Origin of the sequence: Wolbachia endosymbiont strain TRS of Brugia malayi, assembly GCF_000008385.1 — a bacterium.
Lineage (GTDB): Bacteria > Pseudomonadota > Alphaproteobacteria > Rickettsiales > Anaplasmataceae > Wolbachia.
Window position 1 is genome coordinate 115,344 of record NC_006833.1, and the last position, 115,343, is coordinate 230,686.

A 115,343-nucleotide genomic window follows, 5' to 3' on the forward strand; every position below is an offset into this window, starting at 1 on the left:
GAAAGAAAGTACTGAAGGACATACCCCTCTTCACCTTGCTGTTTTATACGGGAATAGAGGAATAATACAAGCCTTAGTTGATAAGGAAATGTAGATAAAATAATGGGTGCATAACTCTATACTTTAGCTGTTAGGCAATATACTGAAGTAGAAAATGACAGCAGAATAGAAGTTATCGAGTATCTGATAAACGAACTCAAAGCAGATATGGCAAAGTAAAGGTAATAACAACAATATAGCACTTTTTCTTGCTGCTAATAATTGTCCTGGGAAAGTAATAAGGCTTGTCATCGAACAACATTATAGAAAGTTTTGGTAGGGATCAATTGGAGAATTTTATCAACTATAAAAATAAAATTGGAATAGGTGCTTTGGACATTGCACTCAATAGTGGGAACAAGAAAGCTATTGAAGTATTGAAATCATATGGAGCAGACATTGAGAATAGGGTAGACGGCGAGAGCCGCTTACTTCGTGCATTGAAAGAAGGTAATATAGAAAAAATGGAGCTTCTTTTAAGCTAGAGGGCAAACATTAATATAAAGAATGAAAAAGGGCTTACTTTTTTAGGTCTTACAATACAGAAAAACGGTCAAAGTATGGTTCAATTTCTAAAAGAAAATAGAGCAAAGAGAAGTTTAGAAATAGATAGTACAGTAATTACGCTAGCTATTATAACCCTCAGTTTGGCACTAGTGGTATATTCTGTTATAAAAGGCGTTCAAAAAGTTGCTGCAAAAAAAACAGATAACATTCTCAGTGAAGTAGAGAGTCAAAAAGTAGTATCTCCAAGGCAAAAAGTATAAGGTTTTTTATAAAATAATCAGTAAATCGCGGAAAGCCATAGTGATTTATAGATTTCTTATTGCCATGCTTTTGTAGTATGATATACTAATATTAAAATAGATGTGTAATATGTTAATAGGCGAAAATAATGATCAACAGCAAAATAGGATAAATAGAGCAAATACCATAATGGAAAAATATGAAACGCTTATAACAATACTGGTGAAATCAAAAAATCTATCAATATAATTTTGCTAGTAAGTATAATTCCTCTACTTTTTCTTCTTATATAGTTCTTTTTATATTAAGGTTAGCAAATTATTTTTTAAAACAGGAAGAAAATGAAGCAAAATTATCAGCCTGGTCAAAAAATGTCATTAGGGTAATATTAAAAACTGTTTTAATCATATGCATTATTCCTTTCTATGTGTTTTTAGCATTGCCTGCATTGTTCTTGTGGTTGCTGAACTGGACTCTCGTTAAAGAAATATGGCGATTTAACGACTTAATGCAAGAAGCTCCAGAAGAAGAAAGGCAGCTTATCATATACAGGTTAGTTGATACCCTTCCTTTTATTACACAAACTACCTATGATCTAAGTGCAGTTGCTAGTGTAAATTTAAGTGTTAATAAACTAATAGAGAAGTATGGAGAAAATCTAAGCAAGGATGGATTCTATACACAGTTAAATAGAGAAAATACAACTAACATTGAAGGATACATTAAACAGTCAAATGAATTTAAAGCAGAAGAAAAGTCTCATGCACTAAAATGCTTGGGATTTATCAATAGAATAGAAGATAAATTTCAAGACAATTGTAGTAAGTTAACGCTAAAGCAAGCAGATATTTTGTATTGAAAAGCCTACAACGATAGAGACACAAGAATAGCAGAACAAGGAGTTCCTTTAAGTGATGAAAATGTAAAAGATAGGAAGAATATGTTTGTTAAGAGGTTTAATAGATGCAGCAACAACTTATGGTGATCAAGGTCAAGGTTGTGCCGGTGGGACATACAATAAACTGTTTAAGTCTTTGTCTGGTTTACATCCATTAGTAGTTATCACACTAGATCGACAGGAGGTCAGTAAATGACAAAAGAGGCAATTACTCTGGGATCTTCTGAAATGGCTAGGGAAAATCTTGGTAATTTTTCTAAAGAAGAGCAAGAAAAGATTAGTATGAATTACCTAAATTATCGCCTGAAATAGTAAGGCATATTATAGCCACATGCTTAGCTCTTAAGGAAAAGTGTCAGAGGTTTAACAACAAGCTGGATAGTGATACAAGAAAGGAGATATTAGAAACATGTATGGGTAATTTGCCCTATATTCCACTAGGTAATCCTTCAAATGAAATGACTAGATAAATTATATTTCATTCAAGTTATTCATCTTGAAGCATAAAATAGGGTTTTGCATAATTATTTTAATTTGGGCCTATGTATTAAAATAACGTGCGAAATCGCAGTATGCAGGTAAGTTAATATGCTTCTATACTTACACGTCACAACCACAGCTGTATGAACATTTATTTTGTGAGATAACTCACGCAACAAAGGCGTCATTCCAGCACGTGAAGCTGGTACAGTTCGTCATATCACGATTCATTTGTGGTATCTCTAGATTCCGCTAACAAGCAGCTGTTGTCAGTAAATTTTCAGCTACAAATATTTAAGAAATCCACCAAGTAAGAAAAAGACAAAAGAAGCCCTAGTTAATATCTATTTAAAAACACTAGCGTTTTTTTATGTTTTAAATACTTAGTAATCGCGACTTAGTTGTTTTTTATTGCAACTAACCTTTAGTCATAAATGTTTTAGAAATTTACTAGGCAAAAAAAAGGCAAAAGATATATTATGGTGATAGTATTTACTCTCTAATCCTGCAAATTAGTATATTATACTGTCCTAAACGCTTTATAAGCGAGTTTCAACTTATATAGGTAAAAAATTAGAAATATTGTGAAGACATAAGGTACATATAGTGCAAAAAATTAAACATAAGATGCTAACTATATAACACTTTATTATTTTAATCTGCACAGATTGAAGGTAACTTAATACCTCCAGTATCGGGATAAGGGGGCTAGCGAGGTTTGTCAAGTAGTTTTTTCGGCTTACCTAAATGATGGCCAGGCAAAAATTGTATGGTTTGCAAGAAGTTTAATCTAAACTTGGTTTGTAATGCTGTATTTACACACCAATTTCTTTACAATAAGCTCCATACACAGGGCTTTCAGCTATAACAGACTGCTGGATTTTAATTTTTTTAATAATTGTACACTACTAACTATATAAGTTCCCATTTGCAAAGAGAGTAGAAGATGATTTCTAAGAATTTAGAGGCAAGTTTAAATAGAGTATTATTGATTGCCTCTGATTTTAATCTTAAATATGCAAAAGTAGAGCATTTATTACTTGCATTAACTAAAGATGTGGATGTAAACTACGTTTTATCAAGGTGTAATATTAGGGCTGATAAAATCATCAATATAGATAGCATTCTATATGGCTATAGTAGTGATATAAAAGTTTTTTTACAAGACAATTCTGAATTGACTATCAATGGAGTTGGGCCTAATTCGCTATTTCTATGCCTAATACATAGAGCCATAATACGTGCTCATAGCTTAGGAAAAAAGAAAATAAGTGGAGTAAATATTCTAGTAGAAATTTTGTCTGAACAAAATTTCTACATTGAAGATTTATTGTAGAGGTAAAACGCGAATGATTCCAATTTAATTTATCATATATCTAATATGAAATACTCCAGTAATATAGATGAATACACTACTAATCGTAAGGTAAAACTCGGTAAAAATAATGATATTTCTGCTGCAGTAAATAAAGGTGAGTTGTTAAAAGATGAAAAAGTTCTACAAAGTTATTGTAAAAATTTAAATGATTATGCAAGAAGTAAAAAAATAGATTGCGTTATTGGTCGTGATTATGAATTAAACCGCACTATAGAAATACTACTAAGGCGCAGAAAAAATAACCCTTTATATGTTGGGGACCCAGGTGTTGGCAAAACAACAATAGTTGAAGGTTTAGTATTGAAAGTAATCGAAGGCAGTGTTCCAAATGTGCTTAGGTCGAGCGTAATTTATGCTTTGGATTTAGGATCACTTCTTGCAGGAACACGCTATAGAGGTGATTTTGAAGAGAGAATAAAGTCTATAATAAAGGCAATTGAGGCAAAGCCAGGTGCTATTCTCTTCATTGACGAAATACACACTATCGTTGGAGCTGGTTCAACGAGCAGTAGTTTTCTTGATGCTGGTAATCTGCTGAAGCCTGCACTTGCAAGAGGTACATTGCGTTGTATAGGTGCAACCACATACAGAGAATACAGCAGTAGTTTTGAAAAAGATAAAGCGTTAGCAAGAAGGTTTCAAAAGATTAACGTGCAAGAGTCTTCCGTTAATGAGACAATAAAGATATTAAATGGTATAAAGCACTGCTATGAAGGATATCATGGAGTATATTATACAAAACATGCCATTAAGTCTGCAGCTGAACTTTCACATAAGTATATTACCGGACGAATATTACCTGATAAAGCAGTTGATATTATAGATGAAGCAGGAGCATATTGTAAGTTACTGAGAAACAGACGCAAAATTGTGAACAGTAGAGATATTAAAAACACTATCACTAGAATTACAAACGTACCTTGTAGGTCTGAGCTTGAAGATATGCAAAGAGTAAAGGCCCTAAGAGAAAATCTTGAGAAAGTTATTTTTGGCCAGGAACAAGCAATAGAATCCCTTGTCAATTCTATTAAAATTGCTAAGTCTGGGTTGAGAAATTATAATAAACCCTTAGCAAATTATCTTTTTACAGGGCCAACAGGTGTTGGCAAAACTGAACTTGCAAAACAGTTAGCAAAGAGTATGGGCATGAACCTCATACGTTTTGATATGTCTGAATATATGGAGTCTCATTCTATATCTAGAATAATTGGTTCTCCTCCTGGATATGTGGGTTACGATCATGGTGGACTACTTACAGAATCTGTGTCTAATAATCAGTATAGTGTTGTTCTTCTTGATGAAATTGAAAAAGCTCACAGTGGTATTCACAATATATTACTACAAATCATGGACTATGGTTGTGTTACAGACACTTATGGACGTAAAATTAATTTTTCCAATATAATTTTAATTATGACAACCAATGCAGGGGTATTTGAACGCAGTAAGAACTCTATTGGCTTTGGATATAAAAATTTCAATATTAGTGATAGCGAAAAAGTAATGGAACAGGTTTTTAGTCCTGAGTTCTGTAATCGTCTTGATGAGGTTATTTCTTTTTCTGACTTAAATATGGATGTGATTTTGCATATTGTGGATAAATTCGTTCAAGAATTGAAAAAACAACTTGCACAAAAAGGCATAAGCTGCTTAGTGGAAGGAAAAGTAAACTCTTATCTTGCGCAAATCGGTTACAGTAAGAAAATGGGAGCACGCCCAATAGAGAGACTGATTGAAAAGGAGATAAAGAGTTACTTAGCTGAGGAAATACTGAACCGTCGACTAATTAAAGGAAGAAATTTAAGGGTTTATATGAATAGGCAAAAGGATAAAATTTCCTTCGATATAACTTAAAATTCTTGTGTTGAATTTCATCTTTGCTATAATTTATAATTTAAGTTCAATTTGAGTTATAGTGATAATAAGTGATAAAGTAAGACAAATCCTAAGCTACTATGAGAGTGAAAATCCTGGGGTGAGAGCAAACCTCACTCGTATTCTCATGCATGGAAAGCTTGGTGGTACTGGTAAATTAGTAATTCTCCCTGTAGACCAAGGATTTGAGCATGGGCCAATAAAGAGCTTCGAAGTTAACCCTCATGCTTATGATCCGCATTATCATTTTCAGCTTGCAATTGATTCAGGAGTGAGCGCGTACGCTGCTCCACTTGGTATGATTGAAGCTGGTGCTTCAACTTATGCTGGAATGCTTCCACACATTTTGAAACTTAATAGTTCCAACTCTTTGCATTCAAAAAGTTTGACTTCCGATCAAGCAGTCACTGCTTCTGTAAAAGATGCACTACGTTTGGGCTGTACAGCTGTTGGATTTACTATATATCCTGGTTCTGCTAAGTGTTTTGATATGATAGAAGAAGCTCGTAAAATCATTGCTGAAGCTAAGTCTTATGGGCTTGCAGTTGTATTATGGTCTTATCCACGTGGTGAAGGCATTTCCAAAGAAGGTGAGACGGCAGTTGATGTTATTGCTTATGCTGCACATATAGCAGCTTTGCTTGGTGCTAATATAATAAAAGTAAAACTTCCAACTAACCACTTGGAAAAAGAAAAAATAGAAGCTGGAAATATTAAGTCATTATCCAAAAGGATTGAATATGTCAAAAAATCTTGCTTTGCAGGAAAAAGAATAGTAGTTTTTTCTGGTGGTGAGTCGAAGTCAGTAAATGATATATATAATGAGGCAAAAGAAATTAAACAAGGTGGGGGTAATGGTTCAATTATTGGGCGTAACACTTTTCAACGAAAGAAAGAAGAAGCTTTATCTATGCTAAAAGATATAATGGATATCTACACATAAAAAACGGCTGGGTGGCAGAATGGTTTATGCGGAGGACTGCAAATCCTTTTATACCGGTTCAATTCCGGTCCCGGCCTCTTCTATAGCTTGTAAAGGTTGCTTAATTTGACAGTAACTTTAAGTATCTATTTAGGAGTGCGGCAGAGAGAGTTTTCAAGCAAGCACGACTAAGTAGGTTAAATGTAGCAATAAAAAACAAGACTAAAAAACTACTTGACAAGCTTCGCTAGCCTTCTTACCACAAAACTGGAGCTATTTTATATAATTTTCCAGTCGCGCAGATTAAAATGACAAGAAGATCTTTTATTTGGTGTACTATGTTACCGTATGTCTTTAATAAAATTTTTAGCTTCTTGCCTATAAAAGCTGAAGCTCGCTTGTAAAGCATTTAAGATATCACCCAACGTCAAATTTTTAAAATGAAGAGTTAGTAACTAGCTACTTTGGATTTTTTTGCCTTTTTTTTATTTAGTAAATTTCTTAAATATTTTTAGCTACCGCCATCCCAATTAATAAAATAAAAAATATTTCTCCTGTCTTTGAGAAATTTGTTATATTAGCTGTGGCTACTGGCTTTCATTTTTAATAGCATATTTTTTCTTAAGTAGTTAAATGGCCATTTTACAATGAATTTTGTCAGTAACCACACTAAGTTTCTTGGTTGCTATGCAACAAAGTTCAGTAGCTATATATAACTTGAATTTATCTATGGTGTGCATTATGAGGTTGTCTTTCTTAGATTCAAAAATTACTGTCTACTTTACTCCATGAGAAGATTATGCTCAGCAAGTAATTAATACAATAGATCAATCTGAGAAATCCATTTTGGTTCAATAATACAAATTTACTCTTGAGAAAGTGGCTAATTCTCTAGTTGAAGCAAAAAAACGTGGCGTTGATATTAAAATTATTCTAGATAAATCACAGCACATTCAAAACATAGTGTTATGCACAAGTTATTTGAAGAAGGAATACCAATTTGGGATTGATTACAAGCCAGAAATCGCTCATAATAGAATATTAATTATGATGACCACAAGGTTATTACAGGGTTGTCCAATCTCAGTGATACAGCTGAAGAAAGAAATGCTGAAAAATTACTAACTATTGCGAATTATCCTGAGATTACTGGGTAATATAGAAAAAATTGGGAAGTGTAGCAGTTATAATCTCACAGTACCCATTCCAGCAATTGTGTAGGAAGTTAATAGAAAAATATTGAAAAAAGTATCCGTTTAGAGGTGTAAGCAAAAAAAACCGTCAAACAAACACAGGTGTTAAAATAAGGTAGGCTAAACATAAAAAAAATATGGTTTCTAGTATTTTTGGGATAAAAAATGGACTTTTAAAACCTTCATAGTAGGCCTTTTATCTACACTCCTGAATAGATACACTTTAAGCATGTTTGATAAGCCTAAGTTTACTTAGCCACATACGAGTTTAAAAATTCAACTCCTTTGATAAATCGATAATTCTTTCTATCGTTTTGGTTTATAACTATTATATTCAGTATTACATCTGTTATAAGGTTACCAGAAGGAAGATAATATAATTTATTTGTTACCTAATTACACTACCATTTTCGTAGAAGAATTGTTCGTTTAGAAGCCTTGCCATATGATCTCACCTCAACAATTTTAGCGCGTTTATTATTCTACAAAGCAGCAGCAACTATTTCAGATGCAGATGCAGATTTTTCATTAATTAATACTATTACAGATAATCCAGAAAATATATCTCCTTTGCTTGCTTTGTAATATTTTTTCTCTTTACTTTCCTCAGTAACTGTTTCTCCACCATCAAAAAAACTATCGCATATTAATACTGCTTGAAAAAATAATAAGCCGTAATTATCTCTCAAATCTAGAATTATATCTTTTATGGTACTGTTATTTTCTTTAATGTTGAACCATTGCTTTCTGAAATGATTGTCAGAGTTTTCATTAAATTCAGAAATTTTAATGTAGACTATATTGTCTATAATCTTATTTGAAACAGTATTTATTTGAAGTTGCATTGTCTTGAATTCTTCACTATCAAAATAGTAAGAATATGAATCTAGTTTAGAAAATATTTCATCTATTGCATATTCAAAACAAGAGTTTTTTGATTAATGGGCCAGACATACTCCTTTTCTATTTTTTGATTATGTTCTCGAATAATTCAATATGGTCTATTTGTTGAGCAAATGAACCATAAGTAAATAAGGATAAAATAATAACAATAATAAATTTCATGAAGAGAGTTTATCTATGATTCATAAGTAGAATCAACGAAAATGTCTTCTTTTAAAGTTATGGTTATACTCTGCATTTTGTGGTAGAAAATAAGCTAAGAGTAAGTAGAGTGTTTTACAAAAATGATACTACGTAATTTACTGTTTTTGCTGCCGCCTGAAATTGCTCACTCCTTAGCGATCATGATGTTGAAAAGGATCTCTTATAGAAAACCTATAGAACTACCAGAATCTTTAAGTGTGAACTGCTTTAATAATAAATTTAGGAGTCCTGTAGGTCTTGCTGCAGGTTTTGACAAAAATGCAGAAGTTATCAGGTCCATGCTTTCATTTGGTTTTGGGTTTATTGAAGCTGGTACTGTAACTAAGCATCCTCAATATGGAAACGCAAAACCGAGAATTTTTCGGTTAATTGAAGATCAAGGAGTAATAAATAGATTGGGATTCAATAACAAGGGAATAGACTATTTTTTAAAGCAAATAAGTGAAACCAAGCTTGATGACTGTATTTTAGGTATAAATATAGGGAAAAATAGTGCATCGAAGGACCAAGTCAGTGATTACATTGACTTAATAAAGATGGTGTATGGGAAAAGTAGTTATATAGTGCTAAACATCTCGTCTCCGAACACACCTAATTTACGCAATCTGCACAATAGGCAAGAATTATCAGAGTTGTTAAAATCCATAACCCTAACCAGAAAATCAATTGATAATTCCGAATCTGTTCCAATAATGTTAAAAATTTCTCCAGATATAGATCAGCAGACAAAGGAAGATATTGCTGGGCTTGCGTTAGAGTATAAAATTGATGGCTTGACAATAAGCAACACTACAGTCAGTCGAGATAACTTACATTCTCACCATAATGAAAGTGGTGGATTAAGTGGCAGACCATTGTTTAAGCTTTCAACAGAGTTATTGAGTGACATATACAAACTTACTCAAGGCAAGATATTATTGATAGGGTGTGGAGGCATTTCAAGTGGTGCCGATGCATATAAAAAAATAAAGGCAGGGGCATCTTTAGTGCAATTATACACTGCTCTCATATATCACGGACCTCGAGCTGTGAATAAAATTAATCTGGAACTTGCAGAGTTAGTGAGGAAAGATGGACTGAGTAATATTGGTGAGGCAGTGGGTTGTGATTGTAGATTCTAGAAGCTTGTTTTAATAGAATAAAACTAATTTTTTGGTATAAAGATATGATGGGTGATACTCCTTTTAAAGCAACAAGCATGGAAGACTTGAACGACACTATATCTAAGATCATTAACTATAGATTTAAAAATGATGCGATATTAGAGGAAGCATTAACTCATCCAAGCTTAAATAAAAGAAATAGTAAAAATCAAATTGAAAATTACGAAAGGCTAGAATTTTTAGGCGATAGTATTTTGAATATGATTGTATCTGCTATACTGTTTAGATTATTTCCTAAAGAAAAAGAAGGGGCGTTGGCAAGAAGAAAAACGGATTTAGTTTGTGGTAATACCATTGCTAATGTTGCTAAAGAAATAAAGTTGGGTAACTTTATTATCATGAATAACAGTGAACGTTGCAATGGAGGAAAACGTAACCTAAAGAATTTAGAAAATGCACTTGAAGCACTAATAGGTGCAATTTACATTGATGGCGGATTCGCAAATGTTAAAAAATTTGTTACCAAGCATTGGGAAGAGCGGGCCAAAGGCATGCTCAGTCTCCCTCAAGATCCTAAAACTTCACTGCAAGAGTGGACTCAGAAAAATAAGTTACCCTTACCAGAGTATGAGCTTATGAAACAAACTGGACCAGCACATAGTCCTGAATTCACTATATCAATTTGCATAGAGAATTATGGTAAAGTTTTTGCATGTGCTTCTAGTAAAAAGGTTGCTGAACAAAAAGCTGCTGAATTAATGCTAGAAAAGATTAATAATAGTGAAAAGACAATTTAGCTTGAACAAAAACGGACAAGTTTTAAGAAAGCTAAGACCACAAGTTTTAGTATTTAGCGTTGCTGCTGCCTGATGAAAACAAAATTAAATACATTTTTAATATTTTTATAGAAACCTATTAGAATGGTTTTGTATGCTTTTTCTAATGGCTATTTTAAAATGCTTGATGCTTCTTTTTATCATTTTTTGTGTATGCCTACCTACTCAAGGATATGATAAAAGCCTTACTGAAATAGAAGGTGAAGATCATCATGATATAAGTGAACACGGCTGTTCGGTAGAGCAATGTAAAAATGAAATCTCTCTTTCAGAAGGCAACGGACCAGCAGTACCAGAAATTGTGCCTTTGCCTGTAGAGTTTCCTGATCTTACAGTCAGCAGTCAACTTATTTCTATTAATGTTAGTGAAGAAGTGTCAGTAAAGGATTTGCTGATTGAGATAGGAAAACTCTCTGATATTAACTTGGATATAAACCCCAAAATATCAGGTAATATTATTTTAAAGCTAAAAGATAAAAATATAAATGAAGTAATCCAGAGTATAGCTGATAGCGCTAAACTGCGTTATTCAACAAGTAATGGTGTGATTAAAATTGAGCAGGATTTACCATACGCACAAAACTACTACGTAGATTTCATCAATATTCAACATTCTGCTCAGAGTAGTTTTATTGTTAATAACAATATTACTAGCGGCAATAGAGGCAACGCTGATGAAGATTGCAATAGTGTTATAAAGTCTCAATATAGCAGTGATTTGTGGAATTCATTGGAAAAAGGTCTTAATGCAATAATGGACATTAACGGGGTGGATAATAAGGAATTTCTTTCATCCAACAGAGAAACAGGTGTTATTATTTTAAATGCTAGAAAAAGTATCCATAAAGCTGTTGAAGAATATATTAATAAGGTTAAACAATTGGCATCTTCTCAAGTGATGATAGAGGCAAAGATAGTTGAGGTTGTGTTAGACGACAAATACCTTTCTGGTATTAACTTAAATGATTTATGCAATGTAAATAAACCTGTGGTGAATCAAGATAATTCTATTATTGATCTTGCGGTAAATTTCGGTGCAAGTGACCTAGGGAATTTAGTGAAAAGTTTAGACAAATTTGGCACTTCAACTATAATTTCAAGCCCCAGAGTACATGCCATAAATAATTAGCAGGAAATGATTTCATTCACTAAAAATCACATTTATTTTACTTATGACATACAAAAAAATACTAAAAATTCAAATCAGATCTTAGTGACCAAAATGAATAGCGTGCCAATAGGTGTCGTGTTAATAGTTCATCCAAGCATTAATACTGATACTAGTGAAATATTCATGAATATACACCCAACTTTATCAAGAATTAACGGCTACACTAAAGATCCAAATATAGAGTACATCGCACAGCAGAGTAGAACAAAATTGAATAGCAATATTCCAATTGTTGAAATTAGAGAAATGAACTCTATGTTAAAGATCAAGAGTGGTGAAGTTATGGTAATTGGTGGACTTATAGAGCATAGAGAAGATAAGCAAAGCTTTAAAGCCGCATTAAGTCAGAAGTCAAAGAGACTAGCAGACAACATGAGAACAGTAGAAACTGTCATCTTTTTAAAAGCAACAATTGTGCCAACATTTAATTTGTTGGATAAATAAAGATAATAAGACTTGTATATACATTGAATCGTTACTAAAAATTAAATATTAAGCCAATTTCAATGTTATGGGTTGATATGTCATCTGCAATAGGTATCGGAATGCTAAAATAACGGTAGCCGAGGAAGGTTTTAATTTCTGGGATTATCGAGTAACTAACACCAAGCTTTACTTGATAAGCAAACCAAGGAACGTTCAGTGGCATCGAGTTTTGAGGTGACCCATTGATCTTTCTTAATCTAAAAACCGTTGGTCCTATACCAAGGCCGACGTAAGGAGCAATTTGTGTATCTTGAATACTGGGATTATAGTAAAAGTTTAACAAAAATGCAAATATACCAGCTGATCTATCAAATATCGGAAAAGAATTGCCATTTTTAATGTTGACCTTAGAATACATGGTTTCGAAATCAATACGGCCGTTTTCTCCAGCATAGTAGCCTAAAGATATACTGTTAAGCCACTGGAAATCAATTTCATCATCAAACTTTTTTACGCTTTCAATCTCATCTGCTACCATATTTTTTATTATAGTACCATAACGGCTCTCAACTAAAGTAGGAACTCTTTCTCCAATTGCTTTTATACCATTCACAAATGTTTCTGAGTTATCAGAGTATATTTTACCGCTATTAGCGCTAACATAAAAATCAAGTTTTTTATCCTTTACTGATATAACCTCTCTTCCATTATATTTTCTAGATTTGTGGCATGTAGATTCATCTGCAAGCATTAAATTTTCCACAAACTGTCCATCATTTGAACAACTTTCATTAGCATGAATAGGAAAAAAGCTAATACATAAGATTAGTAATGCATCAAAAACAATAGATCTTTTCATCATAAACAAGTTTACAATTTATAGTGCTTTCCTCATATCAAAAAATTAGGGAATAATACTTCCAACTAAGTAACCACTTTCCATTCCTATAATGGTAGCTTTTACAATACTTTTAGCTTGAATCTTTGATGTAAACTTTACTAATGCAAAATTTTCTGCTCTACCAATATTATTTTGCTCAACTAGAACACTTTGTTTAGTGCCTATCAAAGATTGATAAAAGTTACTCATCATTGCTTTATTTATTTTCCTTAAGTTTTTTACTCTTTCTTTACGCACATTCTCTGGCACTTGTGGCATTCGTGCAGCTGGTGTATTTTTCCGCTTCGAATATGGAAAAGCGTGTAGATAAACTGTATTTGTTTCTTCAAGTAGATTAACTGTATCCTGAAACATCTCATCAGTTTCCGTAGGAAATCCAGCAATAATATCAGCACCATATGCTATATTAGATCTCAAACTTTTCACTTTATGACAAAATTCTATCACTTGTTCCCTACTATGACGACGTTTCATTCTTTTTAGAATTAAATTATTACCAGATTGTAAGCTTAAGTGTAAATGTGGCATAAATCTTGATTCATTAACTATTAAATCCATTAATTCATCATCAACTTCAGCAACATCAATAGAAGAAAGCCTGAGCCTCTTTAGTTCTGGCACATCCTTTAAAACTCTTCTGACCATTAAACCAAGTGAAGGTTTGCCAAATAGATCTGTACCAAAATCAGTAATATCAACTCCTGTAAATACTACTTCTTGATAGCCATTTGCTACGAAAATCTTGATTTGCTCAATAATATTGTTTATTGGTACGGATCGGTTATTCCCTCTTGCTTCAGTAATCGAGCAAAATGTGCAGCTATGATCACAGCCATTTTGAACTTCAATGAATGCTCTTGATTTATCTTTGAATTTATCAATTAGAGCAGGTTCTGACTTACTTGCCTGGTTATCGTTAACTAATATTTTATTGTTACTTAATAAGTAATTTTCGGTCTTTAGCTTATCTTGATTACCTAACACTTTACTCACACCAGGAATATTACTATACGATTCAGGGTCTAATTGAACGGCACAGCCAACTACGATAATTTCTTTATTTGGGTCATTTTTATAAATCTTACGTATTTTTTGTTTTACTTGACGTTCTGCTTCATTTGTCACTGCACAGCTGTGTACCACTACAACATTTTCTCTCTCTGCTTTTCTTAATGCTTCCTTAATTAACTCACTTTCGTAAAAATTTAGGCGGCAACCAAATGTCACTACTTCATTCATGCTAGGCTTTAATAGGCTTTACAATTTAATTATTATATCAGACATCCAGGTAAAGTCATTAAACCTCTTAACCATAACAAGTGGTAACCCTATGTTTCTATAGACCTGTTCTTCTACATAAACCCTGAACCTATATCAATCCACTCTCTAAATCTTTCTTTGAAAAATGAGCCTTATTTTAATCATTTATAACCTTTGGCACTACAAAATACCCATGCTCAGATTTTGTATTAGATAGTATCTCCTCTTTCATGCTCTGGAAATTGACAACGTCGTCGCGTACGTGAATATCCTTATCTATACTGCCATAGCGTATAGGGGAAACGTCTTTAGTATTAACTCGCAATAAAATGTCATGTATCCAATCTAACATTGTCAGTTCTTTGGAGTAATGCTCTATTTCGTCATTTGATAACTTAATTCTTACAAGCTGTGCGATTTTAAGCATTTCTTCCCTAGTGATTGTTACTTTTCTCTTATTTACAAATTCTATTAGCGAAGTGATGACATCTTCTGCTGACCTAGCTGGCATCTTTACCTCCTTGAATGAAATGAGTCAAAATATTTGCAATTGAAACAATTTCTATTTTATCAGTCTTTTCAAGCTTGTGAAATATGGTATCTGTAGTCACTAATTTATCTAGAGAAGAGGAAGAGATTTTTTCAATTGCATTCCCTGAAAGTACGCCATGTGTTATGCATGAAATTACAGACCTTGCTCTACGATTTTTTAAAGCGAGAGCTGCATTACATAATGTTCCACCGGAGTCGACTATATCATCAACAATGACACAATTTTTATTTGTGGCTTCTCCTATTACATTCATTACATGAGATGTGCCTGCTTTCTCCCTATATTTATCTATTATGATAATCTTATCACTCAATTTTATCTCGTACTTTTTCTCTAAAGTCTTTGCAAAAGCACGTGCTCTACCGATTGCTCCAACATCAGGTGCAACTATTGCCAAGTTTTCTATATGTATAGAGTCAGCGAATGCTTCAAAACAACTCAAATTAGTTAGTGGTACATCAAAAAACCCTTCAATTTGACTTGAATGCAAATCAATGACTGCAACACTGCTTGCACCTGCAGTCTGAATAAGATTTGCGACTAATTTGGCGTTTAAAGCAGATTGCATGTTGTTGTTTTTAATGATTCTGTCCTGCCTACTATACCCATAGTAGGGAATAATTGTCGTAATTCTTTTAGTTCCTGACCTCTTTACTGCATCAATTATGAACAGAAGCTCCATAAGATGGTCGTTCACAGGGGGAGAAATGGACTGTATTATATATACCTCTTGACTGCAGAGGTTACTTTCCACTTCCGCATTTATCGCACCATCGGCAAACTTTGATACCTGAGCGGAAAATGGCTGAACATTCAGCTTGTTAGCTATTAATTTTCCTAGCTCTTTACTAGCATTACCTATTATTATCTTCATAATATACCAATTAAACTTGTAAGATTATACAGAAATTATGAGATGATAGAAATTGAGTTTCTTTATTTTAACGTTCTTGTCAATGAATTAGTTGCATAGCTGTCGATCGTTCAGTAACTCACACAGAAATGCAAAAACTACTTGACAAACCTCGCTAGCCCCCTTATCCCGATACTGGAGGTATTAAGTTACCTTCAATCTGTGCAGATTAAAATAATAAAGTGTTATATAGTTAGCATCTTATGTTTAATTTTTTGCACTATATGTACCTTATGTCTTCACAATATTTCTAATTTTTTACCTATATAAGTTGAAACTCGCTTATAAAGCGTTTAGGACAGTATAATATACTAATTTGCAGGATTAGAGAGTAAATACTATCACCATAATATATCTTTTGCCTTTTTTTTGCCTAGTAAATTTCTAAAACATTTATGACTAAAGGTTAGTTGCAATAAAAAACAACTAAGTCGCGATTACTAAGTATTTAAAACATAAAAAAACGCTAGTGTTTTTAAATAGATATTAACTAGGGCTTCTTTTGTCTTTTTCTTACTTGGTGGATTTCTTAAATATTTGTAGCTGAAGCAACTTATGAGCAAACGAAAATGGTACAATTCCAGCGCGCGACGCTGGAATAGCTTTGTTGCATAGCACACGAAAAAAATATGGTGGTTATCGACAAAATTCATTATAAGATGGCCACTTAACCACTTAACAAAAAACATGCCAGTAAAATGAAAGTCAGCAACCAAAATGAATACAATAAATTCCTCAAAGAGAGGAGAAATATTTTCTGTTTTATCAGATGAAGCAATTGACAATTGATATGAACAAAAGTGCAAGGTGGTAACTATGTTTACAGTGATAAAGTCAGTAGGAATTGGTATTAGTAATAAATTAGTAAAGTCATATTAAAATGTGACTGAAATTTGACTTAAAAATTTTTTAATACTTAATAGGTAACTCATATTCATAAATAACAAGGAACCCATTTTATGCACTACAAGCTGAAGCAGAAAATTTCTCATTTGACAAGTAGTGACTGATAAAAAAGATAATGCTAAAGCAAATTCTGGTAAGATAATGTACCCAAACTTTTTTGAAATAGACTTTATTATCAACGAAAAGGAAATAGATTGTAATGTGACTCGCATGTTAATTGAAAAAGCTAAGAAAGGTCATAAATTTGGTGAAACATGGGAAGATTATTATAGATCAATTTCTGATAATAAAAGAATTAGCATATACAAAAATGTTTGAGTATGCTGATCATTATGGGATAGTACCTAATGAGACCATTACAGGGGAATTAATCACTAATTGTAATGACGCTGGTATTTTAATAGACTAATTTTTAGCGATTCACTTAAAACTCGGTTTGGGTTACGACTTTATGATTGCAAGAAAATGGTAAATATTCATTATGATGGTACTAATGTTATAGCAGTGAGATCCAAAATCGTAGCAGATGTAGAAGACCTTAATCCATCAGAAGTGCTTAATCAAGAAAAGAAATGGGTAGTCAGTTAGATGATTCACTTGAATCTGTGCTTGAAGCCAAAGTTAATGAAAACACAAGCGATATAAGAATATAGAATGGCAAACTATTGCTCATTGTTCCTAAAGAAATGAGGGATTACACTATAGGAAGTGGCAGAAGTTTGCTCGATATTATTACTGAGTATTTCCAAGAATTATGTGAAAAATCAGGATTTATTAAGAAGGAATATAGAATAGAACGTAATGTTGATAATACTTTCGTGCTAGATAGAAGAGTAAATGAACCTGCTGTTACTAATAACAGAAAAGAAATAAGCTGAGTGTAGCGAGTAGAAGACTTTTTAATAACAGCTCTGGATTAGAAGGAGAATATTTAAAGATAGGAAAAGTATCTATTCTACGCTGAACAGATAACTTGAAGAAAACTAATTTTTAATTTGCGATATAGCAACCAGCCCAATTAATGCACAAAAAATCATACAAAAACTAGCTGAAGTCTCTTGTCCTGTAACCCCTTGATAACTGTTGTGCATATGAATGGTGTACCAATAATCCATCAGATATATTTCTTGATAAACTAAATCCGCTGTACTGCACCTTTGTTGGAAATAATCGCACATAAGTGCACCGACAGGATCAAGCAATGCGGCTATTGGGATTATAAAAGAATGTGTACCATTATAATCAGCAAATCATTACCACTTAATATTATTGAAAAAACTGGATAACTTGCTATTTACAAAAGTTATGAATACAAATTTCATGACTTTTTCTCTTCCTATCTTGTCGAAAGTATTGCAACTAATATAGTTAATCCTCCGAACGCAATTTGGCTCAGTATTTTTACTATATGGGTAAGAATGAGTATTTATTGTTAATGTAAGCACATTGAAAAATACTAGGTACATGTAAAGGGACGAATTTTCAACTATGTCGACCCCTATTGATACCAGAAAAGTTTTTTATAGCAATTCAATAGTTCTTTTAATGGTAATTCAGGTGGATTTTTCTGCTTTTTATACTCTGGGCTCTCATCAAGTATATACCTTGGTATTATGCTGATTAATCCCACTACTAAATTAAAACTAAAAGGTAACCTCCATTCCCAAGATTTGAAATCAGATACTTTTTTGCATATGAGTACTGCTATAAGACTCAGGATTGACCCAAGAATTGCGCTTAATACTTCAATACTGCCAAAGAATTTCTTCTTGTTTTTAGGAGCATGCTCTAAAAATGGAATATTTCCTGCCTCTCTTCCAAAAGATATACCCTGCAATAACCTTAAACATACCACCAGTATTGATGGCAAGTATTCCGAGATTTTGATACCATGGCATAAAAGCAATTAATACGGTTGATAGAGTCATCAATATAATTGAGAGCAATAGGGTAAACTTTCTTCTATGTTTATTGGCCAATATGGCTAAACATAGCAGCACCGGTTGTCCCATCAGGGGAAACCCACTACAAATATTCCAAAAGCCTTTGGTAGGCTAACCAACTGATCGCATAATGAAAAAAATATCGCCGATTATGTTTACTAGATGACCAAAAAGCATGTGACATACCACAGTACAGTGTTACAAATTAAACTTGATAATATTACTTTTGTAATTTACCACACAATTTTCTACATTCAGAATGTGAAGGGTAGGATAAAATAAATTAGGAGATTTTTCTACTGATTACATATAACTAAAAGGAGGTGAGAGTTTTGAGTCTTTTTGCATAATTACAAACCATAACAAAGTCGTAGATTTTGAATTGCTGATGCGACTGACTTCCTAACCGTAGCACCTTTTAAAGTTTTGTTCATATGCTCAACTTGCTAAAGGCAAGAAAATTTGACATCTCTCGATATTCTGGCATAATTATATATGCAGAAAAAATCTGAAAAATTTTTGTCTAGTACAGTTTTTTTAAAGTAGAATATTTTCCAAATATAAAGAAAGATTTGTATCTAATAAACAGATAAATTTAATGAATATCATTGAATCTGACAAACAAATGTTTCAAGACTATTAGAGCATTTGATAGTATTGAGAAAAGAGATTACTAGTAGATAATTTAATCAAGAAAGTTAAGGATATAGTATTGCTTCAGATGGAATAAATTATCAGGAACGGGTGCAGGAAGTAAGCAACAGTTTTGATGAAATAAAAGTTTTTATAGAGCAGAAAAAAGAAATACTAAAATATATTGTGTCTTGGCTTAAAGAAGATAAACAAGAGAATTTCTTAAAAGAGTTTGAACAAATACAAATAGATTTCTCAGAAAAAGCAAAAAGATTAACTTCTTTAGCAATGAAAAAGCTAAAAATATTAACTATAGCAGACCTAAATCTAGCAGTAATAAGTCAAAATCAGTATATGAAAATATCTTATAAGTCTGTTATAAGTCGAAATTCTGTACATATTATGCTAATAAAGAAAAATTCAGATAATAGTTTTGCATTTTATGATCCTAATTTATGGTGCAGTTTTTGACCTAACAGAAGAACAGCTATGTGAGGTTATAACTCAATCATTTTATGGCTACTAAGAATGAGCAAATTATATATTGTCGAGCTGTTTATCTTATTTACCTCAGTTGTTGCTAGAATTGTTGTAGCAGTATATGGTTATAATCCAGCGTATCGCTTATAATTTGTTTAGTAGATTTGTCAATTTTGTGTTGCTTAAACGAAAAATTAATGCCGCAAATGTATAACACTATTATATAAGCTGATAGTATAACAGCTTTTCGTAGAGAGCATGAGGCTGAATTGGAAAATCTTATAGATAAGTATTGCGGTAATGATAGCAAATCAAAGGATGTAGCTATTATAATCGACCCACAAGTAAAAAGTATAACTGAGGAAAATTTAATTTTGGACAACGTTCATAACTTATATGCGTCGAGTTAACCCATAACTCCTTTTTCGGTGGTATGATCTTCTCATTTATTATACCATCACACTCAGGGACTATACATCACGGTTTGTTTTATATCATAATGGTATGTTTTATTTTTCCAAATATGGAAAGAAAATGTGAGCATGACATAAATATTATATTAATAACAATATTTTATTAAATCTTAATATTTTTATATTATTGCCCATGTATTTCTATAGTATACTATACTTAAGTAAAAAAGTTATTTTTATATATATACAAAATCTTTCAATAGAACGCTATGGCACATATTCCAGTCTTATTAAAAGAGATGCTATTACAACTTTCACCACAAAATGGTGGTATATATGTGGATGCTACATTTGGAGCTGGAGGATATAGCAAAGCAATACTGGAATCAGCTGATTGCAAAGTGTATGCGATTGATAGAGATAAAACTGTTATTAAATTTTATGAGGATTTAAATATTAAGTACCCCAGTAGAGTAAAGCTATTTATTGAAAAATTTAGCAATATAAGAAGTATATTAGATAGTAATAGCCTTGAATACCTTGTAGAGCCCTCTGCTGTCTCAAAACTCTCTTCCATTATCTCATCTGGGATTCAGAAAAAAAATATATGGATCTCAGCGTCAAGCACTGGAGTGACACCAAGTAATACTGTAGATGGAGTTGTATTTGACATAGGAGTTTCATCTATGCAGCTTGATGACGGAGATAGAGGATTCTCATTTTTACATGATGGTCCACTTGACATGAGAATGGATAACTCTTCTCATACAAACGCTTCAACATTTGTTAACGCTTTACGCGAAGAAGAAATTGCAAACACTATATATAACTATGGAGGCGAGCGTCATTCTCGTAGAATTGCAAGAGCAATAGTAAACGCACGGAAGAAAAAAACTATCAAAACTACATTTGAGCTTGCAAATATTGTGCGTTCTGTAGTGTTTCGTGGAAAAAGTAAAATTGATCCTGCAACTAGGACATTTCAGGCAATTAGAATATGGGTAAATGACGAACTGGGAGAACTTGAAAAGGGCATTAAAGCAGCATCTGAAATTTTAAATAAGAATGGCAAGTTAATAGTTGTCACTTTTCATTCTTTGGAAGACCGTATAGTCAAAACTTTTTTTAAAAGTTTATGTGAGCCAAGATCTATCGATTGTAAGGTATTCTCTCTCCTAAATAAAAAAATGATCAAAGCAAGCGCAGAAGAAGTAAATGCAAATCCACGTTCGCGTTCAGCAAAGCTAAGAGCTATACAGAGGTTATCGTGAGAATTTTCTGTATTATCTTAATAATTATGTTTTTTTAATATTATAGACCTGTTTAAGGTAAAATTACATGTTCAGTCATTAAATAAAGAGCTAATAGAAATAAGAAGTGAGATTAGTTTGGTGTGTAAAGCGATATAAGAGTTCTACAAGCAGAATGGAGCTATTTGAATAATCTGAAAAGGCTTGTAAAGCTTATGAAGAAATATTTGAGAGATAACTCTTTAGTGTTAGCTGGTTAGATTAAAAACCTTGACGCTATAAATGGTCGCAGTGTATCAGCCACAACTTAAAAACCCAGGTTGATGATTTTGCGACTCTCTGCTTAAATGTAGAGCAAGTTTTTCAGCATAACCTTAATTTTTTTATATATTTTACTTCTTTGCACTTACTACGTAGCTCTTTTAGTGAAGCAACAAAAATTTGCAAAAATTTTTATAATTTTTTTGATGTCTTTTGTGCTATTAGCTTTGCTGATAGACATATCTATTGCAGTGTAGCCATCATTGCACTTAATGCTCAGGTTTGCTCCCTTTTCTATTAGCAGTTAAGCTATATCAAAAAATCTCCTTAAACAGCAAGATGTAGAGGCATATAACCCTGCTGCTCACAAATATTCATATTGGCTTTAATTTTCAATAACATTTTTACAACTTTTGTATGGTCTTTTTTAACTGCTAAGTGTAAAGGGACTCTGTTACATCTACTGACAGCATTGATCTACTTTAAGCTTCAATAGGAACTTAACTGCTTTAGTGTTACCACTATAGCTAGCCTTATGTAACCTGGTGTCATCATTAAAATCTTGATCATTTGTTTCTATTCTCTTTGAAACAAGAAATATTACCATCCTCTTAATTATTATGCTCAATAGCATAATCTAATGCATCAAAACCATGATTGTTTTTTGTACAAATAAATCCTTTAAAGTTAGCTTTTGCTTGCTGTTTCTTTACAATGGGCTTAAGTATTTGCATTTTATTGTTATATCCTGCTAGGAAAAGCGTAGTATTATTTTTGTATCTTTTGCTTCTATGTTTGCACCTCTTTTTATCAGATATTCTATAATTTCTGCTCTACTTTCGTAATACGCAATGCATTGATAAATAGTCAAAAATAAAGGAGTGCGGAAATTATTATCTTCACATTCAAGATTTGCTTCCCTATCAATTAAAGTTTGAACACTTTTTTTAGAAACGCATAGTGAAGCTATATAAAGAGGAGTATAGCCTTCTTAGGCATCTTTTTCATTGATTTTTGCGTCTTTTCTATCAAAAAACTTATTAATTCTGTATCATCTTGTAGTGCGCGAAGTAAATCCATTTTTATCCTTAGAATTAATTGTAAGTTGATTAACAAGGAGTTTATCAATTTTCTTGTGCCCATGCATAATGGTATGGATTTCTATTTTCATAGTCTATTACATTAAAATCTGCTTCGTGCTCTAATAATGATTTTACTTTAATTACATCACCTTCTTTTGCAAATTTACGCAAAAGAGTGATTTCATTTGCATCTTTTTAGTTAATAATCAAATCTACTTTTCACTAATTGGTTTATATCTTCCTCATGTGCCATATTACTTAAATCTCCAAACTCTTTTCCTTATTAATAGTACTCCTACTTAATTGAGTTTAGATGAATCTGTGAGAAATATATCATAGCTGAGATATTGCACATGGTTGTACGAGTGCCCTTCGCCAAAGCGAGGGTATTTTCAAGTAAGCTGGCCAACATCTAGGTTCTTTAGCAAAAAAAATGGATTAAATGCAAAAATACTTGATAAACTTTGCCAGTCTCCTTATCATAGTAAGCTTAATTATTTATCTTTTCTATACAGGTTAAGTAACAAAAAACTTAATGTATTTAGTATTTCGCATTTAATTTTCTGCACTATGTGCACTTTATGTTTTTTATATTGTTATCTATTACCAACTAGTACTGTAAATTGCGCTTGCTAAAAAACGCCAACTGATAAAATGATAGTGAACAACTAACTGTTCTAGGTCTTTTTTTCTATCAGTAAGTTTCTTAATATTTATAATTTAGATTAATTGCAGCTCAAAAGCAACCTAGTCATGATTATTAAGTGTTTAGAATAAAAAAACGCCATATTTAAAAATTAAATATAAATAAGTAGTCACTCACTAGGTTTTTTTTACCTTTTTTCTACTTATTAAATTTCTTATAACCGTTCACGGAGATAAGGGATTTACAAAGTGATTGTAAAAGTGTAAAGACATGAGAAGCTAAGTATAGAGTGGGTATGATAACAGGGCTGCAGAAAAGATTGTGGCGTACAAATCAAAAAACGCTAATCTCAAAGAAGAAATAAAGGCTCTGATTATAGAAAATGATGGCTTAAAAGCAAAAATAATTGAGCTAGAAGATAAACTGGGTCTGAACTCAAAAAGTTCATCTCTACCACCATCGCAAGATATATATCGCAAAAAAACAAAAAAGAAAAGTGATAAAAAACCAGGAGGTCAGCCAGGGCATAAGGTATATAAGTGAGATTTGATGGTAGCAAATATAGTAGTAGACTATACAATTTTATCAGGTTTGTGTGTGTGGAAATAAGGTTGTTTTAGAAGATGAAATTGTCCATTAAAAGGTAGAATTACCAGAAATCAAACCAATCGTAACTGAGTACAGGTTGCAAAGAAACTATTACAGAGCTTGTGATAGGAAGGGTTCAGCTAGTTTAACCATGGGGGTTTCAAGAGGTCCTCTAGGGTTCAATGCTAAAACAACAATTAGCAGCCTAAGTGGCTTTTTTATTAACTCGAAAAGAAAAGTACAACAAATTTTAAGCAGTATATTTAACCTCAATATAAGTCTTAGTTTAGTATCAAAGACTGAGCACAGAGTATCAAAAGATGCGCATCTGAATATGAGAAAATGAAGGAAGAATTGAAAGAAACCTGCATATAGATGAAACATAGCACAGAAATCAAGGAGAAAGAGGCTGGGTTGGGTAATAACAACAAAGCGCTCTGACACTTCTAAAGATGACCGAGTCTCGTGGCAAGAAGGTGTTGCAAAGTTTACTGCCAGAATACAATGGCATAGTTGTAAGCAACAATACGCTGCGTACAATTATTTTAGTTTGAAAATAGATAGATATGTTGGACACATTTGACAAGAGATTTTCAAAGATTTGCGTATAGTAAAAATATTGAAGTGAGCAAAATTGGCCAGGCGCTCAAGTCACTCAATAACAGAGTATTTGTGGTACAAAAGCAAAAAAATAAAATTTGGTAGATGATTTACGATTTTATCAACTAATGTAAAAATTTTGAAAAAGGGTAGAACATCTTTTGTGTAAAATGACTAGGGTTATAAATGGTACTCAAACTTTGAGGATGGCTGCCAAGATGTTAAGATCTGAGGATATGGAAGTTTTTACGAAAACTTGAAGTGATAGATACAACCAATAACCTTGCAGAACGGTAAATGAGGCGCTATGTAATCTATTGTAAGAACAGCTTTTTCACTTGGTCAGAACGTGGAGAAAGATTCATAAAGATGTTGTCGATATTTTAACTTCGCGTCTAAATGGCCAAAATTCCTTTCAAAAGTTACAGAATCTAGTAACTGTTACTGCTTAATTCTTTATTCATTTCCACAATTTGTAAACGGTTACTACTAGATTAGTAACTACTCACTTGAGCTATACCTCCAAAACTAACCTGTTTGGATCTTCTATATAATTTTTTATTTTGACGAGAAAAGTTACTGCTCCTTTGCCGTCAATTATTCTATGGTCGTAGGAGAGGGCAATGTACATCATAGGTCTAATTTCAATTGAGTTGCCCACAGCAAATGGCCTATTTTGTATTGAATGCATTCCAAGTATTCCAGATTGTGGAGGGTTTATTATCGGAGTGGAAAGGAGCGAACCGTATACTCCACCGTTTGAAATAGTAAATGTTGCATCTTCCATTTCTGATACTTGTAGCTTACCTTCTCGTGCTTTTTTACCGAGATCAGCCAAAGTTAGCTCAATTTCAGCAAATGACATCTGATCAGCATTTCGAATAGCTGGCACAACAAGACCTTTGTTAGTGCCAACGGCAACACCTATGTCATAGTAACGTTTGTATATGATTTCATCACCTGAAATTTCAGCGTTAATTTCAGGAATTTCTCTCAGTGCTTGCACCGCTGCCTTTATAAAGAACGACATGAAGCCAAGCTTTATTCCATATTTCTTTTCAAAGGTTTCTTTATATTTTGCCCTGAGATCTATAACATTTTTCATGTCAATTTCATTAAATGTGGTCAGTATCGCAGCTGTATTTTGTGAAGCTTTTAAACGAGCAGCAATTACTTGCCTTATTTTGCTCATTTTTACTCGCTCTTCTCTCCGTTCCCCACTTGCTGCACTTTTTGGCAATTCATATTGTTTTATAGTAGGTTGTTCAGCTTTTCTCATATGATCTATCACGTCTGCTTTGGTTATCCTGCTTCCCATACCAGTCCCTTTAACACTTTCTGTACTGATTGCATTTTCCTCCATAATTTTACGAGCTGATGGAGCGTCTCTTTTAGCAAGGTTCTCACTTTTATCTTCTTTCTTCACCTCTCCTACGGAAAGTTTTGCCAACAATTGATCAGGGCTTATCACATCGCCTTCACTTACAAGAAATTCAGTTATTTGTCCTGAAGCTTCTGCAGTTAGTTCGAGTGCTGTTTTATCAGTTTCAATTTCAAAGATTAAGTCATCTACTTCTATTGCTTCGCCAATACTTTTCTTTATTTTGATTACACCTTCTGTGATCGATTCACCACCAAGAGTCTTTGGTGCTCTAATTTCTATAATCTTGTTCATAAAACAACCTTTCGTACAAACTTGCTATAAATTTATACATGAAAAGAAACATATAATAAACTAATAAATTTATTTAGGATTAAAAAGGGGTTTACTATAACTCACTTTTAATTAGCCTGGCCCACACGCGCCAATCTCTCTCACCAAGATTGTTTTCGAAAGACAAAAGATCCTTTACAGCTTTTGAGCAAACTTCTTCACTTAGAATTGATAATTTCCTATTCACTTCTAACGCTAAACATTTAGTTTTACACGCTTGCTCTAAGCGATACGTACAAAACATTGCTTCTTGCATAGTCCAACCACACGTTATAGATCCATAATTACGCATTAACATTACAAAATTTTCTTTCAGGTCAGTTATTAATCTCTTTCCCTCTGCATCATCAAGCGCAAGGGAGTTATAATCATGGTAAGGCATCTTGTTATAAAAGTGTATTGCCCACTGACTTATAGGAAGTATTCCATCTTTAAAAGAGGAAACTGCTACAATAGAAGATGTATGCAAGCGAAAAATTGCTTAAATGTCCTTCCTTACTTGATAAATAAAACCATGGATTACATAACCAGTTCTATTGTATTGATACTCTTTGCCCTCAATTGTACTTCCATCAAATGATACTTTCATTAATGAATTCTCATTCATTTCATTAAAGTGAATACCAAATGGATAGATATAAGATGACTTTTGATCCTCAGAACACACTGAAAGGTAAGTATGTATGGCCATCTAGTTCTAGGTAAGAGGCAAAATCTGATAGATATATACTAAGTCTCTTTTTACCTTGCTCTTTGTTAACAATGCAATTCTTAGTCAAAACCTTCTGAAGGTTTATACAAGAAAAGAGGTTCATAGTAAACTTATACTTTTAGTTTGAAATTAAGTATATCAAGAAATAAACTGTTAATTCTTAGTAAATAATCCGTTGCTACATAATCTATGAAGCCTATATAGAATTTATGCTCTCAAATGCATAATATCTTAACCATAAAAATAATTTTCTATATAATATTTTAAATGTTTTAAAGCTTAAGTTTCATGTTATTATGAATATAGATTTTAATATTATAAATAATATGATAAACATTAATACAAAGAGACAGATAACAGGATTTTTCGTATATATTATTGGCTTTTCAGGAAGTGGTAAGCTCTCTACAGCAATAGAATTATCCAATATGATAGATGCATTGATTGTAAACAGCAACTTTTCCAACAATACTCAAGTTTGCTCCATATATGATAATGTTTTTGAGCATAATCATATCCCTGAAGAAGTACAAGATAGAATATATAACATTGCACAAATTATGCTCCAGGCAATAGAAGCTTACCTAATTCACTCAAAAAACTATATATTTATCGATGAGCTAATGAAAAATAACGACCACAACACAAAGATGTATAACTCAGTAGTAGAGCTTAGTAAAAGGATGAACACACAAATTCTCCCTATAGTGCTGAGGTGTGACTTACTTACATTACAAAAGCGCATTAAATTAAAAAGGCAAAGGGAAAACAAGAAAGCCACTAATATAAGCAGCATTATAGAGAACTTTAGGACTCACGATTCATTTATACCACCAAATGCCATAGAAATAGAAAATTCGAATATGAGTATAAAAGAAGTAGCCGAAAAAATAACAAGTCAGATGCATAAACTTAGCCAGATTAATAGCATTTATACAAAAGGATGATCTATAACAATTTCATATACTGAAGCTCATTTAAATATAGAGCTTCAACTTCATTTAATTTTTGTTTATTCTTTAGTCTATAATGGACTAATAGCCCTGCATGGCTAGCATCTAATTTTGGTAGATTGCAGTCCATATATGTAATGTAGTTATTGCCTGATGTCCTAGTGCCTAGACACTGGGCGTCATGCGTTGTAGTTGGATCTGATAATGGCAATAAATTGCAATCAAACAACTGCATATAAAATCCCTGAGAACTTTTAATCATAGCTCTAATATTTTTTTTGTTATTTGCACAAAGCAAAGACATTGCGTATGCCTGAACTTCTAATGCATTAACTCCATACAATGGCTTATTCGTAACGAGATTTATACCTTTCGCAGCTGATATACCAACTCTAATTCCATTGAAACTTCCTGGTCCAACTACTACCGCTAAATGGTCTAACTTACTGTAGTTATAGTTGTGCTTATTGAACAGAGTGTTCAAAATTTGAAAAAACGATTCTGCATGACTATTGCTGATGGAATTGTGTTCTACAAAACAATTACCATCGTGATCAATGATCGCTATTGAACTACCACCAGTACCTACAGTATCAATTGCTAGAATAGACATTATCTGAGTTTATCATAGAGTTTTGTAAACCTTATAGTAAGGCACCACTACTCATAATATTTGCTGAAGTTATTATTGAGTCAAACACTAAATATAATGCTGTGACTAACGAGAGCATTTTCGGAAAGAACTTAAAGTACTTTTTAAGCACAGGCAGCATTACCATGATTCCTCCCGCCGAACTGCAACAATAGCAAATTTAAATAACAAAAAATAGAGAAGGAAAGTTATATAGTACATTATATACATAACCGGAAGTAATTATCATTGATAATATTATAATAAAAACAATTCCCATTAAGTAAAAGCCAGCAGTTATTTGGTACAACAGATAATACAAGATCAGGTTGCTTTACATTTTTTTGCTCTCTTCAAGAGTAAAGGGCATAGTTGCATTACTAAACATTGCACTTATTACGATAATAAATGCCGGTATCATATTGCTTATGCTAATTATCCAGCTCGTGATCTTGAATGAATTTGCAGCTCCATATAAGAGAAAAATATAAAAGGTAAGTTGCGAATGTAATAACCACAAAAATTATTGAGCAACCTTTAAATACTGCAGATATAATCTAATCATGCTGCATTTTTAAAGTAAGCCCAAGTGCAAATACCGGAATAACCGGCGTCAAGAGTACTTTCAGAATAAACAGAGCTAAACCTGACATTTTGTGCGAGAGCTCTTTGCTCTTTTTGGGTAGCAAAACAGACACCACTATGCCGGATATAAGTTCACAAATGAGAGCATAAAAGTTAGAAAGCAGTGCAGGTAGTGTAAGCAACCATAAGGGAATAATTGTTTCTTCATACGTTATATCTTGTATTGAATAAGTGTTTTGTAGTATAAAATACCCAATTAAATAAGCTATTGAACTTGAAGCCAGGTTTGATAAGAAGATTGTCATAATAAGTAACAATATAAACTTTTAAAGATTAACATAAAAATAATAAGAGGCATTATAAACAGCAAAGTTTCTTTGATGCTTAAGCTCATTGAGTACAAAAAGGCTTTCGTTTCTACTGGAACCAAATGACCAAAAAATACAACTGAAGTGATAATAATAAGTAAGGTTAGTAGTTGTAACAAGCCCTAATACAGCGATATTCTACAAATAGAATGCGGCAAGTTATTTTTCAAGTAAAGCAAAACTATCTGAACTGCTGCAGAATATTATATCTATCTTCATCTTGCTCAAATCTTCCTGATGTAGCCTATGCATCACAAGCACAATTATTCCTTTTTTCTATTGTTGAGCCTAGTTACTAAAGTCTGATCAAACCAGCTTGTGGCACGCTTTCTAAGCGTTTCGCTTAAAGCTTGAGCGGAACTCAGTTGGTCGTTGACAATAATAAAATCACCTTCTTTGCTGGTTAATGTTCCCCCAACAGACGTTGCAATTTTGTATTCTCTCCGCACTGTTTGAAATTTATACTTAGTATTTTGTTCTATGGATAGTTCTACTTCTAGAAATAGCTTTTTATACCAATCAGACTACATTACGCACCTAGTATCGAGCGAGTGCTTTTCGCTGGGAATAGCTCACAATTATTACTCTTACGCATATGGGCTTCTTCGAGCGTGAAGGCATACTAAATATTATTCGTCTCACTGCACCAGTGCCTGCCGCTTCAAGTCTGTTCGCTATGACTTTTATATATTAGTAATCATTATATTCACATCCCGTACTACCGTTTTGAAAGCATAACTCAATGAGTTTGAGAAAGTTTATATTTTCTATGTTAGTGAGCGTTCTTGCTGTTTATTCCACTCCCCTCTTTTTGTCATTCCAGTGCTCCGACATTGGGATTCAACACACTGGAATGGCAATTCCTCATCATACTCCACAGTATCTTTAGATCTCGCTAAGGAACGACGGTAGTTACAAATATTTAAGAAATTTTTTAAATAGAAAAAAAGGCAAAAAACCCGTTGGTGGCGAGTTATTTATATTAACTTTATAGTTAGCATTTTTTTATTCTAAACGTCCAATCTAGCTCCTTTTAAGTCATAGCTGATCTAAATTTAAACGTTAGAAAAATTACTAAGCAGAAAAAAGGTAAAAAACCCTGTTAGCTAATTATTCACTACCTATCTTTTTAAATTGGCATTTTTTACTGTGTCAAATGCTTTAACAAGCGCATTTCAATTATATTAAGTAAAAACCTGAAAGGTTATAAAGATATACGGTGCACATAGTGCAAAAAATTAAATATGAGGCATCAAGTACATTGAGTCTTTTGTCGTTTAAATCTGTATAGAGAAGATAAATAATTAGCTTCAATGTTACAATAAGGAAGCTGGTGAAGTTTGTTGAGTAGTTTTTTGTAGTTCCATTCCCTGTTTTCAAATCATAATATTTATATAGTTGTGAAAGAATCTAGTTATAAGGCGGAAAATGCCAATTTTTAGGTGATAATGTGAATATTTCAACACCATCCTCTGTTACTCCAAGCGTATGTTCAAATTGTGCAGAGAGCGAAAGATCGCGTGTTGTTACTGTCCAATTATCAAGTCTACTAAGCAGAGTTTCATGTTTTCCAGCGTTGATCATTGGTTCTATTGTAAAAAACATCCCCTCCTTTAATACAAGGCTTTCACCTTGATCATAGAAATGTACTACATTAGGCGGCGCATGGAAGACTTTTCCTATACCATGTCCGCAATAGCTACGTACTATAGAATAGCCAAAATCTCTAATATACTTTTCTACAGCAAGCCCTATCTCGTTCAATTTATTACCAGGCTTAACTTGTTTTATTGCTTCCATCAATGCAACATAAGTAGCATCACATAAGCGTTTTGCTTTTATTGATGGTTTGCCAGCCCAAAACATGCGGCTTGTATCACCATACCAACCATTTAAAATCACCGTAACGTCGATATTTAAAATGTCCCCATCTTTAAGTGGTTTATCATCAGGAATACCATGACATACAACAGCATTTTTCGAAGTGCAAATCGACTTGGGGTATCCTTTATAGTTTAATGGTGCCGGAATTGCACCTGCTTTGACTATAAAATCATGACATAGATCATTTAATTTATTAGTTGTTACTCCTACCTTTACGTATGGTGCAATGAAATCAAGAGTTTCAGCTGCTAATCTTCCAGCTTTACGCATAAATTCAAAATCTTTTTGTGAATGTAAAGTTATGCTCATATTTTCTGTATATTATTGTAGTTACCATACACATTCTTATGCAAAATTAACAGCCTTGCTTATAGCTCGTCAGTTATCAAAGTAAGTCCCATAGGCTCCAGTGTCAAGCGTGTAACTGCACGAGCATTGCAATATGCTTCCACTAGACCAGAAAATCAGTGCGTAACGCATAACCATACGTATCAAATTAATGACAAATGCTCAAAATTGTAAGTTAAAAATCAGATTGAATATTTTGTGTAATTCATAAACTTCTATGAATTACACATCTTAGGCGTATCTTTACAGATTTGATAAAACTACTGAGGTTTTTATGGGACTCTCAAATCCTGTTAGGGCTCTTATGTTGCTTCTATAAAATCTTGTCCATAGGGCCTAGACTGTGACTTTTGATTTCACCCAGTGGTACAATTTACTTATTTTACCATCCTGACCCAGCATATCAGGATTATTTTTATAAAAAGTGTCAACTATTAACTTTATAGAGCCTATGGCAGCAGAAAACACAGGATTCTTATTATATTCACCATCAAGACCACCGTACGACTCAGGGCACCCAATACGGACTTGTTTATTGAATATATAGCTTGCAATCTCCTTCATACTTGCCAGCCGACTGGTGCCACCTGTGATAACCACTTTATTAATTGGATCTTTCTGCTTCCTAAATTGCTCTTTCACCAACTCAAGTATTTCTTCAATCCTTGGTCTTATGATGTCAACAAGTTCAGATTTGGGTATTCGAGCCTGTTCATCATTCTCATTACTTTGCACTGTAATGTATTCATTCTCATCTATTGAAGTTACAACAGTGCTACCGTACAGTATTTTTATACGCTCTGCATGTTCTATGCTTGTACATAGTCCATAAGCTATATCTCGAGTAATATGAACACCACCGATTGGGATGCTGTTTGCATATATAAGTTTGCTTCTTTTGAAAATTCCAATTGCAGTACACCCACCTCCTATATCAACAATAGCAGTTCCAAGCTCTTTTTCATCTTCACTAAGACAAGCAAAACCTGCAGAATACGCGGAAGCAATGCAACCTGCCATACTTATACCGCTATTATTGGTTATGCAATTTTCAATGTTGGTAAGTGCCGGACGCGAAGCAGTGACAACATTAACATCAGCAGATAATCTCTTTCCATACAATCCACTAACTTCCCTTATATCAGTCATATCATCCAAGTGGTATCTCAGCGGTATATTGTGAATAATAACATTTTCTTCAATATATTTCTCAAACGTTTGAAAAATTACACGTTTTATATCCCGGTCAGAAATTTCATGATTAGCTGCAATAATCTCATTGTGCACATTGAAAGATAAGATTCCACATCCGGCAATATTAACATATATTTGGTCTATAGTTTCCTCTGACACTTGCTCAGCTAAACCTATAGTAGATGAAATAGAGTAACTTGCATACTTTATGTCAGTTATTAATCCACCATTTATACCTTCTGCAATCTTATAACCTGTGCCTGTTATTTTATAGTTGAAGTTGCCACTTACCTTAACAATTAGACAGATAATTTTCGTTGTACCTATATCTAAAACAGCAAAAACATTTCTCTTGGGTTTTACTATTACTGCAGAGTACATTAGTTGACCTTATTATATAATTTCATTTAGGCAGCTTCCTTTAATAATTTATATTTCCATTACAAAAATACAGCAACATTTTAATATATCCAAATACTGGACAAAGGAAAAAATAAAACATAGAATTATAATTTTATGCCTAAATTATCAATTGTAGTTGCTCCCGATGAAAGGTTAACTACACGTGCCAGTGAAGTAACAGGTATAAACGATAAAATTAAAGAACTAGTAAATGATATGTTCGAAACTATGTACAATGCAGAAGGTCTTGGTCTTGCTGCGGTGCAAATTGGAGTGCTAAAGAGAATTTTCGTCATGGATATCCAGCTAGAGGATATTAAAGGTGAACCAGTAGGATATGAATCCACTGGTAAATTTTGCATGATTAATCCTGAAATTACAGAATTATCAGATGAACAAGTCATTCTCAAAGAAGGATGCCTTTCAATTCCAGAGCAAAGTCATGAAATTAGACGCCCAAAATATTTAACTGTGAAATATAAGGACTTAAATAACAAAGAACAGACACTAAAAGCTAGTGGTTGGCTTGCAAGGTGTATCCAGCATGAGCTAGATCACCTAAACGGCATATTATATATTAGACATTTATCTAAATTGAAGTATGATATGGCTATGAAAAAAGCAGAAAAGTTTAAGAGACACTATGAGAGATGAAGATTTAGAATTACTAAAATTTTACTATGAAGTGGGTATTGATTGTACACTAACAGAAGGTAACGAGGAAAAAAAAGTGGAAAAAGAGAAAAATAGCAAAGCTATCCAATCTCCTACCATTCAAGCTGAAGTCCAAAAAAAAGAACAGCAATCCATGTTTCCAAGTGACTGGATAATTGAAGCAAGGAAACTCGCAAGTAAATGTAACAGCATGGATGAACTAAGAAGTGCAGTTAAGTCATTTGAAGGTTGTGAGATAAAAAAAACTTCAACCAATACTGTTTTTTCCGATGGTAATCAAAGTGCAAAAATTATGCTTGTTGGCGAAGCTCCAGGAGCAAATGAAGACCTTAAAGGCATACCATTTTGTGGTGCAAGCGGAATGTTGCTAGATAAGATGCTTAGTGCAATCAATCTTGATCGCACTAAAGTATACATAAGCAATACTGTATTTTGGCGTCCACCAGGCAATAGAAAGCCAACTGATCTAGAACTCGACATGTGCAGACCATTCGTTGAGAAACATATCGCACTAATTTCACCACACATCCTCATTTTAGTTGGAGGTATCTCATGTTATAGCCTTCTTGATAACACAAAAACTATATCAACTTTGCGTGGCAGATTCCATACGTATACTAATCAATACTTATCCTATTCGATTACCACAGCTGTTATATTTCATCCAGCTTACTTACTTCGTCAACCAGCGCAAAAACGTTTAGCTTGGGAGGATTTAAAAAAGATTAGGGAGTACCTTAATAGTACCAATAACTGTACAGGCGTCTAGCAAACTGATAAGATAATGGACTCTTATATTATTCACTCCTCAAGCACAGCTATTATAGTAGTCATTCAAATAGTTTACCCAGAAACGCAAAAAATTACTTGACACACTTTGTCAGCTCTCTTAACCCTAGCAATAGGGCTATTTTATATAACCTCCTAATCTGTGCAAATTAAAATGACAAGAAGGTTTTGTATTTGATGTACTATTGTTTAATTCCTTGTACTACGTACGCCGTATGTCTTTATAAAATTTCTATAGTTCTTACCTAATACAAGCTGAAATATACTTATAAAGCGTTTAAGACATCATCTAACATCAAAATTTTTAAACAAAGAGCTAGTAACTAACTACTCTGTTTTTTTTGCCTTTTTTTCTGCTTGGTAAATTTTTAAAATATTTATGACCCCAATTAAGTTGCATTGAAAAGCAGCTAGACTGCAGCATTTAAGACTTAAGAAATGCCAATACTGAAAATAGATACTAACCAGAGCTTTTTTATCTTTTTTTTATTTAGTAAATTTCTTAAATATCTATAACTAAAGGCTAGTTGCAAAAAAGCAGCTAGCGTTTAGAATAAGGAAACGCTGAAAAAACATAAATACTATAGAGTTTCCTCTGCCTTTTAGGCTAAGTCATACAAAAAGTCTACTAGTTATATAAGAGTTCAAGAAAGATATCATGAAAGTACTGGAATCTTGCTCCAATGTTAAACAACACAAAGTTGAAAAAGCAGAGCAAAAAACGTTACTTACAATTTAGTAGTTCTCCAAAGTCAATTATGTTTAAAAATTAATCTCTGTCTATAACATCATCACTTGTCCATTAATGTGAATAAGGACTGGATGGCATGAAAAGCCTTTAGGATGCTTTAGTGTATCTATTTTCTTTTGTACTTCTTACATTATTGAATGACCAATTCTATTTTTTGAAAACTTGATTTCGCAAATGTAAAGAGTGTTAAATTTAGTTCGAATTATATAATCAATTTGATAAATAGCACTATTACCTGTCTTCCTCTGGAAAAATAGATTTTCGCTTATTATTTCATCAATTCCTAAGATATTAGGTATGCTCTTTCTATTGTTAAGCATCAAATTTTCAAATTGAAGTCCGATGATTGTATGCCCCTCTGGTAGAGATGCAAGTAGTCCCATAGAGTAGTGCTAAGATTAATTTTCCTAGATTTTTTTAATATATTTCAGATAAAACCTTAAATAATTATCTTGAAGTCTGCAGCTCCTTAATCGTGAATCAGTACCTGCTTGCATATTCCAAGTGTGATCCTTTGCAATAAAAAACAGGCAAGCTCAAGCTCATGTAGATACTTAGAAATGCGTCCATGTTGCAATATCTAAACTAAAAAGACACCTTTTGTAAAACAAAGCTTTTTGATATTTTCTTTAGCACAGTGTTTAAAATTTACCTCTTCTAAATACTTCATAATTCCACCAATTACTGCAAGTACCTTAAATTTTTCATATGCTGAAATATTTTTTGGCCAAAACCTATTGCAATCAGAAAGTAATAACTCCTTAAGCGTTATAGTCAATAATATCCTTCCTACAAAACTAGCACTATTAAGTATATTTTTTTCGATCCAGGATGAAGCCGATCCACAAATAACAAAAATTAGCTTGGTATTATTTTTTAGCTGTGTATCCTAAAAATTCTTTATTTATCCTAAAAAAGTTGGATCTTTTGAGCCCATCCAAGAAATTTCATCAAAAAGTAATAACATTTTTCCAGATAGTAGATATTTACCAACTGTTCACAGTAAATCACTCCAATCACCATATCTAGCAAAAGACGTGCTAAATTGTCTAGCAACTTGTCTAGAAAATTCATTAATTTTGTGGGATACTATAGTATACTTTTCTGTAGCAAACCTATAAATGAGTAATACTACTCAAAATGCTTACCAAACTCTTGAATTAAATGACTTTTTCCCATACGACGTCTTCCTTTAACTACTATAAAAGACGCAGCATTTTTTTTCTGCAAGCTCCAGCAGTTGCTTTAACTCAGCTTGCCTACATGAATAATGGAGAGATAGAACGTAAAATACAAATCTTTATTTCCATTATGCATGATAAAATCGGAGGTGTAAATAAATAAATTTTGATCTTTGTCTCTATAATGCTAAACCGACTGTTAATATCTTTTTTATATCACATTTTTAATTTACAATAGTTAGCCAGCGTTTCTTATTAAACAAACCTTTCAATCGACCATTGCTAAATTCTGTAATCCAACTCTCACCACACTCACTTTCACGCAATATTGGTTGTCTTTAAAAAGCAATCTAACGTTTTTTATTCCTTGGTTACGAAGCTTTGATGCAGCTGATTTAGCGGCCTGAGCATTTTCAAAAAATGCAATATATCCCTTACTTTCCGCATTGTCTTGTTTCGGGTGACGTTTCTGCATTTCTTTTTCATGCTGCTTTCTATAATGAGGAGTTCTTTGTATTAATTGCTCTGATATTTTCCTTAAATATTGCACTTTTACTTTTGCAAGCCCAGCTTTATGAAGCCCTAAAATTTTTGCCGCCTTTTCCGATAAGTCTATTATTCTACCTTCAACAAATGGCCCTCTGTCGTTAACTCTTACAACAAGCTTTTTCCCATTTTCCAAGTTGGTAACGAGAACAAAGCAGGGTAGAGGCAAAGTCTTATGCGCCGCAGAAATCAAGTGACGGTTAAACACTTCACCATTTGCTGTAAGTGTACCATGATCTTCTATTCCATACCATGATGCTACTCCTATCTCTTCGTAATGGTTACAGTGTTTGGGATGATAGATTATACCATTTATTGTATAGCTATTACCAATTTTATAATGACCTGCAGTATCATTACACCTGCTGCAAAAATTGCAACTACTTATCAAAATAAATGTTAGGCATAGAAGGGCTAGATTTTTTATCATTGTATTTAGTGAAAGGGCTCGATACCATGAGGATTTTAAATTATACTATAATAAATTTAGTAATAAGTAAAAGTCTACTGCTAAATATGAATGGTATTAAGAAAGGAATAATACATATAATTGGTATAGGTGGAATTGGAATGAGCGCGATTGCTGAGATTCTCCATAATTCTAATTATAAAGTGCAAGGTAGTGATGCTCAATCAAACAACAATGTAGATAGATTACAAAAGCTAGGTATAGAGATCTATATTGGTCACAATGCCAATAATATTAAGCAAGCTCAAGTAGTTGTATATTCTTCCGCCATAAAATCTGATAATGTGGAGTTAGTTGCAGCGAGGAATAACAATAAGACTATTTTGCATAGATCAGGCATACTTGCTGAAATTATGAAAGATAAGTATGTGATAGCAGTTTCAGGTTCAAGCGGAAAGACGACAACAACGGCCATGATTGCTTCTATTTTTGATCATTCTAATACTGATGCAACTGTAATTGTGGGAGGGATATTAAACTCCTATCAAAATAACTCAAAACTTGGCAAGAGTGACATTCTTTTAATCGAAGCTGATGAATCTGATGAAACTATGCTAAAAATTCCTGCAAATATTGCTGTTATAACAAGTATTAATAATGACCATATAGACCATTATGGAACATTTGATAATATCAAAAATGCATTTTCTCAATTTATAAACAGTGCAGATTTTGCAATTTTGCCTGATTCTGTAGGAATTAATGATAGCGAAAGTGTTTCCATAAAGTTTGGGTTTGAAGGTGTTTATCCCTTTGTCATCCAATCCCCCTTTGTCGTCCCAGTGCATGACATTGGAATCAAGAAAAAAAAATCGGCGTCATGTTCTATAAAAGCGAGTAATGTCAAAGCAAATAACATCAGGCAACATAATAACAGCATAGAATTTGATGTGTTAATTGATGGTTGTAGTATAGACAGAAGTCACTGGATCCCAGCATCATGCACTGAGACGACAGCAGTTCTTCCTTTATCGTCCACTCAAATAACATCACTGAGATCCAGAATTATAAAAAATGTAGTGCTATCAAACGCAATAGGAATGCATAAAGTTAGTAATGCTCTAGCTGCAATATCGGTTGCAATAAAGTTGGGAATCAATGATGTGGACATTAAAAAAGGCCTTTTGGAATTTAAAGGAGTTGCAAGAAGATTTTCCTTAGTGGCCGATATTAAAGACGTTAAGTTAATTGAAGACTATGCCCATCATCCAAGTGAAATACAGGCAACTTTAACAGCAGCACGTTCAATCACTAAAGGGAAAATAATAGGCATTATCGAGCCGTTTCGTTTTGCTCGTATTCGTAATTTTTTTGATGAATTCATACGGATTTTCATGATGTTTGACTATGTAATCCTTGTTCCTGTTCATCCCCCAGAAGATAAGCCCATTCTTGGTTGTAGGATTGATGATATACAAGAAGCTTTAATCAGTAACGGGTTTAATAATGTAAAGATTATGAACGATGCTTTGCTCATTTCAAATTTTATCAGTGATTCGACAAATTCAGGCGATATTGTACTATTTATTGGTGCTGGTATTAATGTAGCTAGACTAGCAAGAGAAACTGTAGTGTTTATGTCAGGAGTGGAGATTTAATATGACAAAAAGAATAATTAATAATGTATTTGCAAGAGAAATTTTAGATAGCAGGGGGTACCCCACTGTTGAGGTAGAAATTGAACTCTGTGATGGAGCAACGGGTAGAGCATCTGTACCCTCTGGAGCTTCAACCGGCAAACTAGAAGCCTTGGAATTGAGGGATCAAGACGAAAAAAGGTATTGTGGTAAGGGAGTGCTGAAGGCTGTTAAAGCAGTCAATGGAGTGATAGCGAACGCAATCATTGGAATGGATGCAGCAGACCAAAGTACAATCGATAAAGCTTTAATCGAGTTGGATGGAACAAGAAACAAATCTAAGCTCGGGGCAAACGCAACTTTAGGGGTATCTCTTGCATCTGCAAAAGCAGCAGCAAACAGTTTCAAAATGCCGTTGTATAGGTATTTGGGAGGAGAGCAGGCAAATGTTATGCCGTTTCCACTAATTAATATAATTAATGGTGGAGTCCATGCAGACAATAAACTTGACTTTCAAGAATTTATGATTCTCCCTATTGGAGCTGAGGCTTTCAGTGAAGCGATCAGAATGTCTGCAGAGGTGTTTCACAACTTACGTAGTATTCTTAGGAAAAGAGGTTATAGCACAAATGTAGGAGATGAAGGTGGTTTTGCACCAAATATTGAGAGTACTGAAGAAGCACTTGACTTGATTGTGCATGCTATAGAATCTGCCAGTTATTCAACACAGAATCATTTTGCACTAGGCCTTGATGTTGCTTCATCTACTTTTTATAAAAATAAAATTTACAAATTTGCAAATAAGGAGCTTACTTCAGAAGAACTGGTTGAATACTATTATAACCTCGTAGAAAAATACCCGATAACCTCCATGGAAGATGCGATGAGTGAGGACGATTATGAGGGTTGGAAGTTGCTTACTGCAAAACTAGGAAGTAAAGTTCAATTGGTTGGAGATGATTTGTTCGTTACAAATTGTGAGCTAATACGTAAAGGGATAGAGGAAAAAATGGCAAATGCTGTACTAATCAAACCAAATCAGATAGGGACGTTAACAGAAACTTTTACTGCTATTGGAATGACAAAATCAGGTGGCTATAAAGCTGTTATTTCTCACCGCTCAGGTGAAACAGAAGATACAACGATATCTCATATAGCAATTGCGTCAAATTGTGGGCAAATAAAGACTGGTTCGCTATCGCGTTCTGATAGGCTTGCAAAGTATAATGAGCTAATAAGAATAGAAGGCACATTAGAAAGAAATGCCAAATATTATTATGGGTTAGCATGGACTTCATAGACGAGGTTAAATTATATTTAAAAGCAGGTGATGGCGGCGATGGTTGTGTAAGTTTTCGTCGAGAAAAATTTGTTGAATTTGGTGGTCCAAATGGTGGTAATGGAGGAAAGGGTGGGAACATAGTTTTTGTTAGCGATGCAAATCTCAACACTTTGCTTAATTTTCGTTATAGGAGGCACGTTAAAGCAGGCAGTGGAAAAAGTGGTGCGAGTAGAGATAGATCTGGTACAGCAGGAAAAAACATTGTACTTAAAGTGCCAGTCGGCACACAAATAATTGATGAAGAAAGTGAGAAGATAATATTAGACTTTAATAAGCCTGATATGGAGTTTTTAATAGCGCAAGGTGGAAAAGGTGGACTTGGAAATACTAATTTTAAATCTTCTATTAACAGGGCACCAAGGCATTTTACTTGTGGCCAGTTTGGTGAAGAAAAATATGTAGTATTAAAGCTCAAAGTTTTATCTGATGTTGGTATTATTGGTATGCCAAATGCAGGTAAATCGAAGTTTTTAACTCGCTGTTCAAATGCAGATACAAAGGTAGGAGACTATCCGTTCACTACCATAAAGCCTCATTTAGGTGTGGCAAAAGTGGATAATAGCGAAGTTGTAATAGTAGACATTCCTGGAATAATCACTGATGCTCACCTTGGAATTGGACTCGGGCATAAATTTTTAAAACACGTAGAAAGATGTAAAATTTTATTGCATTTAATTGATGTAACTCACGATAATGTCGTTTCAGCTTATAATTGTATGCGCAATGAGCTGGAACTTTACAATAGTGATCTTGTTAAAAAAGAAGAAATTATAGTATTAAACAAATGCGACTTATTGAGGAAAGTAGAAATTTTTGAAAAAAAGAATCACCTAGCCAATTATCTTAATAAAGAGGTGCTGTGCTTATCGATTGGTGAAGATTTACAGCCCATTCTAAGGTTATTAAACGAAAAATTGAAAAAGGGTAGCTCTAAGAAAGTGGATGTATACGATCCTTTTAAGAGATGAATTCCATCTAAATAATTGATATTTTTCATTTATTTTATCATATAACTGGAATATATGAATATGACTGCTTTAGCCATACTATATTTGCCTTTTTTCACTTAGCAAAAATGAATTTAATACTTCTAATTCTTTTCAGAGTGCTAAATATTTGATCTACATCAAAATTCATCTTAGGGTGCCAAATAGGGCCATCTAAATGCATGTCAATATAGATCGGACTACTATGACCTGGTAGAATGAAAAAGAATCTGACTAAAGAAATTAAAGCAAAGTTGGGTAAAGTTAAATTAGAAGAGATAGACCCCGATGCTTGATCAATTCTAAATTGTAAACTGGTTGAACATACGCCATTTTTAATATTTGCTTTTCCTATAACATTTTCAAAAAGCGTACTGCCATTGTATATATCATCATGAGCAAGTGTGGAAATTTCAGATTTATTCTTACCATTTAATAAATTAGTGATAAATGAATTAAAATCCACATTAGTAAATTCTATTTCTTGTGCTTGCAAGTTGATTTCTCCTGACAAATTATTAGCCCAACCATGAAAACTTTTTCCTTGAGCTTTGATTTCACCGTTTAAGCTTATCCGACCATCTACATTGTCAATTCCTATAGCTTTACCAATTCCTTTAGCATCCAAATTTGTAATAAGAAATTTTGTATACATTGAGTCTGATCTTAGATAACCCTGAAAAAATACTTGTCCATGTTCTAGTGCATAACTTACTTGTCTCATAGTGACAGTGTTATTTCTCACCACTGCATCCAAGTTAAAGTCCTTCAAAACATTCTGCCCAACCCTAAATTCTATAGCATTGATTTGCACATTTGCATCAAAGCTTTCTTTATTGTCCAAAAAATCAAACTGCTTTGTTGACCATTGAATTTGATTTATCTTATTTCTTGAATCCCTTTTCACCTCTATAAAACTCGGTAATTTAAAGATATCTCCATTAAATTTATTTCCTGTAAGGTTTACCTCTAGCAAAGGTTTAGTATATCTCTGATCTACTAATATCTTTGTGCTACCGTTAATATCGCAATCTTCTCCAGATAGATTAATTTTATCTACAACTAGCTTACCCTTCTCCATTTTCAGTAAGAAATCCAGATCTTTAATTTTCGTATCATTCAATTTAAAATCATTAGCATTAATCTTTATACTTACATCATACCTCAGATTTTTTAGCCATCCCATTTTGGACAAACTACTAAATAATGAATAATCGTACTTATCTGCATCAAGATTATGTACACTAAATCTACCACCAACCACATTGTGTTTTTTTGTGTGACTTACCTTGATTGACCCTTGTAAAAACTCTTTATCATTTAGAAATCTGATATTGGAAATAGATAATATCCTGGGTGCAAAATGTAATTCAGAACTTAGTGTAAATTGATTTTTCTGGTTTCCCTTTATTTTTATAGAAGGAAAGAAGCATGAAATGAACGACTTAAAATTGTCCCCTTTTACCAGTAAATTACCATTAAATTCAGATAGAGTACCGCTATTTGAAACTTTTCCTGATAAGTGAGATACATTATTGGTTCCAGGAAATTTAAGTAACATATCAACTTTTATTTCACCATCAGCAAATTTTAATATAGCGTGAGATTTATCTAATATTTTATTTTGGTATTGAATATTTGAGGCTTCTATATTAAAATCTAAGCTCAAGTTCCTTGGCACAACTTTTCTAAAACATTCCAGAAGATCCTTTATATCTATTATTCTTCGTGAGCTATTTCGTATAGAATCTAAATTAACCTTGCTGAAGCTGATATTGATATTAGTGTGATTACTTTTTCTATCGTTTTGTATTATACCACTAGCCTGCATGCTTTTGGATTTTATTTTCAAGTCAGTTGCTGTGAAATCATTTCCATTGAAGTCAATATTAGATGATATCTCGATGTTTTCACCAGGGATGACATAAGCAAGAAAGCTAAGATTAGTAATTTTTGCCAAGTCGTTTATAAAATCAGAACTATTATTAATTGTTAGCGTTAACTTACCCTGTAGCCCTGCTTGATTCTTTTTACCTGTAAATAGCAGATTTATAAAATTTGATTCTACACTGATATGTACATTTTTTTTTGTAATATTAACTTTTCCTGAAAAATCATAATCATTACTATCTACCCTTATTTCACCAGAGAATTGCTTACTTTTTCCTATAGCAACTTTCTCTATGTTAACGATATTGTCATAGTCAGTGAAATTATTGTTTAAACTCACTTGGCTGCCTTTTATTACTATATCAACTGCGTTACTACTGGTTTTTGCATTTATAATGTTAATAAAATTTTCTCTGTTGCTTTTCATACCAAGCAACGTAATTGACTTTGGTTGTAGCGAAAATAAGAACAACGATAAAATAGATGGCCTTACTTCAATTTTATTTACGCCAATCAAGGTTGATAATTTTTGCTCTTTATTGTTGTTGCATTGCATGTATACGTTATGAACAGTGAGCTTTGGAGTGATTAATGAAACTTCAACTTTCCCTCCAATGTGTACTTTAGCGTTATACGTCTTTTCCAATCCTTGCACAATGTACTCCTTGTAACTATCCCAGTCCTTAAAAGTTACAGTAACTTGCAAGAGGATTAGCACCAAAGAAATTGATAGTGTAACATATATAGAGAGTTTCATAATTTTGTACACTTAAAATCACCCATAAACATTAAGTAAAGAGTACCAAAATAAATAACAGCACTTAAGACTACTAAAGCTGCCAGATAAATAACACGAGCAAATATTCTATCGAAGAATAATCCTGCTGATAAGGAACTAGAAACATAAAGAGCTACTGACATAACTGCTGTTGCTACAAGAATTTTTGCAATATTTAATAATAATACTTGGTTAGCTTTGTACATTTTGTTTATTGTTAAGTAATTAATCAATAGAATAGAATTTATCCAAGTGGAAATGGAGGTAGCGATAGCAATTCCCGTATGCTGATACTTATTCATTAATAGGAGATTTAGTACCACATTAATCCCAAGGCACGCTAGTGAAAATATAGTTGGTATTTTTAGATTACTTTTAGCAAAAAACGTGGGTAGCAATACTTTATTTATAATGAATGCAGGTAAAGAAAGAGAAAGTGCTATCAACGTTGGAGCGGTCTGTTGTACTGCATAGTGATCAAACTTACCGTAAGAAAAAAGTGTCAGTAAAATTGTGTTTGGAATAATAATAAAGGCAGCAGTTGTTGGCATAATTAACATTAATCCTATGTTAAGAGCCCTGTTCTGTATTTTGACTGTATTTTCAGTATCATTTGCCTGTTTTGAGATTAAAGGAAGAAGCACTGTACCAATCGCAGTACCAACTACTCCTTGCGGTAATTGATTTAGTCTATCAGCATAATATATATAGGACACTGCATTTGGTATAAAACTTGCCATAATTGTATCAATCCATAGGCTTATCTGAATTACGCAACTGTTGATAATTGCTGGTATCACACGCTTAAAAAACAACTTTACTTCATTACTCAATTTCATGCTAAAAAAAAAGAAGGCCTTTAATTTGTATGCACCAAACAGCATCAATAATAACTGCAACATTCCTCCGATTAGAACAGCTATAGAAAGATTATGAGCCGGTGTTTTTATGTAAGGTACAAGCAAGCTAGCGATTAAACAGAGGTTTAAAATAATCGGCGCAATAGCTGTTGAAGCAAAATGTTGCTTAACTTGTAACATCCCTCCAATGAGGGAAGCAATTGAAGCAAAAATTATGTAAGGCATCATAATTCTTGACAAAGTTACAGCAAGAGCAAGCTTGCTTTGGTCGAATCCAGGAGTAAATATTTGAACCATATAAGAAAAGAAAGTTTGCATTATGAGGCAAAAATTTAATACGATAATAAACGTAATGGATATTACACTACTTGCAAAATTAAATGCTCTTTTGCTATCACGTGATTCTGCCGAATACAATGGTACAAAAGAGGTAGCGAATGCTCTCTCTGCAAAAAACGCTCGAAATAGGCTGGCGAAGCGAAACGAAGAAAAAAATACATCTGCAAGAGAGGTTGCGCCTACAACCATAGCAATTAATATGTCTCTTATTAATCCTGAGATTCTTGAAACAGCCGTAAAAAAACTAAATGTGAAAATACTTTTAAACATTGCTATTTACCACTACTCTAGATTGTGCTTAGTGTCAATATAATTGACTGTAATAGCTTAAGTAGAAATAACGGGCCTGATAGGTGACTTTATACCGTTGTTAAAAACCCATATGCTAAATACAAAGCCTAAAAGCCCAGTTAGTGCAGGTACTGTTAACTTTTTTACTGGCGCCCAAAAAGGATACAGAGAAAAGTGGAAAATGCTTCGATGCTGCTATCCATTCACTAGGGTTTAGGAAAAGTTTAAGTGTGTTAGGAAAAAATGATATAATTGAGTATAGAAGTGAAACGCTAAAACCAAGAATAAGAAAATGCTAACAGAAATAAGTATTGATGACTCAGTAAGAGCAAAACCCATGGCAGGCAAAAAAACTGTTGTCAGCTTTATCTGAACGAGAAAATATAAGAGAAATATCAAACAAGCCACAGAAACATAAGTTTATTGCAAATGTTATATTAGCAATACCAGTATACAAACAGGAGATTGCATATTAAAATCCCAGCCCGCTGCATAACCTATATCATGCAATGTCAATAGCGTTAAGTATAATATCAACATGCTAGTCAATGCTCCAGGATGTAGGCTATTTCATTTAATTTCAGCTTAAATGAGTCGCTAGGACCATTAATTATTGCTGCTATTTTTAGAGAAAGAACAGGAAAAACATAAGGCATAAAGTTAAGTATCACACCACCAATAAACGCGAACGCTGAATTTATTAAAAACCCCACACTTTACATATAATGAGAACTACAACACAGTCTGAAGTAAAAGAATCTGCTTAAATAGTCAATTGACTTTTTTTGCTGATATGTTAGATATTTTATATTTCTTGCACTTATGTATTAGAAGTTCCATACTTTTTGGCGGGCGTAGCTCAGTTGGTAGAGCGTCAGTTTGTGGTACTGAATGTCGCCAGTTCGATTCTGGTCGCTCGCCTCAATAAATTTTTTTTGCTTTACGAAGGTATGAATACTAAATCAGTGTGCAATTACACAGTCGGCAAAAATTCTCTAATCGTCTGAAATAAAAATTCCAACGAACGGTTGTCAGACGTGTTATGTTCTACTGATTTTACCAGATATACCTCAACATTGGTTGACTTGACCTTTTTTGCTAAATTTAACGAAGTTTGGCAAGGAATATCTTTATCATCAATGCTGTGCAATAAACGCACAGGACAGTTTATATCTATTGTCTCTTTATTTAAAAGAAGGTTTTTCCTGCCATCTTCTATCAAGCTTTTAGTTATTTTGTATATACAATGCTCTAAAGTAAAATCTATTACACCTTTAGAATCTAGTTCTTCTTTTTGCTTATCGGATAGTTGATAGAATATTAAATCCTCAGTAAAGTCAGGAGCAGACGATATGCCAATTAGTGCTGCAATTCCTTCTGAAAGTTGAAGAGCAGTGAGCAATATCAGCCACCCTCCCATGCTTGAACCTATAATTATTTGCTTGCCGCTAGTTAGTTTACGGATTACTCTAGCACAATTCTTTTGCCAATCATTCATCGTGTAATCAGTAAAATCACCACTTGAATAACTATGACCAAAGTAATCAAATAACACAAGTGCTATATCATTTTCTTTGACAAAATTTGTAAACAGCAGTTGCTTTAATTCCTTTCATACTGGATACAAATCCACCGAAAAAGACTATGGAAAAATTTTCCCTTCGTAGCTTGTAATATGCTATGTATTTACCGTTTTCATCAAGCAAACTGCTGTAATTCATGTTATTTTGGTAAAGCAACCTGATTATCGCTTAATTGACGCAAGTAACTGACTAGATCTGCAATTTCCTGCGGATTGGAAATACCTGCAAATGCCATACGCGTACCTTTTATATAGTCTTTTGGACTCTTTAAGAAGGCAAATAACTCCTCATATCCCCACTTTCCGCCCTTTTCAAGCATTGCTTTTGAGTAATTGAATGAGTCACCGAGATGTGCTTTTTTATTTCCAACTATGTTCCATAAGTTTGGTCCTACTTTATTGGCTCCACCTTTGTCAAAACTGTGGCAAGCTATACATTTTTTCGCTATTGACTTGCCTTTCTCAAGGCTAGCACTCTGCATGAGCGCTCCAATATCAAGCGCCACTTGTTCAATTTTTTTCTGAGGTTCATTACTACCAGTAGCTACCATTGTTTGGTGCTCAATTTTATACTTCTCTGGATTGTAAAGCATATCAACTACGTTACTGACTATCATAATGATTAGCCCAGAAAGTAAAATCGATGCTGCAATCTTATTAAGCTCCATAGTTAATCTTTATCAGTTAATGTTGCTTAAATTATGCGAATATTTTTACAGACGGCAAGCAATTACCTTAGCCCACCAAGGATAAAAATTTCTAATAGTTAGGTCACTGTTTCCATTCAGCCAAAGTAACTTGTGATCCAATCACATACTTATCTGGAATAACAGCTCCAATATACCTTCTGCAAACATTGCTGTAACAATCGTTCCCGTAATAATCACCTGACGGCAGCACAATAGCTACTATTCCTGTACCCGCTGCTATTTCTCACCAAGTTGCAAATACACCAAGAAGAGCAGCATTTACGGTTGCAGCAAGGTAAACTCCAGTTGCTACACTTGAGGCTGACATAGAGATAAAGAACAGCATCAGTGCTGCTATTACAAGTTTTTCTATAATAATTTCCTTCCCTTTTTCTTTGTAATCTCATTGCGATAGTAACAGGGCAATCCTATAGCTACAAACACTAGCAAAGCTGGAACCCGCAATTTCACCTATTACTAAAAGTGACAGGACTATAAAATTGAGCCCTAACCCTACAATAGCTCTATTACATTATCCACTCCTACAATAACTCCTATAACTACCCTTGCATCCCACTGAAATTCATAAGATTGATCTATTTGCTCATTAAGATCACACTTATAATTTCTTTTTCTCATATAATCTCTCTAATGCTTTGCAAAAAATTTTATCATAGCACTTTTATGTTTAATTTGCAAGTTATTTACTGGAATTACGCCATGCTTCAAAAAATGGTAAATTGCAATTGTAGAACAAACTTAAAAATTCTGGTAAAATAGTTTTGTTTATTTGCAAAATATGCTACTTGGTATTGAAAAACGCGGCATAACAAATGCACTATGGAAGTTACAAGAAGCAGATCAAAGGGAAGTTTTAACCCTCACTCAGAGATTTGAATTACCAGAAATACTAGCCAGAACACTGGCTATTCGTGGTGTCAATATAGAAAATGCGGGCAATTTTTTATACCCACTAATCAGATCGCTATTACCAGATCCCTTTCATCTTCTTGATATGGATAAAGCTGTTTTTCGCATAATACAGGCAATAAACAATGATGAAAATATAGCAATATTTGGTGACTATGATGTTGACGGTGCAACGTCATCAGCACTGATTAGTAGGTACCTAAGAGCAATTGGTATACACTCCATAATCTACATTCCAGATCGTGTTGATGAGGGATATGGATTAAACTCAAATGCTTTATTACAGCTCAAAAAGAAAGGAATTGACTTATGTATTTCCGTTGATTGTGGTACGCTTGCATATCAGCCAATAGAAGATGCAAAAGGTTTTGGTCTTGATGTTATAGTTATTGACCATCACCTTGGCACAGAGAAATTGCCAAGTGCTATAGCAGTTGTGAACCCAAATCGTCTTGATGAGAGTTCCCCTTACAATAGCCTTGCAGCAGTTGGAGTATCATTTCTGCTAACTGTTGCTCTTAATAAAAGCTTGCGTGAGCAAGATTTTTTTGCCGGCAAAAAAGAACCAGATTTATTTGATTTACTAGACTTAGTTGCTCTTGGAACTGTTTGCGATGTTATGCAGATTACTGGCTTGAATAGAGCATTCGTCTCACAAGGATTAAAAGTTATGTCAGCAAGAAAAAACGTTGGCTTGCGTGTTTTGTTTGATGCTTTAGGAATTCTTGAAAGACCTAATGTTTCTCGGCTGAGTTTTAATATTGGGCCGTGCATAAATGCTGGAGGGAGAATCGGAGAAGCATTGTTAGGTGCAAGGTTACTCTCTACAGATGATAAAAAGGAGGCAGATTCTATAGCATTAAAACTGATAGATTTGAATAATGCAAGAAAGATGATGGAAAATGAGGCCCTTTTAGAGGCTATAATACAAGTGGAAAAGTCTACGCAGTCAGGTGCAAATTTTATAATGGTAAGCGGCAATTGGCACCAGGGAGTAATTGGTATAATTGCATCAAGACTGAAGGAAAAATTTCACTTGCCGACAATAGTAATATCTTTAAACAATAGAATAGGGAAAGCAAGTTGCAGGTCAATTCCTGGAGTCGATATCGGTGCTGCAGTTCTTTCTGCAAAGTGCATGAATTTAATTATTGAAGGTGGCGGTCATAGTATGGCAGCAGGATTTTTGATTAATGAAGATAAAATGAGCGATCTACATGACTTTCTTACTGAAAGGTTTGCATACTCTACAAATGATAAAGCTTTAAAAGTTGACGGTATAGTAACTGCTAAGGCAATAAACTTATCCCTGTGGAACCAATTGCAACGCCTCGAGCCATTTGGTGTTGGCAACCCTGAACCTAGGTTTATCATTCAAGGAGCAAAGATCAGAAAGCCAGAAATTGTAGGAGTTGACCATATAAAATGTTTCATCGTCGATGATGACGTTATGGTCAGAGCTATTGCATTTCGTTCTGCAAATACCCATCTTGGTTCTGCCATTATGGAGGGCAATATTGAGGCTATTTTAGGTAAAATCTCTATGAATTATTGGAACGGCAATGAGTTTGTGCAGTTTTTAATAGAAGATGTGTTGACCATCAGTTGAGTTACTGTAGCTACCTGTCAATCTCTCCGAAAACTATATCGAGTGAACCAATAATTGCTGCAACATCAGCAAGCATATGTCCTTTTGCCATAAAATCTAGAGCTTGCAAATGTGCAAAGCCAGGTGCTCTTATTCGGCATCTATATGGTCTATTAGTGCCATCTGAAACTATATATACTCCAAACTCGCCTTTTGGTGCCTCAACAGCTGCATAAGCCTCACCTTCTGGTACATGATACCCTTCTGAATAAAGTTTAAAATGGTGGATCAGAGCTTCCATAGATCTTTTCATCTCGGTCCTTGGTGGTGGAGAAATTTTTCTATCTTCAGTTTTTACTGGCCCTTCAGGTATTTTCTCTATGCACTGCTTTACCAAACTAACAGACTGTCTAATCTCTTCCATCCTCACTAGATAACGGTCATAACAATCACCATTTTGACCAACAGGTATATCAAAATCCAATTGATCATATATTTCATATGGTTGACTTTTTCGTAGATCCCAAGCAAGCCCAGCAGCACGCAGCATTGGTCCACTAAAGCCCCAGTCAAGTGCCTGTTTGATTGATATTTCACTGATTCCTACAGTGCGTTGCTTCCATATTCTATTTTCTGTTAAAAGCTCATCGACGTCATCTATATACTGGGGAAATTGTTCTATAAACTTTGCAATATCCTCAATCAAACCTTCTGGGACATCTGCTGCAACTCCACCTGGTCTGATGTAAGCTGCATGAAACCTTGCACCTGAAGCTCTTTCATAAAATTCCAATATCTTTTCCCTCTCTTCAAAGAGCCATAAAAGAGGAGTCATTGCGCCGACATCAAGTGCTTGGGAGGAGATATTGAGTAGATGATTTAGTATCCTTGTCAGCTCACAAAACAAAACACGCAAATACTTTGCTCTAATTGGAACTTCACACTGCAGTAATTTCTCCACGCATAGTGAATACGCATGCTCTTGCGACATTGGTGATACGTAGTCAAGGCGATCAAAATAAGGCAGAGCTTGGAGATAAGTTTTATGTTCTATTAGTTTTTCAGTACCACGGTGCAAAAGCCCAATGTGAGGATCAGCCCTTTCAATTATTTCACCATCCATCTCCAAAACAAGACGCAACACCCCATGCGCAGCTGGATGTTGAGGCCCAAAATTTAACATCATTGTCTTTAGATCTGACATGTCGATAGTTTAAGGTATTAGAGTTGTATAGATTAAAGTGCGGAAAGTCAATAGGCTTCTCGCATAACAAGCTAATTTTTGGTAGAGCATGGGCATTGAACTGCCGTTAATAGAAACTAAAAACTACTTGACAAACCTCGCTAGCCCCCTTATCCCGATACTGGAGGTATTAAGTTACCTTCAATCTGTGCAGATTAAAATAATAAAGTGTTATATAGTTAGCATCTTATGTTTAATTTTTTGCACTATATGTACCTTATGTCTTCACAATATTTCTAATTTTTTACCTATATAAGTTGAAACTCGCTTATAAAGCGTTTAGGACAGTATAATATACTAATTTGCAGGATTAGAGAGTAAATACTATCACCATAATATATCTTTTGCCTTTTTTTTGCCTAGTAAATTTCTAAAACATTTATGACTAAAGGTTAGTTGCAATAAAAAACAACTAAGTCGCGATTACTAAGTATTTAAAACATAAAAAAACGCTAGTGTTTTTAAATAGATATTAACTAGGGCTTCTTTTGTCTTTTTCTTACTTGGTGGATTTCTTAAATATTTGTAGCTGAAGCAATTTAGAAGCAGCAGCGCCACAAAAAATGTTAATATTTAAAATAATAAATATCTGCCTTTTTTCTAGGTTATGCAAAAAGTCTATTTTCTACATAAGATCTGTTGAAAAGGAAAGAATCTCTTTTTTTGTACCTGCTTGAATGAGGATTTAAGAAACAGAGATTTTGACTTCTTGTCCAATTATGGTAAGTAATTGGGGCCAGTTTGAAAAATGGCATTCATCTATAATTCAATAGTTTTGAAATAATCAATATAGTTACCAAAATTATTTTGATCTACATCAGTTATCCAGGCTTGACATCGAATACTTAACATCTCTTCTATTAACACTTTTCTATAATACTTATCCAGGTGAGACATTATATCATCAAGTAGAAGGAGAGGTGCCTTATTGTAATGAATACACCTTGCTTTTACACTAGATAAAATAATAGAAAGCAGTAATAACTTCTGTTCTCCAGTAGAACACAGATTTATTGGTAAGTCTCTTCTTTGACAAAAAACCTGAAATTTATCGTTATTTACACAAAAGGTTATCCTACCAGTCAACGAGTCTTTTTCTCTATTTTCCCTTAAACGATTCTGAAAATATTTTGCAGTATCGCTTAAAGTTAGCTGGCTGTTAAATTTCAAACTCACCTTTGGAAAAAATTGAGTAGAATAGCTATTAATTGTGTCCTGCAACATTTTTAAAACAGATAATCGCATATCTAAGATATTAACTGCATTAACAGCCATGATATTCTCAAGGCTAGAAAGCCAACTCTTGTTTAAAATGTTTTCCCTTAACAGTCTACCTCGCTCGCGTTTAGCTTTTCTATATCTCATATAGTAGCAAGCGTAATTTTCTTCAAATAGTGAAACTATACGGTCTAAGAATTTCAACCTATCACTTGGAGAATTAAGAAGAATATAATCCATTTGTGGAATTAGCCATATTACATTGGATATTCTATATAGAGATGAGTAACTTGATTGCATTTTTCCACCAATTTGTATCAGCTTCTTATTGAAACTTTTTGCAATACCGATTGAGTTAAGGTCTGCTCCATTAAAAAAATCATAGTGCACTGCCCAATCTTTATTACTGAATCTATTTTGCATCTCACTGGCTTTTGCTTTTTTCATCCCATTGCTTTTAGCAAGCAACGAGATTGCTTCAAGTATATTAGTTTTACCGATACCATTTTTGCCAATTATCACAACTGAACTGTCATCTGAGTCCAGTTCAAAATTTAAATGGTTACGAAAATTACTTAATTTCAACTTTTTTATGTAGCAATGGGCAGCCATTAGCCTATTCTTTAATTTATATTTTCTTTACTGCTTCCAGAACCTCATTAACATGTCCACTAACTTTTACGTTCTCCCAGATTCTCACTATCTTATCTTTTTTATCTATTAAAAAAGTAGTGCGTTCTATTCCCATATACTTTTTGCCAAACATACTCTTTTCTACCCAAACACCATATTTTTCCAACATTTTAGCGTTTTCATCAGAAATTAAATAAAATGGTAGAGAATATTTTGCCTTGAAGCTAGCGTGGCACTTAATACTATCTCTTGATGCACCAATTATCACTGTATCAAGGGAAGAAAAATCATTTATTTTATCTCTAAAGCCTTTTGCTTCCAGCGTACAACCTGGTGTATCGTCTTTAGGGTAAAAATAAAGAACTATATTTTTTTTATCAAAAAAATCACTCAATGATAAATTTTCACCAGAATCTGTTGGTAAACTAAAATCCGGTGCATTATTTCCTACTGCCAATTCCACATCTCCCTCCGTTAATAATACTTATAATAAATTGTAGTCAGAGTTTTCAAGAATTCTAGTTAAAAATCAATCAAATCTTCACATGTCTGCTCTTCATAAAAGAAGTTTAACGTTATTGTAGTACCAAGTTTTGCTTCGCTTTTGATGTTGAAAGTGCCACCCATTAATTCTACTAATTTTTTACTAAGTGGTAATCCAATACCAGTACCTTCATTTCTATATCCTGAATCTGCTTGGCCAAAAACAGACATAACTTTATATATGTCTTGCTGCATTATCCCTATCCCATTGTCATGAAATTCAATAGTCAATAAGTTTTTTTCTATGTTTTCCTTAATCACCATTCTTATTAAACCATCCTTAGGAGTAAACTTGATTGAATTTGATAATAAGTTTATTATAACTTGTTTCATCCTCTTGGGATCTGCGATAACTAGTAATTGTCTATTAGGTATCTCCTTCTCTAAACTAATCCCGGTTTCTTTTAATTTAGGTGACAGCATATTTAAGCACGAATCTATTATCTTGTTCAGGTTAAACTTCACTTTTTCTACTGTTAAACTACTTGATTCAGCCTTTGAAAAATCTAATACATCATTAATTAAAGCAAGCAAGTGTGTTCCTGCGTTATATATATCGTCCACATACTCCTTGTATTGATAGTTATCCATTGAACCCAAGGTTTCATTTTTGATCAATTCTGCAAATCCAATAATAGCGTTAAGAGGTGTGCGCAGCTCATGTGTGACACTTGCGAAAAACTTTAGCTTATTCGTATTCTCTTGCTCTAATGCTTCTTTCATTTGTTGTAATTCAATATTAGTTTTATGTTGCTTGACTAGCATTTGGGTATTAGAAAAATGCAAGTAAAGCATTACTAATATTAAAATTATTAATAATAATCCTAAAAATGTTAAAAACAGGCTATATACCATAACGTAAAAGTTGTCGTGGTTTTGAATAATCTTCAAAAAAAATGATGGCTTAGTGTCATTTTCATGAAATATGGGAAAAATAGAAATTAGTGTATGTCCTATAGTGTAAAATATCTCTTGATTATTTAGTAATTTATCAATTTCATCGTTTGTAAGTAACTGCTCATAATCATGATCTTGAGTGTTAAAGTGACTGAATATTATTCTACTATTTTGATCATATAGTATTAAGCCCAGGTCCTTCACTTCACCAACTGATTGTAACAATTCAGCACGCAGTTTTACCAGTTGGTTTATATAATCAAAACTTTTGTATTTAATGTGATGTTTTTCTATCAGTAGGTAATGGTACTTTTTTATTATGCTATTTTCCAGTACACTTTTTAAGCTTACACTTGAATCACGGTAAGAAGAAAGAAAATTATCCCTTAGCGAATAATTACAATATATCACGCTAAATAAAATCACAAAAATTGATGAGAATAATACAATAACTTTTGTATATTTATTCGCCTTTAGTGCAGAAAGTATTAATTTACTTATCTTATACATATCCTTCTCATTGTGAAATAACGGCTTTTATGTTATTAATTTAGAATTCAGCGTATCATACTTTTATGACAATTTCTCCTATCTTGCCAGTTTATTCTCCTATTAATATAAATTTTTCTTATGGAAAAGGCATTTACTTATATAATATTGATGGTAAGCGCTACATAGATTTTCATTCTGGGATAGCTGTCAGTAGCTTAGGTCACACTAATTTGCAATTAACTAGCGTTCTTAATTTGCAAGGAGAAAGGCTATGGCATATATCAAATACCTATAATATACCTACTGCTAATAACTTTGCAGAAAAATTAATAAACAACAGTTTTGCTGATACTGTATTTTTCGCAAATTCTGGATCAGAGGCAGTAGAGTGCGGGCTAAAGATTGCTAGGGTTTACCAAAATGGAAAAGGTAATAAAAACCGCTATAGAATTTTAACATTTCATGGTGCATTTCATGGAAGAACCTTCTTAACTTGTGCTACAAACGATAAACGGAAATTTTCTGAATTACTGAATCCCTACATTGACTGGTGTGATAACATCGAGCCCAATATCGAAAGCGTAAAGAAAGCAATTTCTAATGATATAGGAGTAATGCTAATAGAACCAATACAAGGACAAGGCGGTATTAAAGTAATGAACGATGCCTTTATGAAAGAACTAAGAAAGCTGTGTGATGAGAATGACATATTGCTATTTTTTGATTGCATACAATGTGGTACTGGTAGAACAGGAAAATTATTTGCATACGAACATATAGGAGTGAAACCTGATATATGTGCTCTTGCAAAAGGAATAGGAGGCGGTTTTCCATTAGGAGTTTGTCTTGCAACTGAGAAGGCTGCACAATATATAACAGTTGGCATGCACGGTTCCACTTTTGGTGGTAATCCACTCGCAACTTCAGTAGGCAATGCTGTACTTGATAAATTACTCAGCCCTGGCTTTCTAGGAAATGTTGAGATCAGGGGTAAGCATTTAAAAAATAAACTAGAAGACCTGGCAAGTAAATTTCCAATAATAGAAGAAGTAAGAGGGAAGGGGTTGATGCTTGGAATAAAAGTGAAAATGGATAATCAAAAGTTTGCAGGCGAGCTAAGTCATCGTGGCTTGCTTACTGTTGGAGCAACATCAGATAATGTTGTAAGGATTTTTCCTCCACTCATTATCACTGAAAAAGAAATTGATGAAGGCATTGAGATTCTGACTCAATATTTGTCTGAGAAATCTTCCGACCCATATCAATATGAAAGATAATTTAGTATGCATGGGAATCATTACTTCTCCTCATGGAATTAAAGGAGCTGTTAAAGTCAAAATTTTCACTGAAAAACCTGAAAATATCTCATTATATGGTAAGCTAATAAGTGGTAGTAAGAATTATGACATAGACTCAGTGTCTGTCATAGGTGAAAATTTAGTAATCGCTACAATAAATGGAGTAAATTCTCGCAACGAAGCAGAGTTTTTAAGAAATAAGAAACTATACGTAGAAAGAAACAAGCTACTAAAGTTAAATGATGAGAATGAATTCTACCAAAGTGATCTTGTAAACATGGAAATAAGGCTGGAAAATGACGAATTATATGGCTACATAAAATCTATATATAATTTCGGTTCAGGAGACATATTGGAAATTTCAGTTATCAGTACAAAAAAGAACATTATGCTACCATTTACTAAAGAGATATTTCCATATGTAAACATAAAGGAAAGGTATATTACGCTCAATATGCCGGAGTTTATTGGTTAATAAAGGCTTTGATATTTATATAAAAGCCATTTATAATCGTAAGATCAAACTGAAAATGTAATTATGGCAGAAAGAGCTAATGATATCCGGCCAGGTCAAGTGTTGGAACATAATGGTGGATTATTTTTGGTTGTAAGTATCATGCATACTCAACCCGGTAAAGGTGGTGCATACATACAAGCCGAAATGAAAAACATCAAAACCGGAGCAAAACTCTACGAAAGGTTCCGTTCTGATGCAACAATTAGAAGGGCAATTTTAGATGAGGAAGAATATATTTATCTCTTTACTGAAGGAAATATTGTGAATCTTATGCATCCAAGTAACTACGAGCAGATCACTATAAATTTGGACTTATTGGAAGAAAAAAAGATTTATTTACAGGATAATATGAGAATTAAGGTAGTAACCTACCAAGATAAAATAATCTTTGCGCATGTGCCAGATTATGTAAGATTGACTGTAAAAGAAACAGAGTCTTTTATTAAAGGGCAGACTATTACTTCCTCTTATAAACCAGCAGTTTTGGAAAATGGAATGCGCATTAATGTTCCTCAATTTATAAAAGAAGAGGACAAAATTGTAGTATATACTCCAGATGATAGCTATTACGAAAGAGTGAAAGAGTAAAAGGAAGAATGTCCATTTCATCACCAAGGATTAACGTGATGCTTGATTCTGTGCGCAGTGCTTCTAAGCAGCTTATGCGTGATTTCAATGAATTGCAAATTTCCAATGTTAAGTCAGCAGACTTTATCAATAAAACTTACTCAAGATCTAAGCAAACTATATACAATTGCTTGCATGATTACAAACAAGACTATGGTTTCATCTTTGAAGACGATATTGATCAAGAAGCAAAAGAGAAGGATTATACTTGGTTTATCATGCCTATAGAGGGCAGGGAAAATTTTTCTAGTCGCATGGTTTATTTTGCAGTATCAGTTTGTCTTGTTCACAAAAATAAAGTTGTGGCAGCTGTAGTTAATACTCCTGCTCTTAGAGAAACTTTTTGGGCAGAAGAAAAGAAAGGGGCTTTTCTTGAAGACTTTAGATCTCGTCATATAAAAATGAGAATGAAAAGTCATGAAGGGAGTTTAATAGATGTAAGTGGTAATTTGTTAAATAAATTACTTCCAGGTAACAGTAATATACGTTCTGTCGGCTCAACAGTTTTAGGTTTTACATACCTTGCTGCAGGAAGATACAGTGGAATAGTCTACTCTGGAGTTAACAAATATAAGGCTTTGCTAGGTAGACTTCTTCTCCAAGAAAGCGCTGGCAGACTAACGGAAGACAATGGATTTATCATTGCTGGAGATGTTAAGCTAACATAAACAAGCTACAGAAACAGACAATTTCACAAAAACTTTTATAAGCGACTCTGTTAAATGTTCTATCATTTCATCGGTATGATAAGGTGTAGGAGTAATGCGAAAACGCTCAGTTCCTCTTGGAACCGTCGGGTAATTTATATGTTGAACATATACTCCATACTCATCAAATAATAATTTTGATGCCCTTTTGGATAACTCTGGATCGCCAATTATTATTGGAATTATATGAGTTTCTGTTGGAATAAAATTAATTCCCACACTGCTCAGCGAGTTTTTTACTTTTTCAACAACTTGTCTTTGCTTTTCCCTTTCAACATTGCTTGATTTTAGATGTTCAACGCTTGCCTTTGCCGCTGCTGCTAAAACAGGCGACATAGCAGTAGTGAAAATGAATCCTGGAGCAGAACTTCTTATTACATCCACCAAGCTCTTTGAAGACGCTATATATCCACCCATTACTCCAAACGCTTTTGATAATGTACCTTGAATAACGGTCACTCTGTCCATTAGACCTTCTCTTTCCGCAATTCCACCACCGCGTAGACCATACATGCCAATTGCGTGTACCTCATCCAAGTAGGTAATTGCATTATATTGATCTGCCAGGTTACATATTTCTCTTAGCGGTGCTATATCGCCATCCATTGAATATATGGACTCAAACGCTATTATTTTTGGCGTTTTTCTGTCTACAGACTTTAACAATTGTTCTAAGTGGTCAACATTATTATGCTTAAATATATGTTTCGGTCTTTTTCCTGATTTTATGCCTTCTATCATCGAAGAATGGTTTTTCTCATCTGAAAAAATTACTACATCAGGAATAACAGACGATAAAGTGCTAAGTGTAGTTTGATTAGCAAGGTAGCCACAAGCAAAAGTTAAAGCAGCCTCCTTGTTATGCAAACAAGCTAGTGATTGTTCTAGTTCGACAACTTCTTTCGTTGTACCAGATATATTTCTTGTTCCCCCTGCACCAACTGACGAATTTTGAATAGCGGCAACAACACTCTCATTTTGTGACATCCCCAAGTAGTTATTACTGCACCAAACGATGACTTCCCTATTTCTTTCACAATCCATAATATAGGGAAGCCTGCCAGGCAACGACGCAAAATGCGTGAATTCACGATAGCGCCCTTCTTCTTTTATATCTTTGATTTTGTTTAAGAATATTTCTTCGTAGTCTACCAAGTTTTTATCTATTAATAATCAATACAATTATAATAAGTTATTCAATGGTAGACTACTATATTTATTCCCTAGTTTACTATTGTACAGCAACTCCCTCTTTAACAAAGAGATCGACTTTACCTTCTTTTTAAAGCAAACTTAAAGGCTCATTATAATAGTATATAATTACAGCAGCAATTAGACACAACAAGCTGCAACTAATATTTTCACTGCCAACATCTCTAAGTGATAAGATCTGAAGAGTCATCACTAAGCTCACCATCATCTATTATAAAACTCTGTGATAAAATTAGCAATGAAAAGGATTTAAATAGTGATGAAGGCGGTAGTAAACTTTATTTACCATCTTTACTTTCAAGTTGACCAATTACTATCCCACATATTTGCTGTAGTTACCACAGGCCCTTCAGTTGTATGTACATTGTCAATATTTGAAGAAATACTAGATAATGGCACTGAATTTCCCGGCTATATATTTTGCATACTGCTGTTACTTTCGAGTGCGGAATCCTCCTTAACTATATCCTCAGAAGAAATTTCAACACAGTCACTATTGCTATTTTCAGTATCACTTTTAGGTAATTTGACGAAACTTGAAGAACTGCCATTGCTCCCAGCATCATTCGCAGAACGCTTTTATGAAAGTCGTGGTGAATCCCGCAGATCGGGTTTACTGCCAAGCTCTAACTTATCATCTATTTGCAATATCACCTGTTCAGTAGGCTTACCAGTAGCTGGTTTTTTCTTTTTACTACTTGTAGTAGCACCAACATCTTCATCATCCACTGATGATGCAGCAATATTATCACCTATGTTCTTAAGCTTTTCTTCAAGAAATTCTCTAATCTTATAAGCTCCTTTTAGATTTCTTATCTTTCTTATCAACCTCTACCTGATGCAGCTTCTTCTAAAGCTTTACTTAAAATAAGTTGTATTATATCATCGCTCCTTGTTTCACTAAACGTTTCACTTTTTTGAAATTGGTATTCTAGATAGCATCAGACAGTCTTTCTTTTATGCTTTTCGTATTTTAATCATCACTATGCATTTTGCTTCCCTCATGGTTATTGCCTATAGGCTTCTCCTTTTGAAGCACCTTCATTGTTCACAATATTTTTTCTGCTAGCAGCCGTCAGCACTTTTGGGCTCTGGGCTTTGCAATTGTTCATCATCCGCCTCATCCACTGCTTGGTTTAGGGTTGCAGGTTTATCTACTAAGTCACTATCAAGTTGCATATTATTAAATTTACCCTCAAGAAAGCCTAATATTTTAGTAAGAACTTGCTTCTCACTTTCCAATCCACCTGGATATTCACTTATATGACTTTTATGTTTCACGTAGTATTTTGCATGTTCTATAATTTCTTCAGTTATAACAGTATCTTTACTCACAAAAAATTTTACTATTTCAAAACTAGTTGTTGCAATAGCTTCTTTAAGTTCCTCCTCACAATAGCTCCCCTTTCAAGAAGTAATCTTTAACTACTTCCCATGTCTGACCGTTCTTGTATACTCTATCTCTTTGGATAGCCGAGGATAAGTGAGTATTATAACCGTTCTGGATTTCAATATTAGCACTAATATCATGATTGAACAGAAGTATTAGAAAGTTCAAATCACTATTTGTAATAGCCCTGCTTAAAGGTGTCTTATCGCTATTCTTAGTATTAATATCAACACCTTTTACAAGAAGCTTTTTAGCTGTGTCATAATTTCTATTTTCAATAGCATAATACAAAGGTGTTTTACTATTTAAAGCTTTAAGGATTTTGTAATCTCTGACTCATTAGTAGGCAGTGTGTCACTTTCACGACTTGATTTTGGCCTTGTTCCTATCAAATCTAAAGCTGTCTTACCATTTTGATCTTTAATATTCCAATCAGCTCCCTCTTTCACAAGCAGTTTCATTATTTCAAACTTACCATTGTAGGCAGCCCAACGTAAAGCTGTTTTACCATATTCCCTATCTTTATATCAACCTCAACACCATTCTTAATAAGCAAGCTTACTAAATTATCGCGTGTTACAGCATAATGCAAAAGTGTATTTTCTAAATTGTCTATACTATTAATATAAACAACTTCATGGTTAATAATAATCTTTGTTACATTAAATTTACCACAGTGAATCACAAAATGTAAAGGGATCGAGCTATAGCCTGGGTAAATATAATCAAAGTTTAATATTTTGAAGTAATTCCAGTACTTTAATCATACATTCCATATTTTTAATAGACAACGCTCTCTCTAATATAGAGAACACTTCAAAATATTCCTTTGCATTACCTAACTTATTTCTTAAATCTTTTAATAAAATATCAATATATACTTGTCCACTAACACTAATAAGTAGCCTACCTAAATCTTCATCTTTGCATGAATAATATATCCTTATTTGCATTTGCATACTTTTCTACAAGTGAATCATCAGCTGCAATTGCTAATAGTACAAGTTTTTTCACTGAATAATAACTTCTACCATTTTCCTCGTTAAAAATTTTGCTTACCAGCATTTCATGCATAGATCTATGATGATCTGTTCGTGCTGTTAAATTAAGTTATTCAGAGCAAAAATTCCTCAAATTATCACGATCAAAATCAGTGACAGTTCTATCATCTTTCTTACCTTCTCTTATACTATTTATAACTTTATCTAAATCCGTGTAATTATTATGATTTTTTGCTTTATTTATGACATCTACTAACTCATCAAAGGTAAAACTTTCAGCGATGATAGAAAACTCCTCAATATCATGTCTTAGTTCTACATTACTTTTGGTCTTGGGGCCACACCCAATCAGTTGCCATCCCTATAGGAACTTCTACAATACCTGCTAATGTGCCTACAACATTGTTAACAATACCCTGGATCAGCAACTGCTCTTCTGTTGTACCACCATACTCTGTGCTATCAAGTATTTGTACTGGAGCATCATCATCTTTATTGATAATAGATGAACCATCGACATTTAAATCTTCCGGATTTATAATAAATGACTTAAGGCCATCAGCAATTTTGTCCACAAGGCATTCAACAACTTCATTATCAGTATCTTTAAAATGTTCATTGATATCACCTAGTAAACTTTTGCCATTGGCTTTGCAATTCTTTAATTGCTCAGGAATAGTGAGTGTTACTTTACTGTTTTTATACTCTACTTTACCATTTTGAAATTTAAGTGTGAATTCTAGCTTACTACTAGATTTGTATTGTTCCAATTGTTCTGGATCTAAATTTTTTACAACTATAACATCACTATATTCAACACTTACAGAATCTGCACTATTATAACAAAGATTTATCATTTTTTCAGGAATTGTCATTATTAAATAATATTGAGCAAGTATAAGCTAAATTTATTCATATATTGCAAATTCATATCCCGCTTGATTGCAATTGATAACTAATTTTTCCAGTATACGGTTATTTGGAACTTCTGCTTTAGCATATTCAAACATTCCTGTAAAAACTCTCTTAGCAAACAGGCGGTAATCTTCGCTTCCATTTGGAATTAAGTAATTGTTCTCACCATATAATCTGATAATATACTCTTTATCTACTATTTTTCCATTAATCATAAAATTCATTCTGTTCAAGTCAAATCGTGCTTGCTTGCCAGAATTTGCATTTTTATTATCCTTATTTACCTTTACTCTACTGAGCAAAGATTGTGTTAGTTGAAATTCTAACGTAATTGCTGTGCTAGAACCTTGATCAGGTTAATCTTTGTAATGGTAATGTTCTTTAATTTCAGCTGTTCCTTGATTTATACCTACTTTCTCCCAGCTTGAATCCAGAGAATTTGTTGATTAGTCATATTTACCACTCACTATAAATTAGCCTAATTTAGAATAGCACTAAATTATAACTTTGCCAAGCAAGTTATTTAACTTCTTAGCAAACAGGCTTGCGTCGTCCATCTCTTCGCCCTCCACTATGCAAGCTTGATAAAACAATAGGTGGACCATATCTTCCAATGTCGGGTTTTCACCGTTCTCAGCGTAAGATTTTATTATGCTTTTTATTACAGAATGCTTAGTGTTGACCTCAAGCACCTTTGGTGTGCGGTAATTTAGCTGATTTTGTTCGCGTAAAAAACGCTCCATTCTAAGATCCATAGCACCCTCATCAACTGCTAGACATACAGGACTATCAGTCAATTTTTTAGAAATTTTTACGCTTTTCACTGCATTACCAAGAACTTTGGTGAAATACTGCAATATAGAATCCGTATTTCCCTCAGCCCTTTCTTCATCTGATTTATTCTCTTTATCCTTTTCCTCCGGAGAGAATTTTTCCAGATCAACATCCGCACGAGTCACAGACTTAAATTTTTGACCTTTATATTCATGAATCACACTAGTCCAGAAATCATCTACTGGATCAACAAACAGAAGAACCTCCAGTCCTTTGCTGATAAATCCTTCAAGTTGTGGACTATTTTTTACTGAATCAAGGCTGTTTCCAGTTAGATAATAGATATAGCCCTGCTCAGGCTTCATTCTGCTTATATAGTCGTCAATGCTGACTAATTTTTTATCACCAGTGCTATGGAACCTGCAAATTGAGAGCAGCGCTTCTCTTTCCTCAGTTGGCATAGCTTCACAGAGACCCTCTTTTAATACCGCACCAAAATTGGTCCAGAATTTCGTGTATTCCTCTAAATTCTCTTTTGCCTTCTTACCGAGCTCTGATATCACACGCTTAGTGAGGGATTTTCTGATTTGCTCAACAACACGATTATTCTGCAGTGTTTCTCTGCTGATATTAAGGGGCAAATCTGGTGAATCGACAACACCTTTCAAGAAACGTAAGTATTGTGGTATGATTTGTACATTATCTTCAGTAATAAACACCTTATTTACATATAATTTTACAGAGCAACGTCTATCTGGGTGAAACAAATCGAAGGGTTTAATAGAGGGAACATAAAGCAAATTTGTATATTCTATCGCCCCTTCATTTTTATTATGCAATATCATCCAAGGCTCTCCGCCAACATGTGCAACACCACGGAAAAAATCATTATGCTCCTCTTGAGTAACGTCATTTTTTAGCTTAGTCCAAATTGCAGCCTTGCTGTTTAGTTTTTCACTTTTTCCTTCTTCATCTATAAATTCAACAGGAAAATTTATGTGATCCGAATAGGTAGTAACAATGTTTTCAATGCGAAATTTGTCTAAAAACTCATTCTCTTCAGGACGCATAACCAAGGTAATTTTCGTTCCACAAGGGATTTGATTATCCAACTTACTGATTGAATATTCTCCATCTCCTGTAGATCTCCAGACCCAAGATTCCTCTTCCCCTGCCTTTCGAGATTCAACTATCACCTCTGAGGCAACCATGAAGCTTGAGTAAAACCCGACACCAAATTTTCCGATCAGTTCTACAGCTTGGCTTGAATCTTTGCTATTCTTAATTGCATCCAAGAACTTTTGCGTACCAGAGCTCGCAATTGTACCGAGATTACCTATTAAATCCTGTCTGCTCATCCCTATTCCATTGTCGGTTACATACAGCTCATTCTCATCTTTGTTAGAGCTAATAGTGATTTTTAACTCACCACTTGAATCTAGCAAATTAGGGTTTAGTTGAGATTCATAGCGCAATTTATCGCATGCATCTGATGCATTTGATACCAACTCACGCAGAAAAATATCTTTATTAGTATAAAGTGAATGAATTACTATATTCAGTACTTTTCCTACCTCAGCATCAAATTTTAAATTTTCAGTTCCTTTTACATTATGCATTTTGAGCTCCATCATTTGCCTACTACCCTAATGATTTAAGTATTGAACTATGACCTTTCAAGGTCACATACACCAAAATTAATGCAGCTATAATTATTGTGATACCCAATCTATAGAATTTCCTTGCATAACAAACTTGCGGCAGCACGTTAAAAAAACTACTTGACAAACCTCGCTAGCCCCCTTATCCCGATACTGGAGGTATTAAGTTACCTTCAATCTGTGCAGATTAAAATAATAAAGTGTTATATAGTTAGCATCTTATGTTTAATTTTTTGCACTATATGTACCTTATGTCTTCACAATATTTCTAATTTTTTACCTATATAAGTTGAAACTCGCTTATAAAGCGTTTAGGACAGTATAATATACTAATTTGCAGGATTAGAGAGTAAATACTATCACCATAATATATCTTTTGCCTTTTTTTTGCCTAGTAAATTTCTAAAACATTTATGACTAAAGGTTAGTTGCAATAAAAAACAACTAAGTCGCGATTACTAAGTATTTAAAACATAAAAAAACGCTAGTGTTTTTAAATAGATATTAACTAGGGCTTCTTTTGTCTTTTTCTTACTTGGTGGATTTCTTAAATATTTGTAGCTGAAGCGATTCAAGAGCACGCGACTTAATGTCAAGCCTTTAGTTCAAGTTATGCAAGAAATCTGTTGTATAATTAAGTACTTTTTTAAATTGTAAAGGTAGGTTATCTTTATATGGCTTGTATCTAATTCGTTTACTTTAGGAGTGTTAATAGAAGTTATCACGGATTCTCAAGTTTTGTTACCTGCTCTAATCCTTTACTTATGCTTTAATCTTGACTTCAAATTTTATTGAAGTGCTTGCTCCGCTGATAGCCATTTACTACATCAATTTTTAAACCAGGACTTCCGTAACTAAAAGATTCACCAGGTTGAACATTATATTTTTTACTATTGATATTTAAGTTGACCACATTGACAATATTAAAGAGAGGTTATACTTTGCTGCAGGTTTTACTTTATCTCAAGGTTATTGTATGCAACATTAATGTTAAGAGCTTTATCTTGATAATAAAAAGCCTCTCCTGGTCCTAAATTGAATTCCTTTCCTTTTATACTTATGAAATAACTCTGATCCATACTCTTTTGTTGCACTTCATTATTTGACATATCTCTTTGAATACCTTCTTTCATGCCACGAGCATTCTCTACACTCCTTTCATCTTCACCTAAAAGTGTTTTTCTAATACTCTCTTAACAAAGCGCTTCAGAAGACTCAAAAACCCTTCTTTCTTTTTGATTTTCTTGTGGCTGAGGCACACTATCCCCTTCTCACTCGACTTAGGTTTATTGCTGGATTTCTTTTCTGTAGAACCTTTACCTATTGAAAAACTAACAGCTTGTGATTTAGGCTTTTGTGAGGTTCGAACTCCCGTATTTACTGATGACTGTGTCTCTGTTTGCACAGAAGTCTCTTTTTGTCTACTTTGCTCAAAGTCTTTACCTTCTATTGTGGCCTTCTTCGGAGTGTCTTGGAGATTCTCTGTTACTTTTTGGTCATGCAACTTTTCCACTTCTGAAAATACCCTTGCCTTTACACTGGTGGTCAAGCTCAACAATCCTTTCAAAACCTTGATGTACTTTTTCAGCTGAATGGCTCTTTCGACTTTCAAGCTTCTGATTCAATTCAGCAATGGTCTTTACTTTACCTTCTAATGAAGCTCCTTCTGGAAAAAAGGACCTGGAGAACACTTAAAAATATCTTTAAAATTTTTCCATACCCTTTTGAGACGTGTTTTTAACCTTAACCATATCTACCTACTAATAAAACATATAATAACTAGTATAATAGCCCATTATGCAAAATGGTTAACACAACTTGCAATAAAGAGTGTTTCTTTCAAACCACCAAGGGCATCATATTTACATTTTTTTCATTAAAATGTTATTTACTTATTAACTTAAAATACGTAACAATGTAGAAATGAAAAACAGCCCATTAGCAGTAGTATTCGATTGGGACAACACCTTAGTTGACACCCAAGACAATATTTTTAATGCCATCCAGCATACTTTAAACTCAATGGGGCATAGTAATAAAGCTGCTGATAGAAACTCCCATGAGTCAAGAAAAAGCTATATGGTCAATTTATTTGGCGATCAGTGGAAAAAAGCAAATCAGATATACCAACAATACTTAGATAATGCACTATTGCAAAACATTACTCTAAATCAAGGAGTAGAGAAAATGTTGCAGACGTTAAAAAGCCACAATATTTATCTAGCAATAGTAAGTAATAAAAAAAATATTAATTTACGTGAAGAAGTTACCTATTTTAAACTAGATTCTTACTTTAAAAGAGTAGTTGGTTCATGCGATACCGCAGAAGATAAACCATCTGCAATCCCATTGTTGTTTGCACTAGAAGAGAGTAGATTGCCTATAGATAGAGAAAACGTGTTTTTCGTTGGTGACAGCATCACGGATATTCTGTGTGCACAAAACGCCAATTGTTTACCTATTATATATGGCCAACCAATAAGTGGTTATGAAGATTTGTTATGTTTTCAACATTTTGATAAACTTACAGATTTCATAATGAAGTATTTGAAAGATAGATAATGAACTCTGTTATAGAGATTACCAGTATAAAAAGGCGCTTTTGTGCATATTTAATAGATATGGCAGTTTTATTAATTCCAAACTTATTGATTATAATATTGTTAAAGAATTTTCCATTAATTTTAGATCTATTATATATGTGTGTAAATTGCAGTTACTTCACATATTTTATATCCTCAGCAGCTCAGGCAACTCCCGGTCAGCAATTAATGAACATACATACCATAAGCCTAGACGGTTCTAAAATAAACTTGAGTTTAGCATTCGATAGAAGCATTTCTCAATTTTTTCTTCATCTATTAAACAACGTAATAGCTATCCTCATCGAGCTTTTCCAAGAACAAAACGAGTTAGTAAGTGCTTTAATCATACTGGGAGTAATTATGTTGCTACTCACTATCTGCTGGTATTTGGTTGCTTGCTTCTCTCAGGAAAAACAGACATATCACGATATGCTATTTGATACGATTGTTGTGAAAGGAGCCATCAAATGAATTGATATCACCCTCATTATTATATAGATTATACTGATAGATTAATTATAGAAGATATCAATAAAGGAGATAGTAAAGCATTTGAACAAATTACTAACCGGTGAGTTGACTTCTTCTGTGCGCCAGTATCTCCCGCATTCTTTAGTTCTCAAAGATCATGGGATTAATAAACTTGCAGAAAAGATGAAAAACGAACTTAATGAAGAACTTGAGCACGCAAATAAGCTGGCAGAAAGAATTTTATTGCTTAAAGGTGTACTAAACTTTCAAGACACAAATGAGATCTCAAAGTATGATAGGAAATTCATAAAAGATACAATACGGAAAATCTTAGAAGATAACTTAAAATTAGAAAGAGAAGGAATAAAAGATTACAAGGAGGCAATCTCTGTAGCTGAAAAGGAAAGGGATTTTGTCAGTGCAATCTTATTAGAAGAGCCATTGAAAAATGAAGAAGAGCACTTCCCATTGGATTGAAGAGCAGATTAACCTCATTGAGCTTATAGGTGTTGAGAATTACCTAAGAATGCAAACAAATATAGAGTGTTAAAAAAAATAATATTTATTTTAATTATACCTTGCTTACTTCTTTTTTTATTAGGGTTGTGGCAGTTGTTTAGGTTGAACTGGAAGAATAATATTATCCAAAATATGAGTCTTCCAGTTGTTCATTTATTGCCTAATAATGACCTTGCACAATTTAACTACAGGCATGTCAAAATTGACGGGATTCTAAGTGACATAGAACTATATGTCTTTGCAGGGCAGAGCGGCTATCATGCACTGTCTCCCATGCTACTCACTACTGGACGTTATATGCTAGTGAACAAAGGAATAGTCAGAGAAAAAGAAGAGAAAAAAGCAAAAATTGCAAAAGTAGTCGCTGATGGAGTTTTATACTGTGATAGCAGTAAAAGCAAAAGTTGGTTAATTAAGAATGATATTGCTTTGAATACGTGGTTTACTCTAAGTACAGAAGAAATCTCCAACGAATTAGGTATTGAGCTAGAGAAGTGTATACTATGGCAGAAAGGTTTCAGCGGAAAATTAGCTATACAGCCAATGAAGCATCTGGAGTACGCGATAACTTGGTTTGCGCTTTCCTTGATTTGGTTAATTATGTGTATAGCTTATTATAGACAAAATAAATGCCATCTAAGTAGCTGATCTCACTTGGTTATAAACTGAGATAACAGAGAAGAATTAAAGAAATGTCATTCATCCATATCACTGCTAATGTCCTTTATCATACTATAATTACCTTTCCTAAACTTACTCTTTAAAGATGCAACTCCACTTTCACTAATTCCACTTAAGCTCAATGCTGCTCCACCTAATTGCAACCCCATCTCGGATGTCTCAGGAATAATCTTGCTAGCTCCCAGATCTTTATACACCTCTGCATTACTTAGATCCGGTAAACGTATTATAATATTTACATGTGGAAAATTTGTTGCAACCAAAGAAACAATCTTCTTTATAGTAACTTCGTTCTTTATTGAGATCACAAGAGCCTGGGCTCTTCCTATTCCTACTGATTTTAAAATTTCATATCTTGTAGCATCTCCAAGATATATAGGAAAGCTGTCACTCTTTCCTTCCTTAACTATTTTTGATTGAATATCCACAACAACGTAACTTAAATGCTCCGCAGTAAGCATTTTTGTTACCATATATCCTACCCTACCAAACCCAGCAACTATTACATGGTTATAAAGATCTTGTGTATCTGTCTCAACAGCTTCATCATCTAGTATTACTTTTTCAGTGCTAAATGAATTTACTATCCAGTCTCCAAGTCCTGACAAAAGAGGAGTGAAAGCCATAGTTACCGTAGTCACCATCATAAGCACTTGAGCGATTTCGCTTGGTAACACATTTAATTCATCTGCTAAACGAAATAGAATAAATGCAAACTCACCGCCTTGTGCAAGCAGCAACCCAGCTTGTATAGCAGGGGCACGCTTAAACCCAAAGAATCTACACAACATATATATGATAGATGTTTTTAAAACTATCAGGATAATCGACAACAAAGTAATTAGTGGCAACTTATTGAGCAAAAGATCTATATTGATAGACATGCCAACAGTCATGAAAAATAAGCCGAGTAGCAAATCTTTAAACGGCAATACTGCATGTTCTACTGAGTGCCTATGCTCTGTTTCCGCAACTAATAATCCAGCAACAAATGCCCCTAACGCCATCGATAAACGAAATTGCTCAGTAATAAATGCTGCCCCTAATATTATTAAAAGCGTAGTTGATATAAAGACCTCATTACTTTCCATTCTAGCAATAATCGAAAATAAAGGCCTAAGTAATAACCTACCAGTTATAAATATCATTACTAATGCAATAGCTGCTTGTAATAATGAACCTGTTAATGAACTTATCAGACTATTTTCAGAGTTACCAGTAAGTAGAGGCACTAATACTATTAACGGTACCACTGCAAAATCTTGCATTAATAGCACTGCTATTGATAACCTACCAACTTGACTTGCTTGAGAACCTTTTTCCTGCAGAACCTGTAATACTATTGCTGTTGAGGATAATGCAAGTCCGCCACCAATAACTGCTGCCATGTTTGTATTCACTCCAAAAGCAAGAGCAATGCACCATATTGCTACCATAGTGACTATAACTTGAAGGGAACCGAACCCAAATACATGAATGCGCATGGCAATAAGGCGTTCAAACGTCAATTCAAGACCTATAATGAACAACAGAAACACTACGCCGAATTCTGCAAAGTTATCCATTGCCTTGGCTGAATGTATTAGATTAAAACCATGAGATCCAATCAATGCGCCTGCAACAAAGTAACCAAGCACTGGGCTGATATTCATTTTCCAAAATGCTATGACTATAAAGACAGCAGCGGAGAGTAAAATTATAATATCAAACAAATGCTGAGAACCGCTGTGCATGATATTTAACCTGTAGAATTAGACCATTTAATTGAGCAACCAATACTTGATTTTTGGTTAATGGGAGAATTACCAGTTTCTGCAATAAATTTCATAGCTTGAAATAAATTACTACTCCCTATCTCATAGTTCTGGATTTTTTCTTTTTTTGCATCGTTAAAACGTCCACGATAGCAGAGATTTAAATTAGCATTAAAGCCAAAGAAGTCAGGAGTGCAAACAGCACCATACTCTTTAGCTACTTCCTGTTTACTGTCAATCAGATATGGAAATGTAAACTTATTTTCCTTGGCAAAATTAATCATATTTTCAAAGGAATCTTCCGGGTATTCATTTACATCATTTGGCATTATTGCAATAGTATTCACCTGATAATCCTTTTTTAACAAATCAACATCACTTATCAAGTTACTAATAATTGATTGAACGTAGGGACAGTGGTTGCATATAAACATTACAATAAAACCATTTTTTCCACAACAATCACTTAATGTATAGTATTTGTTATCCACCCCCAGAAGATTGAAATTCTTTGCAGTGAAGTTAAAATCTACCTTAGGAGTATTCAGAGTAACCATAGCTTAGAGAATATTACAATCTATAATTTACGATCTTATTACTTAAATGTCAAACAGTTCCTGTGTATAATATTTGCGTCTCCTTTTTTAGTATTACAATTAAAACTTATGTTCATAACTTTTGAAGGAATAGACGGCTCTGGTAAAACAATACAGTCTGAGTTGCTTGCAAATTATTTTAAGCAAATTCACGGTGAAAACAATATGGTATTGACTCGAGAACCAGGTGGCACTGACTTTGCAGAAAAGGTAAGAGGGATACTGCTTAAGGACAGCATCGATCCCGTCTCTGAACTCTTGCTACTCATCTCAATGAGATATGAGCATGTTAAAAAAGTAATACTGCCAGCTCTAAAAAAAGGAAAGATAGTGATTTGTGACCGGTTTATCGATTCAACTATTGCATATCAAGGATACGGACTTGGTGTTGACCTAGAGCTAATACGAGACCTACACAAGTTAGTAAAAATTAAATACCCAGATACCACATTTATCCTAGATATTGATGTTCAAATTGGGCTGAGCAGAGCAATGGATAAAAACAAATATGAAGAGATGAACATTAGTTTTTACAATAAGGTTCGAAAAGGATTTCAAGAAATAGCTATAAATGAGCCTGATAGGTGTAGTATTATAACTGAAATTGAAGCTAAAGATAACAATCAAGTTCATGTTGAAATTGTCAACAAAGTCACTGCAACAAAGCCGGTTTTGCTAAGAAAATGAAAAGTAAGGCCAACTTCAACACCGTTTATAGAAAATAACCATCTGTCTACACTTAAGTCATTCTCCACACTTAAACTTTTCCTAATTTGCCTTTTCTTTTTTATCTTTTTCAAATAATGCTGTTTCAAATTTTAAATTGTTAACAACCGCACTAAAACATCTATACCTGATACATATATTTATATGTTTGTTTATGCAATAATTAATGCCCACTTTTAATTGATATGCAAGCTCTACTGATGCTTTTCTAAATATTTTCATCTTTGTTGCACCAATTCTAGTTCCAACATAAGAAGAAAAAGAAAAATCATCACTTTTCCAATGACGATAAATGTTTGCTATTACAGATTTGCTTTCAACTAGATTGTAGTCAATAGGAACATAATAAAGAGCTGCTCTTAAACCACCTACTGGTTCTTGAAGTTTTTTCATGCAATATACAGTCACCCCTTCTGTTCCAGGATCAATATTGCTCACTTTATATTAGAAGAATATATTTCTTCTAATTCAGTTTTGTAGTTGCATTAAGTAGCCAAATGCCATACTTGCAGCAAAAGGTGGACTATAGTTCAGCTATGTTTATCCAGGTGATACAATTCTTCTGGTGTATCTCTACCATCATTCCAAAAATCTGTTGCAATTCTATAATTAACATCTTCAGATCTTAATTTTAATTTACCCATGCTGGCAAAAAATCGACTATAATATCTGCCACTCAGGTAAAATCCTTTTGTTTCACTTGCACCAGACTGTCGTGACAACAACAAAGCAAGAGTTGTTATTAACAATGTTTTTTATCAATTATTATCATTTCACTATTAAATAAATTATGTCAATCCTATTATTAGCTAGACAAATAAAGAACTTGCAAGATTACTCAAAGCTGCAGCTATAGGCAACAAAGCAATTTGTTTTTCTACTTTTGAGAATTGGTATTAGTTTAACATTAATTAACTGAAAATTGTTTAATATAACCTATATGGAAAAAAGTAGAAAAATGGAAGGTATGCTGTAGAGAGCACATTTAGAGAGAGGATTTTCTTACTTTTTCTTTGCTTTCGTTGTCATTTCTAACAATCTTTTTTCCGCTTAATATATCTTTGATTTCATCTCCTGTTAAAGTCTCAAACTCCAGCAGGTTTTCAGCAATAAGTTCCAGATCTTTGCAGCGTTTAGTTAAGATATCCTTTGCCTTTTCATAACATGAAGATACAACTCGTTTTACTTCTTCATCTATAAGTTTCAGAGTGTCCTCAGAAATTATGTCAGAACTATGTACATTTTGTTCACGATTGTGATATACCGGTCCTATTTTGTCACTCATGCCCCATTTTGTTACCATAGCACGTGATAAATCAGACGCTTGTTTTATATCCGAAGATGCACCGCTTGTAATTTTATCATAACCAAAAATTAGCTCTTCTGCTACTCTTCCACCCATGGCAACAGTTATATCTGCTATCATCTTTTCTCTTGTATGGGATACTCTATCTGTTTCTGGCAACCTCATAACTAAGCCTAGAGCTCTACCTCTTGGAATAATAGTTGCCTTGTGTATTGGATCCGAGGCAGACATGTTAACAGCAACTATTGCGTGACCGGCTTCATGGTACGCAGTAAGTTTTTTTTCCTCCTCTGTCATCATTAGAGACCGTCTTTCCACACCCATCATCACTTTATCACGTGCATATTCAAAATCATCCATAGTAACAATCTTCTTATTTCTTCTCGCAGCAATGAGTGCAGATTCATTCACTAAATTTGCTAGGTCAGCCCCCGAAAAACCAGGTGTTCCTCTTGCAACCGTTTTCACATTTACATCTGGTGCTATTGATATTTTCTTTATATGTGTATTTAATATTCTCTCACGCCCATTTATATCGGGCAAAGAAATAGTAATCTGTCGGTCAAAACGACCAGGTCTAAGCAGTGCTGGGTCTAAAACATCCGGACGGTTAGTCGCAGCAACTATTATCACACCTTCATTAGACTCAAAGCCATCCATTTCAACTAATAACTGATTTAATGTTTGCTCTCGCTCGTCATTACCACCGCCAAGACCAATACCACGATGCCTACCCACCGCATCTATTTCATCTATGAAAATTATACAAGGAGCGTTTTTCTTGCCTTGATCAAACATATCACGAACACGACTTGCACCAACGCCAACGAACATTTCGACAAAATCAGATCCAGAAATACTAAAAAACGGCACATTAGCTTCACCTGCAATTGCACGAGCAAGCAGGGTTTTACCAGTCCCAGGAGAGCCAATCAAAAGGCATCCTTTTGGTATTTTCCCGCCTAATACTTGAAATTTTTGTCTCTGTTTTAGAAAGTCAACGATTTCTACTAACTCTTCTTTTGCTTCATCAATCCCAGCAACATCATCAAATGTCACTTTTTTTCCACTAGTCATAAGCCTAGCTTTTGATTTGCCAAAGCTTATAGTTCTGTTACCTCCTGTTTGTGTTTGTTTTAAAAGGAACAGCAACAAGCCAATGAAGATAAATGTTGGAATCCATTGGATAAGTAATCTACCAATTATGCTCATTGCAGAATCTCCAGTCGAAAAGGAGAACTTCACTTTTTTGTCATGCAAGCCCTTTATCAAGTCACTATATATAATACCACTTGAGTTAAAGTTTGATCCATCCCTAAACTTGCCTTCAATGCTCTGGTTTTTTATAACAATGTTTTCTATATCATTGTCTTCTAGTTTAGTTAAAAATTCTGAAAAAGGTATGGTTGTTTTACTTTTACCTATATTTCCACTAAACTGAATATAAGCAACAGAAATAAGCACAATAATTACTAACCAAATCAATAAGCCTTCTAAAAACTTTTTCATTGTTACTTCTAACTAAATACCAGCTAATATTACCAAATTTTGTTTTATTGTGCTATTAATAATGCATTGAACCTCATCACCATTGATATTTTTTCTATCATGATTCAGGTGAAGATAAGCTAACACTTTTCCATCTTTTAACACTACAGGTAAAGAATAAAAAACTTCAGGGCAGCAATCATAATCTTTTAGAAATTTAGGAATCTTCTGTGTTTTTTTTAGCGGAGCAATAGTTACTGAACACTCCTGATTTCCAAGTATTGTACAGCTAAATCTGTTATCCCATTCAATAGGAGCATTTAATGGCAAACTTACAGATATTTCCTGTATTTTTGACGATTCTCTAATTATTAAAATACTCTCTCCATATTTTCTTATTTTACATCCAGAAAGTGTGCAATGAACATCATTATCCTTTTGCAGTACTTTATTAAATATTGCAATAAGACTGTTATATCTTGGTTTATAGTGTTTACTGCTGATCACCATTATAGAGTAAAGAAGAAGCCTCAAAGCTATTTCCTCTGGTAATTTATAAAATTCACTTAGTTTAATTTCGATGTAACCAAGATCATGAACATTAACGCAATCATTGAATGCGAGGCGTGTGTAGTGCATTAACGCTTTCGTGGCTCTTTTTATATGAAGAGTTGTGAGACATATTCGCTCTGTTAAAATCTCTTGATTACCACTTGCTTTAAGTAAGTTGCGGTATAACGTGCGCTTATATTTTAAACTTTGATTACTTCTATCTTCAACCCACTTCAACCGATAAAAGTCGGCATATTTTTTTATTCTACTACGGCTAAAACTTAATAATGGTCTCAGCATGCAAACTCCATTTAAAGAGGATTTGTAGTCCATAGATGACAACCCATCTAGACCACTACCGCGCTCAAGTCTCAGTAGAAACGTTTCTGCTTGATCATCTTTGTGATGTGCAATAAATAGATGCTTAACATCGTTATTTTTGCACCATTCTGTTAGCAGCTCGTACCGTGCCTTTCGTGCCTGTGATTGGACATTACCTTTGATATTTTGCCTTTTCCAGTTTAATATGAACGATTTCTTTACTCCAAGTTCTTTTGCATAACTTACAACAAACTCAACTTCCTCCTGAGATTCTGGACGCAATCCGTGATTTACTGCTAATGCTATAGGGGGTGGACATTGTCTTTTTTCCGCCCAACTGGTTATTAAATGCAATAAAACTATACTGTCTATACCACCTGATACTGCAACTGCAACTTTATTGTTATAGACAGCAAAACCGTCCATTATATCTTGAAATAACGACTCTAATTCCATTTCTTATCTCAGTGTTTAAACACTGAGATCCAGAACTTTCTTAACAACTGAACGCCATAGCTATAAGTAACTCAAAATTACCGTTGTTCCACTACTTGTAAGCTAGATTTCATACTGAGATACCGCGATAAATCGCGGTATGATGTGGGACTACACTAGCTATAGTTGAAAAACTATTTTTTCATTCCAGAAAATGAAAACTCTACCCTACGGTTTTTAGCATGCTCTTTTTCATATTTGGAGTTCTTAGAATCATCTGCTACATAAACCAAAGGTTCAGTTTCACCCTTAGAAGCAGTTTTTATTCTATTTTCTAAGTAAGGTGTACAACTAACCATAAAATTTTTAGCTGCATCTGCCCTTCTAGCACCCAGCGCAACATTATATTCATAAGAACCACGATTGTCAGTATGACCAATCAAAGTAACTTTCACATTAGGATCATCTTGCAACACTTCCATTACATCAAGTAATGTATCTGCACCTGCTTCGCTGATATCAGATTTATCATAATCAAAAAAAACCCTTTTTTCTTTCATCTGTTTAACAACAAAGTTCATTTTATTTATTGCATTCACTCCTCTTTTTGAGCAAGAACTTACACCAGTAAGCAGTAAACAAAAACAGCACATTGCAACCAATCTACTCCACATTACTAAACCTCCATAAATTTTAAAATAGTGCGTAACTTTAATTTTAGTAGTTAATAATCTCTCTATATTGCAATATAGTCAAGAAAAATAAAACACTAAACACCTTTTCTACAGTCTTACAGTTAATTTTCTAATAAAATGCTAGATTTTCAGTAGAAAAATCCGGTAAAGGCACAATTTTTTATTGTGCTTTAAGTAAATATACTTTTAACTTTATTATTAATCTATTACGATATTAAACAGATGTTTTCTAAAAAAAATGAACAAATATGAAATCTTACAAGTTTCTAAAAGAAGTATTACATAGGTTGAAGAATATTGAGAATACGCTAAAAGTACTAGATCAGAGTCAACTAAACGTAGAAGATAAAGTTGAGCAAATGGGTCTTCTAGAAGAAATTAGACATGAGATTATCTCTCACAACATAATAAAAGAATCATTAGCAGAAGCAGGTACTCCCAGTAACAAAAAGAAAGGTGATAGTTGGCAGCTAAAGTTAATAGAGAGGATGCATAAAAGCAACAGTGCTATTCCCATTGACCTAGTAAAATCCTTGTCCAAAGTTAAAATTGAGTGCCAAAATTTACGGAGGCTATCTCAATCTGAACCCAGTAGCTTAGAAAAACTAAAAGAACGCTTTGCCGACTTAGTTAAACTCATTCGTGGAGTAGTTTCTATAAAATCGCAGCAATTAAAATGTTCAAAATATGATTCACTGCTTGCTGACTATGACTCTGATATCACAGAAAAAGATGTAAAAGAAATATTTCCTAAGTTAGGCAAATTTTTCAGCGACAATATAGATAGAATAATTGAAAAACAGAAGAAAGACAAGATTACTAACACACAGAAGATTGCTACTCAAAAGCAGATTGAACTTGGCTCATTATGCTTGCAGCAAATAGGTGTTACGTCACACCATACTTTTTATCACCACCCTATAGATTATGATGAATCTGATTTCTGTTATGGTTTATTTTTACTTTTACGGTACAGTGGTCATGAAATTTATCAAAGATGTTTAGCACAAAATTCTATAAGTAGCTCATTTACAAGATACATCATGTGTGAAACTCAAGGGTTATTTATGGAAAGAATGATTGGAACATCTAGGGAATTTATTGAGTTTATTCAACCATATATAAAAGAGAAGCTCACTATAAAAGGCAAAGTTAATGCAAAGATCAACAGTGTTGAAAATCTGTACTTGATTTTCAATAAAGTGAATCTTTCCTCTCCTTTAAAGAAGGCAGATGAATTTAGTCTATTAGCCAACATTATGTTGAGAACCAAGTTAGAACAGGATATAATAAATGGTACGCTAGAGGTTAAAGACTTGCATGACGCATGGCTAGAAGGCATGGAACATTATAAAATTCCGGTAAAAGCTAAAAATGAACTAGACACTTACTTTCAAGATGAGTATTGGGTAAGCGGAACTATGGGCTATTTTCCCATTAAAATTATAGCTTTAATTATTGCTGTACAGATTTTTTCTTTCATAAAAAAAAATCATTACGAATTTTTGGGTGCTATAATAAAAGGAGATTTTGGGTTACTCATTGGTTGGTTATCTCAAAATGTATGTAGTGCAAAGTGTGGTTTTTTGGATCTGCTGAAAAAAGTAACAGGCAAAGGTTTAGATGTTGAATGCTGTAGTAGCTACTTGTCTGAAAAGTATGATTTATCTCAATAAAATGGTTTTCTTGAGTTGTGCATGAATTTTTTTCAAAAATTAACCGGAAAGTTTTGTAACTTTTTCACTTTCAAAGGTTTATTTGCTAGTGATATTGCTATAGACCTTGGCACTGCAAATACTTTAGTCTATCAAAAAAATCAAGGAATAGTGCTTGATGAGCCTTCGGTTGTAGCAAGAATAAAGGAGAAAGGAAGTTATATTCCTTATGCTTTTGGTAAAAAAGCTAAAATGATGCTCGGAAAAACGCCAGGAGAAATAGAGGCGATTAGACCACTAAAAGATGGTGTCATTGCCGATTTTAAAAGCGCGGAAGAGATGCTAAAATATTTTATACGCAGTGCAAATACAAAGCTCACTGTCAATAAACCTAACATTATCATATGCGTTCCATCTGGATCCACCCCGGTTGAAAGACGTGCTATACAAGATGCGGCAGAAAGTGCTGGTGCAAATGAAGTATTTTTAATTGAAGAACCAATGGCCGCAGCAATTGGAGCTGGACTTCCGGTTACTGAACCTGAAGGTTCCATGGTTGTTGACATAGGGGGAGGTACAACTGAAGTCGCAATTATTTCTTTAGGTGGAATTGTTTATTCACGTTCTGCTAGGGTAGGTGGCGACATTATGGATGAAGCAATAAGATCATATATTCGTGAAAATCATAAGTTGTTAATTGGTGAGACAACAGCTGAAAAAATCAAGAAAAGCTTAGGTTCAGCAAGCCTGCCGGATGAAAATAATAAAGAATGGATGATGGTTAAAGGCAGGGATCTAGTGAGCGGCATGCCAAAAGAAATGCTTTTATCAGAATATCAAGTCGCAGAGAGTTTAATAGAGCCTGTGCATCAAATAATTTCTGCTATTAAAACAGCACTAGAGAGTACTCCTCCTGAACTTTCTTCTGACATAGTCGATAAAGGAATAGTTTTATCTGGTGGCGGTGGGTTGTTACGCAATTTAGGTAAAGTCATCAGTGAAACAACAAAACTACCAGTACATGTTGCAGATGATCCACTTTGTTGCGTTGCCCTGGGCAGTGGTAAGGTGCTCGAAAATATGGATTATTTTAGCCATGTTTTATTTAAGCAAGATTAAGTATGGCAACTGTTTTGAAGGTAGTTTATCGAATCTTTTCGATGAATTGTACAATATAAATTAGATTACAATACAAGCACACAACTATTATAGCTGTCATTCAAGTAGCTTACAGGATAGATTAAACACAAAAAAAACTACTTGACAAGCTTCGCTAGCCTTCTTACCACAAAACTGGAGCTATTTTATATAATTTTCCAGTCGCGCAGATTAAAATGACAAGAAGATCTTTTATTTGGTGTACTATGTTACCGTATGTCTTTAATAAAATTTTTAGCTTCTTGCCTATAAAAGCTGAAGCTCGCTTGTAAAGCATTTAAGATATCACCCAACGTCAAATTTTTAAAATGAAGAGTTAGTAACTAGCTACTTTGGATTTTTTTGCCTTTTTTTTATTTAGTAAATTTCTTAAATATTTTTAGCTACCGCCATCCCAATTAATAAAATAAAAAATATTTCTCCTGTCTTTGAGAAATTTGTTATATTAGCTGTGGCTACTGGCTTTCATTTTTAATAGCATATTTTTTCTTAAGTAGTTAAATGGCCATTTTACAATGAATTTTGTCAGTAACCACACTAAGTTTCTTGGCTGCTATGCAACAAAGCCATACCAGTGTCAGTTACTCTGATGACAATAGAAAGTTGCAATCATCCAAGCAGCTAACACTGGGATTTAGACTTTTTTACACTGAATCCTACTATAGGATAAAGAGGTGGCAAATCTCACCTATTTACTACATTTACTTATAAGTCATATGCTAAAAGAATTTGAAATTGAACCTCTGTTGAAAGATAAAGTTCCACACCAAACCAAGGCTGTGGTCGCAATGTCCGGTGGGGTTGATAGCTCCGTTGCTGCAGTGTTGCTACATCGCCTTGGATATCAAGTAATTGGTGTGACTCTTCAGCTATATGGTGCCGATGGCAACTCTAATACAAGAAAAAAAGGTGTATGCTGCGCTGGGCAAGATATTTATGATGCTAAGCGCGTAGCTGAAGGTACTGGATTTCCTCATTATATCTTAAATTATGAAGAAATATTCAAAAAGGAAGTGATAGAGAGCTTTGCACAAACCTATATCCAGGGAAAAACTCCTATACCATGCATAAAATGTAACCAAACAGTAAAGTTCCGTGATTTATTACAAGTTACAAGAAATCTTGGTGCAGACGTGCTAATTACAGGACACTACGTGAGAAGATTAGAAAAAAATGGCGAGGTAAAGTTGTGTAGAGGCATAGATAAAAGTAAAGACCAAAGCTATTTTCTGTTTGCCACAACAAAGGAGCAGTTGAAGCTTTTGAGGTTTCCACTTGGTGGGTTCTATAAGTGCAATGTAAGGAAATTAGCAAGGTACTTTAGTTTGCCAATTTCTGAGAAGCCAGATAGTCAAGATATATGCTTTGTTTCCGAAAACTATAGCAAAACAATAGCTAAGCTAGCTCCACAATCTATACAGAAAGGCAAAATTGTGGATGTAAATGGAAAAGTACTGGGCGAGCATAATGGTATAGTAAATTTCACAGTAGGACAAAGAAAAGGTTTGGGCATCGCATACAGTGAACCTCTTTATGTTGTGAGAATCAACACAAAAAACAATGAAATAGTAGTAGGCCCGGTTAACGCACTAATGCAAAGGAAAATATTGGTCAAGGAGTTAAATTGGTTAGAACAGCCAAAGAAAGGTATGGAAGTAACTGTGAAGCTCCGATCATTACACTCGGGAAGTTTAGCAAAAATATACCCAGCCAAAGAACAAAATAAAGCTTATGTCATTTTGAATGATGATTATTTTAGCATCAGCCCTGGCCAAGCCTGCGTAGCATACAAAGATGAACAAGTTATCGGCGGTGGATGGATATGTTCTTAACTAAAGATTCATAGTGTTAGAATACTTGCGGTACGATGTTTTCATGGGCTAAAATAAACGCTCTAACATTCCTTACATCTACTTCTTTTGGTTGAACTAAGAAAGGTTGGTCATAGAAGTAAACGGGGCGCCTAATGCTTTTAAAAACCTTGCAGGCACATCACCATTTTTCTTATAACCGTTCACGGAGATAAGGGATTTACAAAGTGATTGTAAAAGTGTAAAGACATGAGAAGCTAAGTATAGAGTGGGTATGATAACAGGGCTGCAGAAAAGATTGTGGCGTACAAATCAAAAAACGCTAATCTCAAAGAAGAAATAAAGGCTCTGATTATAGAAAATGATGGCTTAAAAGCAAAAATAATTGAGCTAGAAGATAAACTGGGTCTGAACTCAAAAAGTTCATCTCTACCACCATCGCAAGATATATATCGCAAAAAAACAAAAAAGAAAAGTGATAAAAAACCAGGAGGTCAGCCAGGGCATAAGGTATATAAGTGAGATTTGATGGTAGCAAATATAGTAGTAGACTATACAATTTTATCAGGTTTGTGTGTGTGGAAATAAGGTTGTTTTAGAAGATGAAATTGTCCATTAAAAGGTAGAATTACCAGAAATCAAACCAATCGTAACTGAGTACAGGTTGCAAAGAAACTATTACAGAGCTTGTGATAGGAAGGGTTCAGCTAGTTTAACCATGGGGGTTTCAAGAGGTCCTCTAGGGTTCAATGCTAAAACAACAATTAGCAGCCTAAGTGGCTTTTTTATTAACTCGAAAAGAAAAGTACAACAAATTTTAAGCAGTATATTTAACCTCAATATAAGTCTTAGTTTAGTATCAAAGACTGAGCACAGAGTATCAAAAGATGCGCATCTGAATATGAGAAAATGAAGGAAGAATTGAAAGAAACCTGCATATAGATGAAACATAGCACAGAAATCAAGGAGAAAGAGGCTGGGTTGGGTAATAACAACAAAGCGCTCTGACACTTCTAAAGATGACCGAGTCTCGTGGCAAGAAGGTGTTGCAAAGTTTACTGCCAGAATACAATGGCATAGTTGTAAGCAACAATACGCTGCGTACAATTATTTTAGTTTGAAAATAGATAGATATGTTGGACACATTTGACAAGAGATTTTCAAAGATTTGCGTATAGTAAAAATATTGAAGTGAGCAAAATTGGCCAGGCGCTCAAGTCACTCAATAACAGAGTATTTGTGGTACAAAAGCAAAAAAATAAAATTTGGTAGATGATTTACGATTTTATCAACTAATGTAAAAATTTTGAAAAAGGGTAGAACATCTTTTGTGTAAAATGACTAGGGTTATAAATGGTACTCAAACTTTGAGGATGGCTGCCAAGATGTTAAGATCTGAGGATATGGAAGTTTTTACGAAAACTTGAAGTGATAGATACAACCAATAACCTTGCAGAACGGTAAATGAGGCGCTATGTAATCTATTGTAAGAACAGCTTTTTCACTTGGTCAGAACGTGGAGAAAGATTCATAAAGATGTTGTCGATATTTTAACTTCGCGTCTAAATGGCCAAAATTCCTTTCAAAAGTTACAGAATCTAGTAACTGTTACTGCTTAATTCTTTATTCATTTCCACAATTTGTAAACGGTTACTGTTCGTACAGCTATATGCTTGACATTGCGATGACAAGAGGAAGAACATTGGATGATATTCTATATTTTTATAGCTTGTGAATTTACGTGCTCAACTTTATTTTCTTCCATCTCTCTATAACTTGATAATGTAGAAATTATTGCATGTAGTATAGTAGTTATCACAACTAAAACAGCTATAATACCGTAAATTACCGCACCAACTACAGATGGAACCATCACAGCAGCAGTGATAAATAATCCTGTAATCACAACTCCAATAGCCTCATTCTTTAATGAGGTATAAAAATACTCCTTATTTTCTTTATATCTAGTTCCTTTTTCATTTGGTAATTGGTCAGCATTTGTTTCTTTTATTGATATAGGAGACACTGGTTTATTATCAGCATTTTCACTGGGTTACGGTTTATTTTCTTCTATATTCAGCGGTATAGTAGCCTGATCAGTTTCTGTTATTACAGGCATCCCACCCCCATTTACTGCTGATTCATGCGATGCAATTACTTTCTTAATCATTCCGTACTAGCACCATTGCCGCTATAGAATTACGTTCCGAAGTAGCAGTACAAAATGCATCATCCCTCAATTGTTGGTATAATACGTACAACTCACTTTCAAGATTTAGTTTTAATTGCTCTGCATTAATATTTTGCAGTAGCGTGCTTAGAATTTCAGTATTACTGTCATTAATATCAGGAACAACAGAGCATAATATAGACTTGTTCTCCTCAATTTATTAACATAATATCTTCCTTCTTGGCCGATTGCATTAATGGTGGTCACCCCATCTTCTAAGAGAAACTTTATAACTTTTGAATGCTTTTGATTGTGTTTAATTGCATGATCCAATAATCCATTTCCTAACACAGCACCTTACTCACACTTACTTTGAAGACTAATTCTTTACTTACTTAATTTCAGTTGTAAGCTTTCAGAGCTAAGGTCCCATGCTATAGAGTTTATAATTATCTAATAAAATCGCCACTTAGCACAATAGTTTTTACACTATCTTTATTACTACTGCTGGATTCTGCCCCATTTTCTTCTGCATCAGATGTGTTTTGCTTCTCCTTTTGTTTATTGCTGATCTAAGCAGTACAATTATTACACGGTTTGAGAGGTATTTAGAGTGTGATCAAGAATTGTCGAAGTCAACTTTAAATTCAGAGTCTATTTTAAGCTCTTTCTTAAGCGAGAATTTACTTTCTGTAATTATTTCTAGAAGATTTTTATATTAGTTCTGATATATTTATCATATACTTTAAAAGTAGCCTAACCTTTGGTAGACTATCATCTATAAAAGTATTACCCAGAGCATTAATCTTTTCTCCCTTATAAATCTCTTGTTATCTAAAAGCACCTTCATAATGTCAATTTTTTCATTGCAAGGAACTATATCGAAGGACTCTAGTATTTTCGCATGATCTATATAATCTTAAAATACCTTAAACTCTTGAACATTTCCCTGAACAGTAGCATTATTCAAAGCATATAATTTTTCCTCTTCATCAAATTTACCACTTTCTAAAAATATCTTTACAACTCCAGGCTGTTCATTTGTTACAGTCATGTCCAACCATAGTTCTACTGCCAGGGCTTCTCTTAACTTGAATGTCTAACTGTGCAAATAATTCAATAACTCTTAGAAAGATACCATAATCGCTTAAAATATCTTGCCTTTTTAAACTGATGGAATCTACAAGTGAGTCAAAAATTTTTTCATCTGTTACTTCTCCTTTTTTTTAGTTCTCCATAAAACTTTTAAGCCTCTATTTCAGGGCTTTTGGCTATGAACTTTATCTTATCGTATAGCATGGTAAATTGAGCATCTCTGGAGTCATCAGGATCTGCCAAGTTAGTTTCCGCTTTATTTCCTGCAATATCAGATATGTTTTGCTCCTCTTCCTTGGTTAACGCTGCAGTTATTTGCTCTTGTTGAGAGGAGAGTAAGTCTGTTGTTAAGGAGAAGATTTTTAATACGTGAGTTTATCATTTTCAGTTGCATGTTTTAGTTAGTAAATCTTCTAATGAATGGCCTCCTTACAATTAGTCAAGACATCTTGCAATCTCAAATGGCATGATATATACTGAATACTTAGTTCTCGAGTAAATGATGGAAAATCTAGCATATAAATTAATTAAAGTAACTGAAGCTGCAGCACTTGCCGCATATAAGTTGGTGGGCTTAGGTGATGAAAAAAAGGCTGATCAGGTTGCAGTTGATGCAATGCGGACGGTACTAAATTCGATGGAAATAAATGGCACAATTGTAATTGGTGAGGGTGAGAGAGATAAAGCACCGATGCTATATGTTGGAGAGAAGGTTGGCACTGGAAACGGTCCTGAGATCGATATTGCTGTTGACCCACTTGAAGGTACTACAATTTGTGCTCACTATAAACAAAGTGCAATGTCCGTTCTTGCTGCAGCAAAAAAAGGTGACTTTTTACATGCACCAGATATCTATATGGAAAAAATAGCGATAGGAAAAGATCTTCCAATAGGTGTAGTTTCACTAAAAAATAGTGTTGAAAAAAATTTTGACAATCTAGCCCAAGCAAAAAAATGTGAAGTAAATGATCTTACAGTAACTATACTTAAACGTGAGAGGCACAATAATTTAATATTAAAAATCAGGAAGTTAGGAGCAAGAGTTAAATTGATAGATGATGGTGATATTGCTGCTATAGTTTCATTAATTAATGGCAGCCACGATATATATATTGGCATAGGAGGAGCACCAGAAGGAGTGCTTGCAGCTGCAGCGTTAAGTTCAATAGGCGGACAAATGGAGGGAAGATTAATATTTGACACACATCAGTCAAAAGAAAGAGCAAAAATTTTGAATATTGATGACCTAGAAAAAATCTACTCTATAAAAGATATGGTAAAAGGTGAGTCAGTGTTCATTGCAACTGGAGTAACAAGCGGAGAGCTTGTAGATGGGGTTAAATTTGGTTATAACATCTGCTCAACTAGTTCTTTAATAATGTTGCATAATAAGGTGATAAAGTTGCAAACAATACAAAATTTATGCTAATTTCCTTAGTTTTAACACACATAAATTTTAGCATTTACAATGCACTAGCATTAAGATATACTATTTTAGTAAAATCGAAAGAGGTATGATATGGGATTATTTGAATGGTTCAAGGGATTTAAATCTTCTGTGGAAAATACAGATGTCAATATTGCTTTACAAGAGAAACTGATCATACAAGTGGTTTCTTAAGACAAGCGTAAATTTGATAATAATTCTGAGATATAAAGCATACTATCAGGTTTTGACAATTTAGATTTCTCAAGTCGACCATTTAATTATCCTTCGTATGACATGAATTATGATGAAGGTAAAGAGGCAAATCCATTTAACAAAATAGCAAAATACTATGGAAGAAATAAGAATGTTTCCCTTTTTATTGCCACGCTGGTGGTAATGTTCAAGCTAAAGAGAAGTTTATAGAGAAGATGAATATATATTTGGATAGAGTTAATAAAGGAGAGCATGATGCAAAAGAATTTTTAAATAGTGATTTGGCTGCTTTCTTTAATAAATATCACGTAGTATACTCAGGACATAATCGGTAATATTTGTAAAGAGTAAAAATATACAGCAATGGTAAAAGAATACTAATAATTGTGAAGAATGAGAAACAGGAGAAAAACTACTCTTTCGTAGAACTTGCAATATGTAACATTGAAATTAGTTAGGGTGCAAAAGATAAGTCTGGAAAAGGCCTTAACTATTTTGCTGTTTTAAATATAAATCCTGATCAAACTAGTATTAGGAAGTTATCCATCGACGGTAAAAATATTGACTAAAGGACATTTTAGAACTAGCTGAGCAAAACTAGGCTGTGTTTATAAAAGGTAAAGCTTTACGTGAAGTTTTAGAGAATGTCTAGTTTAATAGACACTGTATGAGAAAAAGAAGGACACACAGCCATATGAGAATATCATCATCGGTATATCTAACTCTATCATTGATGAGAAAATAACTGTAGAAAAAGGAGTTTCTTCCCTTCAGCAAGGGGCTGCTACACATTAAACCTAAAGTGCATTATATCACCGTCTTGTACAATATAATCCTTGCCTTCGAAGCGAATTTTGCCTGCGTCTTTGCAAGCCGATTCGCTTCTATATTTTACATAATCTGCAAAACTTATCGTTTCTGCTTTTATAAAACCTTTTTCAAAATCATTGTGAATTACACCAGCTGCTTTATCAGCTGTTGACCCTATTTTTATTGGCCACGCTCGTGCTTCTTTGAGGCCAACAGTAAAAAAGGTTATCATACTTAGCACTTCATACATAATACGCGCTACTCCATCAAGTCCCGACTCTTGCAGGCCAAATTCTGATAAAAAACTCTGTTTTTCCTCCTCACTTTCAAGATTTGCAATATCTGACTCAAGTTTTGCTGAGATACAATAAAATTTATTTTTGTTCTCTTCTGCTATTTTTTTCACCTTTTGAGATAGTTTATTACCCGTTATAATATTTATATCTTCAACATTGCAGACGTACATAACAGGCTTTGCCGTCAGCAATTGAAGTGATTTCATTTCATTTCTATCACTACATTCTAAACTTCTTGCAGGTTTACCGAGTTTTAAAGTAGCTAAAACCTCATGCATCAAATCAAGTTGCCTCTTTAGCTCCTTATTACCCTGCTTTGCTTTCTTTTCTAATTGAGGTAGCCTCTTTTCTATGCTATCAATATCAGCCAAAATTAATTCCATTTCCACTACCTCAGCATCTGATATTGGATCTATTTCATTATGCACATGGTTAACACCGTCGTCCATAAAGCACCTAAGCAGATGAACGATGGCATCAACTTCTCTGATATGACTCAAAAACTTATTACCGAGCCCTTCACCCTTACTCGCACCCTTTACCAGACCTGCAATATCCACGACTTCTAGCTGATTGTAGATTACCTTTTCTGAACCGGCAATTGCTGCGATTTGTCTCAAACGCTGATCTCTTATTGGCACCTTGCCAATATTTGGTTCGATTGTACAAAAGGGGTAATTTGCAGCTTCAGCTGCACTTGATTGTGTAAGTGCGTTAAATAAAGTTGATTTTCCTATGTTTGGTAACCCAACTATGCCACAGTTAAAGCTCATATTTACCATATAAAACCACAATTGTTACATGATTTAAGAATTTTTGCTATACTTAATTAGTTATTTATTAACAACTTTACTGATATAGTAATATATAATTAAGGTGAGAAACTATGACTACAGCTCAAAAACCGGAAACTACTAAGTGATTTTCAAGACATTGAAAGTGCGAAAAGGTTCAAGAGCTCAGGGCAGGAAATAACTCTTTCAAGTAGTAGCCCCTACCCTGATAATTTCCATGTAGGGTAGCAATTGGTAATGGAAATTGTTTTTTAACCTCATTCAAACAAAGCTTGAGACAGCAGAAGGGAATCAAAAGTTACTGTAGAGCAGTTGTGAAAAGACTATAAAGAATTTGCGCAAAAAAATCTGCAGAATGGTTTCAAAGTACAATTGCAAGCAGCTACGATAGTAGTGATAATATTCGCATTGAAATTGCAGATAACTATGTAAAAAACATCTTGGATAATAGTAGATGGGATGATCCTGAAGTTGAAGGTAGAATATTTTGTGGAAAGTATGGCATGAAATTGCACCTTTGAATCAAAAATCGGTTATATTTTAAGTTTTTGCAGAGATGGATATTTCAGGATGAGGATGGGTTTAATGCAAATGTTAAACAAGTAATAATGGGCTCTAAATTCTATGGAACACTTGCTAAAGAGCTTTAAAAAATTAACTCAGATTGAAGCGAGTAAATCGCTAGAAAATATGTGAGGTCTTGGTAACATAGGTCGCACACATAGCCTTATCAGTTCTTCAGGTAGTACGTAAACAGGTAGTCTAAACTATAATAATCAATCTACCATGCATATAATAAACAAAGGTGATGCTCACTTTGAACCATTGCTTGACAGAAGTAAAAGTTTAGCAAAGCAAGAGTAAGGAGATTTTCTATTAGCAAAAAAACTTCAGCTAGATGAGATCTCAGAATATTACAACTTTTCAAGGGGTAGCAGTCAGAAAGCAGGGGTTGAAAGAAGCGTTTGATAAGTCATTAACAGAAAGTTTAATGGAGAAATTAGTGATGTTATAAAACGGGTAGAGCAGTACATGAAACGCTCTGAAGAACAAAATCCTTTGGCTTACCAAGATATGGTATGAAAGAAACAAGGATAGAAAAAACATTTCATCAGCAGCAGTCTGTAAAATCTTGTTAACTCTATATGTTTTTATATAGGGCTTTTTTGCAAAATCTCAGTAATATGAGTACAATACGCACAACCCAAATGCAAGTTGATCATAAAACTAGTTTAATTATTGATGCCGTAGAGAAATTTGGTGGTGAGGTGAGGCTTGTTGGTGGGTGCGTGAGAGATTCAATTCTGCAGCGTAAAGTTCACGACATTGACTTAGCCACCAATTTACTGCCCAGTCAAGTAATTGAAGCACTAAAATTTCACAATATAAAAGCTATTCCAACCGGCTTAAAACATGGAACTATCACTGCAGTTTTAAATCAAAGGTCCTTTGAGATCACAACGCTAAGGCATGATGTTAAGTGTGATGGTAGGCATGCAAAAGTAGAATTTACCGATAATTGGCGAGCTGATGCTTCGAGACGCGACTTTACATTCAACGCTCTATACGCAAACAAGTACGGCCATATATATGACTACTTTGGTGGTACTCAGGACTTGAAAGCACGAAGATTAAATTTTATAGGCAACGCTGAAGATAGAATTAAAGAAGACTATCTGCGCATTTTAAGGGCGTTTCGTTTTCATGCAAAAATATGCATTGGAGATATGAGTGATAAAATATTGAATGTATGCAAAAAGCACGCACACAAGATTTATAACCTCTCTGGAGAGAGAATAAGAGATGAAATGTTTAAATTGCTGGAGTATGATGCTCCGGTTCCAACACTTAAGAGTATGCAAAAATCTGATGTTTTACAAAAAATTATCCCAAAAGAGGTAAAATGCGAAATTCTGTCTTCGGCATTTCTTTTTGGCACTGATGCACTAGTAAAATTAGCGTTACTTCTTAGGACTACCGAAAAAAATGACAGGTTGAGCCTTGGAGAATACGTAAGTAAGTTTTTACGCCTTTCAAACAAGCAAAAGAAAAAGCTATTATTTTTACTATCCAATAATATCAAAACAGAGCTTACAGAAAAAGAGCAAAGGAAATATATATCTTTACTTGGCAAGGAATTATATTGCGATTTAGTAAAAGTTTGTGGTGTTGAGTCCGGAGCAAATGTTGATGAGTACATTTCACTTGCTCAGGTGCTTAACATCCAGAAATTTCCTTTATCTGGCGATGATTTGATAAATATAGGTTACCAGCCAGGAAAAAATTTAGGTAGGAACTTGAAATTACTAAGACAACATTGGGAAGATAGTTCCTACACTTTAACAAAAAAGGAGCTGATGCTTTATGCTAAAAGTTTACTCTAATTTTTGCCTGTCACAATTTTTATTATCCATGTCCTACAACTCTTATATTACTCGGTGACAGCACAAATATACTAGTATGACTCATAGAAGAGCTAGGCACGTTGTTTGGTAGCAAATTTATCTCTCTAACTTTCTCTAAAAAGATTTTCACCCTAGCATTTGCTAACTCTTTTACAACAATCTCTTTAAGCAGGATTGATGGATTTTTACTATTACTTCTTTCGTTATAAAACTTATTCATGCTAGAATCAGCTATTATTGCTATGTCTTTTATATTTAATCTTAATCTCTTTATATATTACTTAACAGAGTGCAGCAATTTGGTTTTTAATTTACTCTTGCACATGATACCATCAAGTAACTCTTTATCTGTGTTTTTGCTAACCTGATAATACTTATTACCCTTGTCAATCACTACTTCTTTAACCTTACCTTCTATAACTTCCCTTATTAAATTTTTTAAACAAATTAAGTAATTCATTATCTTGAGGTTTATTGTCTTGTTTATTTGAGAGGAATTTTACAGTTTCTCTCAAGAAGTTGAGAAGAAAATTCTTTTCTCTCAATTCAGGGAAATTCTTTTTTAAATCCATATTTCGGTCAGACAAGAAACGTCCAAGACCCTGCAAAGGCTTTTTTAGTAAGTTAAACGGATCAGTAATTGATTTCGTGATAGATACTTTATCCACATCCCCTATACTGGCTTTTGAACTTCTGTTTGTCCTTGTGTATCTTTCCTTTTACTTCCCATCTCGTTGTGCATCTTTAGTTGGTGAACTTTCAATCTGTTGATCTTTTAATATCAAATTCTCATGAAGTGCCTCTGTATGTGCTGCAATAGATGATACTACAACATCTCTTGCTTTTTTCTGCTTCCGGGTATTTAAGCAACCTTTCTTGCTCAGCAAGTTTTCCTCTGGCTTCTTGTAATTCCTCATCTGATTTCTTCTTTAATGTCTTCAACCTTTCTATTTCCTCAGCTTTTTTCTTTGAATCTGTCTCCCATTCTTTTTTTTGATTAGACGAAGCAGTTTCAAACTTGCTAATATCTTTTTTACTTTTTGCCAGATCTACACCCTTTTGGCTAGACATTTTAGTCAATCTTTTTTGCACATTTTTTTATCTTCCTTTAAAGTCTGTACTTGTTTTTGCAACTCAGCAGACTCATTTTCTAAGTCCTCTTTCTCTTTTTCAACAGCACTTAATTGACTTTCTAAATTCTCCAATTCGCGTTCTAACTCACGCTGACTTTCCTCACACGTTTTGCATGCTTCTTCCATAGCTTTTAACTGCTTTTCATGCTGAGCTTTTTCTTTTCGCAATTCACTTACTTTACTTTCTAATTCAGCATTCTTGCTTATAGTCTATCGTAACTCTGTCACTTTTGTTGCTCGAAATTACTCTTTTCTTCCTCCAATGTTTTTACTTGATTGATTAATCTGCGTTCATATTACGCTAATCTTTCATTTTCTTTATTCAAGTTAGCTTCTTGGCTAATATCTTTGATTCTCTTCCTTTACATAGCTTAGTTGATTATTTAAATCTCTATTTCCTTCTTCCAATTACTGTTTAGGTTCTTGAGTACTTTGCAATTGAACAGTCAGTATATTCACATTTGATTGATAGAGCTTCTTTATTACAACCTAAGTTACTAATTTTACCTTCTAACCCACTAACTCCATCTTCAAGTTCCGTTATTTGTATTTGTAGACTTCATTACCCTTCTTAACAGCCTCATTTTCATCAGCAAGTGATTTAATCAAAGCATCTTGCTCTCCGACCCTTTTTCTTGATCATATATAGTTTACTGTTTGTTCATCAACTTTACCCTTTATTGTTTTCTTATCCTGTTCTAATTCTTCATTTAACCTTGTTAAATTACTTTATTTCCTGTCTTTTTCCTCCACTCTACCAAAAGCTTTCTTGTTCTGTTTACAAGTTCTGTGTTGTATTCAATTAGTTCCTCTTCTCGTTTGTCTGCAGCTTCTGTCAATTCCTTATAACCCTTTTTAAACTTTTCAATTATAGACTACAATTCTCTATTTTCCTCTTTTAAGGAAACATTTTGCAAACGTGTTCGAGTTCTAGTTCCTGACTCATATCCCCTAGCTGTTCTTCTAATGCTCCATTTTTCTCTGTACTCACTTCTCCTATATTAGAATAGTCATCATCAATTAGCCCACTACCCTCAGTACTGCAAAAATAGATTCCACCAGTAAATTCGTTACTTTCTTCAGTTTTAACCCCTTCATCTTTACTCATTACTTCACTTTGAAGTATCAAATCAACTTGAACACCTGCATTTACTGTTGTAAGCTTATCAGCTTAAACTCCATTATTTGCAGTAGCTTTATTATAGTATAGAATATTTTCTGCTCATTTATTCCATCTCTTTGGCAATATCTGCCCAATCGTTTTTTAGGTATAGATAAGCAAACACGGTAGATCAGCTATATCCTTTTTCCTCCCTTTTAATATTAATTTCATTACTTGTGCCAAGCATAAAATTACCTCACCTTTTTTCAATTCTAAAAACTTTCTTCAAGCTAAATTTTACTAACAATCACCAGAAATAGTAACTAAATTATATATTAGTGTAAAAATTAAATAAGCATTAATGCAGATGTTAAACTTGACCTGAACGTTTTTAATGTTAAGTAGACAAAGTTCTACCCATTTAACAAACCTTAAATAGAAATATGCATATTTGTAAGCACATCATTTGCCTTTTTTTATTGCTCCTACCAACATTTCTTGTCCATTACCCTGACTTTTTACGTCAACTACCTGGCTAAATTTGCAAGAAAGGTGATCAAACTGACTTCCTGTAGTTCCACTTGTTTCAACACCAGAGCTCTGCTCTCATGGTCAATGTTATATCTTACGATATAACCAATCGAAAGTCCATTATTAATTACCCCAGTCTTAAGTATTAAGTAAGCCTCTTCTGATTTTTGAATACCTAGGAGCAAACGCACAGTTATATACAACCCAACATCATTTTTACAAATTTTATAATATTGCCTATAGGCTCACCAAGATTGTGCTGCCAGAGAAGCTTTATCTCATTTTTGTTCAAATTCTCTTTAAATGCTCCAAACAAGATTAGGTCACTTATTTATCGACTATATTAAAGACACTCGCATAACCAGAAAATACGCCGTTTTCTCCTATATTTTTTATTAACAATGGGATGAACAGAGAAATTTCTTATCCTCATAAAGCCTCCTTGTAGATTATGCTATTGGGGATTTTATTTGAAGTAACTTGCAATATACTGCGAAACAACCTTATTATATACAGTACTCTAAAAGAGGGAAGCATTTTTAATTACAAAATAGAAACTATGGAAGCAACAAAGCCATCCCAACGTCACACAAACAACTTATGAGCATTTGTGATTTGATAAGCTAAAGATAGCTCACAGAAGTACAAAAAATTACTTGATAAACCTTGCTAATTTCCATAGTACTGAAGGTATTCAGTTATCTTCAATCTATGCAGATTAAATGACAAAGTATCACGTAGTTAGCGTCTTATGTTTAATTTTTTGTACTATATGTACTCTTATGTCTTTACAACATCTCTGGGGGGGTTTTTACCTATATAAGCTAGAACGTGCTTTATAAAGCATTTAAGACAGTATAGTGCGCCAATTTATAGGATTAGAGAGTAAACACTATCTGCCAGGGAATATCTTTTACCTTTTTTCTATTTAATAAATTTCTTGCTACTTGTTAGCGGGGTCTAGAGATACCGCAGATGAGTTGCGCCAACGTCTCCGCTGGAATGACATAAGAAGGAGGCTACTTGAACGATAAGAAAGGAGTACTGGAATGACAATAAATTTCTTCGAAAAAAAGTTACTTGAAATGGCAACTGTATAAAACTGTTACTTCCAGCCTATCTCTATCAGTTTTTTTCTCCTTTTGCTTCTTCCACTTTAGAGTTGTAGTACTTCATCTGTAACACAATCATCTTGAATCTAAGAGTTCTTTAACTCCTTTAAACAGCATAAAGGGAATACCTATACATACTTATAACTAAAGCACTGGTTACCGCTATTTTTGTTATAGCTATAACTGCTGTTAAATAGCTATATCGATAGTAGTTTCCACCACTAAACTTAATAATATCTTGATTATCATATACCATAATAAAAAAGTCAAATCCATACGCTAAGGTTGTAGCTTTACTAAATACTAAAAAACAGTCACAATGAAGTAAGCAAACATTTACAAATTAAATTTAGTGTGCAATCAACAAACAAGGGTGTTGATATCAACAATTCTCTGTAGAATCGCAATATGGTATGATCACATGCTCTTTATTGATCTGGTTAACATAATCAGTAGAGAGTTTTGTTCTGCAAAAGATGTCTACTACAACATACTGCAATTGTTTGGAATTGCAGGGCTGGGTGCTATGGTAAGGCCACTTGGCGCATCTGTATTTGGTCACATTGGCGATAGATATGGAAGGAAGATGGCATTAACAATTGCTATTTTGCTAATATCAATCCCGTCTAGTCTCGTTGCATTTATTCCAGGCTATAGTCGAGTAGGTATAACCTCTACTATATTGCTTTTTGCAATCCATGTAACACAAGGAATTGCACTAGGCGCCGAACAAGGAGGAAGTTCTGTTTATCTCATAGAGCATTTATCCAATAAGAAAAAACTAGGAATGTTTTTTGGGATAATAAGTTTTGGTCGCTCCATTGGTGTCCTGCTTTTTGTAATGATAGTGATCATATGCAAAAAAATCACTGATTTTAACGCATGGGGCTGGAGAATGCCGTTTACTTTTTCGGCCATTTGGGGATTAATGAGTGCATATAGTATATACACATTAGGAGAAACTCCGGCATATGAAAAAAATCGAGAACAAAGAAATTTGCCTAATTTACCAATAATAGAGCTTGTAAAGCGCTATAAGAGAGCTCTGATACTTGCCGTTTTAATATCCGTACCTGTTAATGTTGCTGTTGGATTTACCATATTTCTTCGAACAATTGCAAAAGAAATAGTGCAAGTTGAGATGTATGTAACAACATATGTCAATGAAATTGTGTTGATTATAACCAGTATATTAATACCGATATCTTCAATAGCGCTCGGAATGTTAGCTGATAGAGTAGGGAAAGAGCGCATTGCAATCTTATTTATAATAATTACGATAATACTGTGTTGTCCTATGTTATCTATTGCATATTACTATAAAAGTTACCTTATAATTATGTTGAGTGTAATGGCTCTCTCTATAATAGAAAGGGGTATCAATCCTATAGGAATAGTTGCATCTGAACTTTTCCCCCCCAATGTTAGATTTAGTGGAGTGAGTTTATCACGCAATATTTCTTTTGCCTTGCATGGTGGATTTACCCCCATGATATGCACTTGGCTTACTATAACGTTCCCTCAAATAAATTTTGTTGCTGGGCTTTATATAATCTTCTGCTTATTGATCAGTTTGATAGCAATACTGCAAATAAAATCACAAGATAAAAATTTTGATTGGTAAAAATCCCGGTATAAGCCACACACATTAAGTTAAGCTTAAAATTGTAAGTTAAAAAATATAGTTGAATATTTGGAAAAAATAGTGTATTACTATTAATACCATTTAAGTTAATTTATTATAGCACTTTCTAAATTCCTTACCAAAATTGGACCTGACTTTCAAGAAGATCTTTGGCACGGAAGAAATAAGAATATTCTTGTCCATTTTTGAGCGATGTTTTAGGGTATACTGAAGTTAATACTATGCAAGAAATAGAATTCATCAGCGTCATTATGAATTCTAAATTTGCTTCTGAGAAACAAAGCATGGTTGGTGTTCTCTGCAAGGATTCTGTTGGTAATAAGTTTGTGGTTGAAGTGGAGCTCACTCGTGACAAGGACTTTGAAAAACGTATTCAATATTACGTTGCCAAAGCTTCTCAAGGCAATCTGGTGGATATCATAATTTACACAAAAGATTTTCTTTATTACAATATCAAATTGTACTTTATTTCCCGATGAGTCCAATTATATATCTAGCCATACCATAAGAGACGATGAAACTAATGAGCATGATTTACAAGATTTTCAATTCGTATTCATTGAACTATCTAAATTTCCTAAAGGTAAAGTAGACCAATTAACAAGCATAGTAGAACGCTGGTGTTTCTTTATTTAAGTATGCAGAAGAAACAACAGATAAAAATTTAAAGAAGATAGCAGGAGAAGTATTAATAATAAATTAAGCATATGATGAGTTAAACAAGTTTCACTGGGATGAAAAGGACCTAAACAGCGTATGAAGAAAGAATAATGGATCTGTACAAAGAGGAAGCTATCCTTGAACAGAAACTTGGAAGGTATAGAAGAAGGAAAAATTGAAGTAGCAAAGGCAATGCTGGCTGATAATGTTGACACCAACACTATTGTCAAGTTTACTGGTCTTTCCATTAGTGAAATTGAAAGGATTGCAGGATTAGAAGACGCTCATCAATTAACCTAACGCGGGCAGAATGACAGAATGCTATTAGGTGTATGGTTATACAAGAAATCTAATAATAATTGGTAGAGTCCCTCAATTTCTCAAAAAAATCTTTTAACAAAAAAGAGCACTCTGTTTCTAATACCCCACCATAAACTTCAGGTACGTGGCTGCAAAATTGAAATATTTTAGCACCATTTTCAATTCCTCCACCTTTTGAATTATAGGCTCCAAAGTACAATCGTTTAATTCTTGCAAAGGAAATAGCTTGAGCACACATCGGACATGGCTCTAATGTTACGTACATGTCAGCATTACAAAGTACTGACGTTGAAAGCAATTCGCATGCTTGTCTGATCACTAACATCTCTGCATGTGCAGTTGGATCATTGGATATATTATGTGCAAAAGAAATGATATTGTCTCCACTAACTATCACAGCTCCTATGGGAATCTCATCATTTTTTTTGGCAAGCTTAGCTTGCTCTACGGCAAACTCCATATATTGACACTTAAACACTTTCCCTTGTTAACCTTCTGTTTTTTTAACTTTATTAACTACTGCCTTAATGAATGATACAAAGAGAGGATGAGGAGAAAATGGCTTAGATTGGAACTCTGGGTGAAATTGAACACCAATAAACCATGGATGGTTTTCTAACTCCACTGCTTCTATATATGTTCCATCTTCTGACATGCCACTGCATATCAGTCCATTCTTTTCTAAATCATCTTTATAATCTAAATTAATTATGTATCTATGCCTGTGTCTTTCTGAAATAATAGTATCGCTATATGCACCCGCCATTTTAGAATTTGGACTTATATTACATTTGTATGCCCCAAGTCTCATGGTTCCACCAAGATCAACGTTTTTATCACCAGCTAGCTTAATGATTGGGTGTTTACAAGTATAAAACTCTTCAGAATGTACATCTTTAAACTTAATAACGTTGCGAGCAAATTCAATAACCGCAAGCTGCATACCAAGGCATATTCCAAAAAATGGGATATTATTTGTGCGAGCGTAACTTATCGCTAACATTTTACCTTCTATTCCATCGTCACCAAAACCCCCTGGAACAAGAATTGCATGAGAATTCTTTAGTTTATCCCCCATAAACTTTTCATTTATAGGTTTTCCGCTCTTCTCTCTTGAGTTAACCCAATTTATCTTTACTTCGATTCTATTACTAATTGCACTATGACTTAATGCCTCAACTAGTGACTTATACGTATCAGGAAATTCAGTGTATTTCCCTACTATAGATACAGTAACTTCCTGCATTGGGTGCCTCATAGAATGCACTATTTGATTCCACCCAACCAGACTTGGTTTTGGTTTACTTAAATGAAAATGTTCCAAAACTTGTGTACCAAGTCCACATTGATTATATAAGACAGGTAGCTCATATATATGACTTACATCAGGAGCGGATATTACATTAGATAAAGAAACATTACAAAGATTGGCTATTTTCCCTCTCTGATTATCAGAAATTTCTTTTTCACTACGACATAATATAATATCTGGCTGTAGCCCTACAAAATTTAGCTCTCGAACTGAATGCTGTGTTGGTTTTGTCTTTAATTCTTGCGCTACAGCAAGATATGGCACCAAGGTTAAGTGAATAAGAATAACTCTTTGTTTTCCGAGTTTATAGCTAATTTGGCGTATGGCTTCCAAAAATGGTTGACTTTCGATATCACCTACAGTCCCGCCAATTTCACATATCACAAAATCTAAGCCTTCCGTACCATTAAAAATAAATGACTTGATTAAATCCGTTACATGAGGAATGACTTGTACAGTTTTGCCCAGGTAATCACCACGTCTTTCCTTTTTCAATAACTCATGATACATCTTACCAGTTGTTATATTGTCGTCTTTAGTTGCTTTAATTCCAGTAAAACGCTCATAATGCCCAAGATCCAAATCAGTTTCGGCACCATCTTCGGTAACAAATACCTCTCCATGCTGGGTTGGGCTCATTGTTCCAGGATCAATATTTAGATATGGATCAAGTTTTCTAATGCGAACTTTAAAGCCGTGAGCTTGAAGAAGTGCACCTACACTTGAAGCGACTAAACCTTTGCCAAGTGATGAAACAACCCCACCTGTTACAAAAATAAATTTAGCTTCTTTCATCAATTCTCAAAGGGAACAGAAGTAGATTCATTTTCTTGTTGTTTTTCCAATATAATTTTCTCTGCTATCGATTTTTTATGTACATCTTTTGAACACAATCCTGACAATAGTAATGTATTCATAATAAACAATCCAGCAACTATGGCTGTTATTTTGTTAAGCGGATTCGCAGAAGATTTTACTGGAATTATTGAATTGAATCCTTGCTGCGAATTGCTAAAGCCGCTTAGTGAGCTACTTCCTGGTGGCTGCAAGAGTACTAAAATTACTAATATAACAACCAATATTATTTGAAATACACTTAATACCATTATTAACATTATAAATAGGGTTGAAAATAAAAATTCTAGGAACATAAAGCACATAAGTCAAGTTCTTATACGCACCTGTCATTCAAGTAGCCAGCATTGTGCGCTGGAAGAAATTTATTAAATATTTTACTTATAGATCTAATTTCTTATTATAAGAGATACGCAATGAGCGATTTATTAATGGTTAAAGATTATAAAAAGGGGCGCAAAAAGCGCCTGAGAGAGAAAATTGTTTTAGATAATAGACAATCACTACTCGACTACTATGAAGTTTTAGAGTACATTTTGTACTCAACATACAGTAGAATTGACGTAAAGCAGGTAGCAAAGAGTTTGATAGAAAATTTTGGCAGTTTAAAAAGGATCTGCCTATAATCAATAATTAGAAAAAACTGCTTGATTACTTAAGAATAAGTATAGGAAGCCTCAATGAGAAAAACTTTCATGTCATTTACACGAATAAAAAATACCACCTAATAGCGGAAGACCTGCAAAACATTAGTACAATAGATCAAACTTCTCTCTATGTCAAAGATATTATCAAGCGTGTTCTTTTGATTGGTTCAACATCCATAGTAATATCCCACAACCATTCAAGTGGAAATACACAACCTTCAAGTAGAATATATCCCTCACTAGGTAGCTAGCAGAAGCTTGCAAAAGCGTAAGAATAGAACTAATAGACCACATGTTGTTACATTCAGTAGCTACTTTAATTTCAAGGAAAATAGGTTATTGTGAAAAACTTTTATAGCTACAGTAGCTTAATTATCGTCATTCGCTATCAGTAGTGTAAACTCTTCAAATAACATAAAATGAAGTAGATGGCTGTAAAATTACTTGACAAACTTTGCCAGCTCTCTTACCATGGTAGTGGAGCTATTTTATATGGCTTTCCAAGCTTGTGTAGATTAAAATGACAAGAAAGTTTTGTATTTGGTGTATTGTTGTCTAATTTTTCGCACTATATGCACTGTATGTCTTTATAAAATTCTAGGTTTTTAGTTATACAAGCTGAAACGCGCTTATAAAGTGTTTAAGGCATTACCCAACGCCAAATTTTTAAAATAAAGAATTAGTGATTAGCTACTACAGGGGTTTCTTGTCTTTTTTTTCTGCTTGGCAAGTTTCTTAAATATTTAAGCCCCAATTAGTTGTTTTGAAAAGCAGCTAAATTGTAGCGTTTAAGACTTAAAAACGCCAATAATGAATAATGACCGGGGTTTCTTTTGCCTTTTTTCTGAATGGCTAAAAATTCAATCTACTTCGTTATGGAACTTCTTGCCTGTCATGAAAGTAGCAGACAGAGCCGTTACGTGTTAGCGAAATTTATGTGAGATACGGCAGCAACTAGCTATTCATCACGAATGACAAACCAATTATAGTGTATACTAAATTTTTAATAATTTATTAACACAGGTACTTAAAACCCTCTTCACATACTCAGTAACTTTTATTATTGAAAAATTAAAAAAAATGCTATATACTAACTATAGTAGTAGATTTTGGTAAAATTTATAGCAGATTCAAGTACTAATATAGCTTTCAGCAAAGAAATTTTACAGCACCTTACTGAACTATCTGAACTTACCAAGTAGTCTGCTCAAGAATTAGCAGATAAATTACTCAGAGAAGCAGTTAAGCATGAAGAGGAAGGTATTTTATTATCTGTGGTTGCTGATGAATATGATATTGGAAGTGCAAAAAAGACTAAAAGCAAGGACGTAGATTGAAATACACTATTATCTTCTTAGACAATATTCTTAAGAAAGATCTTCTAGATCTTCTGAAAACAGTGGTTAAGGGTTGTAGATGCAATAAATGAGCGGCCTATAGTTAGTCCTACTAATCTTGGTAAAGCTTTCACTGCAGCCTCAAAGGATGGAGAAGATTAAGAGTTGGTGATTACCGCATATATATTATGTAAACACCTTAGGATATGAAGTAACCATGGTTACATTAGGTGCAGAGATAATATTTATGAGAAGGCTAGGAAAATACTTCATAGACATTAAATATATAACTAGTAGCTTTAAAAAAAAGAAAAATTAATAATGCTCGTAGCACATACACCAACTAGCAAGGCTTCAATCACATTCTCTTGCAATCAAGTTCCATCAAAAGTCAGATTGAATGGTTAAATCTTCCACCCAAATAACCATGCACTCTACCTGCTTGTTTGGACATATCTCTTGTACTAAGGTTTTATAGATCAACATCTGTTTTTTTATTTCATTTAATGAGGAAACAGAAACATTACGGTGTGATTTATAGTCAATTATAATTGCTTTATCCTGCGTTATGCATAGCTTATCTAATCGTACTAATACCGGTTTGCCATTGATTGTTCCACTCAGTGTAATTTCTGACTTACCATCTAAGTCAAACAGGTAATCATATTTTTCATTAAAGGCTAATATTTTTCTGTAAATTTCATCCTTATTTTTCCTGATGTTTATATTATCAAGATATTTTCCTATCCAATTTTTTCTCCTGTCTTTCTCTATCTTAGGCATATACTGCAATATGCTATGAATTATTAAGCCTCTTGTGTAGCCATCTGTCATCCAGGTGTTCCTTTTTTTGTCATCCCAGTGTGTGACACTGGAATCTAGTGGAGAAAAAGAATGGATCCCAGTATCAAAGCACTGGGGTGATAGGAGAGGATACTGGGATGGTGAAGGAGAGTGCTGGAACAAAATTGATAAATTCGGTGGGGGCAAAACAGCAGGAATGTTAAAATAATCACGTTTTTTATAAATGTAAGGATAGTTTGCATTTACACATAATACCTCAACTTTTTCTTTAAATATTTGGTGTAACTCCATGTATTTCTTCTCATACGGCTCTCCATATTTAGTGATTATATCATACCAAGAGCCCTTTTGTACTGGCTCTTTACCTAAAATGTATAACTCATCCTCAGCACGCGTGAGTGCCACGTATAACAAACGCAAATACTCGTTATAATCCTCCAGTTTTTTTTCCCTTTTCACTTGGTCACAATAAGCGTTGTTGTTTTTTCCACATAAAAATGGTGCTCCCATCGCATCAAGAACAATGCTTTCACTGTTTTTTGGTACTGTATTCGTATCAACCAAAAATACTATGGGAGCTTGCAGACCTTTTGATTTATGAATTGTCATTATTCGCACAGCATTGCGTTCTGATTGCATATCATTTTTAATCTCTGGGTTATTTTCCTTTATCCACTGAACAAACGCTTGAAGAGATGGGTTTTCAAATTGTAACACAAGGTTCATAAATTCATCTAGGACCTCAAAGCATTCAAGACCTAGCCTTGCAGCGAATTTCTTCTTACCTGTACGAAGTATATGTGTGAATAACGTAAGAGGTGATTCTATGTGAGATAAGTTAATGAGATCGTTTAACTTACTATAGATATCTTCAGAATAATTCTGGAGTCTTTCCCATAACGACTGTTCTTTACGATCATATGCAATATTAAATAAATCATCTTCAGTGAAATTAAATAGTGGCGATTTTAAAGCATTTGCAAGAGCCAAATCATTTGTTGGAAGAAGTAAAAATTCAGTCAAAGCTATCAAGTCTTGCACAGCTATGTAGTCCATAATTCTAAAATAGTCCCGTCCTACAACTGGTATATTTGCTTTTTTAAGTTCACTTATTACGTAATCAACTAGCATATTTCGCTGTCGTACCAGAATCATAATGTCTCTTGGTTCTATATGGCGATTTTTAGCGACTAAAATTCGCCCCTCATTTAACCAGTTGTGAATTTTGTGAGCTATTGCCTGGGCAAGCAATCGATCTGTTATTATATAATCTTTCCTATGCATCAAATGAATTTGTAAAGCTTGCTGTTCTTCCTCTTTACATCTTGGCAACAACGGCCAGATTTCAACGTATCCCTGATCGTTTTCTCTATATGGAATATGTTTTATTTCACTATCAACAAAAGATATCTCTTCACGGAAGTTGTTAAATAACCTATCTACAAGTGTTAAAGTTTCCGGAGTTGAGCGAAATGACTTTTCAAGCTGACATGATATCCAATCTTTGCCACCAGATTTTGTATGAAAGTATTGTTGCATGCAGTTGAATAGGTGAGGATTTGCCCCCTGAAATCTGTAAATGGATTGTTTTACATCACCAACAACAAACAAGGTTCGTTTTTCATCATTACGGATAAAAAATTCATCGCAGAGATTTGCTATAATTTTCCATTGACTGATGCTATTATCTTGTGCCTCATCAACAAGAATGTGATCTATTTTTTGATCTAAGTTAAACAATACCCAATTTTTATAATCTGGATTGCTGAGAAGATTTGTTGCTAAATCGATTATATCATTATAGTCAAGCAGTGCATTCTTTGACTTTTCACTATTATATAAATCAATATATACTTTAAATATATCCAGAAAACTACTGGTTCTTTTGAATATTTGATAAGAGTTTATATCTCTTACATGAGTAAATACTGCATTCTGAATATTTTCTATTACTTGCTCTGCACCTGGAAATTTCTCCAAAGTACTCTTCGTTATAATGGATGATATGCTTTTTTTCTCGCACGATTCTGACTTTAAAAACACTTTGACTAAGTTTTCTATACTGATGTCATTCCAGCGTGTGGCGCTGGAATCTAATTTTTGAATCCTAGTATCAGCTACTTGGATGAAAGAGGAAGATGTAAGATCAAGCATCTTGCTATAATTCCGATCTCGTTTACTGCCTTTACTTAATATTTCGGCTAATCTTTCTATTTGCTCAGTCGCTTCACTCTGTAAACCATGAATTTCATCTGGAGCACTCAGTTTACCTTTGACATATTCTAGATTGTTTGCTGACACAGATCTTTTTATGCACAAAGTATAAAGCAAATCGCGTAACTTATTTTCATCAACTTCAGCTGCAATAAATTTTATACTATCTTGCACAGCTTCATTATGAAGTAATTTATCAAATACAATGGAGTGTAATTCCTTACATTCGCTCAGCGTACAATTTGGAACAATGCCAGCTTCTGCAGGAAAGCTAGAAATTAACTTATAACAAAAGGCATGTACAGTCTGTATAGTTAAATCAAGATTTTCCAGTTCAGAGAAAAGCCTCCTTGCTTGGATTAAATAATGATTAAATACTTCACTATTTTTTGTCTGCGGCCATCTAGATCTCAGTGTCAAGCACTGGGATGATAGGAAAGGATGAGATGGCGGATAGTGGTGCTGAAGCAACAGTAAAGAGAGGTCTAGCTGTTCTAAAGATGCGATTAGTTCGTTATCTGAACAAACTGCCCACTTACTGAGTATATTATGAATGCGACTTTCCATCTCATTTGCTGCAGCATTGGTAAATGTTAAGCAGAAAATATTCCTTTTATTTTCTAATAAAAGTCTTAATACTCTATCTATTAAGATTTTCGTTTTGCCTGTACCAGCGGATGCATTCACCCATACAGAAAAATTAGGATTTATGATATCTGGTTTCATCAGAAGTATGAAAACTGTAAAAAGTTGACTAAAATAGCATTATACGTATAATATTATAAGGTGTTAGTGAAGATATATAAATGAAAAGTTTTTGTGTAAAGGCTCCTGCAAAGATTAACCTTTTTTTGCATGTTGTAGAAAAAAAAGAAACAGGGTATCATTTGATCGAAGGCTTATTTGTCTTCGCTAATCTTTCCAACTTCTTGGAAATAAAAGTAGGTGAAAAGGATTTCAGGTATGACAATCCTATAGTCGAATTTGTAAATTCTGAGCTCAAAATAAGTAACAAATACAATACCGTAATGAGAGCAGTTAATCTATTACTTAGGCACGCTCCTGTACGTACTAAAGTCACTGTAAAGGTTGTAAAAAACATACCAACTTCTGCAGGCCTAGGTAGTGGTTCTTCAGATGCTGGAGCTGTGATACGTACGCTAGGAAAATTATGGAAAATTGATAGACCAATCCTAAACGAAATAGCTTTAAGCGTTGGTGCTGATGTTCCTGCAAGTATAGATAGTAAGCCAGTTTTGGTCAGAGGTATTGGTGAAGAATTATGTTATATTAATAAATTCTCCCTGCCTACAAATATAGTACTTGCAAAACCGAAAAAAAAGTTCTTGAGTACACCAGAAGTATTTTCTAAATATGGAGGGAACTTTTCCAAGCCAATTGAATGGAGAGATGACACTGAGAAAGATTTGTTAAAACTCCTTAAAGAGACAGAAAACGATCTTCAAGAAATAGCAATAAGTCTTGTCCCTGAAATTAGAGATGTGATATTAGCATTAGAGTCACAAGAAGGTTCCATACTTTCTCGTATGTCAGGTAGTGGTGTAACATGCTTTGGAATATTTGATAGTGAAGAAAATGCAAAAACCGCTGCAGTTAATATCAGAGAAAAGCAGCCAGAATGGTGGGTATGTGACGCTCAATTAATAGTTTGATTTATGGATATAACTCCTTTAGTTTCTAAGAGTAAAAACTTTATAAATGGCTACAGCGAAGGAAAATTTTTGGTGAATGATCAAGAATATCATAGCTCAATTATAATTTTTCCTGAAAAGGTGATTAAGTTAAAAGAAAGTGGTATAAATAGCAAGGAACATTTTAAATCTTTTTTAACAGAGGAAATAGAAATTTTGTTAATAGGTACTGGTAAAACACGCAATATACCAAATTCTTCAGTGAAGTCCTACCTTATAGAACAAAAAGGTTTAAATTTTGAATTTATGACAACTGACGCAGCATGCAGGACCCATAATGTTTTGATATCTGAAGACAGGTTTGTTGTTACTTATCTAAAGATAATATAGCATGTTTGAAATATTTACACAGGACTTCTTCATCAATAGCCTAATTGCGATAGTAATAATTAGCTTAGTAACAGGTGCTTTAGGGTCATTTATGATATGGCAAAGATTATCATATCTGGGTGATAGTTTATCTCATTCTTCATTGCTTGGCATTGCATTGGCTTTAATCTTTAAGATTAGCCCATCAATAAGCATAATGCTTATTGCAATTGTATTTGCTATACTACTTTCCCTTAATTTTAATAGGCTATATTCTGTTGATACAATATTGAACATCGTTACTAATGTAGTTTTATCATCAAGTTTAATACTTATGTCCTTTCTTCCATCAAGCAATAGTAGCATTATTAGTTCACTATTTGGCAACATATTAACACTGGAACAGAGTGATATAGTATTAATTTCTTTAACCTCAATAGTAGTCGTCCTGATATTAATATTTAGATGGCGTTACTGGCTAATAATCTCAATTAACCAAGATTTAGCAATAGTTGAAAAAGTTAATGTAAATTTGGTTAGGCTAGAATTTTTAATTACTCTTGCCATATTTATAGCAGTGTCTGCCCAACTAATAGGAATACTACTCATTGCTGCGTTCTTGTTGATACCAGCAGCATCTTCAAGGCTTATCTCAAAAACTCCAATGCAGATGATTATCGTTGCAACAGTTTTTTCTTTGATCTCTGGAATATCAGGACTTATATTATCTGCAAGTTTTGACTTATTGACAGGACCTGCAATTATACTTACTGCAACTACATATTTAATTATTGCTTATTTTATAAGGTTAATGTTAAATAGATTGGCTTAATTTCATTTTCAAGTATTGATGATTTTGTAATGCATTAGTTATATGATACGGCTACTTTAGGATTAAATAGTTTTTGCTATATTATCCTTAGTATGATAGTGATAAATTTTTAATTTTATGGAGTAAACAATATGGCTGAGGAAGGTTTTTTTTCAAAGTATGTATCTCAACCTATGAAAAAGTTTTACCGCAAGTATATTCTCAGGGAAATAGATGTATCAAATGACACTCAGAATACGGAGTGACACACATAGTGCTGTACAAGAAGATTCAGAATCTTTAGCTTACATACAGCAAAATGAATTAGTCACTCATACACATGACAATGATATTATATAGAGTACATGAAGGTCACACCGTCTAAGGTCAAAAAATTCCTAGAGAAACCAGATATTTTAAGTGGTGTGTTAATTCATGGAAATGATAATAGCAAAGTTGATTTTTTTACGCAAGAAATAGTTGCCAGTCTGAGTGAGTATTCAGTTCAGATGATGGATTTTGCAATGGTGAATAAGTCACCTGGTCTATTATTTTCTGAGTTGGCAAACATTTCGATGTTTACTAGTAAGAAACTAATTAAGCTAATAAATGTAACTGGGAATATATCCAAAGAGTTAAAAAATGTATTGGATTACAATGCAGGCGGTCATTATGTAATAATGATAGCAACTGATCTTTCATATAATTCCACAATTAAAAGTTACATAGAAAGCTCAAAAACTTTCGGCGTAATTGCTTGTTACAAGAATAGTGGTAGTAACCTTTACGATATTATATCAAGCTACTTGAAACGAAACGATATAAAATATACAAATGAGATAATTTACCACTTACAGTCCTACTTCAATTATAGCAATCTACCTATACATTCAGAACTTGAGAAATTAGTTTTATATCTAGGAGAGAGAAAAGATCTCAAACCAGCTGATATAGAGCTGTGTCTTTCAACTTTTAGCAATGATTATGTTACACCTGATAATTTGTGTTCTGCTATAGCAAACAAAGATATGGCAAATTTCATCAAAATTTCCGATACATTGATATTACAAGAAAATTTCTCACCAATAGGACTAATCCGTATTATATCAAATTATTTCCTAAGCCTTGAGAAGGTCTTGCTGTCAATACAAGGTGGAATGAATGAACAGGTTGCGATTGATCAGCTAAATCCTCCGTTATTTTTTAAACAATTGCAAAGCTTTAAGTCCCACCTGAAAATTTTTCAACTTTCAGAACTCAAGAAGATCCTAGAAAGCTTAATAAGCTTAGAAATTACCTGTAAAAAAACTGATTTAGATCATAGAATGATTTTTCAACATGCACTACAAATGGCTGACATTGGAACCTATAGCTAAAATAAGTAAGGTTTCCCTCGTCATACTGCAATTCATTCGTGGTATCTCATCATAGATTCTGCTAACAAATAGCAGAATGATGGTTGTCAGTGAACCCAAGCTAATTTAGTTATGTTTTTCTCTTATAATTTCATCAAAACATTATATTTTGACACAAAATAGCTTTTGTACCCATCAACTTCAGTGTGCTCTCTGCGTTTTATGCTATTACTAATAGGATATTTTCGGATACAATCGAATGCAATTAGATAAAAATACGAATAGTTTGACATTTCAAAAGTGTAATAATACCTGAAATGCTGAAACTAATTACTGAAATTGATGAATTTAAAGGAGCATGGCAACTATTTGGTAATTTAGCTCCAGAATGTTTACAAATGTTCAAGAAAATTGCAACGATCGAAAGCATTGGTTCTTCTGCTTGTATTGGAGGGGTAAAGCTATCAGACCATGAGGTTGAGCAACTACTATCCAAACTTGATACACACTCATTCCGTTCTCGAGATGAACGAAAATAGCCGGATATGCGTATGTGTGAGGAAAAGTATTTCAAAATTTTGAAAATATGCCATTTACAGAGAGCATTATAAAAACAGTTTCATATTTGGCTTTTACAATTTTCACATAAAGATCAGAGGTACATGGGAGAATGTAAGAAATTTTCCAATCATGTTAAAGCGTTTAATGAATCTGGAAAGAGCTTAGGCATAATTTTTGAAATAGCTTCTCCATTTAAACAGTGATACAAACGCAAGAACTTACTTATTGGACTAGCCAGCAATTAGAAGAGAAACCATTACAACCTCTATTAATTAGAGAGAGTCATCTTTATAGTTACTTTTTTAGCTATCCATCCTTTTCAAGATGAAAATAGCAGGTTGTCATGTACTCTTACAACTTTCTTGTTGCTAAAGTTAGGATATACCTACGTACCTTATAGTTCTCTTGAGAGTATAATTGAAAGTAGTAAGGAGAGTTATTACTTAGCTTTGCGTCGTACTCAACAATCTTTAAAGGCTGGTAGCTATGACTTTAACCCATGGCTTATGTTTTTCTTAAGGTCACTACAAAAGTAAAAATCTCACCTCGAGCAAAAGGTGTCAACATAAAAAAATGTTAAATTTCTGTTTACTGTCACTTTCAGCTTAAATATTGGCTTTACTTAGCAAACATGAACGTCTTACAATGCAGGATTTAGAAAATATTACTAAAGCAAATCGAAGGACCTTAAAGAAGCATGTATCCAGTCTTGTAAAGAGTAATCACATCACTCAGCATAGAAAAAAAAGAAGGCAGAGCAACTTGGTATTTAGCTCAATAAGAAAATTTTATATCTTATAAAAATGACAAAGCTTTAAAAAAAGCCTAATATAAGCTTTATGAAAATCAAGGTTGGAGTAATAGGCTGCTCAGGTAGGATGGGCAAAAGGATACTCAATGAATTAATTACAAATACCCAAGTCGAAATAGCAGGTGCTGTTGCCCGTTTAGGCAGTAAGTATATAGGTTCAGATATTGGGTCAGCTGTATACCACAGTTCCAATTTAGGAATCAAAGTTACAAGTTCTATTAGTGATGTATTTGAGTCATCTGACGTTGTAATAGATTTTACAACCAAGGAATGTATGTTAGCCTGCCTTAAGGCGGCTATGAAATTTAAAACACCTCTGGTTAGTGGTACAACTGGAATAGAAAGTATCAATTTAAAAAAGTATGCCGCTAAAATTCCGATATTATGGTCGGCAAACATGAGTGTTGGAGTTAATGTACTGCTGAAATTGGTAAAAAAAGCTGCTGAGTTTTTGGATAATGAATATGACGTTGAAATTTGGGAGATGCATCATAACTTAAAAAAAGATTCACCATCTGGAACAGCTATGGAATTTGGCAAAGCAATTGCCAACGCTCTAAAAGTGGATTTTCAACCCTACCAACATTCACATAATAGTTCAAACATAAGAGAAAAGGGGAAGATAGGTTTTGCAGTATCTCGTGGAGGTGGAGTGGTAGGAGACCATAGTGTAATGTTTATCAATTCCGATGAACGAATAGAGTTAAATCACAAAGCAATTGATCGCACAACATTTGCTAGAGGGGCTGTTCGAGCAGCAATATGGCTATACGAAAATAAAAGAGAAACTCCAGGGCTCTATTCAATGCAGGACGTGATATGAATAATACACACGCTTCTGTTAAAAATTTAAGTCTCTGGTATGGCTCTAAGCAAGCTTTATTTGATATAAATTTGGATATTTGCAAGAAAAAAGTTACTGCTTTTATCGGGCCATCCGGGTGCGGTAAATCGACATTTTTGCGTTGTTTTAATCGTATGAATGACTATGTACCGGGGTGCAAAGTTGCCGGTAAACTAGATATTGACGGACTAGGTGATATATATTCACGCAACGTGGATGTTGTGCTACTTAGAGCAAAAGTTGGTATGGTATTTCAAAAGCCAAATCCTTTTCCAAAATCAATATATGACAATGTTGCTTATGGGCCAAAATTACACGGCATGGTAAAAAATAAACAAAAATTAGATGAAATAGTGGAGAACAGTTTAACTAAGGTTGGTTTATGGGAAGAGTTAAAAGACAGATTGCAAGACAGCGCACTAGATTTATCTGGTGGCCAACAACAAAGGCTATGCATTTCCCGTGCTATTGCAGTGAAGCCAACTATTTTGCTAATGGATGAACCATGCTCTGCACTTGATCCAATGGCAACTAATGCAATCGAAAATCTCATACAAGAGCTGAAATTAAGATTCACCATAATTATGGTAACTCATTCAATGAAACAAGCTAAAAAGTTATCTGACAGCATAATTTTCTTTTGTAATGGCAAAATTGTTGAATCCGGAAGTGTTCAAGAGATATTTGAAAATGCTCGATCTCCTTTAACAAAAGAGTATATCCTGGATCATTAAAATCTACCATTTCCATCATCCAAGTGGCTGAACAGGAAAACGCATTGGTATAATACCTTATTTCTGTTATCCTAGTTTCCTTCTCCTGTTGTCCATACCCACTTCTTATCATGCTAGTGTGTGACACTATTTTCGTTTGCTCCTAAATTGCTTCAGCTACAAATTTTAAGAAATTTACTAAGTAAAAAAAGGCAAGAAAGCCCGTTAGTAACTAGTTATTTATATTAACTTTATAAATTGGCATTTTTTACTGTTTCAAATGCTTTAACAAGCGCACTTCAGCTTATATTAGGTAAAAACCTTAAAAATTTATAAAGACATACAGTGTATATAGTGCAAAAATTAAACATGGAACGCTAAGTACATCGAGTTTTTTATTATTTTATCTGCACAGACTGAAGCTAAATAAATATCTTTGATGTTACGACAAGGGGGCTGGCGTAGTTTGTTAAGTAAATTTTCGCTTCTATCAGCTACCATGACAGTTTAAGAATTCTAACTGCAAACGCATTTTGGCAAGTCCAGTTACTTTAGCTATACGCAAGAACTTTATTTTTGATAATTTCTTTTGCAATAGCACGGCTTTCAAGATCAATGTTTATTATATCGGATAATGAGTTAATGTCAGTGTAACTATCAAAATTCTCTACTGTTAACTTTACTACTTTTATTATCTCCAAAAAGTCAATTCGTGATTTTAAAAATTTATCAACAGCTACCTCATTTGCAGCATTAAGTACTATGCTATTTGTGTGTGGAGAGGAGGAATTTAACACTTCCATACTAAGCTTTAGCGCAGGAAAGCGCTTATGGTCCGGTTCTTGAAAGGTCAATTTCTGCTTTGTTAAATCTAATTTATAACTTAAAGCTGACCTTTCTGGCCAAGACAGAGCATATGAAATGGGAATTGCCATATCAGCCTCTGCAAGTACAGCAAAATTAAAACCATCCTTATAAATTACAATTCCATGTATTATCGATTCGGGATGCACTATTGCTTCAATTCTGTTTGGGCTAATATTAAATAAATTATGTGCTTCTATTATCTCCAGCGCTTTGTTCATCATAGTTGCACTATCAACTGAGATTTTCTTTCCCATGTTCCAAGTAGGATGACTAAGTGCTTGACCTACTGTAACGTTTCTTAATTGCTCAAGGCTATAATTCAAGAATGACCCACCAGAAGCAGTGAGTATAATCTTTTCTACACATTTATTGCCATTCTGCAAAACTTGAAAAATTGCATTGTGTTCAGAGTCAATAGGAACTATCTGTACGTTTTTTTCTTCGGTTTTCTTAAGTAATAGTTTTCCACCACAAACAATACTTTCTTTGTTTGCTAGTGCAATGACTTTAGTACCACTTTCTATGACGTGCATTACTGGCTCAAGGCCTGCAATACCAACTACTGCAACAACTGAGAGATCAACGGGCAGAGAAGCAACATTCATTAGACCCTCAGTACCAACTTCTACTTTGATGCCCGTACCAAGTAGACTTTCTTTTAAATCTTTATAAAACCTTTTATTAGAGATAGCAACATACCTTGCATTTAGCAGTTTTGCTTGGCATGCCAGTAGAGCAAAATTCGAACAGGTACTGAGTGCTTCTACTTGATATTCTTCTTTTCTCTTTAATAGTAAATCTACAGTCTTTTTTCCAATACTTCCTGTCGATCCTAAAACTGAAATCTTTTTCACTAAAACAAACTCGCGTTAATTATAACAAATTAAGGAAAGGAGAAGTGTCCCTTCTCAACTATTTACAGTTATTCAGCAATTTCTAAGATTAAATTCATTTAACCACCAAGTTCATATCCATGGTCGTCACCAACAGATGGTGAAGGACTAGGTGAAAAAGACTGACCATAGTGATCACCTGCATTATGCATGTTGTGTAAGCCATCAGCATCATTAGCAATCTGATCACTAGCATGTGGAAAATCATCTTGATGAGGTCCATCTTCACCATGAGCCATATCCATTCCTTCTGATAGCATATCTTCTTCATCTCCGCCTGAAAAATATTCTGCAAGACTCTCAAAAAATTTTATGCCAAACATATTGCCTGACTTTCCAAACAACGTTGCAAGATTACCACTTACCAAACTTTCAAACACGTTGCTGTAAGCAGGAATTGCTCCCTCATGAAAGTTGAACAACCACTTCATTCCATCTACAATTGTTGCAACAGAGTCACTGTGACCAAGACCAAAACCGCTCTTTTCTCCTTGGTGCTCTTGGTGGTGTTGTTGAGCTTGCCACTCTGCAATGTTTGTACCTTGAGCTTCAGTCATAAGTTTTTATTCTAAACCTTAGAATATTATTCTACCACAAATATCGCAAAATATCAATAAGGCTCTTGAATAACCATGTTTTAATGTATGTAGAAAACCATGACACTTATTGAGTGCTTGCAGCGTGTATGGCTTCTACGCAGTCAATATCAAGCAAAAAAATAACCAGACAAATTTCAACATAAAAAATACTTGACGAGTCTTGGTTACAGCATATTAACCTTAAGTTTTTGCAACTTTTGGGTCTTTATGGTAAAAAATGGTAATTATACATACAGGTATAAAGTATTAGTTGTATTATCAAGGACAACGATCATAGATTTTTACCTGATAGTGAACAATTTCTAGTTTTAAATTAAGAAAATAATTGCTATATATACCAGGAAATATGCGTTAAACTTTATTATGGACTTAAATAAATTTACCGAAAAAGCAAAAAGCCTAATTCAAAGTGCCCAAATGAAAGCATTGGGAACTGGGCATCAG

110 protein-coding genes, 2 tRNA genes and 6 pseudogenes (2 of these 118 cut by a window edge) are annotated in these 115,343 nt (G+C 33.8%); 55 read left to right on the plus strand and 63 right to left on the minus strand.

From position 1 onward, the window contains the following. The 10 genes from WBM_RS06050 to WBM_RS06800 form a co-directional block, all read left to right on the plus strand. Positions 1-94, plus strand: the 3' portion of a protein-coding gene (locus WBM_RS06050) for an ankyrin repeat domain-containing protein (protein WP_225416151.1). It extends 8 nt beyond the left edge of the window; only the last 94 of its 102 coding nucleotides appear in the window; its start codon lies beyond the left edge, outside the window; it ends in the stop codon at positions 92-94. A 190-nt stretch (positions 95-284) separates the two neighbouring features. After that, a complete protein-coding gene (locus WBM_RS06055; RefSeq protein ID WP_011256296.1) occupies positions 285-524 on the plus strand; it encodes an ankyrin repeat domain-containing protein in 240 nt (79 codons plus the stop codon). Between the two features lie 75 nt (positions 525-599). Further along, complete coding sequence (locus WBM_RS00550; protein ID WP_011256297.1) at positions 600-806, plus strand: hypothetical protein; 207 nt, start codon at positions 600-602, stop codon at positions 804-806. Between the two features lie 488 nt (positions 807-1,294). Then, a complete protein-coding gene (locus WBM_RS06060) occupies positions 1,295-1,645 on the plus strand; it encodes a hypothetical protein (protein WP_225416137.1) in 351 nt (116 codons plus the stop codon). A gap of 85 nt (positions 1,646-1,730) precedes the next feature. Continuing rightward, positions 1,731-1,880: a hypothetical protein gene (locus WBM_RS06065; RefSeq protein WP_225416138.1), complete on the plus strand. Its 150-nt coding sequence runs from the start codon at positions 1,731-1,733 to the stop codon at positions 1,878-1,880. A 1,230-nt stretch (positions 1,881-3,110) separates the two neighbouring features. Continuing rightward, on the plus strand, positions 3,111-3,500 hold the full coding sequence (locus WBM_RS06910; protein ID WP_410543181.1) for a hypothetical protein: 390 nt from the start codon (positions 3,111-3,113) through the stop codon (positions 3,498-3,500). Positions 3,501-3,545: 45 nt separating this feature from the next. Next, entirely contained in the window at positions 3,546-5,396 is a 1,851-nt protein-coding gene (locus tag WBM_RS00560; RefSeq protein WP_410543182.1) for an AAA family ATPase, read from the plus strand. A 67-nt stretch (positions 5,397-5,463) separates the two neighbouring features. Next, complete coding sequence (locus tag WBM_RS00565; protein ID WP_041571532.1) at positions 5,464-6,360, plus strand: class I fructose-bisphosphate aldolase; 897 nt, start codon at positions 5,464-5,466, stop codon at positions 6,358-6,360. A 5-nt stretch (positions 6,361-6,365) separates the two neighbouring features. Then, a tRNA-Cys gene (locus WBM_RS00570) sits at positions 6,366-6,437 on the plus strand. A gap of 781 nt (positions 6,438-7,218) precedes the next feature. After that, entirely contained in the window at positions 7,219-7,464 is a 246-nt protein-coding gene (locus tag WBM_RS06800) for a hypothetical protein (protein ID WP_338062950.1), read from the plus strand. A gap of 550 nt (positions 7,465-8,014) precedes the next feature. On the opposite strand, the gene WBM_RS00580 is transcribed toward WBM_RS06800, so the two are convergent. Then, complete coding sequence (locus WBM_RS00580) at positions 8,015-8,377, minus strand: S41 family peptidase (RefSeq protein WP_050707655.1); 363 nt, start codon at positions 8,375-8,377, stop codon at positions 8,015-8,017. A 342-nt stretch (positions 8,378-8,719) separates the two neighbouring features. Here WBM_RS00580 and WBM_RS00585 point away from each other — a divergent pair, with 342 nt between their 5' ends. From WBM_RS00585 to WBM_RS00595, 3 genes and pseudogenes are all read left to right on the plus strand, one after another. Continuing rightward, positions 8,720-9,760: a quinone-dependent dihydroorotate dehydrogenase gene (locus WBM_RS00585; protein ID WP_011256300.1), complete on the plus strand. Its 1,041-nt coding sequence runs from the start codon at positions 8,720-8,722 to the stop codon at positions 9,758-9,760. Between the two features lie 77 nt (positions 9,761-9,837). After that, entirely contained in the window at positions 9,838-10,539 is a 702-nt protein-coding gene (gene rnc / locus WBM_RS00590; RefSeq protein ID WP_041571533.1) for a ribonuclease III, read from the plus strand. Positions 10,540-10,684: 145 nt separating this feature from the next. Further along, positions 10,685-12,245, plus strand: a pseudogene (locus WBM_RS00595) (type II secretion system protein GspD). Here WBM_RS00595 and WBM_RS00600 read toward each other — a convergent pair. From WBM_RS00600 to WBM_RS00620, 5 genes are all read right to left on the minus strand, one after another. Then, entirely contained in the window at positions 12,228-13,037 is an 810-nt protein-coding gene (locus tag WBM_RS00600; protein ID WP_011256302.1) for a P44/Msp2 family outer membrane protein, read from the minus strand. The pseudogene WBM_RS00595 and the gene WBM_RS00600 sit on opposite strands and share 18 nt — an antisense overlap. Positions 13,038-13,079: 42 nt before the next feature. Continuing rightward, positions 13,080-14,315: a tRNA (N(6)-L-threonylcarbamoyladenosine(37)-C(2))-methylthiotransferase MtaB gene (gene mtaB, locus WBM_RS00605; RefSeq protein ID WP_011256303.1), complete on the minus strand. Its 1,236-nt coding sequence runs from the start codon at positions 14,313-14,315 to the stop codon at positions 13,080-13,082. Between the two features lie 178 nt (positions 14,316-14,493). Then, complete coding sequence (gene gatC / locus WBM_RS00610; RefSeq protein WP_011256304.1) at positions 14,494-14,847, minus strand: Asp-tRNA(Asn)/Glu-tRNA(Gln) amidotransferase subunit GatC; 354 nt, start codon at positions 14,845-14,847, stop codon at positions 14,494-14,496. Continuing rightward, positions 14,837-15,763 (minus strand): ribose-phosphate diphosphokinase, encoded by a 927-nt coding sequence (locus WBM_RS00615; RefSeq protein ID WP_011256305.1) that lies wholly within the window; start codon positions 15,761-15,763, stop codon positions 14,837-14,839. Before WBM_RS00615 ends, gatC begins: the two co-directional genes overlap by 11 nt. A 479-nt stretch (positions 15,764-16,242) precedes the next feature. Beyond that, on the minus strand, positions 16,243-16,587 hold the full coding sequence (locus WBM_RS00620; protein WP_041571364.1) for a hypothetical protein: 345 nt from the start codon (positions 16,585-16,587) through the stop codon (positions 16,243-16,245). A gap of 217 nt (positions 16,588-16,804) precedes the next feature. On the opposite strand from WBM_RS00620, the gene WBM_RS00625 reads away from it, so the two are divergent. The 3 genes from WBM_RS00625 to WBM_RS00630 all read left to right on the plus strand — a co-directional run bounded on the left by WBM_RS00625 (position 16,805) and on the right by WBM_RS00630 (position 17,586). After that, positions 16,805-17,026, plus strand: coding sequence for a hypothetical protein (locus WBM_RS00625; protein ID WP_011256306.1), 222 nt, complete (start codon positions 16,805-16,807; stop codon positions 17,024-17,026). 147 nt (positions 17,027-17,173) lie between these two features. After that, positions 17,174-17,296 carry a hypothetical protein gene (locus WBM_RS06705; protein ID WP_255324093.1) on the plus strand — a complete coding sequence of 41 codons (123 nt, stop codon included), beginning with the start codon at positions 17,174-17,176 and terminating at the stop codon, positions 17,294-17,296. A gap of 77 nt (positions 17,297-17,373) precedes the next feature. Continuing rightward, positions 17,374-17,586 (plus strand): hypothetical protein, encoded by a 213-nt coding sequence (locus WBM_RS00630; RefSeq protein ID WP_011256307.1) that lies wholly within the window; start codon positions 17,374-17,376, stop codon positions 17,584-17,586. Between the two features lie 620 nt (positions 17,587-18,206). On the opposite strand, the gene WBM_RS06070 is transcribed toward WBM_RS00630, so the two are convergent. Beyond that, positions 18,207-18,545, minus strand: a complete 339-nt coding sequence (locus WBM_RS06070; RefSeq protein WP_233417513.1) for an MFS transporter — start codon at positions 18,543-18,545, stop codon at positions 18,207-18,209. A 431-nt stretch (positions 18,546-18,976) separates the two neighbouring features. Continuing rightward, positions 18,977-19,097 (minus strand): annotated as a pseudogene (locus WBM_RS06915) (IS481 family transposase); the annotation flags it as partial. A 298-nt stretch (positions 19,098-19,395) separates the two neighbouring features. Here WBM_RS06915 and WBM_RS00645 point away from each other — a divergent pair. The 3 genes from WBM_RS00645 to rsmH all read left to right on the plus strand — a co-directional run bounded on the left by WBM_RS00645 (position 19,396) and on the right by rsmH (position 21,448). After that, positions 19,396-19,755 (plus strand): hypothetical protein, encoded by a 360-nt coding sequence (locus WBM_RS00645; protein ID WP_011256308.1) that lies wholly within the window; start codon positions 19,396-19,398, stop codon positions 19,753-19,755. Positions 19,756-20,033: 278 nt separating this feature from the next. After that, positions 20,034-20,174: a hypothetical protein gene (locus WBM_RS05675; RefSeq protein WP_158676318.1), complete on the plus strand. Its 141-nt coding sequence runs from the start codon at positions 20,034-20,036 to the stop codon at positions 20,172-20,174. Positions 20,175-20,446: 272 nt separating this feature from the next. Then, entirely contained in the window at positions 20,447-21,448 is a 1,002-nt protein-coding gene (gene rsmH / locus WBM_RS00650; protein WP_011256309.1) for a 16S rRNA (cytosine(1402)-N(4))-methyltransferase RsmH, read from the plus strand. A 567-nt stretch (positions 21,449-22,015) separates the two neighbouring features. Here the strand turns inward: rsmH and WBM_RS06075 are convergent. The 3 genes from WBM_RS06075 to WBM_RS06085 form a co-directional block, all read right to left on the minus strand. Further along, entirely contained in the window at positions 22,016-22,165 is a 150-nt protein-coding gene (locus WBM_RS06075) for an ankyrin repeat domain-containing protein (RefSeq protein ID WP_225416152.1), read from the minus strand. Between the two features lie 274 nt (positions 22,166-22,439). Next, entirely contained in the window at positions 22,440-22,658 is a 219-nt protein-coding gene (locus WBM_RS06080) for a hypothetical protein (RefSeq protein ID WP_225416153.1), read from the minus strand. 154 nt (positions 22,659-22,812) lie between these two features. After that, a complete protein-coding gene (locus WBM_RS06085) occupies positions 22,813-22,941 on the minus strand; it encodes an ankyrin repeat domain-containing protein (RefSeq protein WP_225416050.1) in 129 nt (42 codons plus the stop codon). 796 nt (positions 22,942-23,737) lie between these two features. Here WBM_RS06085 and WBM_RS06090 point away from each other — a divergent pair. Further along, a complete protein-coding gene (locus WBM_RS06090; protein WP_083750408.1) occupies positions 23,738-23,959 on the plus strand; it encodes a DUF6444 domain-containing protein in 222 nt (73 codons plus the stop codon). A 1,159-nt stretch (positions 23,960-25,118) separates the two neighbouring features. Here the strand turns inward: WBM_RS06090 and odhB are convergent. Together odhB and WBM_RS00670 are read right to left on the minus strand one after the other, a co-directional pair. After that, positions 25,119-26,279, minus strand: a complete 1,161-nt coding sequence (odhB, locus tag WBM_RS00665) for a 2-oxoglutarate dehydrogenase complex dihydrolipoyllysine-residue succinyltransferase (RefSeq protein WP_011256310.1) — start codon at positions 26,277-26,279, stop codon at positions 25,119-25,121. A gap of 94 nt (positions 26,280-26,373) precedes the next feature. Beyond that, positions 26,374-27,081 (minus strand): annotated as a pseudogene (locus tag WBM_RS00670) (class II aldolase/adducin family protein). A gap of 275 nt (positions 27,082-27,356) precedes the next feature. Between WBM_RS00670 and WBM_RS00675 the strand changes: the two are divergent. After that, positions 27,357-27,977 (plus strand): AAA family ATPase, encoded by a 621-nt coding sequence (locus WBM_RS00675; RefSeq protein ID WP_041571534.1) that lies wholly within the window; start codon positions 27,357-27,359, stop codon positions 27,975-27,977. Position 27,978: 1 nt separating this feature from the next. On the opposite strand, the gene tsaB is transcribed toward WBM_RS00675, so the two are convergent. The 4 genes and pseudogenes from tsaB to ftsA all read right to left on the minus strand — a co-directional run bounded on the left by tsaB (position 27,979) and on the right by ftsA (position 33,374). Next, a complete protein-coding gene (gene tsaB / locus WBM_RS00680) occupies positions 27,979-28,596 on the minus strand; it encodes a tRNA (adenosine(37)-N6)-threonylcarbamoyltransferase complex dimerization subunit type 1 TsaB (protein WP_011256312.1) in 618 nt (205 codons plus the stop codon). A gap of 1,193 nt (positions 28,597-29,789) precedes the next feature. Further along, positions 29,790-30,329 (minus strand): annotated as a pseudogene (locus WBM_RS06805) (terminase); the annotation flags it as partial. A 648-nt stretch (positions 30,330-30,977) separates the two neighbouring features. Continuing rightward, positions 30,978-31,760, minus strand: a complete 783-nt coding sequence (gene map, locus WBM_RS00695; protein WP_011256313.1) for a type I methionyl aminopeptidase — start codon at positions 31,758-31,760, stop codon at positions 30,978-30,980. 375 nt (positions 31,761-32,135) lie between these two features. Continuing rightward, a complete protein-coding gene (gene ftsA / locus WBM_RS00700; protein WP_011256314.1) occupies positions 32,136-33,374 on the minus strand; it encodes a cell division protein FtsA in 1,239 nt (412 codons plus the stop codon). A 135-nt stretch (positions 33,375-33,509) separates the two neighbouring features. Between ftsA and def the strand changes: the two genes are divergently transcribed. Continuing rightward, positions 33,510-34,049, plus strand: coding sequence for a peptide deformylase (gene def / locus WBM_RS00705; protein WP_011256315.1), 540 nt, complete (start codon positions 33,510-33,512; stop codon positions 34,047-34,049). Further along, entirely contained in the window at positions 34,039-34,839 is an 801-nt protein-coding gene (locus WBM_RS00710) for a uracil-DNA glycosylase (protein ID WP_011256316.1), read from the plus strand. The genes def and WBM_RS00710 overlap by 11 nt, the downstream gene beginning before the upstream one ends. Positions 34,840-35,735: 896 nt before the next feature. Here the strand turns inward: WBM_RS00710 and WBM_RS06100 are convergent. From WBM_RS06100 to WBM_RS00720, 3 genes are all read right to left on the minus strand, one after another. Continuing rightward, positions 35,736-35,993, minus strand: a complete 258-nt coding sequence (locus WBM_RS06100) for a hypothetical protein (RefSeq protein WP_011256317.1) — start codon at positions 35,991-35,993, stop codon at positions 35,736-35,738. Between the two features lie 197 nt (positions 35,994-36,190). Then, a complete protein-coding gene (locus WBM_RS06105; RefSeq protein ID WP_225416052.1) occupies positions 36,191-36,388 on the minus strand; it encodes a hypothetical protein in 198 nt (65 codons plus the stop codon). Positions 36,389-37,059: 671 nt separating this feature from the next. Further along, entirely contained in the window at positions 37,060-37,767 is a 708-nt protein-coding gene (locus tag WBM_RS00720) for a septal ring lytic transglycosylase RlpA family protein (protein WP_050707657.1), read from the minus strand. A gap of 26 nt (positions 37,768-37,793) precedes the next feature. On the opposite strand from WBM_RS00720, the gene WBM_RS00725 reads away from it, so the two are divergent. The 3 genes from WBM_RS00725 to obgE are packed head-to-tail and all read left to right on the plus strand — an operon-like array spanning position 37,794 to position 41,693. Continuing rightward, entirely contained in the window at positions 37,794-39,404 is a 1,611-nt protein-coding gene (locus WBM_RS00725) for a UDP-N-acetylmuramate--L-alanine ligase (RefSeq protein WP_041571373.1), read from the plus strand. Between the two features lies 1 nt (position 39,405). Further along, positions 39,406-40,683 (plus strand): phosphopyruvate hydratase, encoded by a 1,278-nt coding sequence (gene eno / locus WBM_RS00730; protein ID WP_011256320.1) that lies wholly within the window; start codon positions 39,406-39,408, stop codon positions 40,681-40,683. Beyond that, positions 40,671-41,693, plus strand: coding sequence for a GTPase ObgE (obgE, locus tag WBM_RS00735; protein ID WP_011256321.1), 1,023 nt, complete (start codon positions 40,671-40,673; stop codon positions 41,691-41,693). Before eno ends, obgE begins: the two co-directional genes overlap by 13 nt. A gap of 94 nt (positions 41,694-41,787) precedes the next feature. On the opposite strand, the gene WBM_RS00740 is transcribed toward obgE, so the two are convergent. Together WBM_RS00740 and murJ are read right to left on the minus strand one after the other, a co-directional pair. Beyond that, entirely contained in the window at positions 41,788-44,358 is a 2,571-nt protein-coding gene (locus WBM_RS00740; RefSeq protein ID WP_011256322.1) for an AsmA-like C-terminal region-containing protein, read from the minus strand. Next, a complete protein-coding gene (gene murJ, locus WBM_RS00745) occupies positions 44,355-45,848 on the minus strand; it encodes a murein biosynthesis integral membrane protein MurJ (RefSeq protein ID WP_011256323.1) in 1,494 nt (497 codons plus the stop codon). The genes WBM_RS00740 and murJ overlap by 4 nt, the downstream gene beginning before the upstream one ends. Positions 45,849-46,717: 869 nt before the next feature. On the opposite strand from murJ, the gene WBM_RS00750 reads away from it, so the two are divergent. Beyond that, positions 46,718-46,790, plus strand: a tRNA-His gene (locus WBM_RS00750). 52 nt (positions 46,791-46,842) lie between these two features. Here the strand turns inward: WBM_RS00750 and WBM_RS00755 are convergent. From WBM_RS00755 to WBM_RS06710, 3 genes are all read right to left on the minus strand, one after another. Continuing rightward, complete coding sequence (locus tag WBM_RS00755) at positions 46,843-47,424, minus strand: alpha/beta hydrolase (RefSeq protein WP_225416053.1); 582 nt, start codon at positions 47,422-47,424, stop codon at positions 46,843-46,845. Positions 47,425-47,591: 167 nt separating this feature from the next. Next, entirely contained in the window at positions 47,592-48,119 is a 528-nt protein-coding gene (locus WBM_RS00760) for a c-type cytochrome (RefSeq protein WP_011256324.1), read from the minus strand. 534 nt (positions 48,120-48,653) lie between these two features. Beyond that, positions 48,654-48,779, minus strand: coding sequence for a hypothetical protein (locus WBM_RS06710; RefSeq protein WP_255324094.1), 126 nt, complete (start codon positions 48,777-48,779; stop codon positions 48,654-48,656). A 160-nt stretch (positions 48,780-48,939) separates the two neighbouring features. On the opposite strand from WBM_RS06710, the gene recJ reads away from it, so the two are divergent. Then, positions 48,940-50,679, plus strand: a complete 1,740-nt coding sequence (gene recJ, locus WBM_RS00765; protein WP_011256325.1) for a single-stranded-DNA-specific exonuclease RecJ — start codon at positions 48,940-48,942, stop codon at positions 50,677-50,679. Positions 50,680-50,689: 10 nt separating this feature from the next. Here the strand turns inward: recJ and WBM_RS00770 are convergent, their stop codons facing one another. The 4 genes from WBM_RS00770 to WBM_RS00785 form a co-directional block, all read right to left on the minus strand. Continuing rightward, positions 50,690-51,862, minus strand: a complete 1,173-nt coding sequence (locus WBM_RS00770) for an NADH-quinone oxidoreductase subunit D (protein WP_011256326.1) — start codon at positions 51,860-51,862, stop codon at positions 50,690-50,692. A 798-nt stretch (positions 51,863-52,660) separates the two neighbouring features. Beyond that, positions 52,661-53,731 (minus strand): DNA replication/repair protein RecF, encoded by a 1,071-nt coding sequence (gene recF / locus WBM_RS00775; RefSeq protein ID WP_011256327.1) that lies wholly within the window; start codon positions 53,729-53,731, stop codon positions 52,661-52,663. A gap of 16 nt (positions 53,732-53,747) precedes the next feature. Beyond that, the gene (gene bcp / locus WBM_RS00780) at positions 53,748-54,215 is read right to left on the minus strand and encodes a thioredoxin-dependent thiol peroxidase (protein ID WP_011256328.1); all 468 of its coding nucleotides are present in this window, start codon (positions 54,213-54,215) and stop codon (positions 53,748-53,750) included. 59 nt (positions 54,216-54,274) lie between these two features. After that, a complete protein-coding gene (locus WBM_RS00785) occupies positions 54,275-55,702 on the minus strand; it encodes a sensor histidine kinase (RefSeq protein ID WP_011256329.1) in 1,428 nt (475 codons plus the stop codon). Positions 55,703-55,767: 65 nt separating this feature from the next. Here WBM_RS00785 and WBM_RS00790 point away from each other — a divergent pair, with 65 nt between their 5' ends. The 4 genes from WBM_RS00790 (at position 55,768) to WBM_RS00805 (ending at position 58,794) form a co-directional block, all read left to right on the plus strand. Continuing rightward, complete coding sequence (locus WBM_RS00790; RefSeq protein ID WP_011256330.1) at positions 55,768-56,961, plus strand: aspartate aminotransferase family protein; 1,194 nt, start codon at positions 55,768-55,770, stop codon at positions 56,959-56,961. Further along, positions 56,951-57,457: a ribosome maturation factor RimM gene (gene rimM / locus WBM_RS00795; RefSeq protein WP_011256331.1), complete on the plus strand. Its 507-nt coding sequence runs from the start codon at positions 56,951-56,953 to the stop codon at positions 57,455-57,457. The genes WBM_RS00790 and rimM overlap by 11 nt, the downstream gene beginning before the upstream one ends. A 63-nt stretch (positions 57,458-57,520) precedes the next feature. After that, a complete protein-coding gene (gene efp, locus WBM_RS00800) occupies positions 57,521-58,087 on the plus strand; it encodes an elongation factor P (protein ID WP_011256332.1) in 567 nt (188 codons plus the stop codon). A gap of 8 nt (positions 58,088-58,095) precedes the next feature. Next, positions 58,096-58,794, plus strand: coding sequence for an inositol monophosphatase family protein (locus tag WBM_RS00805; protein WP_011256333.1), 699 nt, complete (start codon positions 58,096-58,098; stop codon positions 58,792-58,794). Here WBM_RS00805 and hemA read toward each other — a convergent pair. Beyond that, positions 58,786-59,988 (minus strand): 5-aminolevulinate synthase, encoded by a 1,203-nt coding sequence (gene hemA / locus WBM_RS00810; protein WP_011256334.1) that lies wholly within the window; start codon positions 59,986-59,988, stop codon positions 58,786-58,788. The two genes, WBM_RS00805 and hemA, sit on opposite strands and share 9 nt — an antisense overlap. A 225-nt stretch (positions 59,989-60,213) precedes the next feature. On the opposite strand from hemA, the gene WBM_RS05680 reads away from it, so the two are divergent. Then, entirely contained in the window at positions 60,214-60,351 is a 138-nt protein-coding gene (locus WBM_RS05680) for a hypothetical protein (protein ID WP_158676319.1), read from the plus strand. 273 nt (positions 60,352-60,624) lie between these two features. On the opposite strand, the gene WBM_RS00815 is transcribed toward WBM_RS05680, so the two are convergent. The 11 genes and pseudogenes from WBM_RS00815 to WBM_RS05005 form a co-directional block, all read right to left on the minus strand. Beyond that, positions 60,625-60,873 (minus strand): hypothetical protein, encoded by a 249-nt coding sequence (locus WBM_RS00815; protein ID WP_011256335.1) that lies wholly within the window; start codon positions 60,871-60,873, stop codon positions 60,625-60,627. A gap of 237 nt (positions 60,874-61,110) precedes the next feature. Beyond that, positions 61,111-61,380: a hypothetical protein gene (locus WBM_RS00820; RefSeq protein ID WP_011256336.1), complete on the minus strand. Its 270-nt coding sequence runs from the start codon at positions 61,378-61,380 to the stop codon at positions 61,111-61,113. A 55-nt stretch (positions 61,381-61,435) separates the two neighbouring features. Next, entirely contained in the window at positions 61,436-61,726 is a 291-nt protein-coding gene (locus WBM_RS00825) for an ankyrin repeat domain-containing protein (RefSeq protein WP_041571376.1), read from the minus strand. A gap of 14 nt (positions 61,727-61,740) precedes the next feature. Next, positions 61,741-61,935 (minus strand): annotated as a pseudogene (locus WBM_RS05275) (ankyrin repeat domain-containing protein); the annotation flags it as partial. Beyond that, complete coding sequence (locus WBM_RS06920; RefSeq protein WP_083750410.1) at positions 61,896-62,174, minus strand: ankyrin repeat domain-containing protein; 279 nt, start codon at positions 62,172-62,174, stop codon at positions 61,896-61,898. The pseudogene WBM_RS05275 and the gene WBM_RS06920, both read right to left, overlap by 40 nt. Beyond that, positions 62,161-62,388, minus strand: a complete 228-nt coding sequence (locus WBM_RS00835) for a hypothetical protein (RefSeq protein ID WP_041571380.1) — start codon at positions 62,386-62,388, stop codon at positions 62,161-62,163. Before WBM_RS00835 ends, WBM_RS06920 begins: the two co-directional genes overlap by 14 nt. Positions 62,389-62,756: 368 nt before the next feature. Continuing rightward, positions 62,757-63,293 carry a hypothetical protein gene (locus WBM_RS04990; protein WP_136132031.1) on the minus strand — a complete coding sequence of 179 codons (537 nt, stop codon included), beginning with the start codon at positions 63,291-63,293 and terminating at the stop codon, positions 62,757-62,759. Between the two features lie 51 nt (positions 63,294-63,344). Then, positions 63,345-63,653: a hypothetical protein gene (locus tag WBM_RS04995; protein ID WP_011256338.1), complete on the minus strand. Its 309-nt coding sequence runs from the start codon at positions 63,651-63,653 to the stop codon at positions 63,345-63,347. 192 nt (positions 63,654-63,845) lie between these two features. Further along, positions 63,846-65,744, minus strand: coding sequence for a molecular chaperone HtpG (htpG, locus tag WBM_RS00845; protein WP_041571536.1), 1,899 nt, complete (start codon positions 65,742-65,744; stop codon positions 63,846-63,848). Positions 65,745-66,739: 995 nt separating this feature from the next. Then, on the minus strand, positions 66,740-66,919 hold the full coding sequence (locus tag WBM_RS05000; RefSeq protein WP_011256340.1) for a hypothetical protein: 180 nt from the start codon (positions 66,917-66,919) through the stop codon (positions 66,740-66,742). 35 nt (positions 66,920-66,954) lie between these two features. Then, positions 66,955-67,398: a hypothetical protein gene (locus WBM_RS05005; protein ID WP_136132032.1), complete on the minus strand. Its 444-nt coding sequence runs from the start codon at positions 67,396-67,398 to the stop codon at positions 66,955-66,957. A gap of 311 nt (positions 67,399-67,709) precedes the next feature. Here WBM_RS05005 and WBM_RS00855 point away from each other — a divergent pair, with 311 nt between their 5' ends. The 4 genes from WBM_RS00855 to WBM_RS00870 all read left to right on the plus strand — a co-directional run bounded on the left by WBM_RS00855 (position 67,710) and on the right by WBM_RS00870 (position 70,009). Then, positions 67,710-68,348 (plus strand): HAD family hydrolase, encoded by a 639-nt coding sequence (locus WBM_RS00855; protein WP_041571382.1) that lies wholly within the window; start codon positions 67,710-67,712, stop codon positions 68,346-68,348. Beyond that, complete coding sequence (locus tag WBM_RS00860; protein ID WP_011256344.1) at positions 68,348-68,842, plus strand: RDD family protein; 495 nt, start codon at positions 68,348-68,350, stop codon at positions 68,840-68,842. Before WBM_RS00855 ends, WBM_RS00860 begins: the two co-directional genes overlap by 1 nt. Before the next feature lie 81 nt (positions 68,843-68,923). Beyond that, positions 68,924-69,319: a ferritin-like domain-containing protein gene (locus WBM_RS00865; RefSeq protein ID WP_011256345.1), complete on the plus strand. Its 396-nt coding sequence runs from the start codon at positions 68,924-68,926 to the stop codon at positions 69,317-69,319. 66 nt (positions 69,320-69,385) lie between these two features. Continuing rightward, the gene (locus WBM_RS00870) at positions 69,386-70,009 is read left to right on the plus strand and encodes an SURF1 family protein (RefSeq protein ID WP_041571384.1); all 624 of its coding nucleotides are present in this window, start codon (positions 69,386-69,388) and stop codon (positions 70,007-70,009) included. A 47-nt stretch (positions 70,010-70,056) separates the two neighbouring features. Here the strand turns inward: WBM_RS00870 and WBM_RS00875 are convergent, their stop codons facing one another. Both WBM_RS00875 and WBM_RS00880 read right to left on the minus strand, forming a co-directional pair. Next, positions 70,057-71,775 (minus strand): cation:proton antiporter, encoded by a 1,719-nt coding sequence (locus WBM_RS00875; RefSeq protein WP_011256347.1) that lies wholly within the window; start codon positions 71,773-71,775, stop codon positions 70,057-70,059. 5 nt (positions 71,776-71,780) lie between these two features. Then, positions 71,781-72,353 (minus strand): thioredoxin family protein, encoded by a 573-nt coding sequence (locus WBM_RS00880; protein ID WP_011256348.1) that lies wholly within the window; start codon positions 72,351-72,353, stop codon positions 71,781-71,783. 108 nt (positions 72,354-72,461) lie between these two features. Here WBM_RS00880 and tmk point away from each other — a divergent pair, with 108 nt between their 5' ends. Further along, positions 72,462-73,079 (plus strand): dTMP kinase, encoded by a 618-nt coding sequence (tmk, locus tag WBM_RS00885; protein ID WP_011256349.1) that lies wholly within the window; start codon positions 72,462-72,464, stop codon positions 73,077-73,079. An 81-nt stretch (positions 73,080-73,160) separates the two neighbouring features. Here the strand turns inward: tmk and WBM_RS00890 are convergent, their stop codons facing one another. From WBM_RS00890 to WBM_RS00910, 5 genes are all read right to left on the minus strand, one after another. Then, complete coding sequence (locus tag WBM_RS00890; protein ID WP_160119448.1) at positions 73,161-73,511, minus strand: P44/Msp2 family outer membrane protein; 351 nt, start codon at positions 73,509-73,511, stop codon at positions 73,161-73,163. Positions 73,512-73,648: 137 nt separating this feature from the next. Next, the gene (locus WBM_RS00895; RefSeq protein ID WP_136132033.1) at positions 73,649-73,867 is read right to left on the minus strand and encodes a hypothetical protein; all 219 of its coding nucleotides are present in this window, start codon (positions 73,865-73,867) and stop codon (positions 73,649-73,651) included. Between the two features lie 236 nt (positions 73,868-74,103). After that, positions 74,104-75,933 carry an ATP-dependent zinc metalloprotease FtsH gene (gene ftsH, locus WBM_RS00900; RefSeq protein WP_011256351.1) on the minus strand — a complete coding sequence of 610 codons (1,830 nt, stop codon included), beginning with the start codon at positions 75,931-75,933 and terminating at the stop codon, positions 74,104-74,106. Positions 75,934-75,945: 12 nt separating this feature from the next. Then, positions 75,946-77,241: a tRNA lysidine(34) synthetase TilS gene (tilS, locus tag WBM_RS00905; protein WP_011256352.1), complete on the minus strand. Its 1,296-nt coding sequence runs from the start codon at positions 77,239-77,241 to the stop codon at positions 75,946-75,948. A 173-nt stretch (positions 77,242-77,414) separates the two neighbouring features. Continuing rightward, positions 77,415-77,894, minus strand: a complete 480-nt coding sequence (locus WBM_RS00910) for an OmpA family protein (protein ID WP_011256353.1) — start codon at positions 77,892-77,894, stop codon at positions 77,415-77,417. Positions 77,895-78,163: 269 nt separating this feature from the next. Between WBM_RS00910 and WBM_RS00915 the strand changes: the two genes are divergently transcribed. The 4 genes from WBM_RS00915 (at position 78,164) to WBM_RS06110 (ending at position 83,061) form a co-directional block, all read left to right on the plus strand. Beyond that, entirely contained in the window at positions 78,164-79,591 is a 1,428-nt protein-coding gene (locus WBM_RS00915; RefSeq protein WP_011256354.1) for a carboxypeptidase, read from the plus strand. Positions 79,592-79,612: 21 nt separating this feature from the next. Beyond that, positions 79,613-80,689 carry a rod shape-determining protein gene (locus WBM_RS00920; protein WP_011256355.1) on the plus strand — a complete coding sequence of 359 codons (1,077 nt, stop codon included), beginning with the start codon at positions 79,613-79,615 and terminating at the stop codon, positions 80,687-80,689. A 755-nt stretch (positions 80,690-81,444) separates the two neighbouring features. Beyond that, the gene (gene mnmA / locus WBM_RS00925; protein WP_041571537.1) at positions 81,445-82,560 is read left to right on the plus strand and encodes a tRNA 2-thiouridine(34) synthase MnmA; all 1,116 of its coding nucleotides are present in this window, start codon (positions 81,445-81,447) and stop codon (positions 82,558-82,560) included. A gap of 279 nt (positions 82,561-82,839) precedes the next feature. Then, the gene (locus WBM_RS06110) at positions 82,840-83,061 is read left to right on the plus strand and encodes a DUF6444 domain-containing protein (protein WP_083750408.1); all 222 of its coding nucleotides are present in this window, start codon (positions 82,840-82,842) and stop codon (positions 83,059-83,061) included. A gap of 1,192 nt (positions 83,062-84,253) precedes the next feature. Here WBM_RS06110 and WBM_RS00935 read toward each other — a convergent pair. Continuing rightward, positions 84,254-84,565, minus strand: a complete 312-nt coding sequence (locus WBM_RS00935; RefSeq protein WP_011256357.1) for a hypothetical protein — start codon at positions 84,563-84,565, stop codon at positions 84,254-84,256. Positions 84,566-85,628: 1,063 nt separating this feature from the next. Then, positions 85,629-85,763: a hypothetical protein gene (locus WBM_RS06715; protein WP_255324095.1), complete on the minus strand. Its 135-nt coding sequence runs from the start codon at positions 85,761-85,763 to the stop codon at positions 85,629-85,631. A 543-nt stretch (positions 85,764-86,306) separates the two neighbouring features. On the opposite strand from WBM_RS06715, the gene glpX reads away from it, so the two are divergent. Then, entirely contained in the window at positions 86,307-87,233 is a 927-nt protein-coding gene (gene glpX, locus WBM_RS00945) for a class II fructose-bisphosphatase (protein ID WP_011256359.1), read from the plus strand. Positions 87,234-88,230: 997 nt separating this feature from the next. Here the strand turns inward: glpX and ychF are convergent. Continuing rightward, positions 88,231-89,325, minus strand: a complete 1,095-nt coding sequence (ychF, locus tag WBM_RS00955) for a redox-regulated ATPase YchF (protein WP_041571538.1) — start codon at positions 89,323-89,325, stop codon at positions 88,231-88,233. A 1,229-nt stretch (positions 89,326-90,554) separates the two neighbouring features. Between ychF and WBM_RS00960 the strand changes: the two genes are divergently transcribed. Next, positions 90,555-91,730, plus strand: coding sequence for a CCA tRNA nucleotidyltransferase (locus WBM_RS00960; protein WP_041571539.1), 1,176 nt, complete (start codon positions 90,555-90,557; stop codon positions 91,728-91,730). A 22-nt stretch (positions 91,731-91,752) separates the two neighbouring features. Here the strand turns inward: WBM_RS00960 and WBM_RS00965 are convergent, their stop codons facing one another. The 6 genes from WBM_RS00965 to WBM_RS06115 form a co-directional block, all read right to left on the minus strand. Beyond that, a complete protein-coding gene (locus tag WBM_RS00965) occupies positions 91,753-91,971 on the minus strand; it encodes a hypothetical protein (protein WP_011256362.1) in 219 nt (72 codons plus the stop codon). 187 nt (positions 91,972-92,158) lie between these two features. Further along, the gene (locus WBM_RS05685) at positions 92,159-92,419 is read right to left on the minus strand and encodes a hypothetical protein (protein ID WP_011256364.1); all 261 of its coding nucleotides are present in this window, start codon (positions 92,417-92,419) and stop codon (positions 92,159-92,161) included. A gap of 121 nt (positions 92,420-92,540) precedes the next feature. Continuing rightward, on the minus strand, positions 92,541-92,822 hold the full coding sequence (locus tag WBM_RS00975; protein WP_011256365.1) for a hypothetical protein: 282 nt from the start codon (positions 92,820-92,822) through the stop codon (positions 92,541-92,543). 5 nt (positions 92,823-92,827) lie between these two features. Beyond that, entirely contained in the window at positions 92,828-93,052 is a 225-nt protein-coding gene (locus tag WBM_RS00980; protein ID WP_041571389.1) for a hypothetical protein, read from the minus strand. A gap of 730 nt (positions 93,053-93,782) precedes the next feature. After that, positions 93,783-93,992 (minus strand): hypothetical protein, encoded by a 210-nt coding sequence (locus WBM_RS00985; RefSeq protein WP_041571393.1) that lies wholly within the window; start codon positions 93,990-93,992, stop codon positions 93,783-93,785. A 521-nt stretch (positions 93,993-94,513) separates the two neighbouring features. Beyond that, positions 94,514-94,708, minus strand: coding sequence for an HK97 family phage prohead protease (locus WBM_RS06115; protein ID WP_233417514.1), 195 nt, complete (start codon positions 94,706-94,708; stop codon positions 94,514-94,516). Between the two features lie 1,273 nt (positions 94,709-95,981). Here WBM_RS06115 and WBM_RS00995 point away from each other — a divergent pair. Next, the gene (locus tag WBM_RS00995; RefSeq protein ID WP_011256368.1) at positions 95,982-97,253 is read left to right on the plus strand and encodes an MFS transporter; all 1,272 of its coding nucleotides are present in this window, start codon (positions 95,982-95,984) and stop codon (positions 97,251-97,253) included. Positions 97,254-97,370: 117 nt separating this feature from the next. Beyond that, positions 97,371-98,234: pseudogene (locus WBM_RS01000) on the plus strand (Rpn family recombination-promoting nuclease/putative transposase). 49 nt (positions 98,235-98,283) lie between these two features. Here WBM_RS01000 and WBM_RS01005 read toward each other — a convergent pair. Genes WBM_RS01005 through secG form a run of 3 tightly spaced genes read right to left on the minus strand, consistent with a single transcriptional unit; the run spans position 98,284 to position 100,682 of the window. Further along, a complete protein-coding gene (locus WBM_RS01005) occupies positions 98,284-98,715 on the minus strand; it encodes a nucleoside deaminase (protein WP_011256369.1) in 432 nt (143 codons plus the stop codon). Positions 98,716-98,742: 27 nt separating this feature from the next. After that, complete coding sequence (locus WBM_RS01010; protein WP_011256370.1) at positions 98,743-100,362, minus strand: CTP synthase; 1,620 nt, start codon at positions 100,360-100,362, stop codon at positions 98,743-98,745. Continuing rightward, the gene (gene secG / locus WBM_RS01015) at positions 100,362-100,682 is read right to left on the minus strand and encodes a preprotein translocase subunit SecG (protein ID WP_041571540.1); all 321 of its coding nucleotides are present in this window, start codon (positions 100,680-100,682) and stop codon (positions 100,362-100,364) included. The genes WBM_RS01010 and secG overlap by 1 nt, the downstream gene beginning before the upstream one ends. Positions 100,683-101,122: 440 nt before the next feature. On the opposite strand from secG, the gene WBM_RS06120 reads away from it, so the two are divergent. After that, entirely contained in the window at positions 101,123-101,320 is a 198-nt protein-coding gene (locus WBM_RS06120; RefSeq protein ID WP_233417534.1) for a JAB domain-containing protein, read from the plus strand. 1,470 nt (positions 101,321-102,790) lie between these two features. On the opposite strand, the gene WBM_RS01025 is transcribed toward WBM_RS06120, so the two are convergent. After that, positions 102,791-106,150, minus strand: coding sequence for a UvrD-helicase domain-containing protein (locus WBM_RS01025; RefSeq protein WP_011256373.1), 3,360 nt, complete (start codon positions 106,148-106,150; stop codon positions 102,791-102,793). Positions 106,151-106,230: 80 nt separating this feature from the next. Between WBM_RS01025 and WBM_RS01030 the strand changes: the two genes are divergently transcribed. The 7 genes from WBM_RS01030 (at position 106,231) to pstB (ending at position 112,561) form a co-directional block, all read left to right on the plus strand. After that, entirely contained in the window at positions 106,231-107,097 is an 867-nt protein-coding gene (locus tag WBM_RS01030; RefSeq protein WP_011256374.1) for a 4-(cytidine 5'-diphospho)-2-C-methyl-D-erythritol kinase, read from the plus strand. Between the two features lie 3 nt (positions 107,098-107,100). Then, positions 107,101-107,466: an Mth938-like domain-containing protein gene (locus WBM_RS01035; protein WP_011256375.1), complete on the plus strand. Its 366-nt coding sequence runs from the start codon at positions 107,101-107,103 to the stop codon at positions 107,464-107,466. A 1-nt stretch (position 107,467) separates the two neighbouring features. Continuing rightward, positions 107,468-108,277, plus strand: coding sequence for a metal ABC transporter permease (locus tag WBM_RS01040; protein ID WP_011256376.1), 810 nt, complete (start codon positions 107,468-107,470; stop codon positions 108,275-108,277). Positions 108,278-108,621: 344 nt separating this feature from the next. Continuing rightward, positions 108,622-109,632: a DNA polymerase III subunit delta gene (holA, locus tag WBM_RS01045; RefSeq protein WP_011256377.1), complete on the plus strand. Its 1,011-nt coding sequence runs from the start codon at positions 108,622-108,624 to the stop codon at positions 109,630-109,632. Between the two features lie 296 nt (positions 109,633-109,928). Further along, a complete protein-coding gene (locus tag WBM_RS06125; RefSeq protein ID WP_225416056.1) occupies positions 109,929-110,150 on the plus strand; it encodes a hypothetical protein in 222 nt (73 codons plus the stop codon). A gap of 861 nt (positions 110,151-111,011) precedes the next feature. Then, a complete protein-coding gene (dapB, locus tag WBM_RS01055) occupies positions 111,012-111,806 on the plus strand; it encodes a 4-hydroxy-tetrahydrodipicolinate reductase (protein ID WP_011256378.1) in 795 nt (264 codons plus the stop codon). Next, complete coding sequence (gene pstB, locus WBM_RS01060) at positions 111,803-112,561, plus strand: phosphate ABC transporter ATP-binding protein PstB (protein ID WP_011256379.1); 759 nt, start codon at positions 111,803-111,805, stop codon at positions 112,559-112,561. The genes dapB and pstB overlap by 4 nt, the downstream gene beginning before the upstream one ends. A gap of 530 nt (positions 112,562-113,091) precedes the next feature. Here pstB and dxr read toward each other — a convergent pair. Next, positions 113,092-114,261: a 1-deoxy-D-xylulose-5-phosphate reductoisomerase gene (dxr, locus tag WBM_RS01065; protein WP_011256380.1), complete on the minus strand. Its 1,170-nt coding sequence runs from the start codon at positions 114,259-114,261 to the stop codon at positions 113,092-113,094. A gap of 98 nt (positions 114,262-114,359) precedes the next feature. Then, a complete protein-coding gene (locus WBM_RS01070) occupies positions 114,360-114,857 on the minus strand; it encodes a hypothetical protein (RefSeq protein WP_011256381.1) in 498 nt (165 codons plus the stop codon). Positions 114,858-115,262: 405 nt separating this feature from the next. Between WBM_RS01070 and clpB the strand changes: the two genes are divergently transcribed. Then, positions 115,263-115,343, plus strand: the 5' end (the start) of a protein-coding gene (clpB, locus tag WBM_RS01075) for an ATP-dependent chaperone ClpB (RefSeq protein ID WP_011256382.1). It continues 2,481 nt past the right edge of the window; only the first 81 of its 2,562 coding nucleotides appear in the window; it begins with the start codon at positions 115,263-115,265; its stop codon lies beyond the right edge, outside the window.

What these genes read in the sequence shown, in the direction of transcription:
- WBM_RS00965 (WP_011256362.1), bottom strand. Translation starts at nt 91,971, where the DNA reads ATGAATAAGTTTTATAACGAAAGAAGTAATAGTAAAAATCCATCAATC.
- WBM_RS01025 (WP_011256373.1), bottom strand. Translation starts at nt 106,150, where the DNA reads ATGAAACCAGATATCATAAATCCTAATTTTTCTGTATGGGTGAATGCA.
- def (WP_011256315.1), top strand. Translation starts at nt 33,510, where the DNA reads ATGCCTAAATTATCAATTGTAGTTGCTCCCGATGAAAGGTTAACTACA.
- WBM_RS00585 (WP_011256300.1), top strand. Translation starts at nt 8,720, where the DNA reads ATGATACTACGTAATTTACTGTTTTTGCTGCCGCCTGAAATTGCTCAC.
- map (WP_011256313.1), bottom strand. Translation starts at nt 31,760, where the DNA reads ATGAGCATAACTTTACATTCACAAAAAGATTTTGAATTTATGCGTAAA.
- rnc (WP_041571533.1), top strand. Translation starts at nt 9,838, where the DNA reads ATGGAAGACTTGAACGACACTATATCTAAGATCATTAACTATAGATTT.
- WBM_RS06710 (WP_255324094.1), bottom strand. Translation starts at nt 48,779, where the DNA reads ATGAGAAAAAGAAATTATAAGTGTGATCTTAATGAGCAAATAGATCAA.
- WBM_RS06125 (WP_225416056.1), top strand. Translation starts at nt 109,929, where the DNA reads ATGCTGAAACTAATTACTGAAATTGATGAATTTAAAGGAGCATGGCAA.
- WBM_RS00580 (WP_050707655.1), bottom strand. Translation starts at nt 8,377, where the DNA reads ATGCAACTTCAAATAAATACTGTTTCAAATAAGATTATAGACAATATA.
- WBM_RS00710 (WP_011256316.1), top strand. Translation starts at nt 34,039, where the DNA reads ATGAGAGATGAAGATTTAGAATTACTAAAATTTTACTATGAAGTGGGT.
- rsmH (WP_011256309.1), top strand. Translation starts at nt 20,447, where the DNA reads ATGGCACATATTCCAGTCTTATTAAAAGAGATGCTATTACAACTTTCA.
- WBM_RS06100 (WP_011256317.1), bottom strand. Translation starts at nt 35,993, where the DNA reads ATGGGACTACTTGCATCTCTACCAGAGGGGCATACAATCATCGGACTT.
- WBM_RS06910 (WP_410543181.1), top strand. Translation starts at nt 3,111, where the DNA reads ATGATTTCTAAGAATTTAGAGGCAAGTTTAAATAGAGTATTATTGATT.
- WBM_RS00910 (WP_011256353.1), bottom strand. Translation starts at nt 77,894, where the DNA reads ATGTGGAGTAGATTGGTTGCAATGTGCTGTTTTTGTTTACTGCTTACT.
- WBM_RS01030 (WP_011256374.1), top strand. Translation starts at nt 106,231, where the DNA reads ATGAAAAGTTTTTGTGTAAAGGCTCCTGCAAAGATTAACCTTTTTTTG.
- WBM_RS00860 (WP_011256344.1), top strand. Translation starts at nt 68,348, where the DNA reads ATGAACTCTGTTATAGAGATTACCAGTATAAAAAGGCGCTTTTGTGCA.
- WBM_RS01035 (WP_011256375.1), top strand. Translation starts at nt 107,101, where the DNA reads ATGGATATAACTCCTTTAGTTTCTAAGAGTAAAAACTTTATAAATGGC.
- WBM_RS00975 (WP_011256365.1), bottom strand. Translation starts at nt 92,822, where the DNA reads ATGTCTAGCCAAAAGGGTGTAGATCTGGCAAAAAGTAAAAAAGATATT.
- murJ (WP_011256323.1), bottom strand. Translation starts at nt 45,848, where the DNA reads ATGTTTAAAAGTATTTTCACATTTAGTTTTTTTACGGCTGTTTCAAGA.
- WBM_RS00805 (WP_011256333.1), top strand. Translation starts at nt 58,096, where the DNA reads ATGTCCATTTCATCACCAAGGATTAACGTGATGCTTGATTCTGTGCGC.
- glpX (WP_011256359.1), top strand. Translation starts at nt 86,307, where the DNA reads ATGGAAAATCTAGCATATAAATTAATTAAAGTAACTGAAGCTGCAGCA.
- WBM_RS06060 (WP_225416137.1), top strand. Translation starts at nt 1,295, where the DNA reads ATGCAAGAAGCTCCAGAAGAAGAAAGGCAGCTTATCATATACAGGTTA.
- htpG (WP_041571536.1), bottom strand. Translation starts at nt 65,744, where the DNA reads ATGCATAATGTAAAAGGAACTGAAAATTTAAAATTTGATGCTGAGGTA.
- WBM_RS00615 (WP_011256305.1), bottom strand. Translation starts at nt 15,763, where the DNA reads ATGAAGATAATAATAGGTAATGCTAGTAAAGAGCTAGGAAAATTAATA.
- WBM_RS01005 (WP_011256369.1), bottom strand. Translation starts at nt 98,715, where the DNA reads ATGGAGTTTGCCGTAGAGCAAGCTAAGCTTGCCAAAAAAAATGATGAG.
- efp (WP_011256332.1), top strand. Translation starts at nt 57,521, where the DNA reads ATGGCAGAAAGAGCTAATGATATCCGGCCAGGTCAAGTGTTGGAACAT.
- WBM_RS01040 (WP_011256376.1), top strand. Translation starts at nt 107,468, where the DNA reads ATGTTTGAAATATTTACACAGGACTTCTTCATCAATAGCCTAATTGCG.
- obgE (WP_011256321.1), top strand. Translation starts at nt 40,671, where the DNA reads ATGGACTTCATAGACGAGGTTAAATTATATTTAAAAGCAGGTGATGGC.
- pstB (WP_011256379.1), top strand. Translation starts at nt 111,803, where the DNA reads ATGAATAATACACACGCTTCTGTTAAAAATTTAAGTCTCTGGTATGGC.
- WBM_RS01010 (WP_011256370.1), bottom strand. Translation starts at nt 100,362, where the DNA reads ATGAAAGAAGCTAAATTTATTTTTGTAACAGGTGGGGTTGTTTCATCA.
- WBM_RS00675 (WP_041571534.1), top strand. Translation starts at nt 27,357, where the DNA reads ATGATAAACATTAATACAAAGAGACAGATAACAGGATTTTTCGTATAT.
- WBM_RS00915 (WP_011256354.1), top strand. Translation starts at nt 78,164, where the DNA reads ATGAAATCTTACAAGTTTCTAAAAGAAGTATTACATAGGTTGAAGAAT.
- recF (WP_011256327.1), bottom strand. Translation starts at nt 53,731, where the DNA reads ATGGCTGCCCATTGCTACATAAAAAAGTTGAAATTAAGTAATTTTCGT.
- WBM_RS00550 (WP_011256297.1), top strand. Translation starts at nt 600, where the DNA reads ATGGTTCAATTTCTAAAAGAAAATAGAGCAAAGAGAAGTTTAGAAATA.
- mnmA (WP_041571537.1), top strand. Translation starts at nt 81,445, where the DNA reads ATGCTAAAAGAATTTGAAATTGAACCTCTGTTGAAAGATAAAGTTCCA.
- eno (WP_011256320.1), top strand. Translation starts at nt 39,406, where the DNA reads ATGACAAAAAGAATAATTAATAATGTATTTGCAAGAGAAATTTTAGAT.
- WBM_RS01070 (WP_011256381.1), bottom strand. Translation starts at nt 114,857, where the DNA reads ATGACTGAAGCTCAAGGTACAAACATTGCAGAGTGGCAAGCTCAACAA.
- rimM (WP_011256331.1), top strand. Translation starts at nt 56,951, where the DNA reads ATGAAAGATAATTTAGTATGCATGGGAATCATTACTTCTCCTCATGGA.
- WBM_RS00740 (WP_011256322.1), bottom strand. Translation starts at nt 44,358, where the DNA reads ATGAAACTCTCTATATATGTTACACTATCAATTTCTTTGGTGCTAATC.
- WBM_RS00880 (WP_011256348.1), bottom strand. Translation starts at nt 72,353, where the DNA reads ATGGTTACTCTGAATACTCCTAAGGTAGATTTTAACTTCACTGCAAAG.
- holA (WP_011256377.1), top strand. Translation starts at nt 108,622, where the DNA reads ATGAAGGTCACACCGTCTAAGGTCAAAAAATTCCTAGAGAAACCAGAT.
- WBM_RS00960 (WP_041571539.1), top strand. Translation starts at nt 90,555, where the DNA reads ATGCAAGTTGATCATAAAACTAGTTTAATTATTGATGCCGTAGAGAAA.
- WBM_RS00855 (WP_041571382.1), top strand. Translation starts at nt 67,710, where the DNA reads ATGAAAAACAGCCCATTAGCAGTAGTATTCGATTGGGACAACACCTTA.
- secG (WP_041571540.1), bottom strand. Translation starts at nt 100,682, where the DNA reads ATGTTAATAATGGTATTAAGTGTATTTCAAATAATATTGGTTGTTATA.
- WBM_RS00760 (WP_011256324.1), bottom strand. Translation starts at nt 48,119, where the DNA reads ATGGAGCTTAATAAGATTGCAGCATCGATTTTACTTTCTGGGCTAATC.
- gatC (WP_011256304.1), bottom strand. Translation starts at nt 14,847, where the DNA reads ATGCCAGCTAGGTCAGCAGAAGATGTCATCACTTCGCTAATAGAATTT.
- WBM_RS00875 (WP_011256347.1), bottom strand. Translation starts at nt 71,775, where the DNA reads ATGCACAGCGGTTCTCAGCATTTGTTTGATATTATAATTTTACTCTCC.
- WBM_RS00785 (WP_011256329.1), bottom strand. Translation starts at nt 55,702, where the DNA reads ATGTATAAGATAAGTAAATTAATACTTTCTGCACTAAAGGCGAATAAA.
- WBM_RS00790 (WP_011256330.1), top strand. Translation starts at nt 55,768, where the DNA reads ATGACAATTTCTCCTATCTTGCCAGTTTATTCTCCTATTAATATAAAT.
- WBM_RS06715 (WP_255324095.1), bottom strand. Translation starts at nt 85,763, where the DNA reads ATGACTGTAACAAATGAACAGCCTGGAGTTGTAAAGATATTTTTAGAA.
- WBM_RS00720 (WP_050707657.1), bottom strand. Translation starts at nt 37,767, where the DNA reads ATGATAAAAAATCTAGCCCTTCTATGCCTAACATTTATTTTGATAAGT.
- WBM_RS00985 (WP_041571393.1), bottom strand. Translation starts at nt 93,992, where the DNA reads ATGAGTAAAGATGAAGGGGTTAAAACTGAAGAAAGTAACGAATTTACT.
- WBM_RS00890 (WP_160119448.1), bottom strand. Translation starts at nt 73,511, where the DNA reads ATGAAAAAACTTCAAGAACCAGTAGGTGGTTTAAGAGCAGCTCTTTAT.
- WBM_RS00560 (WP_410543182.1), top strand. Translation starts at nt 3,546, where the DNA reads ATGAAATACTCCAGTAATATAGATGAATACACTACTAATCGTAAGGTA.
- dapB (WP_011256378.1), top strand. Translation starts at nt 111,012, where the DNA reads ATGAAAATCAAGGTTGGAGTAATAGGCTGCTCAGGTAGGATGGGCAAA.
- ychF (WP_041571538.1), bottom strand. Translation starts at nt 89,325, where the DNA reads ATGAGCTTTAACTGTGGCATAGTTGGGTTACCAAACATAGGAAAATCA.
- tmk (WP_011256349.1), top strand. Translation starts at nt 72,462, where the DNA reads ATGTTCATAACTTTTGAAGGAATAGACGGCTCTGGTAAAACAATACAG.
- WBM_RS00600 (WP_011256302.1), bottom strand. Translation starts at nt 13,037, where the DNA reads ATGATGAAAAGATCTATTGTTTTTGATGCATTACTAATCTTATGTATT.
- WBM_RS00770 (WP_011256326.1), bottom strand. Translation starts at nt 51,862, where the DNA reads ATGTCAGATCTAAAGACAATGATGTTAAATTTTGGGCCTCAACATCCA.
- recJ (WP_011256325.1), top strand. Translation starts at nt 48,940, where the DNA reads ATGCTACTTGGTATTGAAAAACGCGGCATAACAAATGCACTATGGAAG.
- WBM_RS00835 (WP_041571380.1), bottom strand. Translation starts at nt 62,388, where the DNA reads ATGCAAATAAGGATATATTATTCATGCAAAGATGAAGATTTAGGTAGG.
- odhB (WP_011256310.1), bottom strand. Translation starts at nt 26,279, where the DNA reads ATGAACAAGATTATAGAAATTAGAGCACCAAAGACTCTTGGTGGTGAA.
- ftsH (WP_011256351.1), bottom strand. Translation starts at nt 75,933, where the DNA reads ATGAAAAAGTTTTTAGAAGGCTTATTGATTTGGTTAGTAATTATTGTG.
- mtaB (WP_011256303.1), bottom strand. Translation starts at nt 14,315, where the DNA reads ATGAATGAAGTAGTGACATTTGGTTGCCGCCTAAATTTTTACGAAAGT.
- ftsA (WP_011256314.1), bottom strand. Translation starts at nt 33,374, where the DNA reads ATGTACTCTGCAGTAATAGTAAAACCCAAGAGAAATGTTTTTGCTGTT.
- WBM_RS06705 (WP_255324093.1), top strand. Translation starts at nt 17,174, where the DNA reads ATGGTAAATATTCATTATGATGGTACTAATGTTATAGCAGTGAGATCC.
- WBM_RS00725 (WP_041571373.1), top strand. Translation starts at nt 37,794, where the DNA reads ATGAGGATTTTAAATTATACTATAATAAATTTAGTAATAAGTAAAAGT.
- WBM_RS04990 (WP_136132031.1), bottom strand. Translation starts at nt 63,293, where the DNA reads ATGATAAATCTTTGTTATAATAGTGCAGATTCTGTAAGTGTTGAATAT.
- tsaB (WP_011256312.1), bottom strand. Translation starts at nt 28,596, where the DNA reads ATGTCTATTCTAGCAATTGATACTGTAGGTACTGGTGGTAGTTCAATA.
- WBM_RS05000 (WP_011256340.1), bottom strand. Translation starts at nt 66,919, where the DNA reads ATGAAAGAAGGTATTCAAAGAGATATGTCAAATAATGAAGTGCAACAA.
- tilS (WP_011256352.1), bottom strand. Translation starts at nt 77,241, where the DNA reads ATGGAATTAGAGTCGTTATTTCAAGATATAATGGACGGTTTTGCTGTC.
- WBM_RS00920 (WP_011256355.1), top strand. Translation starts at nt 79,613, where the DNA reads ATGAATTTTTTTCAAAAATTAACCGGAAAGTTTTGTAACTTTTTCACT.